Source organism: Kribbella sp. NBC_01245, from assembly GCF_036226525.1.
Lineage (GTDB): Bacteria > Actinomycetota > Actinomycetes > Propionibacteriales > Kribbellaceae > Kribbella.
In genome coordinates, this window is the sequence record NZ_CP108487.1 from 4535892 (window position 1) to 4651234 (window position 115343).

Sequence of the window (115343 nt, forward strand, 5' to 3'; positions counted from 1 at the left end):
TCGCTCCTGCATCCCGATCAACCCGCGACCGCCGCTCTCCGCGCCGTCGCCGCTGACCCCGTCTGCGCGGCCGGCGTCCCGTACTTCGATGTCGAGGCACTCCGGCTCGTAGCGGAGCCGGACCTCGACCGGAGCCGCCTCGGCGTGCTTCAAGACGTTGGTCATCGCCTCCTGCACCACTCGATAGCCGGTCAACTCCACGCCTGCGGGCAGAGCACGGACTACTCCGTCGATTCTCAGGTCGACGGTCAGGCCTGCCTCTCGTACTCGGGCTATTAGGTCAGGTAGCTGCTCAAGCGTCGGTTGCGGAGTCGTGTCTGCGTCCCCAGGCTCCGGGCTGAGCAGTTCGAGCAGCCGCCGCATCTCGGCAAGCCCCGTACGGCCCGCGGTCTCGATCGAAGCCAGCGCGGCGCGAGCCTGTTCGGGTGCGGTGTCGATCGCTCGCTGGGCGCCCTGGGCCTGGATCACGATCACCCCCATGCTGTGGGCAACGAGATCATGCAGCTCGCGGGCGATCCGGGCCCGTTCGTCGGCCACAGCACGCGCGGCCTGCTCCTCCTTGTCGCGCTCGGCAGCCTCCGCCCGTGCGTTGAGCGCGGCGGATTCCACCGCCCGACGGCGCATCCAGCGACCGAATGCCCAGACAGCGAAGAGAATGAACCAGGCCGGCACCACCTGGTCCCAAGGCTCCCCGTCACGCAGACGCGGACCGTCGACGAACACCGCCATCAGGACAACGGCTCCCGGTCCGACCAGCGTCGCTGGCAAGGAGGCATGGGCGCCCACCGAGTAGAGGGCGAGGATCACCGCGAAGAACGGTTGCCCCAGGCCACCGCCCAGCTGGAGCTGAAGCCACGCGGCGGCGATCACGATCGCGAACACGGCGACCGCGAACCGGCGCCTGACCATCAGCGGCAGAGTGAACCCCGCCACCAGGAGGCTGTGCACCCCTCGGCCACCTCCCAGCTCGGCAACCGGGGAAGTCCATACCTGGCCGAGCGCGGACAGCGCCAGTACGAGCACGACCCCGAGGTCGGCGAGTGCTAGCACACGGACGCGTGGCATGTCTCGACGGTAGCGACTTCGCCGCCGCTGTACATCCACAGTGAGGTGGAGTCGCCCAGGCTTGCCATCCGCCATACGGGTGACCCGCGAAACCCCATCGCGGCCGACGACCGCTGGTGCCCGCCTTTCCTAGTGTCGGAGGACCGGCGACCGACGCCGGAAGCGGAAAGGAGATTCATCATGTTGCCGACTGTTGTTTCCACCGGCCGGGCAGCGGCCGCAGCCGGTGTCTTGATGGTGGCGGGCACCCAAGGTGAGTGGCTGCTGAACGCTCAGCGCGACGACGGAACCGTCACCAACACCCCGGCGTTCGTGCTGCTGCTGACCATGAGCACGCTCGGGTTCGGGCTGCTGACCCTTGCCGTGCGCGGCCTGCGCCGAGAATCAGCGCGCCGTACGATGCCGACCCGCAGCGGGGCTTTCCTGTCGATGGTCGGAGCCGGGCTCCTCACGGCGTTCGGCGTGGTCGTCCTGGTCACTGGAGTCATCCTCGGGGGACCGCTGGAGTTGTCGTTCCTGCTCTTCGCTTTGGGCATGCTGTCGCTGTCGATCGGCCAGCTGATCTGGGGACTGACACTGCGTCGACACTCGCCGGCACCAGGAGTGTGGCAGTTGCTGGCACTAGCCGGGATCGCGGCATTCGCAGCAATCGCGATCCCGGTCGACCCGTGGCACGACATCGCCTTGGTGGTCATGTGCGCAACGTGGTTCTGCATCGGCGTACTAGTACTCCGCACCGCTGCCACGGCGACGGTCAGGACAACGTGATCAGGCGTGAGCCGTGGGTCGGAACGTCCTCGGCGGTCCAGGACTTGTTGTGCTTGCCCAGGTTCTGCCACGATTCTCGACGACGCCGGTCACTCCGCCCGTCAGGTCGCGGATCAGCTCGGGGCACTCCAAGACGAGCACTGCCCAAGACGACTACATCGGTCGGAAGGCGCGCAACCCCGCAGCGGCCAAGGCTCTGGACGAGGCCCTTCGGCCACTCCATGAGAACCAGCGGCAAGAGCCGGAAGGTCCTACCCACTGACGGCAAGCCCTAGAGCTCCGAAGGGCCATTCACGTGTGCAACACGTGAGTTTCGCCCTTTTCGTTCATGGCGTTCAGGGCATAAGCCCAGTTCAGAGAGCCGACGAGGGGACTCGAACCCCTAACCACCGCTTTACAAGAGCGGTGCGCTGCCAATTGCGCCACGTCGGCGTTGCCCGAACATGGTAAGCGATGGGCGGTCGTCTCGGCCCAGTGGTTCGGCTAGCTGAGCCACTGGGTGAGTGCGGCGGCGATGGCGGCGGGCTGGTCTTCGGGGAGGAAGTGGGTGCCGGGGCCCAGGTCGATGATGGTCAACGCGGCGCCTTTTTCGCGGCACCATGCGACTTCGGCTGGCCCGATCACGGCACCAGGGTTCGCGTGCAACAGCAGTTTGGGCCTGCCGGCGTCAGCGATGACCGTCTGGTTCGCCACGATCAACGCGGTCACATCAGCCGGCGAACCCTCGATCGGGATCTCTTGCGGCCACCGCCAGACCGGATGGCGACTGGCCGCGTCCCGGAAGGCGCGCGATAGGCGTCCATTTCAGCCGGAGTCAGCTGCCGCTGTACCCCGGCCGGCAAGACGGCCTCGATGAAGAAGTTCTCCTCGATGATGAGCCGCTCCCCAACGCCCGGAGTTCGCAACTGCTGGAACAACTGCCGACTGGCGTCATCCAGGTCCGACCATCGCGCGATCGGGTGGATGTGCCCTTCCATAAAGGCGGCGCGCACCACAACGTCCGGATGGCGCCGCAGCTGGTCCAGCGCAATGACCGCGCACCAGTCGTGACCGACCAGCGTGAGATCGGACAGCTGGAGAGCTTCGATGAACGCCTCGACGTACCGGATGTGATCGACTAGTCGGTATTCCAGCTCCGGCTTACCCGATCCGCCCATCCCAATGAGGTCCAGGGCGATACATCGCCATCCGGCCTCCGCGACCTCGCCAACGACGTTGCGCCAGAGGTACGACGAGGTCGGGTTGCCGTGCAGGAACAACACGGGATCACCCGCACCCACCTCGACGTACTGCAGCCAGCTGTCCTCGACCTCAATCCGGCGAGCCATACCGTCAACGCTCGCCCAGACCGCCGTACGACATCAACCAACTCCAGCTGAACTAGTCATCGCCCTGACGCTCGGGCGGAGGGACAAAGCGCCTGGTACGGCGATGAGGGCGACGGCGGCGAGGGTGGCGAAGGCGGTGAATGGGTGGTGGACGAGCAGGCCGGTCAGGATCGCCACCAGGAGACCGCCGGCGTTCCCGGCCAGCCAGATGAGGCCCGCGGCCGTGCCTTCGGCTTCGCCGGTACGGCGTTCGACCAGTTCGAGCACGATCGGGAGAGACGGCAGCAGGAGGAATCCGATGATCGTCAGCGAGACGAATCCGGACGCCGTACCGGGGATGATCGCGAGGACCAGGCAACCGATCGCCGTGAGTACGAGGGCGACGGTGAGTAGCCGAATCTCCACTCGATGACGTACGACCAGAACGGGCACGATGGCACACCCGATCACACCGGCGACGACGTTCACGAGCAGGATCGTGCTGGCCGTGCCACCGCTGACGCCGGACGGTTCGAGCAGCGCCTGCGTGAAGGTGGTGAGCGCGACGAAGACGCCGAACGGGAAGACCACCAGCACGCAAAGCTTGCGGATGAAACGGTCGTCCCACGTTGTCCGCAACGCGCCGCGGACGATCGACACCCGGTGCTCGCCTTCGTTGCGTAGGGCAACGAGCAAAACCAAGGTGGTGACGACGGCGAAGATTGCGCTGAGCGTCAGCAGCAGGCGGAGCTGGTCCGCACGCGGGAGGATCGCGGCGAGTACGAACGCGATGACCATGCCCGCGAAGGTGCTCGCCGTACCGACCGCGATGCCGGTCGGGCGGTCCTTCTCCAGCAGGTAGCGGCCACTGATGCTGGTGATGGCGTTCAGTACGAGCGGCTGGGCGATCGCGACCAGGAGCTGGCCGACCAGCAGCCAGGCATAGCCGTCACCCGCGAGCCGTGCGACGGCGCCAACGGCGGTGAGGATGGCCCCGGCAGCCAGGCCGGCCCGGAACCAGCGGTCCAGGATGAGGCCCGCGGGGATCGACAGTACGACGTACAGCAGCGGGAAGACCTGCGCGAGCCAGCCGATCGCGCTCTCCGAGACGCCGTAGCGCTCGGCGGTGACGGTCGTGACCCCGGCGAAGTTCAGCCAGAGCACCTGGGTGGCGGCGCAGACCAGGGCGAACGCCGCGATCACCCGCCAGCGACTATGCATTCACGGTCTCCGGGCTCATCTCAAGGACGGTAGAGAGAGGTTGTGCCTTCGGGAAACAGCGAAACGGCAACCGATTCACAACGATCCGTTGTCAGAAGGGCTTTTCGATCGCCGCGAGGAGCTCGGGCTCGGCCGCGCACACCGCCCGGGCTGTCGCGATGAACTGGTCGACCAAAGGCGTCCGGTGCCGCCATCCGATCATCAACGCCGAGCCAGGCACACCGTCGATCGGGAGATACCGCACCCGCGGATGCTGGGTATACCGCGCAGCGCTCGCGCAAGTGACGGAACAGGCGACGCCAGACGCGACGATCTCCAGTTCCTCGGTCTGCGAACTCGTCTCCCGTACGACGTTCGCGGCCACATCGTCCCGATAGTCCTCGAGCGTCCAAAAGGCACGCCAGACCTGGTCGTTCGTACGCCCGATGGCGAGTGGTTCGTCGAGGATCTCCTGTACGTCGACCCGCGTGCGCGCCGCGAGCCGGTGTCCGGCCGGCACCATCAGCACGAGTGGTTCGACGAAAAGCGGCTCGAACTCGACGCCTTTGGCCTGGATGGGCGTGCGGATCAACGCGATATCCGAGGAGTCGTCGGCCAGACCCGCGGACGGATCGGCGAACCCGTACTCCCGGAGATCGAGGCGCACGCCCGGGAAGCGTTCGGCGTACTGCGTGGTGATGGGGGCGGTCAGCTCGAGCGCGGCCCCGATCATGAAGCCGAGCCGGAGCGTGCCGCCCTCGCGCCGTTCGGCCTGTTGCGCGGCACGTACGCCGGCGTCCAGTCGAGCCAACAGGTCCCGCGCGGTCTCGAGGAAGACCTCGCCGGCCGGGGTCAGCTCGACCGTGCGCGTGGTGCGGTGCAGAAGCTCGACGCCGAGGTCCTGTTCGAGCTCGCGAACCTGCTTGCTGAGGGCCTGCTGCGCGACGTACAGCCTCGCGGCGGCCCGGCTGAAGTGGAGCTCCTCGGCGACCGCGACGAAATACCTGAGTTTGCGGGTGGAAACGTCCACAACAAAAGATTGTAGATCCGCGACGAACCCGGTGTTTCCTTCACCGGTGCGCCGTTGCCTAGTGTCATACAACCGATACGCGCAGCGGCGAGGAGTCTCTATGAACGACTTCAGTTGGCGAAACTGGAGCGGTCACGTGCACGCGCACCCCGCGGACGTGCTCAGTCCGGTCCGTACGGCGGACCTGGCGGCAGCCGTCGCGGCCGCGGCGGATCGCGGCCAACGGGTGAAACCGATCGGCTCGGGCCACTCGTTCACGGACATCGCGGTCACCGACGGCCTCCAGCTCCGGATGGACCGGCTCGACCAGGTGCTCGCGATCGACGCGGCCTCGGGCCTGGTCACGGTCCAGGGCGGCATCCAGATCCGCAAGCTGAACGAGGTCCTCGCGAGCCACGGTCTAGCCCTCGAGAACATGGGCGACATCGACCTCCAGACCATCACCGGCGCCATCTCCACCGGCACCCACGGGACCGGCGCACGCTTCGGTGGTATCGCCACCCAGGTCCGCGGGCTCGAGCTGGTGCTCGCGGACGGCTCGGTCGTGACCTGCTCGCCGACCGAACGCCCGGCCCTCTTCAGCGCGGCCCGTGTCGGATTAGGGGCCCTCGGCATCATTACCGCAGTCACCTTGCAATGCGTGCCTTCTTTCGTGCTTGATTGCACCGAGCAACCAGTTCCATTGGAGGAAACACTCGACGGTCTGGACGAACTTGTCGAGGGCAACGATCACTTCGAGTTCTACTGGTTCCCACATACCTCAACCGCACTGCACAAACGTCAGACCCGGCTGCCGGGTGACGCCGCGGTGCGACCGCTCGGCGCGTTCCGCAGCTGGTTCGACGACGACTTCGTGGTGAACGTGGGCTTCGAGGCGCTACTCCGACTCGGTACGGCGTTCCCGCGCGCCATCCCCGGTATCACCAAGGTGGTGAGCGGGTCATTGTCGAGCCGGACGTTCGCCGACCTCTCGCACCAGGTGTTCCCCTCGCGCCGGGATGTGCGCTTCAACGAGGGCGAGTACGCCGTTCCGCGGGCCGCCTTGCCGGACTTGCTGCGGGAGATCCGGCGCTGGGTGGCCGACTCGGGCGAGCGCGTTTCGTTCCCGCTGGAGGTCCGGTTCGTCGCGGCGGACGACATTCCGCTCGCGCCCACCTACCAGCGCGACAGCGCGTACGTGGCGTTCCACCAGTACCACCGGCTGCCGTACCAGCGATACTTCGATGCGGTGGAGGATATCTTCGCCGAGGTCGACGGCAGACCGCACTGGGGCAAGATGCACCGCCTCGGCCACAAGGAACTGCGCGACCGGTATCCACTGTTCGACGAATTCGTTGCCTTGCGCAATGAGCTTGATCCGTCCGGGGTGTTCGGCAACGACTACCTCACCAAGGTATTGGGAGACCCGTCATGACCGCGACCGTGACCGACCAGGACGTGCTGGAATCGCGTAGTCCCGCCACCGGCGAGCTGCTCGCGACGTACCCCGTCGACGATGCGACCGCCGTCCAGGCTGCGGTCGAGCGGGCCCGGGAGGCCGCCGGGTGGTGGCGCGACCTCGGCTTCGACGGGCGGAAGAGCCGGTTGCAGGCGTGGAAACACACACTGGTCCGGCGGATCGACGAGCTCGCTGGATTGATGCATGACGAGACTGGCAAACCGCTGGACGACGCGCGCCTCGAGGCTGTGGTGGCGATCGACCACCTCGGCTGGGCCGCCAAACACGCCGCGAAGGTGCTCGGCCCGCGCCGGGTGCCGTCGGGGCTGATCGGGATCAACCTCGCGGCCTCGGTGGAATACCAACCGGTCGGTGTAGTCGGGGTCATCGGGCCGTGGAACTACCCGATCCTGACGCCGATGGGCTCGATCGCGTATGCCCTTGCCGCGGGCAACAGTGTCGTCTTCAAACCGAGCGAGCACTCCCCTGGCGTGGGTGTTTGGCTGGCGGACACCTTCGCCGAGGCGGTGCCGGAGTTGCCCGTATTCCAGGTGGTCACCGGCTTCGGTGCGACCGGGGCCGCGTTGTGCCAGGCAGGCGTCGGCAAGCTCGGATTCACCGGTTCGACCGCCACCGCGAAGAAGGTGATGGCCGCCTGCGCCGAGACTTTGACGCCCGTGCTGATCGAGGCCGGTGGCAAGGATGCGGCCATCGTCGCGGCGGACGCCGATCTCGATGTCGCGGCGGACGCGATCACTTTTGGTGCCATGGGCAACGCCGGCCAGACTTGTGTCGGGATTGAGCGCGCGTACGTCGAGAGTGCCGTCTTCGACTCGTTCGTCGAGAAGGTCAAGGTCATTGCCGAAGGCATCCAGATCGGCACCGACGAACAACTCGGGCCGATCACGATGCCCTCGCAGGTGCCGATCATCCAGCGCCACATCGAGGACGCGCTCGCAAACGGCGGCCGGGCCGTGGTCGGTGGGCCCGAGTCGGTGCGAGCGCCGTACGTGCATCCCGTCGTCCTGGTCGACGTACCGGAGGACAGCGAGGCGGTGCGGGAGGAGACATTCGGGCCGACCCTGACCATCACCCGCGTGGACTCGCTGGACGAGGCCGTCAGGCTGGCGAACGGGGGCAAGTACGGTCTCGGCTCCGCGATCTTCAGCCGCAGTCGCAAAACCGCGATGGACGTCGCCCGGCGGTTGCGGACGGGGATGACCTCGATCAATGGCGTGCAGTCGTTCGCGATGGTGCCGTCGTTGCCGTTCGGCGGCACCGGCGATTCGGGCTTCGGCCGCATCCACGGGCCGGATGGGCTCAAGGAGTTCACCCGTCCGAAGGCCGTCACGCGGCACCGGTTCAAGGCGCCGACGCGGCCGTTGACGTTCACCCGAACCACCAAGGATGTCGTCAATACGCTGAAGCTGCTCCGCATCCTGCACGGCAAGGGCTGAGCCATGGACCGACCGACTGGCGCGGGTTTCCTCGACCTGGCTCGCGCCACCGCGGACCTCGAGCCGCCGTACGCCGTCATCGACCTCGGCGCCTTGCGCGCGAACGCGGCCGACCTGGTACGTCGCGGTGGCGGCAAGCCGATCCGCGTCGCGAGCAAGTCGGTGCGCTGTCGATCGATCTTGCGCTCGGTGCTGGAAATGCCTGGTTTTAAGGGGATTCTGGCGTATACGTTGCCTGAGGCCCTTTGGTTGGCGGAAGAGTTCGACGATGTCGTGGTGGCGTATCCGACCGCTGATCGCGATGCGCTGAAGCAGCTCGCGGGTGACCCCGTTCGGGCCGCGCGGGTGACGTTGATGATCGATTCGGTGGCGCATCTCGACTACATCGAGGCGGCCGTGGGTCCTGCCCTCGACGCGGGTGCGGTGCGGATCTGCATCGACTTGGACGCCTCGCTCGAACTTCTTGGCGGCAAGGTTCACCTCGGCGCTTATCGTTCGCCAATTCGCGAAGCCGCGGCGGCGGTTGAGCTGGCTACTGCAGTGCAGGCCCGGCGCGGGTTCCGCCTGGTCGGGCTGATGGCGTACGAGGGGCAGATCGCGGGCGTGGGCGATAACGCACCCGGCTCGGTCGTACGGCGGACGATGGTGCGGGCGATGCAACGGACCTCGCGGGCGGAGTTGGCCACAAGGCGCGCGGCGATCGTGTCCGCCGTACGGGAGGTTGCTCCGCTGGAGTTCGTCAACGGCGGCGGAACGGGCAGTCTCGAAACCACGTCGGCCGAGGACGCGATCACCGAGACGGCTGCCGGGTCGGGGCTTTACGGTCCGGCGCTTTTCGATACCTACCGGAGCTTCCAGCCTCGGCCGGCGGCGTTCTTCGTGCTCTCGGTCGTACGTCGTCCTGGGCCGGGCATCGCGACAGTCCTTGGTGGCGGGTGGATCGCGTCGGGGGCCGCGGGCAAGGATCGGCTGCCGACGCCTGCCTGGCCGACCGGGCTCGCGCTGACCGATGCCGAAGGCGCGGGTGAGGTCCAGACGCCGCTGACGGGTTCTGCCGCGGATGGGTTGTCGATCGGGTCGCGCGTCTGGTTCCGCCATACCAAGGCGGGCGAACTCTGCGAACACGTCGATGCCCTCCACCTCGTAGAGGGCTCGACCATCATCGACACCGTGCCGACCTACCGAGGCGAAGGCCGGCCCTTCCTCTGAGGCCCGCCTTCCCCCTTCTTTCCCGCGAGTGGTCGCGTCTGAACCTCCCGCGGGTGAACGCGACCACTCGTCGCCACATCCTCGCGAGTGGTCGCGACATGACCCGACCACTCGCGGGCGGTTCGGACGTGACCACTCGCGGGGGACAGAAGAGGAGGACCGGGGTCAGCGGTGGTTGGCGCGGATGTTGCTTGCGGCAAGTTCTACCGTCTGGGCGATGCGGCGTTGCCGGGTCTCGGGCTTCTTGGCGGCGGCGATCCACTCCAGGATGAGCCGCTTGGACGACGGCGGGAACTTCTCGAAGTTGCCCTGGGCAACCGGATTGCTCTGGAATGGTTCCTGCAGCGCGGCGATGCTCTCGTCGGCCCGGACCTCCCAAGTTCCCTTGGCCTTCGCCAGGTCGATCATCGCCTGACCGGGCGGGGTCATCAGACCTTGCTCGATCATCCTGGCGGCGCGTTCACGGTTGACCGCGCTCCAGGTGCTGCGGGGATTGCGTGGGGTGAACCGGAGCATCGAGCTATCGGCATCGTTGCTGCGGGCATGGCTGTCGATCCAGCCAAAGCACAACGCGTGCTCGATCGCCTCGTGATACCGCACGCTCGGCGTACCGCTGTCCTTGTGGTAGATCACCAGCCACACCTCTTTGACCTCTTCACCTGGCTGGCAATGCGCGGCCAGCCAGTCGCGCCACTCGGTGGTGGTCGCCGCGGTGAAGGTCTCCATGTCACTTGGCCGTTCGGGTCTGCAGCACGTCGAGGTAGTGCTGGTTGTACATCACACCGAGCACGTTGCCGAACGGGTCGACCACCGAAGCGGTGACGAAACCCGGGCCGTGCTCGGTCGGCTTGGCGTGCTCGGTCGCACCGAGTTCCAGCAGTCGCTGGAAGCTCGCCTCGACATCATCGACCGCCCAGTACATCGCGACACCCTTGCCGGCGCTCTCGGCGTCAACCGGGCCGCCCGGGTGGTACCGGCTGTCCAGGATCCCGAGCTCGTGCTGGTAGTCGCCGATCCGGAACTCCATGTATGCCGGCTGCCCGCCCACGTCCGTCCGGAAGTAAGGCTCAACCCCGAGCACCTCTTGGTACCAGTTCGCGGCCGCCAGAACGTCATCGGCGAAGTAGTTGATGGTGGTGAACCCTCGCAACATGGTCTGCTTCCTTCTCTCGATCAGCTGTTGACACCATCCTCTCGCCCAAAGTGCTCACCAACTGAGCACTTTCCAGAAAACCTTCAAAACCGTTCATCGGACCCTTGTGACCACGGGGATGACTAGCCATCGGCACCTTGCATTCATCGGTCCCAAACCGCCCTCTCCTGTCTGCTTACCTGTACTGCCAAGCGGTGGTGGAGGGCGGTTTGGGACCGATGAATGCAAGGTGGGTTGGTGGCTCGCCTTGAAGGCGTCCGCGCGTGGCCACAAGGGACCGATGATGCGCGACACGCCGCGTCACAAGCGCCGATGAGCGGTTAGTGGCGGGTGTGGCGGGTGTGGCGGGTGTGGCGGACTTTGTGGTCGGTGTAGGCGCGGACTAACGGGGCGAAGAGGGGGGCTAGGGCGGCGAGGAGGGCAATGGAGCGGTCGGGGTAGACGGCGAAGCGGCGGTGGTCGATGGCGCGCATTACGGCGGTGGCGACCTGGTCGGCGGGGATGGGTTTGACTGAGCCGCTGATGGCGAAGGTTTCCGCTGGTTTGTATTGGTTCTCGTCTGCCAGTTGAGGGGTGTCGACGTCTGGTGGGTAGACGCAGGCGACGTGGATGCCGGCTGGGGTCAGTTCGCTTCGGAGGGCTTCCATCAGGCCGCGGACCGCGAACTTGGCCGGGGCGTAGGCGGTGTATCCGTAAAAGCCGAGCAGCGCCGTACCCGAGCAGATCGAGACGATCGAACCGTTGCCACGGGCGACCATCGCCGGTGCTACTGCTCGGATCGCCGTGAGGGTACCGAAGTAGTCGACTTCCATCATGGTTCGGAATACGTCGTCGTCGAGCTCTAGGAAGTGCCCTGGGCGGGCTAGGCCGGCGGCTGTGACGAGTACGTCGCATTCCCCCGCGGTCGCGACGAGTCGACCGATGGCCGCGACCAACGCGGGCCCGTCGGCAACATCGACGGCCTCGGTCAACACGTCGGGCCCGAAGTCAGACGCTGCCGCGGTTAGGCGGTCTTGGCCGCGGGCTATGAGGGAGACGCGGGCGCCTCGGGCGACGTACTGGCGGGCGACGGCAAGGCCGATCCCGCTCGAACCGCCGGTGATGATGACGTGAGTCACGGGGTGTCGGAAGCGTGAGGCACTTCGCGGATGGAGGCAGCGTGGCGGTCGGCCAGGTCTCGGTAGACGGTTGGGTTGTGGTCGACGAACAGTTTGGCGTTGCCCTCGAGTGGAACGAACTTCTTGGCCGGGCTGCCCATCGCGATGGTCTCGGGCGGCACGACGGTGCCGGGGGTGACCATGGCGCCGGCGGCGACGAAGGCGCGTTCGCCGATCTGCGCGCCGTCGAGCACGATCGCGCCATTGCCGATCAGCGCCTGCTCGCCGACCGTGCAGTCGTGGACGACGCAGAGGTGGCCGACCGTCGCCAGGCGGCCGATCTCGCAGGTGTGCCCGAAGGCGGTGTGCAGGACGGAGTTGTCCTGGATGTTCGCGCCTTCGCGCACGATGATCCGGCCATGGTCGGCCCGCAGCACCGCGCCGTACCAGATCGACGCGCCCTTCTCGACGGTCACGTCACCGATCAGCGCGGCGGTCGGCGCGACCCAGGCCTCGGGATGAACGGTCGGGCTGACACCTTCGAACTCAAAGAGCGGCATGCCCACACCCTACGAAACGGACTTGATCTTGCCCACGAGTACGGCGCCGAGGAGCGTGACGGCCGCCGCCAGACCGTAGAGCACGGGATAACCGCCGAGCGTCGCCACGACGGGCGCAGCGATGGCCGGGGCGATCACTTGTGGCAGGGAGTTCGCGATGTTGACGACGCCGAGGTCCTTCGCGCGATCGCGGGCGCTCGGCAGCACCTCGGTCAGCAGCGCGAAGTCGACCGACAGGTACACCCCGAAACCCGCGCCGAGAATCACCGCGCCAGTCAGCGCGCCCGGCCAGGTCGGCCAAACCGCAAGAACCAGCGCGGCGAACGCCATCACCACACCGGACCCTGTGACGAAGATCTTCCGCCTGGCCAATCGGTCCGACCAAACGCCCGACACCACCGCGGTCAACACCACACACAAGCTGTAGACGGCAGTAAGGATCAGCACCCCGGTGTCGGGATCCGCGTACCGCACGGCATCCTGCAGGTAGAAGAACAGGTAGAGCGTGCCCAACCCGTTGCCCAAGTTCATCAAGAACCGCGTCAGCCAGGCCCACCCGAAGTCGGAATGCCTGGTGGGGCTGATCCAAAAGGCCTTTAGCGCAAAGGTCGGTCGGTCGCCGACTAGCTGCTGATCCGAACTCGCCAGCAGGTACGGCACGACCGACAGGACCAGGAAGACCGCGCACGCGATGTACCCGGCGGTGATGCCACCCATCGCGGTCGCGAGCCCAACGCCGACGAGAGCGCCGAGGGTTTGTGCCAGTGCTACCCAACCACCGACAACGCCTCGCTGCAGCCGCGGCACCCGATCCGGCACGGCCGCGGTGATTGCCGCGAGCAACGCATTGCAGAACAGTTGCACCAGGCACCAACCGAGCAGCATCCACGCCACTCGCCCGGCTCCAGCCAGCACCAGCAAACCGACCGCGCCGCCAATCGCCCCACCCAAAACCCACGGCACCCGCCTACCAAACCGAGACGCCGTCCGATCCGAAAGCGCGCCAAACAAGGGGTTCGCTGCCAACGACACCGCAGCGCCGATACCCGTGACCAATCCGAAGACGGCCTCTTTGTTGCCAGGCGCAACCGCCTCGGACTGCTTGGCGAGCAACACTTGGATCGGGCCGAGCCAGGCCGCGAAGACGCCAACGTTCGCCAGTACGACGGCTGTGGTCCAACCGCGCCCGACCGGAACCGTCGGCTCCGCGAGCGCCACCTCGGTACGCACTTACCCGGCAATCAATTGGCGATACCAGTGGTACGACGCCTTGGGCGTGCGGGCGAGCGTCTCGAAGTCGACGTGCACCAGCCCGAACCGCTGCGAATACCCCGCCGCCCATTCGAAGTTGTCCATCAACGACCACTGGAAGTAGCCACGTACGTCGATGCCCTCGGCAACAACCTCGGCGAGCGAACGCAGATACCCGTCCAGGAAGTCGATCCGGCGCTGATCCGCCACCACGCCGGCGGAATCCGGCTCGTCGTTGATCGCGCACCCGTTCTCGGTGATGTAGATCGGCGGCAACCGATCGCCGTACCGCTGCTGGATCCCTCGCAGCAACTCCCCGAACGCATCGGGCACGACTGGCCAACCGAAGTCCGTCTGCGGGTATCCCTCGACCTCACGCGGCTCGAACGGCAGTCCCGCGGGCAACTCGATCCCGTCCGTGGCACCGACGTCCGCCTGCCCGGTCGGAGCGCCGATCCGCACCGGTGAGTAGTGGTTGATGCCGTACCAGTCGATCGGCGTCCCGATCACGGCCAGATCCTCGGCCACCGGCCCGGGCATCGCCGCGGCCAGCTCCTCATTCGGATAACGCCCGAGCAGAATCGGATCCGCGAAAAGCCAGTTGTACAACGTGTCGTAGACCGCAGCAGCGCCTTGGTCCTCCGCCGAGTCACTCGCCGGCCAAGTCGGAGCGTGGTTGTTCGCGATGCCGATATTGCTCGCGCCACCCGCCCGCAACGCCTGCACAGCCTTGCCGTGGGCAAGCAACTGGTGATGAGCCACCGGCAACGAGTCGAACAGCAATTGCTTGCCCGGGGCATGCGCTCCCACGCCGTACGCGAACAGCGTCAGCACCACCGGCTCGTTCAGCGTGATCCACTGCGTCACCCGGTCGGAGAACCGCTCGGCCAAGATCGACGCGTACTCGGCAAACCGGTCGGTGATATCCCGGTTGAGCCAGCCGCCTTCGTCCTCGAGCGCCTGCGGCGTGTCCCAGTGGTAGAGCGTCGGCACTGGTTTGATGCCCTGGGCAAGGAGTTCGTCGATCAACCGGTCGTAGAACGCGAGCCCCTCCGCGTTGGCCGGACCCTTGCCGGTCGGCTGGATCCGCGGCCACGCGAACGAGAACCGGTAGGCGCCGACGCCGAGGTCCTTCATCAGCGCGACGTCCTCGGCGTACCGGTGGTAGTGGTCGCACGCGATCGCGCCGGTATCGCCGTTCAGGATCCGGCCCGGTTCGGCGCAGAACGTGTCCCAGGTCGAGGGACCGCGGCCGCCTTCCTTGACCGCGCCCTCGATCTGGTACGCCGAGGTCGACACTCCCCAAAGGAAGTCCGGCCCGAATCCCGTCGGTTGATCAACCGCCATTGGTGTCCTCACTCTAGTCGGGAAGTCTGTCCTCATTCGGTATGTCGATCGGGCGAGCGAGCACCGCGGTGCCATAGGCCACCACTTCGCTCATCGCCTCGCCGACCTCGTTGCAGTCGAAACGCATCGCCAGGACCGCGTTCCCGCCCATCTGCTGGGCCATGATGCACATCCGCATCACCGCCACGTGCCGGGTTTCGGCCAGCATCTGGGTGTACTCCGGCTGCTCGCCTCCGCCCATCGCCCGGAAGCCCGCGCTGAAGTTCAGGCCATTGACGAGACTGCGCACGGTCAGGCCGATCACCTCGCCGAAGACCCGCTCGATATGGAAACCGGGCAGGTCGTCCATCGTCGAGACCAGCACCGGGTACGGCGACCCGGGCAGCCCGATATAGGGCGCCCCACTCGACTGCGGATACGGCTGGTTCGGATACTGAGGCTGAGTCATAGCTGTCATCTTCGTATTCGCAAGAGGTCAATGCCTATACACCTCCAGCTCATACACCGAATACCCGTACGACGTCGCGCGCTGCGTCCCGGTCATGCGCACATACCGCGCGGCCGTCGCGGGGAAGCGCGCGACATCCTCGCCGCCATTCCCGGCAGCCGTCGCGTAGACCTGGCGCCAAGTCGTACCGTCACTCGACACCTCGATCCGATACCCCTTGGCGTACGCCGCCTCCCACCGCAGCACCACCCGGGCAACGCTCTGCTCCGCACCGAGATCGACCTTCAGCCACTGCGGATCGGACCAGTTGCTGGCCCAACGCGTCCCGGGATTCCCGTCCGTCGCGTTGGCCGGCGGCGAGTTGTACCAGCCGGTCTCGTGGCTGCTCGCGGTCGCCGTCTTCCCGAGGGCCCGGTTGCTCACGTCATCCCCACGTCGCGCGGGGAATTCGATCACCTGCTGGTACGTCGGCCGGTTGACCCAATGCGTGCGGTCCTGGGTGATGCCGCCCATCGGCTGGTGCACGATCGAGTCGGCGCAATACTGGTCGCCCGCGGCACAATCGCCCGATGCGGGATAGACCGTTGCCGCAGGCACCTTTGTCGCCGCCAGCAACGACTCGGCCAGCGATGTCCGGCATTGGGTCAGATCGCCGCCACCGCAATACGTCACCGGCTGAGGCGTCTTGACCGGATCACCGAGGACCTTACGAAGATCACGCTGAACGAATCCCCACCAACCACTCTGGTACGCCGAACCCTGGTGGTTCGCCCGCTCGTCGACCTTGATCGTCGACACCAACGCGCCGTACAACTCAGGCCCCAGAGCCTTGAACTGTGTTGCCACCAGCAACGGCCACCACGCGTCGAGAATCCGGATAGCGTCACTGTGCGAGTAGACCGCCCCTGGGCCACTGGTCTTTCGCAAACTCCCCGACGCCTTCCAGGCTTCGAGTTTCGCGATCGCGTCAGCCACGGCCGGATCGGTCGAGCCACTGCGGAGGACCCGCAGGAGGTACGGCAGCACTTGCTCGGCGCGAAGGTCGACCGTCGCCGCGTCCTCCATCGCCTCGACCAGCCGGCCCCGGGTGAACTTCTGCCCGGCACCGAGAACGGCCTTGATCCTGGTATCGAGCGGCTGGCTGCGATGCACGGCGCCATAGCTGAAGTTGCCGTCCGACGCGGAGAAGCCAGGCGCTTGTTTGTTGTTCCAGCTGGTGAGGAAGTCCTGGTTCACCACCTGCGGATGCTGCGCGGGTGGCGTGTACGTCGCGCGGTTGGTCGCGGGGTTCCACCCGAGCCACTCGTAGGCCGGCAAGCCCCACGTCGGCAGGTTCGGATCAGCGCCGGCCGGGCGGACCGGGTTGTCGCCGGAGTTGTAGTACGCGATGTCGGTCTTGTCGGTGTAGAACCAGTTGAACGCATAGCCGACCTTGCCCGCGGCACGCTGGAAGTCCTGCGCCGACTTCACCGCATTCGGGTCGTTGAAGAGCATGAACCCGAGCGCCGATCCGGACTCGTTGCCGTACGTCGACCGGTTCTTCGTGAAGGCGACGGGCTTACCGCCAACGGTCCCGCGATGCGTGATCAGGCCGAGCTTGGTCCGGTTCGCGACCAGCGTGTACGACCCGGCGGGCTCGGGCGAACCGAGGCTGGAGTACCACTCGTTGTGCCGCTCGAGCCGCTCGATCGGCAGGCACGACCCACGGAATACGTAATGCGTTGAGGCCTTGGTCGGCGTACCACCGCCCGGCTCGCACAACGGCACGGCGTACGTGTCGGTGATGTCCTGGCCGGCCGACGTGGCACTCCACGAGTAGTCCTGCCCGCGCCCGATCAACGTGTAGAAGTTGAGCCCGGCGAAGGCCACGCCGCGTGAGCTGATGCCCGGGCCTTGGAGCTCCTGGCGGACCCAGAGTTGCGGGGCGAAGTACCCGGTTTGCGGGCCGTAGACCGCGATCGGGTTGCCGCTTTGCGTGTGCGCGCCCGAGACGAGCAACGCGTTCGACATGCCCTTGGAGCCGAAGCCCTTGGGGAAGACGCCGTCCTTGAGAATGCCCTTCAGCTTCTCGTTGCCCTTGGCAACCTTCGGCGCTTTTCCAGCAAAAGCGGTCTGATCGACCACCAGCGGTTCCTTCGTGACGGACCCGCGATCCGGCAGCGCGCGGCCGGCCGGATTCGCCTCGGTCACGCCGTACGGGAAGGTGGCGCCGTTGTGCACGGTGGTGTTGGCCTCGACGTCGTTCTGCGAACGGAAGGCCTCCCACACCTTGGTGCCCTGCGTGACGCCGTACCGCGCCCGCGCCTCGATCAACGCGAGCGCCGACGCCATCTCACCACCGCCGCCACCGCCGAAGATGCCCGCCACCACGGCGGCCGTCGCCACCACGTCCGTGACCTTCCACGGCCGCGGCGTCGGCAGGCCGAGGGCGACGTACTCGCCGGGATACGCGATGCCGACCGTGTTGATGTAGTGGTTGACCCCGTCGACCCAGGCCTGGATATCCCGCTGCATCTTGACGCCGTCCGCGCCGTACAGCTCGTCGGCCGAGTCGAACTGCGCCTGCAACTCCGCCTCGGTATAGGGCGCCGTACTCCAGAACTGCTGCTCGAACTCACGGTTGGCCTGCGCCCCACCGGCGAACGGCGTCAGCTGGCCGCGACCGAGATGGCGGAAGACATCCATCACGAAGAGGCGATCGTTCGCCCCGGCATAACCCGCACCGAACATCGTGCCTTCGCGCGTCGTACCGGTGATGTGCGGGATGCCGCGCGACTTGTCCCGCACGATCGTGACGTCCGCGCGCGGCTGGTACGTACTCGCCACGTCGGCCGGGGCGACGCCAAAGCCCTGGTCGTCGAAATACGGATTGAGGCCGTCGTCGGTGATGCCCTGGTAGTTCCAGACCAGATCCTCGTACGCCTTCTTGGTATCGCTGAAGTGGGCCGGCCGGGTGCCGAATGCCTTGAAGGCAAGGAGTTCCGCGAAGGTGGCGTTGCCGTTCTGCCCGGGCGGGAGGATATCCGCGCACTGCCCCACGCAATAGTCCGGCGGCGCTGCTGCTAGCTGTGCTGCCTGCGCGGCTGTCGGCGTGGTTGGCGCGGCCTGTGCGGTTGGCGCCGTTTTCGGGGCGGCGAGGCCCGCGATGACGACGGCGGCGGCCGCGGTGATGGCGATCAAACGGGTACGGCGTGAGGTGGTGCGGGCTGCGGAGCGGCGCGGTCGCGTCACGGGTCCTCCCTCAAAGCTCGGCGGGCTCGGGATGACGATGCAGGGACGTCCCGATTGACAATGACCGACCGCCTCGATTCGGTCAATAGTCCAGGTCAGTTGACTTGGACGGTTGACCAATTCAGGATCCCGACTACCGTGGGGCCATGGCCCGAGTCCCCGCCACCGAGCGCCGCGCCGACCTGATCCAGGCGGCGATCCGGGTCGCGACGCGCGAAGGTCTGGCCGCCACCACCACCCGGCGGATCGCCGAGGAGGCCGGCATCTCGGTCGGCATCGTGCACTACTGCTTCCGCTCGAAGGAGGAGTTGCTGCACGAGGCGATCCGGGTCATCTCCGACGCCCAGGTCGTGGCCGCCCAGCGCGCGATCGCGCCCGGCTGCGACGTACCGACGAGTGTGCGCAACGCGTTCCGCGGGTTCTGGGGATTGGTCGAGGAGACGCCCGACGCGCAGTTGCTGACGTACGAGCTGACCAGCTGGGCGCTCCGAAACGCCGAGACCGAGCCGCTCGCCCGCGAACAACGCGACCGCCAGTTGGCCGGCATCACCCAGATCCTGGCCGAAATCGCCTCCGCGGCCGACATCACCTTCGCCGCCCCGGTCGACCTCCTGGCCCGCATGACCCTAGCCGTAACCGACGGCGTAACCCTCGGCTGGCTGGTAGACCGCGACACACCCGCCGCCAAGGCCACTCTCGACGCCTTCACCACCCAACTCATCACCCTCGCCGCCCCCACCCCCGCCGCCGCGCACTAACCTCCCCGTTCATCGGGCCCTTGTGACGAGGCGTGTCGCGCATCATCGGGCCCTAATGACCAAGAGGGCGAGCGGATCGCCAGCACCACACGGTGATCCAAACGGGGCGAGCCTGGGCGAAATCGATCGCCGCGTGGACCTGGCGGTCCGCCTCGCCCAGGCTGGGTACGCTGGTCAGGTGCTCAAAGGGGCCACGGGCAAGGAACCGCCGGCGCTGAGACCGCGCCTATCCCGCGCTCGGCGCCTCTTCCCCTACTTACTACTCGCCGCCGGACTGATCGAACTCCCCTGGCTGACCTTCCTCGCCATCCAGTTGCCCTCAGCAACCGACGGCGTCTCCTGGTCCTACTTCTGGGTCCTGCTCGACGCCCTCGAAGCCGCCGGCCTCATCCTCACCGGCCTCCTCTACCGCCAGCACAACCCCCGCCTGGCCGTCTTCGCGCTACCCACCGCCGCCCTCCTACTGATAGACGCCTACGTCGACACCACCACAACCACCGGCCGCGAACACCTAGCCGCCCTAGCCATGGCCGCCCTAATCGAACTCCCCCTAGCCGCCGCCACCCTGTACGCCACCCACCACACCTGGCACCGAAGGCCCCAATGACTCGTGCTGCCGATTTGTCGCAGACCAACCTCAGTTACCGACGGCCGGACCTCTATGACCGACTGACTGCCGACGACGGCGTCGTACATCGCCGTCCATAGCCACCCGCGGACGCGGCTCGTCATTCTCACCCTCACGGAGCCGAACGCGGACGGCGCTCGCCGATCGACGCGGTTGGCGGATCCGGCGGCAGAGGTCGAAACGCGGTCTGAGTGGGATGCGGACAGACGGATCGTCACCACCTGGCGGACGTGGCGGCACGACGACGGCAGCCAGGACGACGATGTGATGGAACGACGCGTCATCTCGATCCCCGAGATCACCGCACTGCTTGAACAGGCGGGCTTCCGCGACGTGCAGGCTGTCGCCACCTACGTGACCGCGCGTCGTACCGATCGATAGAAAGGGGAAAGCCCCGGTGGATGGGGATCCACCGGAGCTTTCGGTTGGTGCTGGTTAGTACGAGGCGCGGTTGGACTCGCGGCGGGGGCCGCTGGAACGGCCCGGGCCGCGGCCGCCACCTCGGCGGTCGTCGAACCGGTTGCCGCCGCCGAAGCGCTTGCCACCCTTGAAGCCGCCACCGGGACCACGCTTGGCCGACTTGGGCTCGGGCAGTTTGACCGGGTAGCCCGACGGCTTGGCGCCACCGGTCAGCTCGGTCACGAGGCCGTCACCCGGACGGGCGCGGACCGGCTCGGTCTCGACGCCGGCCGACTCGGCCAGACGCATCATGCCGCGACGCTGGTGCGGGAGCACGAGCGTGACGACCGAACCCTTGCCACCGGCACGCGCCGTACGACCGGCACGGTGCAGGTAGTCCTTGTGGTCCGCGGCCGGGTCGGCCTGAACGATCAGACCGACGTCGTCGACGTGGATGCCGCGAGCCGCGACGTCCGTGGCGACGAGGACCGGCACGGAGCCGTCCTTGAACTGGTCCAGGGTGCGGTTACGCGCGCCCTGGGTCAGACCGCCGTGCAGCGCGGCGGCCATCACGCCCCGGTCGCGGAGCTGGGTGGCGACGCGGTCGGCGCCCAGCTTGGTGCGAACGAAGACGATGGTCTTGCCGTCGCGGCTGGCCAGCTCGGCCGTCAGCGACTGCTTGTGACCGGGCTCGATCACCAGCAGGTGGTGCTCCATCGTGGTCACCGCGGCCTGAGCGGAGTCGGTCTGGTGCGTGACCGGGTCCTTCAGGTAGTTGCGCACGATCTTGTCGACGTCGTTGTCCAGCGTCGCCGAGAACAGCAACCGCTGACCGGTGGTCGGCGTCATGTCGAGCAGCGTGGTGACGGCCGGCATGAAGCCCATGTCGCACATGTGGTCGGCCTCGTCCAGCACCATCACCTCGACCGCACCGAGGTCGGCAGCGCCCTGCTCACACAGGTCGATCAGCCGGCCGGGGGTGGCGATCAGCAGGTCGACACCACGACGGAGCGCGTCGATCTGCTTCGGGTAGGGCAGTCCGCCCGCGATCAGCTTCACCGACACGTTCATCACGTGGGCGAGCGGCTCGAGCGCGTCGTGCACCTGCATGGCGAGCTCACGGGTCGGCACCAGGATGACGGCGCGCGGGCGCCGCGTCTCGGTGTGACCGCCGGCCAGACGCATCAGCGTCGGCAGGCCGAATCCGAGGGTCTTACCGGAACCGGTCTGACCCCGGCCGAGCACGTCCTTACCCGCGAGCGCGTCCGGAATGGTCGCGGCCTGGATCGGGAACGGCGCGGTGATGCCTTCCTTGGCGAGGCGCTGCACCAGGCGCGGCGCGAGGCCGAGCTCGGCGAACTTGTTGTCCGGGTCCACCGTGCCGAGGTCCTCGACCACGTCGGTACGCACCGGGCGCTCGTCCCGGTCGGCCCGGGCGTAGCTGCCGCCACGGTCCTCGCGGTCAACCGAGCCACGGTACGACGAACCCTGGTTGCGGTCGAACGAACGCTGCGGGCGGTCATTCCGGTCGTTCCGGTCGAACGAACGCGCGGGGCGGTCGTTGCCACGGTCCGACGAGGCCGGACGGTCGTTGCGATCGTACGAACGCGCGGGGCGGTCGTTGCGGTCGAACGAACGCGCCGGACGGTCGTTGCCACGGTCCGAGGACGCCGGACGGTCGTTGCGGTCGTACGAACGCGCGGGGCGGTCGTTGCCACGGTCCGACGAGGCCGGACGGTCGTTACGGTCGAACGAACGCGCGGGGCGATCGTTGCGGTCGAACGAACGCGCCGGACGGTCATTGCCACGGTCCGAGGACGCCGGACGATCATTGCGATCGTACGAACGCGCCGGACGGTCATTGCGATCGCCACGGTCGTACGCCGGACGGTCATTGCCACGGTCATTGCCACGGTCGTTGCCGCGGTCAGACGAGGCGGGACGGTCGTACGAGCGCGCGGGGCGATCGGTCGAACGCTCCTGACGATCGTTCGTGGCGGGCCGCGCCGCCGGAGCGGAACGCTCAGCGGGCGCAGTGAAGTCTGCGCCGGCGGCCATCCGCTCGCCGTACGACTGGTTCTGGAACTTCTTGTGACGGGGTTTCTTATTACGATCGGCCGCTGAATCGCCATCGGCCGGGATGTAACGCTGGTCCTGCTGGGACACGCAATCTCTCTCTCGAACACACGGCTCAATGCCATGTTCGCAGCCCGCGCACGTCAGCACCTGACCAGAAATCTGGCCAGGGAGGACACAGGGCAGGAGATTGGCATCGACCTGCGGGTGCTTCGCGTTGCACCCATGTCATCGGGGGTCTTCAGCGGATGCTGAACCGATGGGTCGGAGCGCCTGGGAAATGCTTTTGGTGACGCGACTCGCGCAACCGACGGTGATCAGTCTACCCGATCCGCAGCGTCACCCTGACCACTCTCCGAAACCATCCCCGTGACCCCGCCCACACCCGCACGCCGCCCGAACAACCCGCCCGCGCCCGAGACGACGTACATCAAGTTAACTTTAACTATGTGGATCCGCGGCCTAGAGTGAGGGACATGGCCGAGGAAACCACACTGAGCAAGGACCATTGGCTTTCTATCGGCGAGATCGCCCGCCGGGCCGGGGTCGCCTCATCGGCCTTGCGGTTCTACGAGGACCAGGGCCTGATCACCTCGCGGCGCACCGCCGGGAACCAGCGGCAGTACCTGCGCAGCACCTTGCGCCGGGTCGCGTTCGTCCAGGCGGCCCAACGCGTCGGCCTGGCCCTTTCGGAGATCAAGGCCGCGCTCGACTCGCTGCCCGACGACCGGACGCCGACCCGGACCGACTGGTCCCGGCTGTCGAAATCCTGGCGGAGCCGGCTCGACGAGCGCATCTCCGAGCTCGAGCGGCTGCGGGACGACCTCGACGGCTGTATCGGCTGCGGCTGCCTGAGCCTGCAACGCTGCAACCTCTACAACAAGAACGACCGGCTGGCCGAGCGTGGACCGGGCGCCCGCATTCTGAACGTGGGCATACCCAGCGAGCTATGAAGGGCATAGCGACCGCCCAGCCGCACGAGGGTTAACCCCTGCCTTTTTCCCGATCTGATGTGGAATTCCTTCCAGGTTGGCAACATCCCTGCTCAGTTGCGATGAGTGACCCGCTGATCGCAATCCGCCACTGAACAGGGAGTGAGGCTTCCATGTCCCGACGCCGGATTCTGTCCGCGATCGCCGGAATCGCCACGGCCGCCCTGGCCGTTCCCGCCTTCGCCGCCGCCCCGACGGCACAGGCACCCACCACCACGGACGCCGCCACGTTCGTCTCGTCGTACGCCGGATCGCCTGCGGACGAGGCGAACACCAAGGCCTTCTACGACGCCGTGATGAAGTCGGCCCGCGCCAAGCAGGCCAAGAAGGGCGGCAGTTCCGCGGCCGTCACCGTCACCTACAGCGCGGCCGCGGCGCCGACCTTCGCGTCGGAGATCGCCCAGAGCACGCAGATCTGGAACAACGCGGTCGACAACGTGACGCTGGTCGAAGGCAGCGACTACGACTTCAACTACCGCGAGGGCAACGACCCGCGCGGCTCGTACGCGTCCACCAACGGTCACGGCAGCGGCTACATCTTCCTGGACTACGCGCAGAACCAGGAGTACGACTCCCTCCGCGTCACCGCACACGAAACCGGCCACGTTCTCGGCCTGCCCGACCACTACTCGGGCCCGTGCAGCGAACTGATGTCCGGCGGCGGCCCCGGCACCTCCTGCACCAACCCGAACCCGGATGCCGCCGAGCGGTCCAAGGTCGAGCAGCTCTGGGCCAACGGCCTGACCACCACCGGCGGCACCTTCAAGACCGTCCGCTGACTTTCCTCGCCCCTCAACCGGAGCCCGGAACCGCCCCTCGGGGGAGCGGCTCCGGGCTCCGCGCTGTCGGTGGTGTTTTGCATTCATTCGTCGGAATCCGCCCTCTCAGCCATCGCGGACCGGTACAGGTCAGCGGCGGGCGAGGGCGGATTCCGACGAATGAATGCAAAGACCTGCGGCTGCGTCGGACTAGTGGGAGGGGCCGGTGGAGCCGCGGACTACGAGTTCTGGGCGGAAGAGGAATTCGGTGTGGGGGGTGGCGTGGCCGCGGATTTCCTCGATCAGGGCCTGTACGGCGGCCAGGCCGATGGCGTTGACGGGTTGGCGGACCGTGGTGAGCGGCGGGTCGGTGAACTCCATCATCGGAGCGTCGTCGTAGCCGACCACCGAGAGATCGCCCGGTACCGAGAGACCGCGCTGGCGGGCCGCGCGGATGACCCCGAGCGCCATCATGTCGGAGCCGCAGACTACCGCGCTCACGCCCTTGTCCAACAAGGGTTGCGCGGCGGCCGCGCCACCTTCGACGCCGAACATGCTGAGCTCCACCAACTCGTCCACGTCCGCGTCGGACAGACCGAGCTGTGCCTTCATGGTGGTGCGGTAGCCGGCGAGTTTGCGCTGTACGACCAGGAATCGCTCAGCGCCGGAGGCGAACCCGATCCGTCGGTGGCCGAGGGCAACGAGATGGCTGACGGCCAGTTCCATCGCGGCGAACTCGTCAGAGGAGATGAAGGGCGCGTCGACGCCGGGCAGGTAGCCGTTCAGGAAGACGACGGGCAGATTGCGTTCGACCAGGGCCTGGTAGCGGGTGTGGTCGGCGCCGGTGTCGGCGTGCAGACCCGAGACGAAGATGATGCCGGAGACGCCGCGCTCGAGCAGCATCTCGACGTACTCGTCCTCGCTGGCACCCGTGGGCGACTGCGTGCAGAGCACCGGGGTGTAGCCGCGCTGCGAGAGCGTCGACTCGATCACTTGCGCGAACGCCGGGAAGATCGGGTTGATCAGCTCGGGCATCACCAGCCCGACCAGACCGGCCGAACGGCGCCGCAATCGGGACGGCCGCTCGAAACCGAGCACGTCCAGTGCGGTCAGTACTGCCTGACGGGTGTCCTCGGAGACGCCGGGCTTCCCGTTCAGCACCCGGGACACGGTTGCTTCGCTGACCCCCGCCTTGACCGCGATATCGGCCAATCTTGCTCTGCTCACGCGCGAACTCTAACCATCAGACGCTGAATTTGCAGCAAGAACGTGCAAGATCTTGCAGCCGCGCGCGTCCCAGGATTGGCCGTTATCGGTCAGACAGGTGAACAGTCCGGATATCTCACACGCCGTACCGCTTGTCTGATCGGCCCCGGGCGGTCAGGATGGGCGCACCCCCACCCGGGGGCCTTTACTCGGATCGTCCGGCACGTTCCTGCCGGTGAAGGAAGGTTTCGTCATGGCTACTGTCTCGTTCAAGGCAGCCACCCGGGTTTACCCCGGCTCCGAAAAGCCCGCTGTGGACAAGCTCAACCTCGAGATCGAGGACGGCGAGTTCATGGTGCTGGTCGGGCCGTCCGGTTGTGGTAAGTCCACCTCGCTGCGCATGCTGGCCGGCCTCGAAGAGGTCAACGAGGGCTCCATCTACATCGGCGACCGCGACGTCACGCACCGTCCGCCGAAAGACCGCGATATCGCGATGGTCTTCCAGAACTACGCGCTCTACCCGCACATGTCGGTCGCCGACAACATGGGCTTCGCGCTGAAGATGCAGGGCATCGCCAAGGAAGAGCGCGCCAAGCGCGTCCAGGAGGCGGCCAAGCTGCTCGGCCTCGAGGAGTACCTCGACCGCAAGCCGAAGGCCCTGTCCGGTGGTCAGCGTCAGCGCGTCGCGATGGGCCGCGCCATCGTGCGTAACCCGCAGGTCTTCCTGATGGACGAGCCGCTGTCGAACCTTGACGCCAAGCTCCGGGTCCAGACCCGCACCCAGATCGCCGAGCTGCAGCAGCGCCTCGGCGTCACCACCGTCTACGTCACCCACGACCAGGTCGAGGCCATGACGATGGGCGACCGGGTCGCGGTGCTGAAGGACGGTCTGCTCCAGCAGGTCGACACCCCGCTGAACCTGTACGACAACCCGAAGAACCTGTTCGTGGCCGGCTTCATCGGCTCCCCCGCGATGAACCTGCTCAAGGCGGACATCACCGAGGGCGGCGCCAAGGTGGGCGACTACACCGTTCCGGTCGCGCGGGACATCCTGTCCAAGGCCGGTAGCGACAAGGACGTCTGGCTGGGTGTCCGGCCGGAGGCGTTCGTCGTCGCCGACGAGGGTCTCCCGGTGAAGGTCGCCGTGATCGAGGAGCTCGGCGCGGACGCGTTCCTCTACGGCACCGCCGAGCACAACAACGAGCACCAGCAGATCGTGGCCAAGATCGGCGCCCGGATGGCCGTCGAGAAGGGCTCGATCGTGCACCTGGCGGCCCACCCGGAGAAGCTGCACCTCTTCGCCACCTCCTCCGAGGACCGCCTCATCGCCTGATAACCAAGGCGTACGACGTACCTTCGGCCCCGGCTCCCGCAAGCGAACCGGGGCCGAAGTGCATCCGGGCTTAGGTTCCGGGGTTAGGTGACGTCGCGGCGGCGGAACACCACGGCGCCGAGCACCACGACGACCACGGTCAGGACTGCCAGATAGACAGCGCTATGCCCGAAGGAGAGCTGCTTCTCGAGAGACTCGCAGTTGAAATAGCCGTCGACCTGGCGGCAGTTCTCCACGTAATACGTCGTACCGTGCTTGATCCAGCTGTCGAAGTTGAGGCGGAGCAGCCAAGGCTGTTGGTTGCCGACCAGGCCCATGAGCATGCCTTCGACGATCACCAGGTAGGCCATCGCGAGCCCCAGCGCGGCCGCCGTGTGCCGGAACAGACCGCCGATCACCACGCCCAGCATCGCCGCGACCGCCGTCAGCAGGGTGACCCGCAGACCGATCTCAGCGAAATCGCCCCAGCGCTCTCCCGTCATTCCCGCGGTCGAGCCGTTCCGGTCGATGATGATCCAGCCCCCGGCGATCAGCAGCGCGACAAACCCGATCGCCATCGGCACCAGACCGGCAAACGCCGCCGACAGTTTGCTGGCGTAGACCCGCAGCCGCCGCGGCTCGAACGTCAGCCAGCTCCCGAGCGCGCCGCTGCTGTACTCGGCGCCGATGAACCCCGCGCCGAGCAGGAACGCGATGAACAACAGCAGGTACGTCCCCCCGAGCAGGTACGACGGCATGGCCTCGGAGAACACGGTCTCCGGTTTGATCCAGTCCTCCCAGCGCGGCGGCACCATCTGGTCGCAGCCCATCGCGGCCGCGGGGTCGGTCTCCTTCTGCTTGGCCTCCTGGAGCTTGCACTGCTCCAGATCGGCCGGGAACGACTTCGAATAGCGATCGAACTCGATCCGGGACGCGGCCACCTGGTCGGCGGGCAACGGCTTGGATTCCTGGTACGTCGCGAACAGCATCAGCCCCGAACCGAGCAGTGCCGCCACCAACCCGATCAGGGTCAATCGGCGAGCGAACAACCGGCGCAGCTCGACCTTCGTCAGGCGGATCATCGGTCACCACCCAGCCCCTCACCGGCGGTGAGTTCGAGGAAGACCGACTCGAGCCCGGCTCGCACCGGCACCAGCTCGGACACGTACAAACCCTGCTGCGCAAGGCGTTTCGTCACTTCGGCCGACTCGCTGGCACCCTCCACGAGGAGGTGCTGGCCGTCGGGCCGGACCGTCAGCCCGCCCTCGGTCAACACCCGGGTGGCGCCGACGAGATCGGAGACACCGACGCGAACCGTGGTGGCCGTGGTTGAACCGATGACCTCCGCGACCGTGCCGGACGCGAGCAGCCGGCCGTGCCCGATGATCGAGACCGTGTCGGCGACCTGCTCGACCTCGGCCAGGATGTGACTGCTGACCAAGACGGTCTTACCCGCGTCACCGAGACCGCGCATCGTCTCGCGAATCTCCCGGATACCCGCCGGGTCGAGGCCGTTGGTCGGCTCGTCGAAGATCAGCAGATCCGGCTCCTTGAGTAGGGTGGCCGCGATCGCGAGGCGCTGTTTCATCCCCAGCGAGTACGTCTTGAACTTGTCCTTGCCGCGATCCCCGAGCGCCGTCTCCTCGAGCACCTCGCCGACCCGGCGCCGCGGCGTCCCGATCGCGTCGGCCAGTAGCTCCAGGTTGCGGCGGCCGCTGAAGGCCGGGAAGAACTTCGGCGACTCGACGATCGCGCCCACCCGTGCGACGACCTCGGGAAGGTGCTCGGGCACCGGCCGGCCGAAGACCGACATCGTGCCGGCGTCGGCCCGGATCAGGCCGAGCAACATCCGGATCGAGGTGGTCTTACCCGAACCGTTCGGCCCGAGGAAGCCGTGCACACCTCCCACGGGCACCTGCAGATCCAGCCCCTGCACCGCGACGACGCGTTTACCGCGCAGCGTCCGATAGGTCTTCCGCAGCCCGTGTGTGTCGATTGCGAGCTCTGACGTCGCCACTTCCACCGCCTCATCCCAAGAACACCGCACCGGCGCTCCTGAAAGGAGACGCCGGTACGGCCCATTTTGTTGCTCCTGGTCACGAACCAATTGCTACGGGCGCTGACCAACCCTGTTGACGATGGACTCGCGCTGGGTCGACAGCGTCAGTACGTCGCCGGCTTTCTGCCCGTCCTCCGGGAAGTCCCGCAGCAGTACGTCGCGATCGCCCCGGTATTCGCCGGTCGCCGGATCGACGATGAACTCGATCCACTTGACGTCACTCGCCACCCCGAAGGCAATACCCCGGCGGCCGGCGAGATCCTTGGTCTCGACCGCCCGCAAGCCCGGGAACTGGGCGACCGCACGGAAGATCGTCGTGCGTACGTCGTTCGGAATGGCGGGATTGCCGAACAGGTCGGCGATCTCACGGATCGACTGGGCGTCACTCGTCATGCCGGACCACCTTGCCCGCCGGCACCGGCACAACCGGCCAGACCTTGTCCGCAATCGCCAGCAGCCGCGCCCTCGAAAGGAGGCGGGCCTCATCCGCTACGGACGCTGCCCCATCCCGTCGACGATCACCTCCTGAACAGAGGTGCGCTCAACGATTCCGGGCGGGCCCGCGTAGGCGATCTCGATCCTGTTGGCGGTTCGTTGACCGAGATAGGCACCTGTCTTCTCGTCGACGATCATGTCGATCGCCCAGTCAGTCGTCTCATAGCGGAACGCCGTTCCGATCCGGCCGGACTGGTCCGCCACGTTCTCGACGACGCGGAGATTCGGCAGCAACGCCAGCGCACCCAAGAGCGCCCGCCGTACATCCGCCGGCATCCTCGGCATCTCGAGGAACTGGCGTAGCTCGTGCAGGACCATGGAGTCCCGCCGGCCCGCTGGGCCCGCGCCCGGCGCTCGAAGCTGTGCGAGCAGCTTTTCCGGATCCCTCGGCAGCTTGGCCAGGAAGTCCGGCGTCGCCCGACCCAATCCGTGCTCCCTGCGGCAGCTCGGCTTTGAGCCCCAATCTCCGCAAGGCGCCTCTTTGATCTCGACCTTGGGCTTGCGGTAGGGCGGCGGCGAGGCAGTCGATTGAAAGTGCTGGTCGCCGTAGGTGTAGACCCTGCGCCAGGTATCGGTCATCCGGGCCGGCACCCAGTACTCCGTCTTGTAGACATAGTTGATCGTCCTAGAGGTTGCCCAATCACCCGGATCCGGCGAGACATAGGTCCCGGGCGGGGGCGTGGTCATCAACCGGGCCGGCGGGGTGTATCCCTTGGCCTGCTGCACGCTGTGGTTGTACCTCCTGATGATCAGATAGGAGTACTGGCCCGCGCGCGGAGCCGGCAGGGGCTTGATCCTCGCCGCGGCGGCCATCAACCGTTCGCGCGCCTCGGTCCCGCTATCGCTCGGGTCAGGCCTATCCGCGGAAATCACCTGCTGTACGACGACCGCGCTACCGATCAGCGCGAGTACTGCGGCAGCGGCGACCAGCGCGCCACCCCAGCCGCCCCAGCGCCGACTCAAGCCCACGGGCGCGTTCGACACCTTCGCCACCAGGGCCTGCCGGGCGCTCGCCAGGTCCGGCTCTACTCCGCGTTCCGCTCGCAGGGCGCCAAGCGCATTGTCGAGGTCGTCGTCCGACCAGATCGGACGTACGTTCTTGTCGGTCATCACGCTTCGCCTCCGTCCGGAGAGTTCGGGGAGTTCAGGGGTGCCGTGGCACGCAGCCGCCGGCGGACTCGGTGCAACCGGGATCGCACCGTGCCGACCGGGATACCCAGCGCCTCGGCCACCTCGACCGTGCTGAGCTCGGCCCAAGAGGTCAGCAGCAGTACGTCGCGGTCGCCGTCACTCAGATCCGCCAACGCCGGCGCGAGTTGTCGCGCCATCGCCTGGGCGTCGACCCGATCGGCCACCTGACCGTCATGCCCCGCCTGGGTGCCCGCCCGACCGTCGACCTTCGCCAGGGCCCGGAGCGCGCGAACCTCCTGACGCGCGTGCCGGCGAGCCAGGTTGGTGGCGATGCCGTACAGCCAAGCACGCACCACCGCCGCCTGCGGGTCGTACCGTCGCCGCTGCCGGAAGGCCGCCAGGAAGGTCTCGCTGACCAGGTCGTGCGCGGTGTCGGCACCCACTCGGCGGCTCAGATACCGATACAGCTGATCGGCGTACGTATCGAAGAGGCGGCCGAACTCCCCGGCCGAATCGGGCCCGGCGAGATCGGGGCGGTCTTCGCCGTACTGGGTGCCGATATCGACCTCCGAAGCGCCGCGTTGGGTCATCGTCATAACCCTCCTTGCCCGGACACCTCGCCCGCGTTCACGCGGAATCCGGCCAGGTTGCCACCCCGATTGGGTCAGCAGACTTGCGCGGCATACCCTGAGGGGGTACCGTAACGAACGTTGGTCGATACCCCCACGGGGTAATCAACACCGCCAGACCTGGGAGGAACACCATGACCACCGAGCACACCCACGGCTACAGCGCCGAGAAGACCAGCCACCTCAAGCGGCTGCGCCGGATCGAGGGCCAGGTCCGTGGCCTGCAGCGGATGGTCGAGGAGGACAAGTACTGCATCGACATCCTCACCCAGGTCTCGGCCGCGACGAAGGCGCTGCAGTCGTTCTCGCTCGAGCTGCTCGACGAGCACCTGCAGCACTGTGTCGTCGAGGCCGCCCAGCGCGGCGGCTCCGAGGCAGAGGAGAAGGTCCGCGAGGCCTCCGACGCCATCGCCCGCCTCGTCCGTAGCTGATCGATCCCTGAAAACCACGAGCTAGGAGAAGAACTGTCATGGCAACCACGACCTACGCGGTGAACGGTATGACCTGCGGCCACTGCACCTCCGCCGTCACCGAAGAGCTCACCAAACTGGCCGGCGTCCAGGAGGTCACCATCGACCTGGTCAAGGGCGGCACCTCCGCGGTGCACGTGGTGAGCGAGACCAATCTGGACGAGTCCCTCGTGCGCGCCGCCGTCGACGAGGCCGGCTACGAGCTGACCGCGTCATGACCCGCGGCGTCGCGCTCAAGCTCGCGGGTTTCGCCGGTGCGCTACTGCTCGCCTTCGGCGGTGCCTTCGCGCTCGGTGGTGCCTTCGATCCGGTCGCGGACGCCGCTCCCGAGGCCGCGCCGCATACCGAGACCACCGAAGGTCCGGCACACGGCGAAGGGCACAGCGAGACGGGCGGCTCGACCCAGCCGCCCGGTCTCGCGATCTCCGAGGCCGGTTACACGCTGGTCCCGGCGCAGACGTCGTTCGCCGCGACCGGACCGATCCCCTTCAAGTTCAAGATCATCGGCCCGGACGGCAAACCCCTCACGTCGTACCAGGTGACACATGAGAAGGACCTGCACCTGATCGTCGTACGGCGTGACCTGGCCGGGTTCAAGCACGTGCACCCGACGCGGGCCGCCGATGGCACCTGGAGCATCCCGTTCGACTTCACCGCCGGCGGGACGTGGCGGGTCTTCGCGGACTTCGCGCCCGCGGCCCTCGGGCGGACGTTGACGCTGGGTGCGGACGTTACCGTGGCGGGTCTGTTCAAGCCCGTCCCGTTGCCCCGGGCAACCACTACGACCAATGTCGAGGGGTACGACGTAACGCTGGCGGGTAGTCCTGTCGCCGGCAAGGAGTCGGAGCTGACTTTCACCGTACGACGCAATGGCGCGCCGGTGGCCGACCTGGAGCCGTACCTGGGCGCCTACGGGCACCTGGTCTCGTTGCGCTCTGGCGATCTGGCCTACCTGCACACGCACCCGACCGAGGATGCCGTTGCCGGCGGCAAGGGTGGTCCGGAGATCAAGTTCGGCACGACCTTCCCGACGGACGGGCTCTACCGGCTTTATCTGGACTTCAAGCACGGCGGCGCGGTCCGGACGGCCGAGTTCACGGTCTCACTAGGGGCCTCGGGCAACCAGCCGATCCCGACGCCCACCGAAGACACGACCCCGCACGGGCACTGACCCAGGTATCACGAGAGGAGGACACATGACCAACCCCGCGGCCACTCCCGGCCACAGCATCGAGCTCACCATCGGTGGCATGACCTGCGCCTCCTGCGCGGCCCGGGTGGAGAAGAAGCTGAACCGGATGGAGGGCGTCACCGCCACGGTGAACTACGCCACCGAGAAGGCGAAGGTCAGCTACCCCGAGGGCATCAGCACCGACGACTTGGTCGCGACCGTCGAGGCGACCGGCTACACCGCGGCACTGCCCGCAGCGCCAACCGAAACAACTGAGGCTGTTGAGACCGATGAGCTGAAGCCCTTGCGGGACAGGCTGATCACGTCGATCGTGCTGGCGGTTCCGGTGATTGCCCTCGGCATGATTCCGGCCTTGCAGTTCAACTTTTGGCAGTGGACATCGCTGACACTGGCGGCTCCGGTCGTCACGTGGGCCGCCTGGCCGTTCCACAAGGCCGCTTGGACGAATCTGCGTCACGGCGCCGCCACGATGGACACGCTCATCTCGCTCGGCGTGATCAGCGCGTTCGCCTGGTCGATCTACGCCTTGTTCGTGGGCGGCGCGGGTGAGCCCGGGATGACGATGCCGTTCACGCTGATCCCGTCACGTGGTTCCGGCGCCGAGGAGATCTATCTCGAGGTGGCCGCCGGCGTCACGACGTTCATCCTCGCCGGGCGGTATTTCGAGGCCCGGGCGAAGCGTCGTTCCGGTGCGGCCCTGCGGGCATTGCTCGAGCTCGGCGCCAAGGATGTCGCGGTTCTGCGCGATGGCACCGAGGTGCGGATTCCCGTTGACCAGTTGGCCGTTGGCGACGAGTTCGTCGTACGGCCCGGCGAGAAGATCGCCACCGATGGCGTGATCGTGACCGGCAGCAGCGCGGTGGACGCGTCGATGCTGACCGGCGAGTCCGTCCCGGTCGAGGTCGGCGCGGGTGACGCCGTCGTCGGCGCCACTGTGAACGCGGGCGGCCGCCTGGTGGTTCGCGCGACGCGGGTCGGTTCCGACACCCAGCTCGCGCAGATGGCCCGCCTGGTCGAGGACGCGCAGAACGGGAAGGCGGCCGTGCAGCGTCTGGCCGATCGCGTCTCGGCCGTATTCGTACCGATCGTGATCGTGCTGGCCCTTGCCACGTTGGGCTTCTGGCTCGGCAACGGCGGCACTGCCGAGATGGCGTTCACGGCCGCGGTCGCGGTGCTGATCATCGCCTGCCCGTGTGCGCTGGGCTTGGCCACTCCGACCGCGCTGCTGGTCGGGACCGGCCGAGGCGCGCAGCTGGGCATCCTCATCAAGGGTCCCGAGGTGCTCGAATCGACTCGTCGCGTCGACACCGTCGTACTCGACAAGACCGGCACCGTGACCACCGGCCGGATGGCGTTGGTCGACGTACTGCTCGCGGACGGTGAAGACCGCGCCGAGGTGCTGCGTCTCGCCGGCGCCCTCGAGCACTCCAGCGAACACCCGATCGCCCAGGCCATCGCCACTGGCGCCATGGCCGAGGTGGGCGCGCTGCCCGAGGTCGAGGACTTCGGCAACGTGGAAGGCCTTGGGGTTCAGGGCATCGTCGACGGGCACGCCGTTCTCGTCGGCCGGACGCGACTGCTGGAGGAGTGGAGCCAGTACCTGCCGGACGCGCTCGCGCATGCGAAAGCCCACGCCGAGACCGAGGGCAGTACGGCGGTCGCAGTCGGGTGGGACGGTCAGGCCCGGGCAGTGCTGGTCGTGGCCGACACGGTCAAACCCAGCTCCGCCGAGGCCATCCGCCAGTTCCGCGCGCTCGGGCTCCGGCCGGTGCTACTGACCGGCGACAACGAGGCCGTTGCGAACTCGGTGGCGGCCGAGGTCGGCATCGACGAGGTGATCGCGGAGGTGCTGCCGGCCGGCAAGGTCGACGTGATCAAGCAGCTGCAGAGCGAAGGCCGGATCGTCGCGATGGTCGGCGACGGCGTGAACGACGCGGCCGCCCTCGCCCAAGCCGATCTCGGGCTGAGCATGGGTACGGGCACGGACGTGGCGATCGAGGCAAGCGACCTCACCCTGGTGCGAGGCGACCTGCGCTCGGCGGTCGACGCGATCCGGCTGTCCCGCAACACCCTGCGCACGATCAAGGGCAACCTGTTCTGGGCCTTCGCCTACAACGTGGCCGCCCTCCCGTTGGCGGCCGCAGGGCTCCTGAACCCGATGCTCGCCGGCGCCGCGATGGCCTTCAGCTCCATCTTCGTCGTCTCCAACTCCCTCCGCCTCCGCCGCTTCACCCCCCTCACCACCCCAGAGCCCTAACCGTGTGACCGTACGCCGACATTCCGAAATGTCGGCGTGTGGTCACATCTTGTATCCCGTTCATCGGACCCTTGTGACGCGGCGTGTCGCCCATCATCGGACTCTTCTGACCAGGGCGACGGGCCCTTCCGCACTTTGCATTCATTCGTCGGAATCCGCCCTCACCCGTCTGCTGGCCCGCACCGTTTCGCCTCACCCTGTGGACCTGGCGATCCGCCTGGCCGAATCGCCGTGCAGGCACTGCCTGGCATGCAAAGTGCGGCATCCCGATGGTCACAAGGGTCCGATGATGCGCGACACGCCGCGTCACAAGGGTCCGATGACGGTTAGCGGAGCCAGGCCGTTGTGTCGGGGGGGAGGTGGCCGGCTTGGAGGGGGGTGCTGGTTAGGAGGACTTGGGTGTGGGGTGGGAGGGGGACGGGGGTGGGGCTGAGGTTGGTGATGGAGGTTAGGCCGGAGTTGCGGGTGAAGGCGAGTACGTCTGGGGGTGTGGGGAGCCAGGTGAGGGTGCCGTCGCCCAACTCGGCGCGGCGGATCCAGAGGGCGGCGCGGTAGAGGGAGAGCATCGAGCCGGGGTCGGGGGTTTGGACCTCGACGGTGAGGTTCTTCCAGTCGACGGGTTGCGGGAGCCACGGCGTACCACCTGGTCCGAAGCCGAAGGGCGGTTCGGCCCCGGACCAGGGCAGCGGGACGCGGCAGCCGTCGCGGCCGCGGTCGGTACCACCCGAGCGGTGCCAGATCGGGTCTTGCAGCAAGGCGTCCGGGATGTCCTCGACCTCGGGCAGACCGAGTTCCTCGCCCTGGTAGACGTACACGCTGCCCGGCAGGGCCATCGCGAGCAGCGCGGCGGCGCGGGCGCGACGTACCCCGAGCTCAAGGTCCGTCGTCATCCCGTGTTTGCGATCGGCGTGGCTGAACGACGTATCGGGCCGGCCGTACTTCGTCACCGGACGGGTCACGTCATGGTTCGAGAGCACCCAGGTCGGCGGGGCCTTGATCGGGATGTGCGTGTCGAGGGTCAGGTCGATCGACGCCCGCAATTCGTCCGCCCGCCAGGCTCGCGAGAGGAAGTCGAAGTTGAACGCGGTGTGCATCTCGTCCGGCCGCAGGTACAACGCGAAGCGCTCCTGATCCTCCATCCACATCTCGCCGACCAGGAAGCGCCCGTCGTACGAGTCGGTGATGCGGCGCCACTCGCGGTAGATGTCGTGCACGCCGTCGTGATCCGTGTACGACTCGGCCGCACTGTCGAGGTCCTTGATGAGTACGGCGGCCGAGTCGATCCGGATGCCGTCGACGCCACGGTCGAGCCAGAACCGCAGTACGTCGTGGAACTCCTCGACCACCTCCGGGTTGTGCCAGTTGAAGTCGGGTTGTTCCGGCGCGAAGAGGTGCAGGTACCACTCGCCATCCTCGACCCGGGTCCACGCCGGGCCGTTGAAGATCGACTGCCAATCGTTGGGCGGGAGCACCCCGCGGCCGGGGCGGAAGATGAAGCGCTCGCGCTCGGGCGATCCAGGTCCGGCCGCGAGCGCCTGGCGGAACCATTCCTGCTGGTCGGATCCGTGGTTCGGCACGATGTCGATGATGGTGCGGATACCGAGGGCGTGCGCCTCCTCGATGTACTTCTCCGCCTCCGCCAGCGTGCCGAAGGCCGGTTCGATATCGCGGTAGTCCGCCACGTCGTACCCGCCGTCGGCCATCGGCGACGGGTACCACGGGTTCAGCCAGATCGCGTCGATACCGAGCTCGGCCAGGTACGGCAGTTTCGCCCGCAAGCCCGCGAGATCACCGATCCCGTCCCCGTTGCCGTCGGCGAAGCTCCGCAGGTAGACCTGGTAGATCGCCGCACCACGCCACCAAGCTTGGGACATGCCTGCTCCTTAGAGGTTGGGTTCGGGGATCAGCCCTTGAGGCTGCCGGCGGTCAGACCCGCCATGATGCTGCGCTGGAACACGAAGAAAACAAGGATGGTCGGGATACTCGCGATCACCAGCGAGGCGATCAGCACGTTCTGCGGCATCTGCGCGGACAGCGAGGCGATACCGATACTGATCGACATCTTCTCGGTCTCGGGCAACACCAGCAGCGGCCAGACGAAGTCCTTCCACGTCGTCACCACCGACAGGATCGACACCACGCCGAGGATCGGACGCGAGATCGGCAAGATGATCGACCAGAGGATCCGCATCGGCGACGCGCCGTCGATCGCGGCGGCCTCCAACAGCTCGCGCGGGATCGAGTCGAAGAATCGCTTCAGCAAGAAGATGAAGAACCCGTTAGCTGCCGCAGGCAACCAAATCGCCCACGGGGTGTTGAGCAGATCCCAATGGAAGATGGGTACGTCCTTGGCCACCAGGTACGTCGGCAGCAGCAGCACCATCGGCGGAATCATCAACGTGGCCAGCATCAACGCGAGGATCAGCTTGCCGAACATCGGCCGCAGTTTTGACAAGGCGTACGCCGCGGTCACGTCGACCATCAACGTGAAGATCCACGCGCCACCGGCGTACACCACGGTATTGCGCAGGAACGTGCCGAGCTCGAGTTGTTGCCAGGCCTCGACGTAAACCCCGAAATCCAGGGACTTCGGGAAGAAGCTCGGCGGGATCTGCGCCAGCTCGTCCGGCGACTTCAGCGCCCCCGTCACCATCCAGTACAACGGAAAGACGAAGACGATGGTGAAGCCGACGACCACGACGGTCAGCACGGTCCAGTAGATCAACTTGCCGTGCCAGGTCAGCAACGACATCGGCGAGACGATACTCCTGGTCTCCGCCGAAAACGCCCGCCCTGCAGGCCTTTTCGACGTACGGCGCCGACCACGCGGCGGCCCGGGTTCGACCGGCACGGGCAGCGGTGCGGCCACGGGCGGTCCGGGTTGCAAGGTGACAGACATCTGAGCGCTCTCCCCCTAACTCTGGTTGTCCCGCGAGACCCGCAGGTAAACGGCCGAGAACACCATCAGTACGAGCATCAGCATCAGTCCGAGCGCACCGCCCGCACCGAAATCGCCGAAGTTGAAGGCGTACTGGTACATCAGGTAGGCCACCGTCACGGTCGCGTTCTCGGGCCCACCACCCGTCAGCAGGTAGGGCTCGATGAACACCTGCATGGTCGCGACGACCTGCAGCAAGAGCATCACCAGCAGGATCAACTTGGTCTGCGGCACGGTGACGTGCCAGACGCGGCGGAACAACCCGGCGCCGTCCAGCTCAGCCGACTCGTACAACTCGCCAGGGATGCTCTGCAACGCCGCGAGGTAGATCAGCGTGCCCGTGCCCATGTTCATCCAGGTGGACACGATCACCAGCGAGATCAACGCGGTATCGGTCGAATCGAGCCAACCCAGTGCGGGCAACCCCGCGAATCCCAGCACCTGGTTGAACAGACCCGCGCCCGGATCGTAGAACCACTTGAACAGCAGTACGCCGACCGCCGGCGGCAGCATCACCGGCAGGTAGACGACAAACCGCAGATACGCCTTCGCGTGGCGAAGCTCGTTGAGCACGATCGCCGCCACGAACGGCACGACGTACCCGCAGAGCAGTGCCAAACCGGTGAAGGCCGCGGTGTTCAGCCAGGCCGCGCGAAAGGCCGAGTCCGCGAACACCGTACGGAAGTTGTCGAAACCGACCCACGTCGGCGGATCGACGAAGTTGGTCTGCTGGAACGAGAGCAGGAACTCCCGGACCATCGGATACCAGGAAAAGAAGGCGAAACAGATGAGCGCGCCGCAGAGGAACCCGTACGCCGTGAGGTTCCGCCCGACCGCCCGGCGCGCCACGCCAGGGGAGCGGCGCGCCGGCGGTTTCGCGGTCAGAGTGGCCATCAGCTCAACTTGTCGAGGACCTTGTTGGCCTTGGACTCGGCATCGGCCAGCAACTTGTCGATGTCCGCGTCCTGCCGGGTCAATACGGCCGACATGGCCACGTCGAGGATGGCGTACAGCTCCTGGGCCTTCGGCGGCTCGAGCTTGTTGGTGACGTTCGCGTTGCCGTCGACGTACGGCGTGAAGTGCTCAACCGGGATGGTCGCGTACTTCTTCCGCAGGGTGGCGATCTCCTCGCCCGGCGCGGTCTTGCCGTACAGGTCCGGGATCGGCAGGCCGACCGGACGGCCCTGCGCCTTGGACCGCTCGTAGTTGAACTGGCCCTTACCCGGCGTCAGCTCATGGAACTCCAGCCAGAGCAGGCCCGCCCGGATCTTCTCCGGCGTGGCCTTCGCGTTGAACATGTAGCCGTCGCCACCACTGAGCGAGGACTTGCCGTCGGACTCGGGCAACGCGGTCACGCCGTAGTCCTCGAACTTGCCCTGGAAGTCGTTGTTCACGGACTGTACGACGTCCGGCGCGCCGATCATCATGCCCAGCTTGCCGCCACCCATCATCCGCATCAGGTCCTCCCACTGCAGGAGCTGCTTGGCGCCCATGCTGTTGTCGGTCCAGCGCATCTGCTTGAGGTTCTCCAGTACGGCCTTGCCCTCGGGGCTGTTGAACGCCGCCGCCTTGCCGTCCTCGCTGACCATCTCGCCGCCACGGCCGTACAGCGATGCGGCGAAGTGCCAGCCGCCGGTGTTGCCCGCGCTGTACTCACCGAAACCGACGTACCCGCTGCCGAGGCCGGCGATCTTCTTCGCGGCTGCGTGCACCTCGGCCCACGTCTTCGGCGGGCTGTCCGGGTCGAGCCCCGCCTGGGTGAAGAGCTTGCGGTTGTAGACCAGGCCGGTGGAGTAGTTGCTGCGCGGCAGGCCGTACGTCTTGTCGCCGTCCTTGAAGACGCTGATCACGTCCGGCCGGATGTCCTTGAGCGCCTTGACCTGGCCGACGTACTCGCTGATATCGGCGGCCTGCTTGTTCGCCACGATCTTCTGTACGTCGGTGTAGTAGACGTAGAAGACGTCCTCCACCGTGCCGCCGGCCAGCTTCGCCTGGAATGTGTCCGGGTTGATGCAAGGGAAGGCGTCCTTGCTCTCGATCGTGATGTTCGGGTGCAACTTCTTGAACTCCGCGACGTCGGCGTCCCAGGCCTCGCGCTCCTTGGCGTTCGACTTCGGCGGCTGGCAGCCGACGGTGATCGTCACCGGCGCGTTCGGGTCCGCGGGGCCCTGCGCCTCGTCCTTCTTCCCGTCCGACCCACAGGCGGCGGCCGTCAGGCCGAGTCCCGCCACAAGCAACAGGCCCACTGTCCTGCGGTAGCCCGATCTCCTCATCGATCTGCCCTTCTTCATGTCCCGCCATTGGGCGATTGCCCGCCCCTGATGTGCAGCACACCGTAGGCAACTTGACCGGAAGAGCGCAATACTTCGATCTCAAGATGCAAAAACGTGACTAGAGGCAGGAAGTGTTCGGGCAAACGAAAGGGGTGGAGCAGGCTCGCGCCTACTCCACCCCTTAGTGATCGGGTGATTACTCGCTGCGTGGATTCATCCTTGCCGTGGACGCGCGGACGACGAGCTCGGGCTCGAAGAGCAGTTCGTCGGCCGGTACGACGGCCTTCTCGATCCGGGCAACGAGCAGATCCACGGCGGCCCGGCCCATCGCGTCGATCGGCTGGCGGACCGTGGTCAAGGGCGGGTCGGTCGCGTTCATCATCGCGGAGTCGTCGTACCCGATGACGGACACTTCCTCCGGCACCCGCAGGCCGGCCCGGCGGACCGCGCGGATGACCCCGAGGGCCAGGATGTCGCTCGCGCAGACGATGCCGGTGACGCCCTTGCGGATCAGCCGGGTCGCCGCCGCGTGGCCGCCCTCCAACGAGAACATGGTGTGCTCGATCAGGTCCGCATCCGCCTCGGGACTGGCCATGAACGCGTCCAGCTTGCGCCGCGACGGGATGTGGTCGCGCGGGCCCATCACCATGCCGATCTTGGTGTGGCCGAGCGCGCGCAAGTGCCCGATCGCCATCTCGGCGGCCACCACGTCATCGGACGAGACCTGCGGGAAACCGAGGTGCTCGACCGCGGCGTTCACCAGCACACACGGCAGCCTGCGCTCGAGGATCAGCTTGTAGTGCTCGTGCGGCGCATCGGCCTGGGCGTAGAAACCACCGGCGAACACGACGCCCGACACCTGCTGCTGCAACAGCAGATCGACATAGTCCGCCTCGGAGACACCACCGACTGTCCGCGTGCACAGCAGAGACGTGAAGCCTTGCTGGGCGAGCGCGCCCCCGACCACCTCGGCGAACGCGGGGAAGATCGGGTTCTGCAATTCGGGCAGGACGAGACCGACCAGCCGGGCGCGATCGCCACGCAGCTGGGTGGGCCGCTCGTACCCGAGCACGTCGAGCGCGGTCAGCACCGCCTCACGGGTGGCGTCGGACACTCCGGGCTTCCCGTTCAGCACCCGGCTCACCGTCGCCTCGGAGACGCCTACCTTTTTCGCCACCTCTGCAAGCCGTCTTGTCATGCCGCAAACAATACGCCACATAACGCAAGTTCTTGCAACCACTTGCGCTCACCCCCTTCTCTTTGCGTTCATTCGTCGGAATCCGCCCTCTCCCACCGCCGACCTGTGCTGGCCCGCGGACCTCAGAGGGCGGATTCCGACGAATGAACGCAAAGAGAAGTAGCCAGAACCTGAGCGGACAGGTTTTCCGGGGCGGGAGCTGCAAGACTGGGGGCGTGCCTCGATTCGTCGCCACCCGCCCGGACACCGGTCTGCTCTCGTTCCCCTGGGATGTACCGCTGGAGGAATGGCCCGAGGACCGGCTGGTCGCCCTCCCCCGCGGTATCTCCCGGCACGTCGTCCGGTTCGTCCGGGTCGGCAGCCAGGTGTACGCCGTGAAGGAGGTGCTGGAGCATCTCGCGATGCACGAGTACCGGCTGCTGCGCGACCTCGAACGCCTCGACGCACCTTCGGTCGAGCCCGTCGGCGTGATCACCGACCGGGTCGACCGCAACGGCGAACCGCTCGACTCGATTCTGGTGACGAAGCACCTCCAGTTCTCCCTGCCGTACCGCGCCCTCTTCTCCAGCACGTTGCGCCCGGACACGGTCAACCGGCTGATCGACGCACTCGTCGCGCTGATCGTGCGGATGCACCTGACCGGCTTCTTCTGGGGCGACTGCTCCCTGTCGAACACGTTGTTCCGGCGCGACGCGGGCGCCTTCGCGGCGTACCTGGTGGACGCCGAGACCGGCGAGCTGCACCAGGACATCTCCGACGGCCAGCGCGCGCACGACCTCTACACCGCCGAGATCAACCTGTTCGGCGAGCTGTCCGACCTCGAGGCCGGCGGGCTGCTCGACGAGTCGATCGACCCGATGGAGACGATCCAGTCGATCAACGACCGGTACGAGGCGCTCTGGTCGGAGCTGACCGCGCCGGAGGAGTTCCACACCGACGAGCTGCACCGGCTCGACTCGCGAATCCGACGGCTGAACGAGCTCGGCTTCGACGTCGCCGAGATCGACATCATCACCGACTGGGACGGCAGCCAGGTCCGGATCCAGCCCAAGGTCGTCGACGCCGGCCACCACAGCCGCCGCCTGCTCCGCCTGACCGGGCTGGACGTCGAGGAGAACCAGGCCCGCCGCCTGCTCAACGACCTCGACTCGTACGCCGCGTCGACCGACCAGCAGAACGAGGACGAGGAGATCGTCGCGCACGAGTGGCTGACCGACGTCTTCGAACCGGTCGTCCGCTCCGTCCCACGCGACCTGAGCCGCAAACTCGAGCCCGCCGAGGTCTTCCACGAAGTGCTCGAACACCGCTGGTTCCTGTCCGAACAAGCCGGCCGCGAAGTCGACACCATGAAAGCCGCCCGCTCCTACGTAGACGACGTCCTCAGCGCCAAACCCGACGAAAAACTAGCCCTCCCCACCACCCCCACCGACTGACCGGGCGTACGCGCCGATCTAGTAGTGGATCCGGGCCCGGACGGCGCGGTGGTCGGAGTAGTGCCGGTCGGCGCGGTCGCCGCCGGTGTAGTGCGCGTCGGCCCGGCCGGCCTCCTCGAAGCCGACCGTGTGCACGGCGGTGATCGCCGGCATCCCGCCCGGCTTCCTGGCCCACAGGTAGTCGATCCGGTTGCTCCCGCCGATCGTCCAGTTGTCGCGCAGGCACTCCTGGCGCGGAGCGGTCACCTTGCCGCAGTGGTGGTACATCGCGTCCCGGTACCCCGCGCGGCCGCCGAGGTCCCCGTTGGTCTGCCGGTACCAGGCCTTCCAGTCGCCGGGATTGCCGGCGGTGATGTTCGCGTCCCCGCCCCAGATCATCAGTGCGCCGCCCCACCCGGAGACCTTCGCGGCCGCCTCCCGGGCGTTTTCCGCGGCGCACGGATGGCCGCCGCTGTTCTTGGTCGGCCAGTGCGTTGACGCGACCGTGAGGTCCTTGCCGGCCAGGGTGTCGCGGAGTTTGAGCCGCAGTGCCGTCGCCCGCGTCTGGCCGGTGTTCTCGCAGCCGCTCGCGGTTTGCCGGTCGGCTCTCCAGGTGTCGGCCTTCAGCACCCTGAACCGGTCGGCGTTGAAGATGATCGCGGTGGTCTGCTGCTTCTTCTCGCCGTCGCACCGGGCCGGCTGGATCGGCGGGTCGGCGATCGCGATCCGGCCGGTGTACTTGCGCCCTAGCTTGGCCTCCATCGCGCTGAGCAGCCGGGTCAGCTCGGCCCGGTTGCTGATCTGCTGGACCAGGAAGATGTCGGGCGCGGGGTCGGTTCGCTTCATCGCGAAGATGAGGTCCTGCCAGTCCCCCGGGCAGACGGCGTCGACCGTCTTCAGGTTCTCCACGTTGTTCGCGTAGACCTGGACGTATTCCCGCCGTGGCGCCTCGGCGACTGCCGCGGGTGCGGTGGCGTCGTGGCTCCCGGACGGGGCGAACTGGCCGGCGATCGCCGCTCCGGGAGCGGACAGCAGCACACCGGCGGCCAGGACGGCTGCGACCAGGTGCCGGCGGGAGCGGAGCAGTCGGAACGAGACAGACACGGCGTCCTCCTCGGGGCGGTTCCGGCCCAGGCGGACCGGCCGAGCGTGGCCGAAGGCTAGCGCCGTCCGGGGTCAGATGTGACCACTCGCGCAAAAGAAAGAGAGGACTGGCGGGGCATCTTTGGGCTCGGGTGCAACGTCTGGGGGGTGGGGGGCGTGTTGTTGGTATGGAGGTGGAGTTATGGAGGCGGACGAGGTGCCGCGGTTCGAGGCGTGGGTGCGGGAGCGGGGTGCGGCCATGTTGAGGTTCGGGTATCTGGTGACGCGGGACCAGGGCCGGGCCGAGGAGGCGGTGCAGGACGCGTTGGTCGCGGCCTATCCGCGGTGGGCGCGGATCTGCCGGCAGGGTGATCCCGAGGCATACGTACGGCGTTCGATCGTGAATGCCGACATCTCCCGCTGGCGGCGGTTCCTGCGCCACCGCGAAACGCCGATCGAGGACGGCGCGGAAAAGCCGACGCCGGATCACGCGGCCGGGCTCGCCGAGCAGGACGCCGTCTGGGCCTTGTGCGCCACCTTGCCGACGCGGCAGCGCGCTGCCGTCGTACTGCGTTATTACGAAGGCCTTCCGGACGCGGCCATCGCCGAGATCCTCGGCTGTACCGCCGGAACGGTCCGATCCCAGATCCATCGCGCACTGGCCACGCTCCGCACCAGGCTGAGCGTCGCCGAGGAGGTCGAAGCATGACCAGATATGAAGACCCCACCGAGATCGTGCTCGAGCGCAGCCTCAACAACCAGGCCACCAACGCTCCGGGCGACGACTTCCTGCTGGACCGGGTGCAGCACCGGATCAAGTCCCGCCGCAACGCGAAGGCCGTCGCGGCCGGCGTGATCGCGGCCGGCGCGACCGTCGCCGTCATCCTCGGCGTCACGGCCACCCTCAACGACCCAGCGCCACCGGTCGCCACGAACGACCCCACTCCGAACATCGCTACGACCGGCCCCACGCAGCCCCCCGCCACGACGGCCGAAAAGGGCTGGCGCTGGGAGTCGTACGGCCCGATCGAAGTGCAGGTGCCGGCCGATTGGGGGTACGGCGGAGGCGTTGGTTACCCGCCTTGCCTGATCACGACACCCCAGAAGCCGCAGGTGGCAAGGCCTGGCCCGGTGCCGGCGATCGCTTGCGGGCCGGGTCCGATCAAGCTGCCGTTCCGGGCCGATTCGCTCACCTTTGACGCCTTCGACCGCAAGGCCGGTGTGCAGCAGATCGACCATGGCTGGGTGGAGGAGACCAGGGTTGTCGCTGGCATGAAGATCACCGTCTTCACCAAGGATGCGGTCCTCCGCGAGCGCATCCTGTCCTCGGCCAGGCCGATCAGTGGCACCGACCAGCACGGGTGCGCCGCAGACCATGCGTTCGTCGCCAATCCGTCCCTGCGTCCGGCGGCCGGCAGCGGGCTGGCGTCGGTGGGTGCGGTCGAGTCGATCAGCATCTGCCGGTACAAACTGGATCTGGAGGACACGGTGAACACCCACCCGCTGCGCTCCAGTGCGAAGTACACCGGCGAGCGGGCCGCCACGCTGATCGCCACGATCATCGCCTCCCCCACCGGCACCGGGCCGAACGGTTTCGGTACCTGCGTCGACCCGTATGGCAGCGAGATGGTCTCGATGGCCGTGCGAGGCAGCACTGGCACTCAGGAGGTCTTCCTTCGCTTCTCGGGCTGCGACCACAACAGCTTCGACGACGGCAGAACCCTCTGGAAGCTGACCAAGCAGAACCTCCGGCCGGCTCTTGCCGAACCCAACAAGCCCAACCAGGGCAATGCGGCGATGTTGCTGCTCAACTGACGAACCCGAAGGACCTTGCGCACAACAGCGCAAGGTCCTTCGTTATCAGCGTGGGGGCATGCGGAGGGCGCCGTCGAGGCGGATGACCTCGCCGTTGAGCAGCTGGTTGGCGGCGACATGCTCGACCAGGGCGGCGAACTCGTCCGGCCGGCCGAGGCGCGACGGGTACGGGATCTGGGCTGCGAGCGCCTCCCGGACCTCCTCGGGGAAGCCGGCCAACATCGGCGTCTCCATCGTCCCAGGCGCGATCGTCACGACCCGAATCGCCTTGTCCGCAAGGTCTCTCGCCGCTGTCAGCGTCAGACCAACGATGCCACCCTTGCTAGCCGCGTACGCCGCTTGGCCAACCTGGCCGTCGTACGCCGCGATCGAAGCGGTCATCACCACGACGCCACGGTCACCGTCCTCGGTGGGCTCGAGAGCGGCCATCCGCTCGGCGGCCAGCCGCAGCACGTTGAACGTGCCGATCAGGTTGACCTCGATCACCTGGCGAAAGCTTGCCAATGGCAACGGACCCTTGCGGCCGATGACGCGGCCCGGCGTACCGATCCCTGCACAGGTCACCACCAACCGCAGCGGTCCGTCCGCCTGGTCGAGCGCCGCGGCGACCGCCACCTCGTCCGTGACGTCGGTCGGCGCGAACACAACGCGATCGCCCAGCTCCTCGGCCAGGGCCTTGCCCGCCGACGACGGCAGATCGCAGATGACCACGCCAAGCCCAGCGGCGGCGAGACGCCGTACGGTCGCCTCACCGAGGCCGGAGCCCCCGCCGGTGACCAGGGCGACATCGGACGGGCTGAACTTCATCGAGCACTCCTCAACAGGTCGCGGCTGATCACCAGTCGCTGGATCTGGTTCGTTCCTTCGAAGATCTGGGTCACCTTCGCCTCACGCATGTACCGCTCGGCGGGGAAGTCCCGGGTGTAACCGTAACCACCGAGCACCTGGACGGCGTCGGTCGTGACCTTCATCGCGGCGTCGGTGCAGACCAGCTTGGCGATCGCGGCCTGCTGCGTGAACGGGCGGCCGAGATCGCGCCGACGAGCGGCGGTCAGGTACGTCGAACGGGCCGACTCGACCGCGGCCGCCATATCGGCCAGCAGGAACTGCATGCCCTGGAAGTCCGCGATGGCCTGGCCGAACTGCTTGCGCTCCTGGCTGTACGACGCGGCGACGCCGAGCGCGGCCTGCGCCAAACCCGTCGCGCACGCGGCGATACCGAGGCGGCCCGAATCCAGAGCGGACAAGGCGATGTGCATGCCCTCGCCCTCCGCGCCGATCAAGTTCGACGCGGGAATGCGGACGCCGTCGAAGTTCACCAAGGTGGTGGTCGAACCGGTCAGGCCCATCTTCCGCTCGGGCGCGCCGAACGAGAGCCCAGCCGAACCAGCCGGCACGTGGAAGGCCGAGATGCCGTGCTTCGGGTCCGGCGACGTCCGCGCGAACGTGGTGTAGAAGTCGGCGTGCGAGCCGTGCGTGATCCAGGACTTCGTGCCGGTCAGCACGTACGAATCGCCATCGCGAACGGCCTTGGTCGTCATCGAGCTGATGTCGGAACCGGCCTGCGGTTCGGACAACGCATACGCGCCGAGCAGTTCGCCGCCGATCATGTCGGGCAGCAGTCGCGCCTTCTGCTCGTCGGTGCCGAACTTCGACAGCGCGTAGCAGGTCATCGTGTGCACCGAGAGGCCGACGCCGACCGACATCCAGGCGGCGGCGATCTCCTCGAGCATCTGCAGATACACCTCATACGGCTGGGCGGCGCCGCCGTACTGCTCGTCGTACGGCAGGCCGAGCAGACCCGCTTTGCCCAGCGTGCGGAACGCCTCGCGCGGGAACCTCTCCGCCTCTTCGGCCTGCGCGGCATGTGGGGCGAGCTCGTGCTCACACAGCTCCCGCACCAGGCCCAGCAACTCGCTGGACTCCTCCGTGGGCAGCAAACGGTCGACGTTCATCTCGGCACCTTCCTCCCTGCTGAGATGATACTGCACACGATACTGTGGGCCATACTTCAGTATCGTTCTATGCTATCTCGATATGACAACGGTCGTGCCAGGACGGCGTACGCGGCGGCAGTCCGAACTGCTCGACCGGCTGCTGTCGCTTTTCCTCACTCAGGGCTTCAGCCGCTTCACCTTGGATGACCTCGCGGCGGAGCTGCGCTGCAGCAAGACGACGCTGTACGCCCTCGCCCCGAGCAAGGAACAACTCGCCGTCGAGGTGGTCAAGCACTACTTCAAGAACGCCACCGCCGAGGTCGAGTCCACCGTCGCCCGGCAAAGCCGCCACGACCGGCGCATCGCGGCGTACCTGAACGCCGTCGCCGACGCGCTGCGGCCGGCCAGCCGGACCTTCCTGGACGACGTCTCGACGTTCGCGCCGGCTCGTTCCGTGTACGAGCGCAACACCCGCATCGCCGCCGACCGCGTCCGCGCCCTGATCGAAGACGGCATCACCAGCAACGCCTTCCGCCCGGTCGACATCAACTTCGCCGCCGAGATGATCGCCACCACCATGCAGGCCATCCAACGCGGCGACATAGCCCGCCGCACCGGCCTCAACGACGCCGAGGCCTACCGCGAACTAGCCTCCTTCGTCCTCCACTCCCTCCGCCTGGACTAGCCCGGCCAACCAGGCCCAGCCGGAACCACCCCCTGCGGACCGGCACCCCCTCAGCCCTGCGTCGATTGGTCTGGATTCGACCGCTCGCGCGGCGGGTCACCCTGGCCGGCTCGAGGCCGCGGGCGAATCCTGACCAATCGACGCTAATGCCGGTCCACGAATGACCCTCCCCGGATGGTTTCGGCGTACGACGGCCAGAACGATCCGGGTGGGCGGCGTCCAGGGCAGGCGGAAGCGTCGAGTGGTCAGGATTCGCCCGCGGACCGTTCGCCTGCAAGCTGACCCGCCGCGTGAGCGGTCGAATCCAGACCACTCGACGCAGGGCTCACGGGGTGCCGATCCGCGGGGGTGGTGCCGGCGTTGGCCTGGTGACGCCCGTCGGCAGGAGGCGGGTGGAACTGAGACTGAATCGCAATCGTCTCGTGAGGGTTTTCCCTCGCATGTGGACGTAGAGTGCTCGACCCCTTGCGCACGGTGTGCGGTGGTGGGGTAACACTGAGTCGGTAAACGGTGTCACTAGGGCAGGTCGCCCCAGATCTGCCCTCATCGTGAGGAGGCTCACCGTGAAACTCCAGCCCGCCCATCGCATCACGTCGATCCTGGCCATCGCCGGGCTTATTGCCGGCGCAACCCTGACCACAAGTCAGGCGACAGCCGCACCAACCGCACCTGTTCAGCCAGCCGCCATCACCGCCGCACTGGCCGATGAGGCCAGCATTCCGGGCACCGCCTGGATGACCGGCCAGGACGGCCGGGTCATCGTTTCGTACGACAGCACGGTGACCGGCGCCAAGTTCGCCGCGCTCACCGCCGTCACCAAGCGGTTCGCCGACCGCGTCACCCTCGAGAAGCTGCCCGGCGTGCTGAGCAAGCGCATCAGCGGCGGTGCGGCGATCTACGGCGGCCAGTACCGCTGCTCGCTCGGGTTCAACGTCCGCAGCGGCACGACGTACTACTTCCTGACCGCGGGCCACTGCGGCAACATCGCGTCGACCTGGTATGCCAACTCCGCCAAGACCCAGATCCTCGGCAACGTCACCGGCTCGAGTTTCCCGGGCAACGACTACGCCATCGTGCGGTACTCGAGCAGCTTCACCGGCACCCACCCCGGCAACGTCACCCTCTACAACGGCTCGACCCAGGACATCACCAGCGCCGCGAACGCGTACGTCGGTGAGCCGGTCAGGCGCAGTGGCAGCACCACCGGCCTGCGAAGCGGTACGGTCACGGGCCTCAACGCGACGGTCAACTACGCCGAAGGCACCGTCACGGGTCTGATCCGGACCAACGTCTGCGCCGAGGGCGGCGACTCCGGTGGCGCCCTCTTCGACGGCACCAGGGCACTCGGTCTCACCTCCGGCGGCAGCGGCAACTGCTCCAGCGGTGGCACCACGTTCTTCCAGCCGGTCATCGAGGTCCTCAACCGGTACAGCGTCAACGTCTACTGACCAATAACGTCTCCTGACCAATAGCGAAACGGCCCGGCGCTCAAGCCACACCGCGCCGGGCCGTTCCGTGCGCTCGCCGCGGGTTGAGGCACCTCTGTAGCGTTCCGCCCATGGAAGGCCTGCTGCTGGGACCACTGTTGCGGTACGTCGATGAGCGGTGCGCGACGGTTTGGGTGGAGACCTCGCGGGCGGGTGAGGTCGAGGTGCTCGGGTATCGGGCCAAAACGTGGGCCGTCCACGGGCATCACTACGCGCTGGTGCTGATCGAGGGACTGGAGCCGGGCACCGAGACGGCGTACGAGGTGCGGCTGGACGGCGAGCTGGTTTGGCCGCTCGCAGACAATCCGTACGGGCCGAGCGTGATCCGCACGCCCGCGGCCGCGACCGACTTCCGCTTGACGTTCGGGTCGTGCCGGCGGTCGGCGCCGTTCGACGCGCAGGGGTGGAAGGAGTTCGGGCCGGACGCGCTGGTCGCCTTGGCCGAGCGGATGGCGGCGGATACGGATCGCTCGCACTGGCCGCACGCGCTGTTGCTGCTCGGGGATCAGGTGTACGCCGATGAGCCGAGCGAGTCCGTCGTCGAACGCCTGCGCGAGGCCCATGGCGGCCGGCCCGGGTCGCACGTACAGGACGAGATCGGGAACTTCGAGGAGTACACCTGGCTGTACGACGACGCGTGGACGTATCCGTCGGTGCGCTGGCTGTTCTCGACTGTGCCGTTGTGCATGTTGCTCGACGACCACGACCTGCGCGACGACTGGAACACCTCGCTGACCTGGCGCCGGTGGGTGACGAGTCAGCCCTGGTGGCATGACCGGGTCGTCGGCGCCTACGCGTCGTACTGGGTCTATCAGCATCTCGGCAATCTCAGCCCGGGCCAGTTGGTGAAGGACCCGACGTACCAGGCGATGCTGGCGATCGAGGACGACGAGGAACGTACGGCGTACCTGGAGGCCTTCGCGGCCGAGGCGGACGCGGATCCGGCCTCGACCCGGTGGAGCTTCTACCGCGACTTCGGCGCCCGGAGTAAGGGCGTGCGGCTGATGGCGGTCGACTCGCGCTGTTCCCGTCATCTCGAACCGGACGAGCGCGCCATGGTCGACGGGCACGAGTGGGAGTGGGTCCGGCGGCATACGGTCGACGCGACGCAGCCGATCCACCACCTCTTGCTGGCCTCGACTCTGCCGTTCCTGCTCGCGCCCGGGTTGCATCATCTGGAGGGCTGGGACGAGGCGGTGTCGGCCGGTGCCTGGGGCAACCAATTCGCCAAGTTGGGCGAAAAGATCAGGCAGGGCGTGGATCTGGAGCACTGGGCCTCGTTCCGGAAGTCCTTCGACGACGTAACGGACCTGCTCGCGGACCTGGTTCGCGCGGACGAGCCGCCGACGACCATCCTGATGCTCTCGGGTGACGTGCACTGCAGCTATCTGGCCAGTGCCGAGCTCCGCGATGTCCCGCATCCGCGGACGGCGATCCGCCAGTTCACCATGTCGCCGTTCCGCAATCCGATCGGCAAGCACATCCAACTCGCCAACAAGCTGCTCGACTCAAAGGTGCTGACCACCTTGTTGCACAAGCTGGCCCGGAAGGCAGGCGTGCGGGACGTCGCCATGGACTGGCGGATCAGCGACGGACTCTGGTTCGACAACGGAGTGATGACGGTGACGATCGAGGGCGACGACGCGGACGTCCTTGTCGAACATGCCACCGCGACAGGCGGTCGGCAGATTCTCCGGCGGACACTGCAGCGAGAAGTCGGTTAGGCAGGTGAGCTACTTGGGGCTGTGCAGGAAGGCAAGGAAGGCCTGGCGGAAGGTAGAGGGTTGCATTCCCGCCTCGTCATAAAGCACCTCTTGCGCGTGTCCCGAGCCGGCCGGCAACAAGATCAGACGAGACGCACGGGTGGCCTTCCGTAGTGCGGTGATCTCTGCAACTGACGAAGCCGTATCGTCTCGCGCCAAGACATACAGGACTGGCACCCGCAGAGCCGTAGCGATCGAGGTGGCTGCGACATCTGGCGCGTCCGCGGTTCCAAGCGGGGCAGCGAGATTTGCCGCAGACAGCGAGACCACGGCCGAGATCCCGGACTTCGGCCGCGCGGCGGCAATCAGTGGAAGGGTTCCACCTGCCGAAGCGCCGACCACAGCGACTTGAGTCGCGCCGCGGCTACGAAGCTCAGCCACCACCGAGATGAGGTCGTCCACCGGCCGGGACACACCCGGGCACGCACTCTCTCCGACACACGCTTGGTCATATCCGACAACGTGCAGACCAGCTTTGGTGAGCCAACCGATCTCCTTCGCCCAGTTGCACAACCCGCGCGACCCCGAGCCGTGCACCAGCACCACGCCGAGGCGCCCTCGGCCGGCACCAACGGCGTACAACTGCCGATCGCGAGCGGTCGTGATGACTCGCGCTGCGGTCCCTGCCTGCACCCCCGCCAGGCCACATCGCTCATCCAACGGCATCAGGTCGACGTGCGGCGACGCCGACGGTGTCGTCGCCGGCGCAGTTTCAGGACGGGCCGATGTCGGCGCCGGCTCCTGGGTGCTTGGCCCACCCGATCCGCCGCACCCAGCGAGGACCAGGGCCAGACAACCCAGGACCGTCGTGACCAATGCGTCGCGAGTGGTCAAGGCGGCTCCCTCCGGCTGAAGTCCACGCATCGTACACCGAGAAGCAATTCACCAACTTTTGAAACGGACACTTTGTTCGAGGCTGCCGAACTCCGCTGGGTAGTCAAGGGTTGACTTTGCGCATTACCCCCGCATAATCGTTGGTGCGGCCATTCTCCGGTATCGAGATGGCCCAGGGGGAACACTTATTTCGTATTGCCGTGTCGCGCCTGTGCCATGGCATTTTCGTGCTGCCCCCGACACCGCCCATCGAGGGGATCAGCCTCTCGAGTGAAGAATTCCGGGGGGAATTCAAATGCGCACTGCCACCCGTTGGCAGCGGACTTCCGCTGCCCTCATCTCCGCCCTCGCGCTGGCCGCGGCGACTCTTGCCGCGACCGGTTCGGCGGCCTCAGCAAGTCCGGTGCGACCCGCGGCACCTGCGGCCAGCATCGGCACCACGGCACCGGTGACGAACGACGCGTGGGTCGCCGGCCGCCGCGCGTACGGCACCAAAGCGACCGCCGCGGACGCCGTCCGGGCCTACTGGACGCCGGAGCGCATGCGCTCCGCCACTCCGATCGAGGACTCGCCGCAGTACCTTGCCGCGCTCCGCAAGCTCCAGCAGGACGGCCCGCCGGCGTCCACGCCGGACACGTCCGCCGGACGGCAGGCGTTCAACCCTGCCACCGGCCAGATCAAGGCGCCACCGAGCGGTTTCGGCACCCAGGCGCACAACCCGAACTACCCCGTCGGACACCCGACCGCGCGGACCAGCGGCAAGGTGTTCTTCAGCCAGGGCGGCGGCAACTTCGTCTGCTCCGCCACCGTGATCAACTCCGAGGGCCAGGACACCGTCTGGTCCGCCGGGCACTGCATCCACAGCGGAAGGGGCGGTGTCTGGTCCAGCAACTGGCAGTTCGTCCCGAACTACGACGACGACCTGGCCAACCCGCGCCCGTACGGCACCTGGGTGGCTTCGAACCTGTGGACCCGCACCGCATGGGTCAACAACTCGGACTTCAGCCAGGACTTCGGCGTGGCGATCATGAACACCCTCAACGGCAACCACATCGTGTCCTACCTCGGTGGGCAGGGCCTGATCGTGAACGCCGGCACCAACGTGTGGATCAACGCCTTCGGCTACCCCGCGGAAGCCCCGTTCGACGGTGGCAACCTGTGGCAGTGCTGGGGCGGCTCGTCGGTCTTCTCGGGCCAGACGATCAAGATCCCGTGCAACATGACCCGCGGCAGCAGCGGCGGTGGCTGGTTCTACAACTGGGACGGCAACTGGGGCTGGCTGAACGGCGTCAACAGCCGGATCGACCGGATCGTGAACCCGACGATCATGATCAGCCCGTACTTCGACAATGACGCGCTCGACCTCTACAACGCGACCCGGCACCTCTAAATAACACAATCGGTGGTCCGGCGGGCGCCCGCCGGACCACCCTTTTATACTCAATCAATCGACTGACATTCAATTTCTCAACCGTTCCACATTTAACGAGTACCGATGGAATTGATCAAAGATCAATTCTGCAGCTGCTCGGCGAAGTGCGTGCGAAGCTGCGCCATATGCGTTTCGGTCCAGTCCGTGCCATCGGCGCTGAAATGGGCCGAAAGGGCACCTTCAGCGGTCTTTCGGGCACGAATCCCGAGCGCGCCGGCGAGTCCGGTGTCCTTGGGCCCGGCCGCAGCGACGACGGACCCGGTCACCCCGCCGAACTTGTAGGCCTCGGGCCACCCCTGCGCGACGTACTCGAAGAACGGTGTCCGCGGGCCTTGGGCGATCTCGCTCTGTGGGAAGCGCGCGTACCGGCTGCACCCGACCACCGAGTCCCGTACGGCGGCCAAGTGGTCCCCGGTCGACGCCATCGGCACCACCAGGTACGACGGCACGATGCAAGGCCCGAGGACCGATTGCCAGGCGGGCCGATCGCGTTTGCCGAAGAGGGTCGAGAAGACCATCGTGTCGCCCGGTCCGGCGTACGGCGTCATCCCGTCGGCGAGAGCGGTGAGCAAGGAGACGAGCATCGTGCTGCGTTTGGCCTTGATCAGGTCTTCCGCCCGGGCCGTCTCTGCCGACGTCAACAGTTGCGCCCGGAACGCGAAGGGATCGCCGGCCGGGCCCGAAGGTGGTGCGGCTGCCTCGCCAAGGACGGTCTGCCACCAACGTTCGGCGGCGTCCCGGTTGCGTCGTACTTGCTCGGCCTCGTCGAGCGTGTAGTCGGCGTACTGCGCGGCCGGCGGCGGCAGTTCCGACGCCCAGAGGCGAGCGGTGTAGCAGGCGGCCAGGTCCGCGAACGCCGCCCACAGCGTCACCGGGTCCGAGATGAGGTGGTGGAGGTGCAGCGCGATCCGGTCTTCGCCGATCCTGAGACGTACGGGCGCCAGCCGGTCAACCGGCGCATGGATCTCCGGTGCCTCTTGGAACACTTCGAGCGGCGATAGGGGCTCATCCGCGACCACCTGGAGTGGCTCGTCGTCGACTGTGGTCCTTAGTACGTCGTGGCGCCGTTGGAGGTCATCGAAGGCTCGGGCGAGTACGGCGATATCGACCGGGCCATCGAGCTCGACCATCGCGTTCATTGTGAACCACGGGCCTTTCGCGAACCCCGGCCGCGCCTTGTCCAGGTCCAGCGCGAAGGTCTGCCACAAGGAGGCCGGCGTCATAGCAACGCCCGCGAGTAGTCCGCTGGGGAGGCGGCCAGCAAAGCGGTGTGCAGGTCCTCTAGAACGTCTGTGGCGAAGTCCTTCGCGGCCCAGTCGTCGAAGGCGATGCCGAACCCGAGGTGCTGCCACAACTCGGCATTCCGTTGCTCATGCGGGCCGAACGGTTCGAGCAGTACGGCCGGAGTCGCCGACCAGAGGGAGTCGAGCAACGTGCCGCCGCCGGGTTTGCTCACCGTCGCCAGTGCCCGTCGTGCGAGGTCGAACGACCCGTGATGCCCTTCGCGCTGCGCGAAGACCGGCACCTCATCCGGTACGACCGGGCCGAACGGCGGATAGCCGTCGTCCAGCCACGGATGCCACTCGGGGTCGATCATGAAAAAGCGCACGCCATCCAGCTCGGCGAGATCGCGATTCTCGTAGGCGACGACGTCCAGCTCGAAGCCGTGCGTTAGCAGCTCGGGAGCGCGCTCGCGGTACGTGCCCATCCCCCAGCCGCCGCCGTGCACGAGCAACCGGTGGTCCCGGTCGGTCCAGGCGAGTGGCTCCTCGCGACTGACCGGAATGCTGCAGGGGATGCGTTCGTTGGCCGCGTCGGCCAGCCAAACGTGCTCGACCGCCAGGGTGGTCGGACCGGCCTTGTCGAACGACGGCGACTGGACCGAGTCCACGTGGCAGACATCGACCGGCACCCCGTCAGCTCCCGCGGCGTACCGCTCGACGTATCGCTCGATGATCGGGAGCCAGAATCCGGAGAAGACCACGAACCGGCTGACCTCGCGCGCACGCCAATCCCGCAGCAGGTCGTCCACCGCCTGGGCGTCGGTCGCGATCGAGGCATCCCGGGCGAGCTTCTGCCCGGCGAGCGCGACCCGGAAATCCCGGTGGAAGGCCTGTTTCGAACGGGCGGTCGTGGCGAGGGTGTGGGCCGGCATGAGGCGTTCCAGCACGGTCACGCGGGCGGAAGCGCCTTGTTCCCTTAAGCGATCCCGCAACAGTAGACCCGGTACATGGACGCCGAGCGCGACGCCGGACGTGAGGATCTCGATCACAGCTTGGCCAATTCCTTGAGCAAGTGCCGGTTGACGAGACGTCCCAGCTGCTCGTGGTCAGGCCCTTCGTAGCCGCGCGGCACGACCTCGATCGTCATGATCAAGTACAGGTAGACCCGGTAGAGCGGCAGCAGCGTTTGATCCAACTCGCCGTAGCCCGCGAGCAGTTCGGGGGCGACCGTGCTCTCGAAAAGCGTGAGTGAGACGAACTCCGCCACGGGGTCGCCCCAGAAGGCCCGTTCGCCGTCGATCAAGCCGGTGATCCGCCCGTTTTCGACCAGGATGTTGCCGTCCCACAGGTCGAAGTGCACCAGCGTGGGGGTCCGGACGGCGTCCAGCAGGGGCAGTCGGTCCAGCACCAGCTGCCGGATGGCCTCGGCCGGACGCGGCAGCTGTACGTCGTACGTCGCGGCGTCGGCGAGTAGGTCGTCCATCATGGCGAGGAATGCGGCTCCCCACGTGCTGGTCAATCCCCGCTGGGGGTAGCCGAAGCTCGTTCCGGTCACCTCGTGCAGGTCGGCCACGATGCGGCCGAGGTCCTTCCGCAACCGCGCGCGTTCATCGCCCTCGATGTCCTGGGAGTGCCAGGTCCTGCCGGGGATGGCGGTCATCAGCAGGAAGTCGGTGTCTGCGTAGACCACCTCGGGCACCGGCGCTTTGCCACGGGCTGCCGTGTAGAACTCGGTCTCGGTCCGGATCAGGTCGTGCTCATGCGACAGCACGGGCGCGGCCGGATCCGGCGCGTATTTGAGCATCAGGTCACCGTCGGGCAGGCCGATTCGGTAGACGGTGTTGAAGGTTCCCTCCGTCAGCTCCTGATATGACCGCACCTGTGCCGGGTCGAGACCGGCGAGCCGCAGGAGTTGTTCCAGACCCGCACGATCCAACTGCCGTTTGTTACTCATGCCTGCTCCGAGCGTCGCGGTAGATGTCGTCCATCAGTTCGATCCGGCGGATCGCCGCCGATAGTTGCCCTGGCCAACTAATCGGATCGCCCGCGACCAGCGTTCGGATCCGACTGAGCTGGCGTTCGTAGTACGAGACCGCGGGGAAGGCGATCACCCGCCGGCGGGTCTCTTGCACCACCACGTTAAGCGGCAGTGTGCCGGCCATCGGGCGCAGGAAGTTCCGCATCTTGACCGTCGCCCGCTCGAACACGAACAGGTGATCCGACACATGCCGATCGCCAAACCTCGCCGTGAGCACGGCCTCGGCGCCTCCCGGCCAGCGCAAACTCGCACGGAACACGTAGTCGATGCCATGAGGCCCTTCGAAGTCCGAGCGGCCTTCAACCACCACGTCGTCATCGTCGAGTCCGATCGTGCTCTGCAGCGCCTCCAACCAGTAGCTCGCGGCGTCGAAGAAGATGCCCCCACCAAGCTCCGGATAACGCCGGTAGTTGCCGTCCACCGGGTCCGCGAAAGCCATCGCCGTCTCCACCCGTTGAAGCCTTCCGTACGGCTCGTCGACCACCATCGCCCGTACGGCCTCCTGCCACTCCTGGCCTGCGGACGCGACGGCCTCAACGACTTGCACACCACCTTCGGCCGCGGCGTACTCGATCTCGGCGACCTCGTTAGCCGTTAAACACAAGGGCTTTTCGACGATCACGTGCTTCCCGGCGAGCGCGGCACGGACGGCCCAACGATGATGGGCCGAGCTGTGCAGGGAGACGTAGACAGCGTTGATCTCCGGATCGGCCAGCAGTGCGGAGTAGGTCTCGTGCACCACCGGAATGCCGTGCGCCGAGGCGTACTCCTTTGCGCGAACCGGATCACTCGCCGCGACAGCGCGGACTTGGGAGGCGCACAGCACGCGCTGGGCGATGGCGGTCGCGCCGATCAGGCCGAGCTCAAGCGGCGGCATCCGTCATCCCCCGCGGAACCAGGCCCGCCGCGCTGACCTCGGCCACCAACCGCTGCCGCCATTGGGCTACCTCGTCGGCCGGGCAGAACAGGCCGACGTACACGCGACCACCCGGCGCCGCGAGCGTGCTGCCGCTGAGCACGCACACCCCTGGATCGGCACCACCCCGATAGGCGATCGGCTCGATGGCGGCGACCACGTCGGCGATTCCCTTGCCAAGGGCAACGTTCAGCTCGAGCTGGCCGAGATGCCCACGCAAGCCGTGGTGACAGACCCGGCGATCGAGCAGTACGGCGAGCAGGCCGAGCGACTTGCGGGCGTTGATCTCGAGTACGGGTATAAGCGAGCCGTCCTCGAGAACCATCGCGTCGACCCCGACCGGACCCCAATAGCCCGCACTCGTCAACGCCGGTACGACCCGGGCGATCGTCTCGCCGTACGCCTGCTCGTCGACCAAACCAGGCTGGAGCGGACCCGAGGCCAGATGGCGGAAGCCCCGATTCGTCATGCCTTGCACGCCGACGAACTCCCAGCGGCCGTCGGGCTCGAGCAACAGATGACCCGAGAAGTCGTACGCCTTGGGGAACTTCTCCTGGACGATCAGCTCGACCCGACGGCCGGCCTCAACCTGCTTGCGCAGCACGCGTTCGATGGCTCGGAGTACGCCGGGGGTCGGGATCTCGAGTAAGGCCCGGCCCGAGACGCCGTACGGATCCTTGACCAGCGCCCGGAAACCGAGGGCTCCAACCGCGCGGACCAACTCCTCGACGGAGCGGACCACCACGCCGGCACCGGGTAGGCCCAGCTCTCGAACCAACTCGTTCGACCAGGACTTCGAGTTCACTTGAGCGACAACCGTTGCCGAGGGCAACCCTTCGGCACCCATTTGAGGAAGGACCGCGTACGGCTGCGGCTCGTACCCTGCGGGCAACTCCTGCCCAGGATCACCCAGCTCGAAGGTGATGCCCGCAGCGGCCAGGCCGGAGCGGACCGCGTCGGCCATCGGGTGCCGGGTGATCAGCAGGTCACCCGGCGCGCAGAATCCCGCCAGCAACTCGTCCATCGCTTCGACGTCGCGGCCACCACCTCCGAACGCAGGCAGGGCGGCCAGGTCGTCCGGGCGCCAGTACGACTCCGCGTCGAAGGTGCCGAAATGTACCGCTGGTCTGGTCACTGGACAGGTGCGGCCAGACGCGCGACGAACCCGCTGAACTGCCGCACCGAGCGGAGATCGTCCAGCTGGAGCGACGGATAGTCCAGTTCCAGGTCGAACTCGTCCTCGATCGCGAGCAGGAAGGTGATCGTCTGCAACGAGTCCAGTCCGTACTCGGCGACCAGGTCGGCCTCGGACCCGATCTGCTCGGCGGTCAGCCCGTTGTCCAGCACCTTGGCCAGCACGAGCTTGACGCGGTTCTCGATGTCCATCTGGTTCACACCCCGTTCAGGTAAAGGAGAATGCACTTCGAGCAGACCGGCATCATGCCGTTCTCGGACATGATCCGGCGGACCTCGCGGAACGACTGGCTCTGCCACAGGTCGTCGACCGACTGTTCGTAGAGGTTGCCGACCACGAACTCCGGGAAGAACTTGCACGAGCTCACCGCGCCGTCCGCGTGCACCTCCATCCGGTTCGAGACCGCGAGGCACTTGCTGCGGTGCTGCGCCGGCCGCGACGTACCGAGGATGAAGTCGGTGACCTCTTCGTCCTCCAACTGCGGCTGATACCGCAGACGGACGTTCCAAGCGCGGGAGGCCAGCCGGGCCATCGACTCGCGCAGCACCGGCAGCAGCTCCTCTGGCAGCCGGTAGGTGTAGGAGTGCCAGGTCGGCCGCTTGGTGTTCGTCTCCGGTTTGAGCCAGGCGAAGCTCTGCTCGTAGAGACGGTCCATCTGGTCGGCCACCTCGGGACTGATGAACCAGGGGAACTGGAAGTAGACGGTGTTCACCCCGAGCTCTTCGGCCCACTCCATGAACTCGTACATCTTGGTGACCGTCACGTGCGAGACCATGCAGGACAGGGACAACTCGCCGTCCCACTCGCCGGACTTCTTCAAGTCCAGCATGAGCTTGATGTTCTCCATGGTGCGTTTGAAGGTGCCACGCCCACGGAGAGCCTCGTGGTCCTCCCCGAGCCCGTCGAGGCTCACTAGCAGGTTGAGGTTCTCCCCGATCTTCAGGAGGTCGTCCAGCTTGCGCTTGAACAGCAGGCCATTCGTACACATGTTGACCGTCCGCGGGTACTTCTGCAGCAGGTCAGCCACCTGGTCGAACTTGGTGTGCATCAAGGGCTCGCCACCCCACAGGAACAACTTGGACTTCGTAGTGGCGGTAGTACGCAGCACGTCCTCGACAACCGAGACGTCGAGCTCGGTGCGCTGTCGCTCCGAGCTGAAGTCCCGGAAGAAGCCCTGCTCGTTCCACTGGTAGCAGTGGGTACAGCGCAGGTTGCACCGGTACGTCAGTTGCAGGCTCACCTCCTGGGGCAAAGGCGCCGCGTAGCTCGGGTCGATCAGTAGGTTCTTGCGAGCCTTGGACCGGATCGACACGGTGTGTTTGATATCGGCGAACTCCTTGGTGTTCAGGATTCGCGTGGTGGTGGGACGCATTCGCTAACCGACCTCCTCTGTGACCCGGTCGGCAACCTGGACATCGCCTGCCGGGGAAACCTGGTTGACCAGCACGACACTGCAGCCGGCCAGTACGCCGCCGACGGCCAGCACCACCACCAGCCCCGCCGACGTACCTAACTGACGGCTGAGTACGTCGCCCGCGAGGCCGCCGAGGAGAGCGCCGAGTGGGATGGTGGCCGACGTCAGCGTTCGCGCTGTCGCGTGCACGGTGCTCTGCATCGCCGGCGGCGTCACGGCCTGCCGGAGGCTGGTGGTGAGGATGTTCCACATCGGCATCCACACCGAGGCGCAGATCCGGATCACCACCAAGGCGATCACCGGCGCGGCCACGAGGCAGAGCGGAATCGCCAGCCAGCAAAGGCCTTCGAGCCCGGTGAGCAGCAACGCCCGCCGCATTCCGAGGCGGCCGGCGAGCTTGTTGGCGATGAACGCGCCGAGTAGACCGCCGATCGAGCCTGCCGCGATCAGCAAACCGCCTTGCAGGCTGGAGAGGCCGAGAGCGCGATAGGCGAACAGCAGCAGAACGGCGTCCACCATGCCGATACCGAGACTTCGAACGGCCGCGGCCCCTACCAACTGCCGCAATAGGTCATGCCGCCAGACAAAGCCGAGGCCTCTGCGGATGCGGGCCGGCATCGCCTCCACCGGTAGTTCGAGGGGCGGCTCGATCGCGCGGATCCGGGTCCGGCCGAACGCCGACGCGAGGAACGGCACAGCGCTCAGCAGCAGACCGACGTACGGCCCGGCGAGTTTGAGCGCGGCACCGGCGAGCGCAGGACCGGCCAGTTTGGAAAGGCTGTCCGAGCTCTGCAGGCGCGAGTTGGCGCCGACGAGGGTTTGGCGGTCGACCAGGGCTGGCAGGTACGACTGGCCGGCGATGTCGACGAATACCGTCGCGGCGCCGGCGATCCCGACCACCACGAACAGCTGGGCCGTCGTGACCCATCCGCCGAGCGCGGCGAGCGGGATGGTGACGAAGGCGGCGAACCGGATCAGCTCGCCGGCGATCATCACCGGGCGGCGCGGCAGGTGCGCGAGAACGCCGCCGGCGACCAGACCGAGCGCGGGATAGGCCAGCCAGCCCACGGCGGCGAGCGCACCGACCTCGGCAGCGCTCGCGCCGAGCGCCAGGATGGCGATACTCGGGACCGCGAACCCGGTCAGCCGATCGCCGGTGAAACTCAGCGTCTGACTGGTCCAGAACCAGCGGAAATCCCGGGCCATCCCGACGGTCGCGCCGGCTGTCGCCACCTGCATCCGACCCCCAGTGTCGTCCGCCCATGGATTGAGAGCGCTCCCAACCAGCCGCTCGCCCGAAACGGTGCCAGCAACGCCCCAACCCCCACAAGACATTTGTCCGGACATCCCAGGACGTGGAACGGTTCCGGAACCTACTCACCAGTCCCCCCCCCCCCCCTTTTTTTTGCGTTCATTCGTCGCAATCCGCCCTCTCAGCCCCGCCGACCTGTGCAGGCCAGCGATGGGAAGAGGGCGGATTGCGACGAATGAACGCAAAAAAAGACGAAGGACCCGGCGTAGTGAACCGGGTCCTTCGTCTGGTTGGAGCGGGTGGATCAGGTGGTGCGGCGGCGGGCGATTTCGTAGAGGGCGACGCCGCCGGCGATGCCGGCGTTGAGGGATTCGGTCGCGCTGGTCATCGCGATGCTGACGATCTGGTCGCAGTTCTCGCGGATGAGGCGGCCGAGGCCCTTGCCCTCGCTGCCGATGACCAGCACCAGCGGCTCGGTCGCGACGTCCAGATCGGACAGCTCGACGTCACCGTCCATGTCGAGGCCGACGACGGTCAGACCGGCGTCACGGTACGACTTGAGCGCGCGGTTGAGGTTGGTCGCGCGCGCCACCGGGATCCGCGCGGCCGCACCGGCCGACGTCTTCCAGGCGGAGGCGCTCATGGACGCCGTACGACGCTCGGGCACGAGCACCCCGTGCGCGCCGAAGGCGGCCGCCGAACGCGTGATGGCGCCGAGGTTCCGGGGATCGGTCACGCCGTCCAGCGCGACGATCAGCGGCACCTGGCCCGCGTCGAGGGCACGACGCAACAGGTCGTCGGGGTGGGCGTACTCGTATGCCGGGATCTGCACGGCCAGGCCCTGGTGGGCTCCGCCCGAGGTCAGCCGGTCCATCTCGAGCCGGGTGACCTCCAGCAGCGCGATGCCGTGCTCGACCGCGATCAGCATCGCCTCCTTCAGGCGCGGGTCGCGCTCCGTACCCTCGGCGACGTACAGCGCGCTGACCGGGACACCGGCCCGCAGCGCCTCGACCACCGGGTTACGGCCGTAGACCCACTCGGGCGTCGGCTCGGCCGAACCCTTGCGATCGCCGCCGCGACCGCGGGCGGGCGCGCGCTTCTCCGCCCGCTCCTTGGCCTTGGCGCGCTTGTACGCCGGGTGCTTGGTGCGCTCCACGGCCGGTGGCGTCGGGCCTTTGCCCTCGAGTCCTTGGCGGACCCGGCCACCGGATCCGGCGGTCGGGTTGCCCTTGGGCTTCTTGCGGATTGCACCGCGGCGCTGGCTACTGCCTGGCATTTCAGATTCCTTCAGCTGGGGTGGACCCGGCGACCGTCCAACGGGCACCTTGGGGGGTGTCCTCGACGACAACGCCGAGTGCCTTGAGCCGGTCGCGGATCTCGTCCGCGGCGGCGTAGTCCTTGCGGGCCCGGGCGGCCTGGCGCTGATCCAGCAGCGCCTTGACCAGACCGTCGAGCACCTCGGTCAGTTCCTCGCTGCCGCCGGTCCGGGAGACCCACGGCTCGGCCAGCGGGTCGAGCCCGAGCACGTCGAGCATCGCCCGGACCGCGGCCAGATTCTCCCGCAGCGCGGGCGAATCACCGTCGGCGAGCAGTTTGTTGCCATCCCGCACGGTCAGGTGCAGCGCGGCCATCGCGGCCGGCGTACCCAGATCGTCGTTCATCGCGGTGACGAACGGCTCCGGCAGGTCGGCGGCCGGGGCAGCGCCGCCGGTCACCTCGGTGGCCCGGGTGACGAAGCCCTCGATCCGCTGGAAGCTGGTCGCGGCCTCCTCCAGCGCACCGAAGGAGAACTCCACCACCGAGCGGTAGTGCGACTGGACCAGGTAGTAGCGCAGCTCGATCGGCCGGACCCGCTCGACCACGGTTCGCACGATGGCGCCGTTGCCGAGTGACTTCGACATCTTCTCGCCGGCCGCGGTGACGAGCGCGTTGTGCATCCAGAACCGGGCGAACTTCTGCCCGACGGCCGTGGACTGGGCCAGCTCGTTCTCGTGGTGCGGGAACCGCAGGTCCAGCCCGCCGCCGTGGATGTCGAACTCGTCGCCGAGGTACTTCCCGGCCATCGCGGAGCACTCCAGGTGCCAGCCCGGGCGGCCGCGGCCCCACGGCGTCGGCCAGGACGCCGTCCGCGGCACCCCGTCGACGTGGCCCTTCCAGAGCGCGAAGTCGCGCGGATCCCGCTTGCCCCGGGGGTCCGCGTCGGGCGCGGCCTCCATGTCGTCGATGCGCTGGTTCGACAGCTCGCCGTACGACGGCCAGGACTTCACGTCGAAGTAGACGTCACCGGAGCCGTCGGGCGCGACATACGCATGCCCGCGCTCGATCAGCTCACCGATCATCTCGAGCATCTCCGGGATGTGCCCGGTCGCGCGCGGCTCGTACGTCGGCGGGCGGCAGCCGAGCACGTCGTACGCCCAATGCAGTTCGCGCTCGAACTGGTAGGCATGCGCCCACCACGGCACGCCCCGCTCGGCGGACTTGGTGAGGATCTTGTCCTCGATATCGGTCACGTTCGCGATCACGGTGACCTCGAAGCCCGAGCGCTCGAGCCAGCGCCGCAGGACGTCGAACACGACCTCCTTGTAGATGTGCCCGACGTGCGGGGCACCCTGCACCGTCAGCCCACAGTGGTAGATCCCGACCTTGCCCGGCTGGACCGGTTCGAAATCCCTCACTGCTGCTGTCGCGGTGTCATACAAGCGAAGTGTCACCGATCAAGGGTAACGGTGCGGAGTGGATGCCCCGAACCGTTCCCGCTCCTCGTCTGATAAAGAACCCGGATCCAGGGGCCTGGACCGCCCGGGCGATAGCGTTTCCGCCCAGGAGGAACCTTGTCGAACTACCAGCAGTACGGCCCGCCGCAGGGCCCGCCCCACCAGCCGCAGCAGCCGTTGCCCCCTGCCTTCCCGCAGCACCAGTACGGACAGCAGTACGGCGCACCGCAGCAGTCCGGCTACGGGTGGGGGCCGCAGTTCGGGCCGCCCGGTATGCCTCCGGGCCCTCCCGGCTGGCAGCGACCGCCTCGGCCGCCCAAGCGGCGTAATACCGGTCTGCTGGTCTCACTGGGGATGCTGGGCGTTCTAGGTGTCGTGGCGCTCGTCACGGTCATCGGCGTGGCCCTGAACAACAAGGGTGGCGGCGACGACCCGACGACCAGCCAGCCGAACTGGACGCCCACGGCGACCCCCACACCTCCGCCGGAGCCGACGTACTACCCGACCAGTACGGCGAGCACCGAGCCGCCGCCGACCGTCCAGCCGACGACCACCCGGCCGACGCCGACCCGGCCGACCACGCGGCCGACCACGCCGCCGCCGGACAAGCCGAACGACCGGCAGATCGTGACCAAGGACGGCTTCTACTACATCGGCCTGCTGCCCGGGTCGAACTGCCGCGAGTCCAAGGGCCGGCAGACCGCGATCGGGCCGGCGGCCGTGTACATCGGCACGCTCAAGAAGTGCCTGGACCGGAACTGGGCGGCTCCCGTACGTCGTGGCCGGGACAACTTCCGTGCGCCGAGCCTGGTGGTCATGAACGGCACAGTCGGCATGACGCCTTGCGGTGGCGGCAGCGCCTTCCGCTCGTTCTACTGCTCTACGAACCAGACGATCTACATGGACGCTCTGACCGGCATCCGCCAGTACAACAAGTCCTCGCAGTACACGAACGCCGCCCAGGTCCGGATGTTCGTACGGATGGCCACTTCGCAGACGATGGCTCACGAATACGGGCACCACTTGCAGGAGATCAGCGGCATCCTGCCGGCGTACTACAACCTCAGGTACGAACTGACGTCGTACGACGCCAAGCTCGAGTTGAGCCGTCGTAAGGAGCTCCAGGCCAGCTGCTTCGGCGCCGTCTTCATGGGCGCCAACCGGAATACTTACCCGGTCACCGGTGCGGCACGCCGCGAGTGGAACTGGCTGGTCATCCACAGCGGCGACGAGTACGACACCGAACGAACCCACGGCAGCCGCATCGTCCACAGCTACTGGTCCCAACGCGGCTTCAACTCCCGCAACACCAACCTCTGCAACACCTTCACCTCGGGCTCCTCCCTAGTCCGCTAACCCACCACCTAAGCCTTGCGTTCATTGGTCTGAATTCGCTCGCCCCTAACAGCGACGGGTCAGGTGGAAGCGGACGTAGGCGGGCGCATTCGGACCAATGAACGCTAATCGCCGGCCCGGGATCACGCCTGCCCGCGATCGTTGTACGGCGAAAAGCATGCGGGGACAGTGGTGCGTGGTGCTGGATTAGCGTTCATTGGTCCGAATTCGCCCGCCTGGGCCGGTGGCCACACGACTCGCCGCTGTTAGGGGCGAGCGGATTCAGACCAATGAACGCAGGGTTCAAGGGTGTCGGGGAAGCGGACTCGGGGGTCTCGGAACTTTGTCACCAGTTTTTTTGTTTTCGCGTTAGTTTCTGGCGATGCACGGGTAGAACCTTCACGAGCACTCCTCTCCGCCCCTCCTGGAGGTTCTCGTGAAGTCCCTACTCACGGCTGCCATCGCCGCCTTCGGCCTGGCGCTCGTCCCAACCGCAGGCGCCGCCGCTCCGGCCCCTCACCAACCCACCCCCGAGGCCAAGGCCCACGGCATCACCAAGGCCGGCGACGCCTACCTCGGCTGGCGTCAAGCCCAACCCACCACCACGACCACCACCCCCACCTACGCCCCAGCAGCCTCGGTCTACGGCATCGACGTCTCAAGCCACCAGGGCAACGTCAACTGGACGTATTGGTGGGGCCAAGGCAAGCGGTTCGCCTACGTGAAGGCGACCGAAGGCAACTACTACCGCAATCCGTACTTCTCCCAGCAGTACACCGGCTCGTACAACGTCGGCATGATCCGTGGCGCCTACCACTTCGCCACGCCGAACGACTCCAGCGGCGCCAACCAGGCCAACTACTTCGTCGATCGCGGCGGCGCCTGGTCCCGCGACGGCCGGACACTGCCGGGTGCGCTCGACATCGAGTACAACCCGTACGGCGCGACCTGTTACGGCAAGACCCAGGCCGGAATGGTCAGCTGGATCCGCGACTTCCTGAACACCTACAAGTCCCGGACCGGCCGTGACGCCGTCATCTACACCAACCTCGACTGGTGGAGCCGCTGCACCGGTAACAGCACGGCGTTCAACCAGACGAACCCCTTGTGGGTCGCGCGCTACGCCTCGGCCCCGGGCACGCTGCCGGGCGGCTGGGGTTTCTACACGTTCTGGCAGTACAGCTCCAGCCCGATCGACCAGAACGTCTTCAACGGCACCCAGGAACGACTCGTCGCCCTGGCCAACGGCTGAGCCCGGTGCGCCTGACGGCCGAAAACCACTTGCTCGCAAACGAAAGGAGGCGCATAGGGTCGAGAGGTGACCCTTAGCCTGCCGATCGAGACCGACCGCCTGATCCTCCGCCCCTACCGCGAAACCGACTACGACGACCTGCTCAAGTTGCTGTCCAGCGACGAGGTCTGCCGCTATCTCCTGCATGGGCCGAAAAGCCCCGAGGAGGTGCGGGAAAGCCTGGCCAGGCGAATGGACATCCCGCCGCTGGACACGAACGGCCAGGATCACACCTTCGCGGTGGAGCTCAAGGAGACCGGGCAGCATCTCGGCGAGGTGGTGTTCTTCCTGATCAACACCGAACACCGCCTCGGCGAGATCGGTTTCGTCTTCCATCCCTTCGCCCAGGGCAAGGGGTACGCCGCCGAGGCCTCGACCGCCGTACTGCGCTTCGGTTTCGAGTCTCTCGGGCTGTACCGGATGATCGGCCGGCTCGACGCCAGCAACACCGCCTCCGCCGCATTGCTCACCCGGCTGGGTATGCGCAAGGAGGCGCACTTCGTCCGGAACGAGAAGGTCAAGGGCGAATGGACCGACGAGGCTGTTTTCGCCATGCTCGATGACGAGTGGAAAGCCTTGTAAACAAGGGATTTCCGCCACCTCGAAGGGCTGGGCGAACAGCATCGACGGGGTCTATCGTCGGCAGGTATGACCACTCGCCTGCTGACCGCCCTGCTGTCGGGAGCGCTGGCGCTGGGCCTCACCAGCGCCACTGCCGTCACCAGCACAGCCGCTCCCTCCTTGACTACCGCTCTGGCCGCAGTCAAACCCGCCGAGCCCCGGGATATCGCCCATCGATCCTGGACCAGTACGGCCGACTTCGCCGCGGGGCTGCACCTCGGCACCGCGGCGTCCCAGGGCGCGCTGACGTTCGCCCGGGCGAGCGGCACCACGTCGTACGTCGATCCCTTCGGCAACGGGACGGCCAAGACGTACGACCAGGCCGTCTGGACGTCGCCGACGGTGCGACCCGGTTTCGGTCTCACCGAGCTCATCGCCTCCTGGAACGCGGATACGCCGCCCGGCACCTGGATCGAGGTCGCCGTCTCGGGCCGGACCGACCTTGGCGCGACCTCGAAGTGGTACGTCCTCGGCCGCTGGGGTGCCGGCGATGACACCGCCAAGGGCGATATCCACCGCACCTCGGTGCCAAGCCAGGGCGACACCAACGGCTACGTCGCCGTCGACACCTTCGTCGCCGCGTCCGGCCGTTCGCTGACCGACTGGCGCCTGCGGGTGACGCTGAACCGCCTCGCCGGAACGCGCGCCGTCCCGGTCGTCCGCTCGGTCGGCGCCATGGCCTCCCGCTTGCCCGACGCGAAGACCGTACCGGTCAGCGGCCCGGGCGGAGCCTGGGGACAAACCCTGAACGTGCCGACGTACTCCCAGGAGACGCACATCGGCCACTACCCCGAATGGGACAACGGCGGTGAGGCCTGGTGCTCGGCCACCTCGACCGCGATGGTGCTCGACTACTTCGGCGCCGGGCCGACCGCTGCCGAGACCGCCTGGGTGGATCCGGCCGACGCCGACCCGCAGGTGGACCACGCCGCCCGGATGGTGTTCGACTACGCGTACGACGGCGCCGGCAACTGGCCCTTCAACACGGCGTACGCCGGTACGCGCGGGCTCGACTCCTTCGTGACCCGGCTGCGCTCGCTCACCGAGGCCGAGGCGTTCATCCGCGCGGGCATCCCGCTGGTCGCCTCACTGTCGTTCAAGTCGAGCGAACTCGACGGCGCCGGCTACGGCACCAACGGCCACCTGATGGTCATTGTCGGCTTCGCCCCGAACGGCGACGTCATCGTCAACGACCCCGCCAGCCACCTCATCCAGAGCAACGACCAGGTCCGTTTCACCTACAACCGCGCCCAATTCGAAAACGCCTGGATCCCCCACAGCGGCGGCCTCGTCTACGTAATCCACCCCACCACCACCCCCCTCCCCACACCCCCACCCCAAGCCAACTGGTAAAGGGCGCAGCCGGCCGCGCACATCCTTTGCATTCATTCGTCGGAATCCGCCCTCTCAGCCACCGCGGTCCAGTACAGGTCAGCGGACGGAAGAGGGCGGATTCCGACGAATGAATGCAAAGGACCCCAGGTGAGGCGGCGTGTCGGAGGAAAGCGCGGGTTAGCGGGTGAAGAGGGCGCCCGTGAGGTTGGTGGTTAGGTTGCGGAGGGAGTCCGGGAGGTACTGGAGGTGCCAGCCGGCGGGGCCTCGGTACCAGTTGAAGCCTTCGTCTTCGTCGGCGTCGTCGTCGGTGGCTACGAGGGCGTCGATCCAGCGGTCGGAACCGCCGAGAACGACGGCGTACGGCAGGGCGCGGGAGCAGAGGTCGGCGTGCTGGTCTTCCGGCAGTTCGCGGATGTCCATCTCGAGCAGCTCGCCACGGATCGAGGCGACCTGGCCGAGGACGCGACCAGCGGCGGGCGCCTTCGACGGCATGTGCCGGCCGAGCACCAGCAGGCCGACGCCGACGGCCGTGACCGCGAGACCGAGCAGGCCCCAGGCGGAGAACAGCGCGAGCAGGACGGTCAGCACCACGCCGATCACGGTGGCCGCGATTCCGAGGGTGTTCCACAGCGACCTGGTCCGGTCGGGCCGCTCGACGAACCAGCCGCGCTTGACGACATCGTCGTACAGGGCGTCCTGGACCTCGCCGAGCGCGGCGCGGACCTGCTTGCCCATTTCGGAGACCCGGACCGTGTCGGTATCACCGAAGAGGGCCCGGATCATGACGTTCTCGTAGCGGTGCAGCTGCTCCGAGGGCGCGTTCGCGACCCGCTTGAGCTCCCAGTCGGGCCGTGCGAACTCGTTCTCGTGGTCGAGCTCGGTGATGGTCAGGTGACCGCGGACCGCGAGGTCGACGATGGTCGCGGTCACGTCGACCGGGTCGATCCGTTCGTCGATCAGCGTGCCGACCTCGCCGGGACGTAGGTCCGACGGCGGGGAGAAGACGATCTTGGTATCCGTACCGAGGCTGAACAGCGACGCCGGTACGACGCGGCGGACGTCGACCTGGTCGCGGCCGCGGGTGCGGTACAGGAAGTACAGCGCGGCCGCGCCGACGAGCAGCACGGCCAGCACCGTCAGCAGCTGGGCCGGGTCCGCGCTGAACGAACGGCGGAACGACTTGCGGTACTCGATGATCTCGTTGGCTGCGATCTGGCCCTCGGGGAAGCCGATGGTGATGCGCATGGTGTTACCCGGCGGCAGCGCGAACTGCTTGAAGATGGGCGCCGACGTCTCGGAGATCTGCGCCAGCGTGCAAGGCGTGTTCGCGTCGATCGCGCCGGCCGAGCACTGCACGTGCGAGACCTGCGGGACGCTGAACGTGACGGTCGCCGTGCCCACCTCGACGGGCAGCCCGTGCAGTGGTGACCAGCGCAGCTCGGTGCCGTTCAGCGTCTTGGCGACCGCGCCACGAACCGTGTAGGTGAAGGTGAGTTCGGCCACGTTGTCGACGTTGCCGACGGCAATCGACGTGACGTCGCCGGACGTACTGACCTCGGCGTCTTTGGCCTGGTCGCCCGCCTTGACCTCGAGCTCCTCGACCTTCTGCACGTGGTCGACGTCCGCGGGCAGATGCTCGCGCGTGACGATGTGCCGGGTGAACGTGCCGGTGTAACCGGTCAGCTTCCAGGTCTCGGCGACGCGCAGCAGGCCGTCCCGCTCGACCCGGACCTCACTGTCGTACGCCGTGATGACCGGAGCCGTCGCGGTAACCGGAGCCGTCGCGCCTGCGGGCAGCGCCGAACCGGCCGCCAGGCCGATCGCGAAGGTGAGGGAACCGAGTGCGCACAGGGAAGCCCCGAGCATTCGTAGACGCATCGCTCAATCACACCGTATCGAGGGGTCAGTCGGAAATCAGCCAGTGCGGTGCGCCATCCGGACGAACACCGGCACTCCGGAACGGATCGCCCCGGCGATGGGTCTGCGACGCAGAGACTACTGTGCGGCTGGGCCGCCCCCGCAATGCCACCCCGAGGTTTGGGATTTGGCGTCGGATACGGTCTTGCCCGGAGCGTACGCAGACCAGCGGGAGAGCACGTGTCGAACAACCAGTGGGGTAATCCCGCCGGGCAGTATCCGCAGCAGCCCCCGCCGTGGCACCCGAATCCCGCCCAGTACGGCGTTCCGCAGGGCCCGCCCGGCCCGAACCAGCAGCTCCCGCACGGCCTCGGCTGGGGCCCGCAGTACGGCGCCCCCGGCGGGCCGCCGGGATACGGCGCCCAAGGCAACCAAGGCGGCCTAGGCGGTCCAGGCGGTCAGGGCCCGTACGGCGCACCCGGCCCGCGTGGTCCCGGCGGCCCGTTCCGTCCGCCCAATCGGCGGCGGAACAACGGCGCCATCGTCGCGCTCAGCCTGGTCGGCGCGGTGCTGATCAGCCTGGTCGTCGTCGGTGCTGTGATCTCGCTCATGGTCAAAAACGCCGCCTCCGACGTGGCCGAGCCCAACCCGACGTACACCTCGTCGTCCACGCCGACCGAAGAGGAGTCCGGCCCGACCCCGCCCCCGGTGTCCCCGACGGGCGGCGCGACCACCGCGCCGACGACCGTCCCGACGACCCGGCCGGTGACGACCCGGCCGACCGCGTCGAGGCCGACCCAGACGAAGACCACCAAGCCCCCGCAGACGCTCACGCCGTCCCAGGTGGTGAGTCGCAGCCGGATCTACGCCACCGGCCGCCAGGCCTCGGTCGGTTGCCGCGAATCGTCCGCACGACCGTCGAATCAGGCCGGCGCCACGGCGTACTACGCCCGGCTGAAGTTCTGCCTGGACAGGGCCTGGCCGCGGCAGGTGCGGGCGGCGGGCTTCACCTTCCGGCAGCCCCGGCTGCTGACCTGGGCCGGCTCGGTGAACTCGCCGTGCGGCACCGTCTCGAACGCGAACTACCCGCCTTTCTACTGCGGGGCGAACGAGACCATCTACATGAACCTCGGCGAGGACACCGGCTGGTACAACAAGTACGCGGACAACCCGCAGGGCAAGATCTGGGCCCGGATGTGGACCACCCACCAGGTGGCGCACGAGTATGGCCATCACATCCAGGCGATCACCGGCATCCTGCGCGCCGACGTCGAACTGCAGTACGAGGCGCCGACCCGCTCGGCCGAGCTCGAGATCAACCGGCGCAAGGAGCTGCAGGCCTCTTGTTTCGCCGATGTTTTCCTTGGTTCGAACAAGGGCAGCTATCCGATCAAGGGTGCGGCGCTGCGGGAATGGAAGTGGCTGATCGGCACCGTGACGGACTATGGCAACGATCACGGCGACGGCAAGAACCACAAATACTGGGCCGAGCGCGGCTTCTTCAGCCGTAATCCGGGTCTGTGCAACACCTATGTGGCGGGATCGTCGTTAGTGGAGTGAGCCGACTCACCTGGGCTAATCAGCAGACGGGCGGACCGTCGGCTAGATAGCCTGGCGGGCGTGCCGCCGCCGGTGGCGCGCGGGGAACAACGGGGTCCGGGGGGACGAGGAGCAGAAGTGTCGAACAACCAGTGGGGACTGGCGCCGGGTCAATACCCGCCGCCGCCCGGCCCGCCGGTCAGCGGCCCGCCACAGCCGTCGTACGGCAGCCACCCGACGCAGCACGCTCCCGCCTTCGGCTGGGGACCGCAGTTCGGCCCCCAAGGACCGCAGCCCGGGTACGGCGCTCCGGGTGGCCCGGGTCCGCAGGGTTTCTACACGCCGCCGCGGCGCAGCAACCGCAAAGGTCTGGTCATCGGCCTGTCCCTCGTCGGGGTGTTCGGCGTAGTCGTGCTGGTCGGAGCGGTCCTGGTCGGCCTGGCGGCACGTCCCAGCGACAGCCCGACGACTGCACCGAGCCCGCCGGCCACCGCGCCGACACCCGCGCTGCCGACGGAGACCGAGGACACGCCGGCGCCGACCGTGCCCACGGTCAGCCAGCCGACCATCCGGCCGACGACAACCAAGCCGACCGTCAAGCCGCCCCCGAAGCGGGTGTCGCCACAAACCGTGGTCACCCGGGATGGGTTCTACTTCACCGGTCTGCAGGCCAGCGTCGGCTGCAAGGACCCGGGCCTGCCGATCAGCAACCAGCGCAATACCCAGAACTACTACGCCCTGGTCATCCAGTGCCTGAACAAGGCCTGGCCGCGCCAGGTCTCGGCCGGCCGGGACCAATTCCGGGCACCGAAGCTGGTGTTCTGGTCGGGTTACGTCCAGTCGCCCTGCACGGGTGGTGCACAGGTGTCCTTCTACTGCGGCACCAGTGAGACCATCTACATCAAGTACAGCGACGACATGGCCATGTGGCGCACCCGGACGGACACGCTGAACAGGCGCTACACCCAGCTGTGGGTCACCTTCACCGCCGCCCACGAGTACGGGCACCACCTCCAGCAGGTCAGCGGCATCCTGCCGGCGACCTACGAGCTCGGCTACGACAGTCGTGCGCCGAAGGAACAAATGCTCGCCATCAGCCGTCGGATCGAGGTTCAGGCGTCTTGTCTGGCCTCGGTCTTCCTGGGCGCGAACAAGTCGTCGTACGGGCTCACCACCGGTATGAAGGCGCGAGCCTGGACGTTCCTCCGGGACAACACCGGTGACGAGAACAGGCCCGGCGGCGACCGCGACCACGGTAGCCGGGCCAGTAATGCGGCGTTCATGCGTCAAGGGTTCGCCACCCGCAACAACGCCTACTGCAACACGTTCACGGCTTCGGCCAGCAAGGTTTCGTGAGGAGTTTCGATGTCGGAGAACTGGAATCCACCGCCGGGCGGTCCCCCGAACGAGCCGGGACGGGAAGAGCCGAACAAGCAGTGGTGGACCCAGCCCAGCGATGAGCCGGACGACTTCCTGTCGCCCGGCCAGCCGCACCCGTACCAGCAGCAGGGTCCCGGGGGCCAGCAGCCGCCGTACCCGCCGCACGGCCAGCCTCCGCAAGGACCTCCGCCCGGACCGCCCCCTGGCCAGATGCCGGGGCAGTCGCCGTGGCAGCGTCCCCCGCAGCAGCCGCAACAGTTCCCGTACGGCGGACAGCAGCCGCCGGGTCGGGGTGGTGAGGTACCGCCGGGCTGGCAGTACCCGCCGCAGGGCCACCCCGGCCCAGGTGGCCAAGGTGGTCCCGGTGGCCCTGGTGGTCCGCCGATGATGGCGCAGATCCAGATCCCGCGCCCGCCCGGTCCGGGCCGTCGGCGCAAGCCGCGCCGTGCCCCCAAGGCGCTGGTGATCGGTCTGGTCGTGCTGGCGGTCCTCGCCATCGCCGGTGGGGTGACCGCGTTCGTGACGATGGGCAAGGACGACGTACCGACGACCGGTCCCGAGGTGTCGGCGACCCCGACACCCACGCCCACGCCCACCCCCACGCCCACGCCCACCCCGACGCCGACGCCGACCCCCAAGCCGACGCCGAAGCCGAAGCCCACGCCGAAGCCGCCGACACCCGCGCAGGTCGTCACCCAGAACAAGCTTTACGTGACCGGGCTGATCCTGGCCTCGCGCTGCCCGGAGCCGACCTTCCGGCCGACCACGCCGCTGGCCACCAAGGCGTACTACAACCGGATGCTGCCGTGCCTGAACAAGTCGTGGTACCCGACCATCAAGAAGGCCGGTTTCAAGTACCGCGCGCCGAAGGTCGTCGTCTACGCAGGCAGCCTCAAGTCGCCGTGCGGCATCCAGACCGGATCGCGCGCGTACTACTGCGGCAGCGTCGAGACGATCTACATGCCGTACACCTCGGACAACAAGAACTTCAAGGCCAACCCGGTGTACGCGCGGGCGCTGATGGCCAACACGTTCGCCCACGAGTACGGGCATCACGTCCAGTTGGTGACCGGCATCCTGGCGGCTTCGTTCCAGCGTGAGCGGAAGATGCCGAACCGCGAGGCGCGACTGCAGGAGAGCCGTCGCCGCGAGCTGCAGGCCTCGTGCCTCGGTTCGGTCTACCTCGGCGCCGACAAGCAGTGGTTCCCGATGACCGGCGAGCTGCTCACCGCCTGGCAGTTCGCGGTGAAGAACTCCGGTGACGAGTTCAACCCGGCCAAGGTTCGCGACCACGGCAACAAGAACAACCACGGCTGGTGGTCCCTGCGTGGCTACAACTCGAAGAACCCTGGGATGTGCAACACCTTCACCGCTTCGGCGAAGGTCACCAGCTGACCCCTGGTCCGATCTGGACCGGGTTCGTGGCAGGATCACGGCCGGTAGAAGTCCCCGATCACGAAAGTGAACGTATGACGAATCTCCGCAGCCTGATCAGCCCGGCCCGGTCCGCCCGGACGGCGGCCAGGCGAGGACTGGTGTCCCTGCTGGCCGTCACGACGGCGTCCGCGGTGACGCTGGCCGGCGTCCAGGGCGCCGCCGCCACCGGACCGGATCAGCCCGAGCCGGTCAGCGCGGCCACGACCGCGGATCACGTCGCGCCGAAGATGGCCAGTGCCGACGCGGGGACCAGCTCGGCGGCGTCGAGCTACAACACCGTCCGGTACAACAAGCTCTACAAGACCGGCCGACTCGGCGCCTCGAAGTGCAAGATGCCGGCTTACCCGCTGACCACCGCGGGCAACGTGAAGGCGTACCACCTGTCGTTCCTGCACTGCCTGAACAACGTCTGGGTGGGCAAGATCCGCCTGGCCGGCAAGACGTTCACGAAGCCGACGCTGGTAGTGCACGAGAAGGGCGTCAACTCGGCCTGCGGCTTTATGCCCGCGGACAACGCGTACTACTGCTCGGGCTCGCGCGGTATCTACATCCCGTGGAAGCGCTACGCGAACATGTGGAAGACCCAGGGCGCCGGCTACGCCCGGGCGTACGCGATGCAGATCGTCGCGCACGAGTACGGCCACCACGTGCAGGCCATGACCGGCATCCTGCAGGCGTCGTACTACCGCCAGCAGTACGTGCACAAGACCACCGCCAAGCGTCTCGAGGAGAACCGCCGGATGGAGCTGCAGGCCTCGTGCTTCAGCGCCGCCTACCTCGGCGCCGACCGGGCGTACTTCCCGATGACCGGGGCCATCTACAGCAACTGGCGCTGGATGGTCGCGAACATGGGCGACGACGCGAGGCCGGGCGGTCCGCGTGACCACGGCTCGATGTCCAGCCACAACTGGTGGTCCCTGCGCGGCTACAACAACATGACCTCCGCGTCCTGCAACCCGTGGACCGCGGCGTCCTCGATCGTCGACTGATCCTGCCGTTCAACCTTTGTTCAAGGTTTGTTACCGGCCGGTCGCCGACTGCTTGCCTTGGGCAACCACTTTTTCCCGCCGTCGAAGGGAACCATTCGGCCGTGACGACCCTCTGAGATGCAAGAGTCGGAGACGTACGGTCCCCTTCGACAGACAATCCGCCCCCTGCACGAAAGGTTCAACCACCTGATGTCCTCATCCATCGTTCGGCGCGGCCTGGTCTCGCTGGCCGCCGTCGCGCTCACCGCTGTCACCGCTTTCTCCGGTGTCGGCTCCGCCACCGCGAAGCAGGACGTGGCTCCCGCGCCGCAGGTCGCCCAGGCGCCGCAGGTTGCCGCCCAGCCCAGTGACCCTTCCACGACGGGAGGTGAAGGCGACTTCAACATGTTCGCCAAGGCGGACGCCGGCCTCGCCTACGGCACCGCGTGGACCTCCACCAGCGCGTGGAACACCGTCAAGTACAACCGGGCCTACAAGACCGGTCGAATCTACCCGAGCCAGTGCGGTCAGCCGAAGTACGCGCTGAACGGGTCCAACAACATCCTGGCCTGGCACCGGTCGTACGGCTACTGCCTGAACAAGAGCTGGGTCGGCAAGATCCAGGCCGCCGGCTACAAGTTCGTCGCGCCGACGTGGGTCATCTACACCAAGCCCTTCAACACCAAGTGTGGCTGGGCCAACGGCACGCGGGCGTTCTACTGCTCCGCCACGAACGGCATCTACATCCCGGTGAACCCGATCGTGCAGGGCTACAAGTCGAACCCGCGCTTCAACCTGGTTCGCGTCATGCAGACCGCCGGCCACGAGTACGGTCACCACGTCCAGAAGCTGACCAACATCCTGAGCGCCTCCTGGTACCGCCAGGCCTACGTCATCCCCACCACGGCCAAGGACCTCGAGGAGAACCGCCGCGTTGAGCTGCAGGCCACCTGCTGGTCCGCCGCCTACATCGGCAGCAACCGTGGCTACCTGGGCATGACCGGCGCCCGTCTGTCCGACTGGAAGTGGCACATCGCCCACATCGGCGACGAGTACAACAACGGCGGCCCCCGCACCCACGGAAGCCGCAGCAGCAACAACTGGTGGGCCACCAACGGCTTCAACTACATGAACGTCGGCTCCTGCGCCACCTGGAACGGCTCCTCGTCCATCGTCGACTAGCCTTCCTGCTCTACCAGCACCACGCACCACGAACCGCCCGGGCCCCACGGCCCGGGCGGTTCCTTTATGCCCCCACAACGCCACCCCGCCAACACCGGCACCACCCGGCGGATCGGCATCCCGTTAGCCCTGCGTCGATTGGTCTGGATTCGCCCGCTGCAAGGGGGTTGAGTTTTCGGAATGAGGCCGTGCGGGCGAATCCTGACGAATCGTCGCTAATGCCGGTCCACGAATAGCCTTCCCCGGATGCTTTTCGGCGTACGACAGCCAGAACGGTCCGGGCAGGCGGGGTTCGGGGCGGGCCGTTAGCGTCGATTCGTCAGGATTCGCCCGCGCGGCCATGGTCGGAATACTCGACGCCCTTGCAGCGGGCGAATCCAGACCAATCGACGCAGGGCTAACGGGATGCCGATTCACCGGGTGGTGCCGGTGTTGGCGTGGGGACGTGGAACCGCCCGGGCCAGTCGTGCGTGGCCCGGGCGGTGTAGGGAGAAGCGGAGGTTAGTCGGCGAAGAGGCGGCGGGAGGTGGTTAGGGAGCCGCTTACGGCGGTTACGAAGTTGGTGAGGGACTGGCCGATGTCGGAGAGGTGCCAGTTTTCGGGGCCGGAGTACCAGCCGATGCCGGCGTCGGGGTCGTCGTCGTCATCGGTGTTGGCGATCTCCAGGGCCCACTTGTCGGTCAGCCCCAGCACCGCGGCGTACGGCAAACACCGGGAGGCGAACTCGAGTCGGTGGTGCTCCGGCAGGTCCACCGACGACTCGTCGCGGAGGTACGCGCGCAGGCCGGAGATGCGGCCCAGCACGGCCGAACCCCGCGCCGTACGAGCGGGCGCCACCTGGCCGGCCAAGGTGAGCGCGACGCCGGCCAGCATGACCGCGAGGCCGCCGAGGGCGAACTTGGTGGCAATAGCCAGGATCAGCGTGAGCACACCGCCTGCCACGATCAGGGCGAGACCGGCGGTCGTCCAGCGGTTGCGGACGGCGTCCGGGCGCTGGGCGAACCAGCCCTGGGTGACGACATCGGCGTACAGGTGCTCGCGGATGGCGCCGAGGCGCGGCCGCAGGGTCGGGCCGAGTGCGGACACGACGACGCTGTCGCCGTCGGCGAAGACGGCGTCCAGCACGGCCTTCTCGTACGGCAGGAGCTCGGGCCCGCCGGCGTTCATCCGATCCAGGCGCCAGTCCAGCCGGCCGAACTCGGTCTCCCGCGGCAGCTCGACGATGGTGAGGTAGTTGCGCACGGCAAGGTCCAGGACGGTCGCCGTGATGTCGACCACGTCGGCCGTCTCGTCCACCACGGTCCCGACCTGGCCCGGGCGGATCCCGTCCGGCGCGGCGAACTGCGGACCGGCCTCGCTGTCCAGCACCGGGCGTGCGGGCATCCCGGCGGCGGGGTCGACCTTGGCGGCGTCCCGGCCGCGGACGAACCAGAGAGCGGCCGCGGCGAGGATGCCGAGGCCGAGCAGCAGGGCGCTCAGGCCGACCGTCGAGGAGTCGGCGGTGAAGGCCCGGCCGAGGCTCCAGCGGGTCGAGTAGTCGGCGTTCGGCACGACCGTGGCCTGGGAGTTCAGACCGGCCAGGAAGGTCAGGCGGCCGCCGGCGGGAATGCCGAGCTGCTCGATCTCGATCCCGGCCGACTCGCCCAGCTGGGACGACGTACACGGCACGCTGGAACCCTGGCGGCCCGCGAAGCAGACGATCCAGGAGGCGAACGGCACGGTCAGCGAGACGTTCGCGCGCGTGATCGAGGCGTCGAAGCCCTGCACGATCGGCCAGCTGACCTCGCGGCCGTCGACCGAGTCGGCGACAACACCGCCGACCTCGTAGCTGTAGACGACCTCCGACTCGCCCGAGCCGTTGACCGAAATTTTCCGGGCGTTGTCGCTCTCGACGTTCTCGAAGCCCTCAGCCGGTTTACCGTTCACCGTGGCTGTGACGTTCTTGACGTCGTAGTTGCGATCCTCGTCGGCATCGGAGCGCACGCGTGTCTGCAGCGTGCGCACGATCTTGCCGGACACAGGCATGACCTTGACGGTCTCTTTGACCTTCAACACCCCAGAGCCGTCCAGAGTGGCCTCAGCCTTGTACGCCGAGATTCGCCCGTCAGGGACGGCCGCAGCCATCGCGGACGCCACGGGGACTAGTGAGACCAGGGACAAGATGAGGGCTGCCGGGACCAGGCGGCTCTTCAGTGACATGCCCCGAGAGTAGTCTCGTGCGGGTTCGTTCAGTGCGAGGAGGGCAAGGACACGTGAGCAACACCTACGGGTATGGCGCACCCCCGGAGCAGCCGGGCCAGCATCCCGCTGTGCTGCCACCACCGCAGGCCGCCCCCTGGCCCCAGCAGTACGGCACGCCCCAGCAGCCGTACGGCGGGCAACAACAGCAGTATGTGCCGCAGCAGTTCCCGGGCCAGCAGTACGCCGGGCAGCAGTGGCCCCAGCAGTACGGCGGCCACAACCAGTTCAACTCGTTCGGACCGCCGCCGCGCAAGTCCAACGGCATCCGGCTCACGCTGATCGCGCTGGGCGTCTTCCTGGTCGTGGGCGTCGGGCTCGCCGTGGTCGTCGGTACGGCGCTACGGCCGTCGGACGACAGCGTGGCGAGCGGACGGCCCGGGCAGATCGGTCCGTCGGTCGTGCCTTCCCCGACCACGAACCCGCCGGAAGGCTCGGCCGAGGACCACCTGGTCAACGCCCCGATCTTCGGCGCCGGCGCTCTCAGCGAGATGTCCTGCAAGGCCGAGAACCTCGGCGACGGCTCACTCGCGGCACAGAAGCGGTACTACGAGAAGCTCTTCAAGTGCCTGAACGACGGCTGGCGGCCGGTGCTCTCCAAGGTCGGTATCAACAAGCCCGACCCGGGTCTCGTCGTCTTCGACAAGCCCGTCGTCACCGCCTGCGGCAACTTCAAGCCCAAGTCGGGCCGCGTGCTCGCGTTCTACTGCTACGGCAACAACGTGATGTACACGGACGTGCTGCAGATGCAGAGCGCCTTCGGGCCCAAGGAGGACCTGGGCTTCCTGATGGTGATCGCGCACGAGTACGGCCACCACATCCAGGGCGTCAGCGATCTCTTCTACGCCCGGCAGGCGTACTTGCAGGATCACCCGACCGAGAAGCTCGACAGCTCCCGCCGCAACGAGCTGCAGGCGTCGTGCTTCGCCGGTGTCTTCAGCCGGTCGATCGAGAAGAGCTATCCGCTGACCGGCCGGATGGAGGAGTTCGACTTCACCGCCAGCAACAGCTTCGGAGATTCCCCGGACACCCCGGCGGAAGAGCGGACCCACGGTCTGGCGACCAGCCAGGGCTTCTGGATCATGAACGGCTTCAACGTCGGCGAAACGAAAGCGTGCAACACCTTCGCCGCCCAGCCGGATATCGTCCGCTGATTGAGCACAACCTCCACCAGATGAACAACTGATGGCCGGATCGTCTGCAGCTAAGACGATCCGGCTTCTCAGTTGTGAAAGTCGTACGATGCCCCGGTGACTTTGCGACGAGCTGACCTGGCACCTCCCGCCCGGACGCTCGTCGACATCCTGCACAGCACGGCCACGCGATTCCCGGACGAGCCCGCGCTCGACGACGGCACCGTGACCCTCAGCTATCGCGAACTCCTCAACCAGGTGGCGGCCTTCGCGAACCGGTTGCACCAGGCCGGCGTCGGTCCCGGCGACCGGGTCGGGGTGCGCATCCCATCCGGTCACAACGATCTGTACGTCGCGATCCTCGGCACCCTCGAAGCCGGCGCGGCCTACGTACCGGTCGACGCAGACGACCCGGAAGTGCGCGCCACCCTGGTCTTCGGCGAGGCCGCCGTCCGGGCGATCGTCACCGAAGGCCTGACGATCACGGGTCACGAAGGCACCAGCGTTGAGGCCAGCGGACCCGAGCTACACCACCACGCCTGGATCATCTTCACCTCGGGCTCGACCGGCGTACCGAAGGGCGTGGCCGTCTCACATCGATCGGCAGCCGCCTTCGTTGATGCCGAGGCGCGGCTGTTCCTGCAGCAGGAGCCGATTGGCCCCGAGGACCGGGTGCTGGCCGGGCTGTCCGTCGCGTTCGACGCGTCCTGCGAGGAGATGTGGCTGGCCTGGCGGTACGGCGCATGCCTGGTGCCGGCGCCACGCTCACTCGTTCGCAGCGGGATGGACCTCGGCCCCTGGTTGGTTGCCCAGGGCATCACCGTCGTCTCGACCGTACCGACGCTGGCCGCACTCTGGCCTGCCGACGCGCTGGACCAGGTGCGCCTGTTGATCTTCGGTGGCGAGGCCTGTCCGCCGGAGCTGGCCGAGCGCCTCGCGACCGACGGGCGTGAGGTCTGGAACACGTACGGTCCGACCGAAGCGACAGTCGTTGCCTGCGGCGCCCAATTGACCGCAGACGGGCCAGTCCGCATCGGTTTGCCCTTGGACGGTTGGGATCTCGCCGTTGTCGATGCCGAGGGCAACGAAGTCGCCGAAGGTGAAGCCGGTGAGCTGATCATCGGTGGTGTCGGCCTGGCGCGATATCTCGATCCCGCCAAGGACGCCGAGAAGTTCGCGCCGATGCCGAGCCTCGGCTGGGACCGCGCCTACCGCAGCGGCGACGTCGTACGGCGGGACGAGGCCGGCCTGTTGTTCGTCGGCCGGGCGGATGAGCAGATCAAACTCGGCGGCCGCCGGATCGAGCTCGGCGAGGTCGACGCCGCCCTGCAGGCCCTTCCCGGGATCACTGGTGCGGCAGCCGCCGTGAAGACCACTGCCGCTGGTAACCAGGTGCTCGTCGGGTACGTCGTACCGGCCGAGCCCGACGCGTTCGACCAGAAGGCGGCGACGACCCGGCTCCGCGAGGCGCTCCCGGCCGCCCTCGTACCGTTGCTCGCCACGGTCGACACCCTGCCCACTCGCACGTCAGGCAAGGTCGACCGGGCGGCACTCCCCTGGCCCCTGGCCGGCGCCTCGGACATGGACGAACCAGTCGAGCTGGAAGGCACGGCCGCCTGGCTCGCCGAGAAGTGGACGCAGATCCTCGGCTCCCGGGTGGCCGGGCCCGACGACGACTTCTTCATCCACGGCGGCGGCAGCCTCGCAGCCGCCCAACTCGTCTCGATTTTGCGCGAGCGCTACGCCGGCGCGACCGTCGGCGACATCTACGACTATCCGCGACTGGGCGCGATGGCCGATCGGCTCGACTCGTTCATCGCGTCGACCGAGCCGGTGGAGATCCGTACGGTCAAACCCACGCCACGGTTCACCCAGTTGTTCCAGACGGCCCTGACGCTCGTGTTGCAGACCGTCGTCGGCGTGCGCTGGATGGTCTGGCTCTTCACCCTGAACAACCTGCTCGGCCTCAGCGGCGAACACCCGTGGGTCCGGACCGTCTCGTGGTGGTGGATCCTGGCGGGCTGGCTGCTCCTGATCAGCCCCGCGGGCCGGATGGGCATCGCCGTCGTCGGCGCACGGATCCTGCTACGCGGGGTCAAACCGGGCGTCTATCCGCGCGGCGGCATGGTGCACGTCCGGCTCTGGGCCGCGGAGAACCTGGCCGACGCCGCCGGTGCCGCCAACCTCGCCGGCGCACCCTGGATCGCCTACTACGCAAGAGCCCTCGGCGCGAAGGTCGGCCGCGGTGTCGACCTGCACACGCTGCCGCCGGTGACCGGATTCCTGTCGCTCGGGCGCGAGGCCTCGGTGGAACCCGAGGTCGACCTGTCCGGCTACTGGATCGACGGCGATCGCCTGCTGCTCGGCACGGTGACGATCGGCGCCGAGGCCGTCGTCGGCTCCCGCAGCACGCTGCTGCCCGGTGCTGAGATCGGCCGTGGTGCCGAGATCGCCGCCGGTTCGGCCGTCTCCGGCGTGGTCCCGGCGGACGAGCGCTGGTCCGGATCCCCCGCCAGCCGCGCCGGCCGGGCCCGCAAACCCTGGCCGGACGAGCGACCCGCACGAGCGCCTTGGTGGGTCCTCGCGTACGGCGCCGCCTCCGCGCTCATGTCGTTGCTACCGCTCGCGGCCGCCGGCGCCGCCGTACTGGTGCTGGACCGGGCCGTCCGCGACGCGGGCTCACTCGGCGAGGCAGCCCTCGCGGCGCTGGCCGCCGTACCGCTGATGACCGTCATCGGTTTCACCACGCTTGCCGTGCTGACGTTGATCGGCGTGCGGCTGCTCGGCCTCGGCATCAAGGCCGGGCACTACCCGGTGCGAAGCCGGATCGGCTGGCAGGTCTGGGCCACCGAGCGCCTGCTCGACTCGGCGCGGACCCTGCTCTTCCCCTTGTACGCAAGCCTTCTCACGCCCTGGTGGTTGCGCGCGCTCGGCGCCAAGATCGGCAAGGACGTCGAGGCGTCGACCGTGCTGCTGCTGCCGAAGATGACGACTGTGGGCGACGGCGCGTTCCTCGCGGACGACACGATGATCGCGTCGTACGAGCTGGGCGGCGGCTGGTTGCACGTGGCCGGCGCCAAGGTCGGTAAACGCGCGTTCCTCGGCAACTCGGGGATGACCGCGCCCGGGCGTTCGGTACCGAAGAACGGGCTGGTCGCGGTGTTGTCGGCCGCCCCGAAGAAGTCCAAGTCCGGCACCTCCTGGCTCGGCAGCCCGCCGGTCAAACTGCGCCGGCAGGCGGTCAGCGGCGACCAGACGCGGACGTTCAACCCGCCGCTGCGGCTGAAGATCGCCCGCGCGCTGGTCGAGTTGTGCCGGTTCGTGCCGATGATGTGCACGGTCGCGATCGCCCTCGGCGTCCTGGCCGCGTTGCAGGCGATGGTGATCACGATCGGCCCATGGTGGACGTTCGTGCTGGCAGGCGGGGTCATGCTCGCCGCCGGGGCGGTCGCGGGCGCGAGCGCGACGATCGCGAAGTGGACGATCGTCGGCAAGACCCGGGCCGTCGAATACCCGTTGTGGAGCTCGTTCGTCTGGCGCAACGAGGTGGTCGACACGTTCGTCGAGATGGTCGCCGCGCCCTGGTTCGCGAACGCCGCCGCGGGCACACCGGTGCTCGCGCTCTGGCTGCGTACGCTCGGCGCGAAGATCGGCCGGGGCGTCTGGTGCGAGACCTACTGGCTGCCCGAGGCGGACCTGATCGAGCTCGGCGACGGCGTCAGCGTCAACCGTGGGTGCGTGCTCCAGACGCACCTGTTCCATGACAGGGTGATGGCCATGGACACGGTCACCTTCGCCGCGGGATCCACGTTGGGACCGCACGGCATCATCCTGCCCGCGGCATCGGTCGGGGCGGGCGCCACCGTCGGGCCGGTCTCGCTGGTGATGCGGGGCGAGAGCGTGCCCGCCGGGAGCCGCTGGGCCGGCAACCCGATCGCCCCGTGGACCACGCGCTGATGGTGCCCAATCAACAACCGTCGCCCGGTGCCACTTCCGCCGGTGACCCCTACGTACCGGACCACGGCAACGGCGGTTACCGCGTCGAGTCGTACGAGCTGGAGCTGGACTACCGCGTCAACAGCAACCGTCTGACCGGCAAGGCGAAGATCACCGCGATCGCGACGCATGGCCTGATGCGGTTCAGCTTCGACCTGGTCGGTCTGCGCGTTTCGAAGGTCTCGGTCAACGGCCGCCGCCCGGTGCGATTCGCGCAGCGTGGCGGCAAGCTGCACATCTGGCCCGCGGCGGATCTACCCGCGGACCAGCCGTTCGTGGTCGAGATCGCGTACGGCGGCAACCCCAAGCCGTCCGACAGCCCGTGGGGTGAGCTCGGCTGGGAGGAACTGACCGAGGGCGTGATCGTCGCCAGCCAGCCGAGTGGTGCCGCCACCTGGTACCCGTGCAACGACCATCCGGCCGACAAGGCCCGCTATCGGATCACGATCAGCACCGATTCGCCGTACCACGTGGTCGCGAACGGACGACTCGTCTCCTGCCGGACCAAGGCCAGCCGTACGACTTGGACCTTCGAGCAGCAGGCCCCGATGGCGACGTACCTCGCGACCGTGCAGATCGGCCGGTACGACGTACTCGAGCTGGCCGCCAACCCGGTCGCGACGCGGGCGGTGTTGCCGCGGCACCTCGTGCCGGTCTTTCGGTCGGACTTCGGGCGGCAGCAGGAAATGATGGAGCTGTTCGTCCGGCTGTTCGGGCCCTACCCCTTCGGGTCGTACACGCTGGTGGTGACCGACGACCCGCTGGAGATTCCGCTGGAGGCGCAGGGCATCTCGGTGTTCGGCAGCAACCACCTGGACGGTCATCGCGGCTCGGAACGGCTGGTCGCGCACGAGCTGGCGCATCAGTGGTTCGGCAACAGCCTGACGCCGTCGGCCTGGAAGGACATCTGGCTCAACGAGGGCTTCGCCTGTTACGCGGAGTGGTTGTGGTCCGAGTTCTCCGGCGGCCAGACCGCCAACCAGCACGTCGCGAAGTGGCACGGCCGGCTGGCCGGGCTGCCGCAGGATCTGGTGATCTCGGATCCGGGGCCGGAGAAGATGTTCGACGACCGCCTCTACAAACGCGGCGCCATCACCCTGCACGCGCTCCGCCTGGCTCTGAAGGACGACGCCTTCTTCGACCTACTCCGCACCTACACCGCGCGTTATCGGCACGGCAGCGTCACCGCGTCCGACTTCATCACCATGGCCAGCGATGCCGGAGCACCCCCAGACCTCTTCCCCCGCTGGCTCGACCGCCCTGCGCTACCCCCGAAACCTCGGCGCTAACACTTTTCATTCATTCGTCGGAATCCGCCCTCTTCTCGCCGCCGACCTGTACCGGTTCGCTGGCCTGAGAGGGCGGATTCCGACGAATGAATGAAAAGTGTTTCTAGTACACAAGGGCGGTGGCGATGGCGGCGATGCCTTCGCCGCGGCCGGTGAGGCCGAGGCCGTCGGTGGTGGTGGCGCTGACCGAGACGTCGGCGCCGCAGGCCGCGCTCATGGCTTTCTCGGCCTCCTCACGGCGGGCCGCGAAACGGGGGCGGTTGCAGATGACCTGGACGGCGATATTGCCGATCTCGAACCCGGCCGCCCGCACCCGGCGAGCCGCCTCGGCCAAGAGCGTCGCGCCGGAGGCACCGGCCCACTCCGGCTCCGACGTACCGAAGTTGGAACCGAGATCGCCCAATCCGGCCGCCGACAGGATCGCGTCACAGGCCGCATGGGCCGCGACGTCGCCATCGGAATGACCACTCGGCCCGTTCGTCTCCTCGGGCCAATGCAACCCCGCCAGCCACATCTCGCGACCGGCTTCGAGCGGATGTACGTCGATACCGTTGCCGACCCTGGGTTTCATCAGGTAAGCCTCGCAGCCAGCAGCGCCTCGGCTAGCAGCAGGTCCCGCGGGCGGGTGATCTTGAAGGCGTCCTCGGAACCCAGCACGGTCTGCACGGTCACGCCGAGCCGCTCGCACAGCGTCGCGTCATCGGTGGCGCCGTCGGCCGGACCGGAATGGGCCTTGCGCAACAACGCGGGCTCGAATCCCTGCGGGGTCTGGACCGCGACCAGGCTGTTGCGATCGGGCGTGTCGACGACCTTGCCGTCGGCATCGACCCGTTTGATCGTGTCGGTGACCGGCAGCACCGGCACCACCGCAGTCGCGCCGGCCCGCACCGCGAACACGACTCGCTCGATCACCTCGACCGGAACGAACGGCCGGGCCGCGTCGTGCACCAGGACACAGTCAATGCCGTCGGCATCGATCACGTCGAGCGCCTGCCGGACCGAGTCGGTGCGCTCCTTGCCACCGGCAACGCAGTGCAGCTCGGCCGAGCCGACGAGCGGCTCGAGCTGGGCGTGGATGTCCTGCTCGGTGCCGGCCGGAACCGCCACCACCAGACAGCAAAGGTCGATGGCGGTCGCCGCGAAAAGTCCACGAACCGCGTGGACCAGCAGCGAGTCGCCACCGACCTCTCGAAAGGCTTTCGGTGCCTCACCACCCAGCCGCAATCCGAGACCGGCCGCCGGGATGATTGCCGCAGTGCTCATGGAGATGAACCTACGCAGGACGGAACGGTCTCGCGATTCCGGATCAGGAAGCGAGGACCTCGTCGAGGATGGCTTCCGCCTTGTCCTCGTTGGTGTGTTCGGCCAGGGCCAGTTCGGAGACGAGGATCTGGCGCGCCTTAGCCAGCATCCGCTTCTCACCCGCGGAGAGTCCACGGTCACGCTCTCGGCGCCAAAGATCGCGAACGACCTCTGCCACCTTCATCACGTCACCTGAATGCAGCTTCTCCAGGTTCGCCTTGTAGCGACGCGACCAGTTGGTCGGCTCCTCGGTGTGCGGAGCCCGCAGCACGTCGAAGACGCGCTCCAGACCAGCCTGATCCACGACGTCGCGAACGCCGACGAGATCGAGGTTGCACGCGGGGACCCGGACTACCAGGTCGTTCTGAGCGACGATCCTCAAGACCAGATAGGTCTTGTCCTCACCTTTGATCTGACGGGTCTCGATGTCCTCGATGACGGCCGCACCATGGTTGGGGTAAACAACCGTCTCGCCGACTGTGAAAGTCATATGTCACGTGCCCCTTTCCTCCTCTAGAGTACCACGCGGCCGCTGGTCATCTCCGGGCGTTTGCGCTGGTCAGAGGCCATTTCCCGCCTTGACAAACGAACTTGGCCGTGCCATGCGCACGAAAAACGGGGTACCTGATGACGGGTCCGCCGATCCCGATCGGTAGGCTGTGGCGGCCCGGGCCCTTGCTCTGCGGCATTTCATCAGTGTGTAGGAGAGGGAACACCAGTGCCCATCACGTTGACCTCGCGCACCGTACGGCGGACCGGCCTGCTCGGGGCCGCCGCACTCGTGGTGAGCACCCTCACCGCCTGTGGCGCCGGCTTCAACGCCCAGTCGACCCAGCCCTACCAGGCCGCCGAAGGCAGCAACGCGCAGTCCGGCGAGATCCTGGCCCGCAACATGCTGGTGCTGGCCGACGCCGAGGGCAAGGGCGAGCTGCACGCCGCCTTCGTCAACAACGGCCCGGAGAACGACGTACTGAAGAGCGTCGAGCTGGACCCGTCGCACCAGGGCATCGAGATCACCGGCATGCGCCCGTTCACGCTGCGCCCGGGTGCGCTGCTGTCGGTGCCGCCCACCACCGGCAAGCCCGTCGTGATCACCGGGGCCAAGCCCGGCACGATGCTCAAGATGACCTTCAGCTTCAACGAGGCCGGCCCGATCACCACCCAGGTGCCGGTGCTGGCGCACGACCACTACTCGCCGACGCCGCCCACCGAGACGGGCGAGCACCACGGCTGAGCACCTCGCTTGATCATGGAAACGGCCGGCCTCCCCTCAGCGGGAGGCCGGCCGTTCCTGTTTCTGCGGGTGCTGACTGACTACTTGGCTGCCTCGGCGGCCTTGGTCAGACCCGGCAGGATCTTCTCGAGCACCCACGGCACGCTGAGCACGCTGACCGCGCTCATACCGGAGACGACCTGCTTGTCCTCCATCAGGTAGACCGAGCCCTTCTTCGAGGCGCCGAGCGCCGCGTAGACCGGGTCCGCCTTGAACTTCGCCGCGGTCAGGTCGTCGACGTACGCCACCACGACGTCCGCGTCGATCTCCGCGACCTTCTCCTTACTCACCGTCATGTAGAACTGCTTCTGCTTGTTCGCCTTCTCCAGCGCCTCGACGCCGGGCGAGTTCACGAAGCCCATCTCGTTCAGGATCTGCACCCGCGGGTCGTTCGGCATGTAGACGTAGTTCTCCGCGCCGAACGACGCGACCGTGATCGTCTTGCCCTTGAACTCGGGGTGATCGGTGGCGGCCTTCGCCGTCAGCTCCTTGATGCCATCGACCAGCTTCCGCGCCTCGGCCGACTTACCGAGCGCCTGACCGATGATCGTGGTCTGGTCCTGCCAGCTGGTCTGCCACGCGGCACCCGGGTACGCCACGGTGGTCGCGATCTCGCTCAGCTTGTCGTACGTCGCCTTGTCGAAGCCCTCGTACGGCGCGAGGATCACGTCCGGCGTGAGGGCCGCGATCTTCTCGAACGGGATGCTGTCCGTGGTGTCGAACAGCGTGGTCTTCGCCGGGTCGAAGTGGCTCTCGTCCCAGGCGGTCGTGCCCGCGGCGGTCTGGCCGTACGTCACCTTGGGCATGCCAACCGGCGTCTCGCCGAGCGCGTAAACAATGTCCTGCGCGTTCCAGCCGAGCGTGACAATCCGCTCCGGCTTCTTGTCGATCACGGCATTGCCGAAGGTGTTCTTAATGGTGACCGGGAACCCGGCGGCGGCCGGCGCACTCGGTTGGTCACCTGCCGCCTTGTCGTCGCTGCCGCAAGCGACCAAAGCACTCGTAGCCAGCAAACTCACCAGCACAGCAGCCACCGGACGAGCAGCACGCGGACGGGACCAGAACATGGGCGGATCTCCTTAGTAGCCATACACCAACTAAGGCCAGCCTAACCTCATTTCCCCACCCTCTCTGCCCACCCCCATGTCAGATCCCCCACACCCCACACCCCGCCAAGGCCGGTACAACGCTCGCGGGCCGCACCCCCTAAGCCCTGCGTCGATTGGTCTGGATTTGCCCGCTCCCGCGGCGAGTCAGTTCGGCCGCCCACAGTCCGCGGGCAAATCCTGACCAATCGACGCTAAACCAGCACAACGAATAACCCTGCCCGGGAAGTTCTTCCGCCGTACGACGCCAAAACAATCCGGGTCGACGTGATTAGTGGCAGGCGATTAGCGTCGATTGGTCAGGATTCGACCGCAGACCGTTCGTCCGCAAGGTGACCGCCGCTGGAGCGGGTCGAATCCAGACCAATCGACACAGGGCTTGGGGAGGTGCCGATCCCCAAGCCCTGTGCAGGTGTTGGCGTTTGTGAGTCGGGTCAGGCTTCGAATTTGTAGCCTAGGCCTCGGACGGTGAGGAGGTGCTGGGGGTTTGAGGGGTCCTTTTCGAGTTTGCTGCGGAGGCGTTTTACGTGGACGTCGAGGGTTTTGGTGTCGCCCACGTAGTCCGCGCCCCAAATGCGGTCGATCAACTGACCTCTAGTGAGGACCCGACCGGTATTACGCAGCAGCATTTCGAGCAGCTCGAACTCCTTCAGAGGCAACCGGATCTCAGCACCCGAGACCGTCACCACGTGCCGCTCGACGTCCATCCGGACCGGACCCGCCTCGAGCGTGTCCGGCAGGAGCTCCACATCGGCTCCACGCCGGAGGACGGCTCTTATACGCGCCAGCAGCTCTCGCGGGCTGTACGGCTTGGTGACGTAGTCGTCCGCGCCCAACTCGAGCCCGACGACCTTGTCCACCTCCGTGTCCTTGGCGCTGACGATGATCACCGGCACGTTGCCGCGGCTGCGCAGCGCGCGGCAGACCTCGGTTCCGGACAGGCCAGGCAGCATCAGGTCCAGCAGCACGATGTCCGCACCGGCGCGGTCGTACTCCGCCAGAGCGTCCGGGCCGGTCTCGGCCACGGCGACCTCGAAGCCCTCCTTGCGCAGCACGTAGGACAACGCGTCGCTGTAGCTCTCTTCGTCTTCGACGACCAGCACTCGGGTCACGAAGCTGCCTCCTTGGAAACTGACGACGGGGTCGGCGTCTTGATCAGGCCGGGCGACACCTCGAAGATGTCGCCGGCAGGGTGCCCGGTTGCGGGATCGAGCCGCAGCGGGAGTCTGATGGTGAAGGTGGAGCCCTGGCCCTCGACGCTCCACACCCGCACATCGCCGCCGTGGATCGACGAGATGTGCTTCACGATGGACAGGCCGAGGCCGGTGCCGCCGGTTTCGCGACTACGGGCCCGGTCGACCCGATAGAAGCGCTCGAAGATCCGCTCCAGCTCGCTACTCGGGATACCGACGCCCTGGTCGCGGACGGTGATCTCGACCAGGTCCCCGATCGGCTGGGCGGTGACGGCGACCCGGGTCCCGTCGGGGCTGTAGTTGACCGCGTTCTCGACCAGGTTGCCGATCGCGATGGCCAGCTGGTCCTCGCTGCCGAGCACCTCCAGACCGGGATCGGTCTTCACGACCAGGCTGATGTCGCGGTTCTCCGCGTCCACCCGGCAACGGTCGACGGCCTGCTCGACCACGTAGCCGATATCGATCGGGCCCGGGTTCTCCAGCGGGTCGTCGCCCTGCAGGCGGGACAGCTCGATGATCTCCTTGACCAGCCGGCTCAGCCGGGAGGCCTCGATCCGCATCCGGCCGGAGAACCGCTGCACCGCCTCGGGATCGTCGGAGGCCTCGGAGACGGCATCCGCGAGCAAGGTCAACGCCCCGATCGGGGTCTTCAGCTCGTGGCTCACGTTGACGACGAAGTCGCGGCGGATCGCGTCCAGCCGCTTCTCCCGGGTGCGGTCCTCGGCCAGGACGAGCACGAGCTGGCTGCCCAGCGGCGCCACCCGCGCACTGACGTACTGCGTGGCGCCGAGGCGGCCGCGGACGATCTCGAGCTCCCGCTGCTGGATCTGCCCGTCCCGCCGCACCTCTCGGACCATCTCGAGCAGGTCGTCGACGACAAGGCGATTCCCGCGCACGATGCCGAGCACATGGGCCGGGGCACTGGCCTGGAGGACCTGGTCCTCGGGGCCCATCACGACCGCGGAACTGCGCAGGACGGAGAGCACGGTGGCGACGCCAGGCGGTACGACCGGGTCGGGTGAGACCGGGACCTTGGTCTGGGATCGCTCACTGAAAACGACCGCGGCAACGGACAGCGCTCCCAGGGCGACGCCAGCGACGCCCCCCAGCACCGCTGCCAGCGTGGAGTCCACATCTAAGATCGTACGCATACCGTGACCGGGTTAAGTCCGTTTTCGCCAGCACTGAGCCTGACGAGTCCTAACTGTTCACCACCCGTTCACCACTCGTCGCCAGGCGGCAACCTGGGCGGCATACGGTCCACGCTGGCGGCCTGTGCGCGGGCGCCAGGCCGTACCAGACACCACAGATCGGAAGCAGACACGATGCGCGACACCTATCACGAGCAACTCGACGACATCCTCGCCGAGCTCGAACGCATGACGCGAACGGTGTCCACCGCCGTCCGGCGCTCGACCACGGCCCTGCTGACGGCCGACATCCGTCAGGCCGAGGAGGTGATCGCCGCCGATGTCGAGCTGGACGCCAGCGGCGAGGCCGTGGAGGACAAGGTCTTCGACCTGATGGCCCTGCAGGCGCCGGTCGCCAACGAGCTGCGGATGCTGGTCGCCGCGCTGCGGATGGTGGCCGACCTGGAGCGGATGGGCGATCTCGCTGCCCACGTCTCGAAGATCGCCCGGCTCCGCTACCCGCAACCCGCCATCCCCGCCGAGCTGCACAGCGTGCTCGAGGAGATGGGTGGAGTCGCGGGCAAGATGGTCGACGCCGCCGGTGACGTGATCCGTTCCCGCGACGTCGAGGCGGCCCAGAAGCTCGAGGCCACCGACGACGAGATGGACAAGCTCCGCAGCAGCCAGTTCCGGCTGATGATGGACGACTCCTGGCCGCACGGCGTCGAGGTGGCCGTCGACATCGCGCTGCTGGGCCGGTACTACGAGCGGATCGCCGACCACGCCGTCTCGATGGCCCGCCGGGTCGTGTACCTGGTCACGGGCGAGCTGCCCGTAGCCGTCGGCGGCACGGCAGCCGGCTCCGGCGCGGGCGCCTCGGCCCCGACGGTCAACGGCAACGACTGACACCACAAAAGCGAGCCGCCTGCCCCATCAGGGACAGGCGGCTCGTTTTTTGTTGCTCGAAAGGCTTGGCTGGATCGTGCGGTCGGCGTACTCTCGAACACATGTTCGATGACGACGAGGTGTACGCCCTCAGTCACGCCAGGCTACTGGTCGAGCTCGCCGAGGCCGGGGCGGGACTCGCACAAGCCCGGGCGGATCTGCGCGAGATCATCGCGGATCACCCGGACCTGCAAGAGCGGCTGCCCGAGCTGGAAGGGCGGCTCGACTACTACGACGCGGAGGAGGCCGTATTCGCAGCTATCAGCGGCCCTGGTTCTTGACGGCCTCGATGGCGGCCTGTGCCGCGGCCGGGTCGAGGTATTCGCCGCCCTTCTTCAGCGGGCGGAAGTCCTCGTCCAGCTCGTAGTACAGCGGGATGCCGGTGGGGATGTTCAGGCCGACCACGGTGGCCTCGTCCAGGCCGTCGAGGTGCTTGACCAAGGCGCGCAGCGAGTTGCCGTGCGCCGTGACGAGCACGGTCTTGCCGTCGCGCAGGTCCGGCACGATCGAGTCGTACCAGTACGGCAGCATCCGCTCGACGACGTCCTTGAGGCACTCGGTGGCCGGCAGGATCTCGCTCGGCAGGCCGGCGTAGCGCGGGTCACCCGACTGGTCGAACTCGCTGCCGCGCTCGATCACCGGCGGCGGCGTGTCGTAGGACCGGCGGAACAGCATGAACTGCTCCTCGCCGAGCTCCTCGAGGGTCTGCTTCTTGTCCTTGCCCTGCAGACCGCCGTAGTGGCGCTCGTTCAGCCGCCAGGACCGGCGGACGTCGATCCAGGACCGGCCCGCCACCTCCAGCGCGATGTTCGCGGTGCGGATGGCCCGGTGCAGGACCGAGGTGTGCAGCACGTCCGGCAGCAGGTCACGGTCGCGCAGCAGCTGGCCGCCGCGGTGCGCCTCCTCGACCCCCTGGGCGTTCAGGTCGACGTCGACCCAGCCCGTGAAGAGGTTCTTGGCGTTCCACTCGCTGTGGCCGTGACGAAGCAGGATCAGGCGGTAGGTCATACCCGCACTCTATCGAGGCTCGAGCCAGCCTTTGAACGCGTCCAGATTGCGGGTGGACTCGCCCCGGGAGACGCGCCACTCGTACTCCTTGCGGATGGACGAGGCGAACCCGAGTTCCAGGATGGTGTTGAACGACGAGTCGGCGTACTCGAGCACCGAACCGAGCAGCCGGTCCATCTCCACCGGGGTGACCGCGTGCAACGGCATCCGCCCGTCCAGGTGGATGTCGCCGAGATGGTCCACCGCGAACGCCACGCCGTACATCTTGAGGTTGCGCTCCAGCAGCCAGCGGTAGACGGCCTCGTGGTTCTCGTCCGGCCGGCGCGCGACGAACGCGTGCACGGTCAGAGCCTGCGTGCCGACGGTGAGCGAAACCGTGGTCTTGAGCTTCTTCTCGCCGGGCAGGTCCACCGTGAACTCACCCGGTTCGGCCTCGGTGAAGTCCAGCTCGTTCTCGGTCAGCACCTGGCGGATCACGTCCGCCGCCGACACCCTCATACCGCCACCTCTCGTCGTCGCACCCTGGTCTCAGGCCCTGTGTCTTAGGAAGGCGCGAGCTCCGCGGCCACCTCTGCCGCCAGGGAATCCTGGGCCAGACCGTACGCCGCCAGGGTGCGTTCGGCGGTCAGCTCCCAGCCGAATCCGCGCGCGTGTTCGACCGCCGCCCGGCTCATCTTGTCGCGAACGCCCGGGTCCGTCGCGATCCGGCGCAGCGCGTCGGCGAAGTCGCCCACGGCATGCCCCTCCACCAGCAGACCCGTCTGACCGTCCGCCACCGCCGTGGTCAGACCACCGACGGCCGCCGCCACGACCGGCGTACCGCAGGCTTGGGCCTCGAGCGCGACCAGCCCGAACGATTCCGAGTACGACGGAACGCAGACGACCGTGGCGGCCCGATACCAATCGGCCAGGCCTTCGCGGGCCATCGGCTTCACGAATCGCGTCACGTCGTCGACGCCTAACCGGCGGGCCAGCTCGGCATGGGCCTCGGGATGTTCCAGCCCATTGCCGGACGGTCCGCCGATCACCGCGACCACCAGCCTGTCGCGCAGCGTGGGGTCATCGTCGAGCAGCCGCGCGGCCGCCCGGATCAGCACGTCGGGGGCCTTCAGCGGCTGGATCCGCCCGACGAAGGCGAGCACGATCGCGTCCGCCGGTACGCCGACGGCGGCCCGGGCCTTCGCCTGATCACCCGGCTGGAAGATGTCCAGATCGACGCCGGGATTGACCACACCGACCTTCGCCGGCTCCGCGCCGTACAGCTCGATCAACTGGCCGGCCTCGTCATCGGTGTTCGCGATCAGCCGGTCGGCGGACTCGACCACCTGCTCCTCGCCGATCAGCCGGGCGGCCGGTTCGGGGCTGTCGTCCTCGGCCAGGCTGGCGTTCTTGACCTTCGCCATCGTGTGCATGGTGTGCACGAGCGGTACGGCCCAGCGGTCCCGGGCGAGCAGGCCGACCTGGCCGGAAAGCCAGTAGTGCGAGTGGATCACGTCGTAGTGGCCCGGCTCGCGGACCGCCTCGGCGCGCAGGACGGACCGCGCGAACGTACAGAGCTGGGCTGGCAGATCGTTCTTGCTGAGGCCCTCGAAAGGCCCGGCCGCGACGTTCCGCACGGTCACTCCGGGCAGCACCTCGACCTGGCGCGGTTGAGCCGACGATGTCGCGCGGGTGAACACGTCGACCTCGATGCCGAGGCCAGCGAGCTGTTTGGACAACTCGACGACGTACACGTTCATCCCGCCGGCGTCACCCGTGCCGGGCTGGTCCAGCGGTGACGTGTGCAGGCTGATCATCGCGACCCGCCGAAGCGGTGGGCGGTCCAGCCGGGGATCGAAGGTCACCCCTCCAGGGTATGCCCGCCTGCTGATCCGCGTTCGGGCCAGGCGAGCGGAGCAGGCAGACTGGAGGCATGAGCATTGAGGTGAGGCCGATCGCGGTGGTGACGGGTGCGAGCAGTGGGATCGGGGCCGCGTCGGCCCGGCGGCTCGCGGCCGAGGGGTTCGAGGTCATCTGCGCGGCCCGGCGGCTGGACCGGATCGAGGCGCTGGCGAAGGAGATCGACGGCCGCGCGGTCCAGTGCGACGTCACCTCCGCCGAGGATGTCGCCGCCCTGGCCGTTGCCGCGGGCAACGAAGTCGCCGTACTGCTGAACAACGCGGGTGGCGCCTTCGGTTTCGAGCCGGTGGCCGAGGCGGATCTCGAGGCCTGGCGGCGGATGTTCGAGGTGAACGTCATCGGCGTCGCCGCGGTCACCAAGGCGCTATTGCCCGCACTGATCGCGGGCGAGGGCCAGATCATCGTGATGGGTTCGACCGCCGGCCAGGTCGCGTACGAAGGCGGCGGCGGCTACGTCGCGGCCAAGCACGCCGCGAAGGCGATCGTCGACACGTTGCGGCTGGAGCTGTACGACCAGCCCGTGCGGGTGTGCGAGATCGCGCCGGGCATGGTCCGCAGCGAGGGATTCGCGCTGACCCGATTCGAGGGCGACCAGGCGAAGGCCGACGCGGTGTACGCCGGAGTGGCCGAACCGCTCACCGCCGAGGACGTCGCGGACATCGTCGGCTGGGTCGCCACCCGGCCCGCACACGTCAACATCGACCGGCTGACGGTTCGCCCGCGGGCCCAAGCCGCGCAACACAAGGTTCACCGCGTGTAGTCGAGGGCGTGCAATAACACACACGCGGAGGCGGCGATTCGCCGGTTGGCGCTCACTCGCCGTACCATGGGACGGCTGCGCCCGCACCTTTCAGGGGCCCGCCAACGACGTTGCCTGACCCCCGAGTTGCACTGGAGTGCTTTCGCATGCCCACCCGTAATGATCTGCGCAACGTGGCCATCGTGGCCCACGTCGACCATGGGAAGACCACCCTCGTCGACGCGATGCTGTGGCAGTCCGGTGCCTTCGGCGCGCACCAGCACGTCGACGAACGTGCGATGGACTCCGGCGACCTCGAGCGCGAGAAGGGCATCACCATTCTCGCGAAGAACACCGCCGTCCGGCACAAGATGGCCAGTGGCGAGACCGTCACGGTCAACATCATCGACACCCCTGGTCACGCCGACTTCGGTGGTGAGGTCGAGCGCGGCCTGTCCATGGTCGACGCGATCGTGCTGCTGGTGGACGCCTCCGAGGGTCCGCTGCCGCAGACCCGGTTCGTGCTGCGCAAGGCGCTGGCGCGGAAGATGCCGGTGATCCTGGTCGTGAATAAGGTCGACCGGCCCGACTCGCGCATCTCCGAGGTCGTCGACGAGACGTACGAGCTGTTCATGGACCTGCTCGACCACGACGCCGACCAGAGCGCGCTCGACTTCCCGGTCGTGTACGCCTCGGCCCGCGCCGGTCGCGCCTCGCTGAACAAGCCCGCCGACGGTTCGCTGCCGGACTCCGAGGACCTCGAGCCGCTGTTCGAGACGATCATGGCGAACGTGCCCGCCCCGACGTACACCGAGGACGCGCCGCTGCAGGCCCACGTCACCAACCTGGACGCCTCGCCGTTCCTCGGCCGGCTCGCGCTGGTCCGGGTGCACGAGGGCACGCTGAAGAAGGGCGCCCAGGTCGCCTGGTGCCGCCACGACGGCTCGATCTCGCGGGTCAAGATCACCGAACTGCTGATCACCGAGGCCCTCGAGCGGGTGCCGGGCGAATCGGCCGGACCGGGCGACATCTGCGCGATCGCGGGTATTCCCGAGATCATGATCGGTGACACCCTGACCGACCCGGAGAACCCGAAGCCGCTGCCGCTGATCACGGTCGACGAGCCGGCCATCTCGATGACCATCGGTACCAACACCTCGCCGCTGGCCGGCCGGGTCAAGGGCACCAAGGTCACCGCCCGCCTGGTCAAGGACCGGCTGGACAAGGAACTGGTCGGCAACGTGTCGATCAAGGTCCTGCCGACCGAGCGTCCCGACGCGTGGGAGGTGCAGGGCCGTGGTGAGCTGGCGCTGGCCATCCTGGTCGAGCAGATGCGCCGCGAGGGTTACGAGCTGACCGTCGGCAAGCCGCAGGTCGTCACCCGTGAGATCAACGGCAAGAAGCACGAGCCGGTCGAGCGTCTGACCATCGACTGCCCCGAGGAGTACCTCGGCACCGTGACGCAGCTGCTCGCCGTCCGCAAGGGCCGGATGGAGCAGATGACGAACCACGGCACCGGCTGGGTCCGGATGGAGTTCCTGGTGCCGGCCCGTGGCCTGATCGGCTTCCGCACCGAGTTCCTCACCGACACCCGCGGTACCGGTATCGCGCACCACGTCTTCGAGGGTTACGAGCCGTGGTTCGGCGACCTGCGGACGCGTCCGTCCGGTTCGCTGGTCTCCGACCGCACCGGCGTCACCACGTCGTACGCGATGGTGAACCTGCAGGAGCGCGGCACGATGTTCTGCGAGCCGGGCACGGATGTCTACGAGGGCATGATCATCGGCGAGAACTCCCGCGCCGACGACATGGACGTGAACATCACCCGCGAGAAGAAGATGACCAACGTCCGGTCCAACGCCGACGAGTTCGAGAAGCTCGTGCCGGCGCGCAACCTGTCGCTGGAGCAGTCGCTGGAGTTCTGCCGCGAGGACGAGTGCGTCGAGGTCACCCCGACCGCCATCCGGATCCGCAAGGTCGCGCTGTCGCAGGTCGACCGCGCCAAGCTGGGACGCGCCAAGAACAAGAGCTGAGTGCCAAGCGCCGAAGAATCGCCGGCGCCAGGGCACTAGCGCGTCGTTCAAGTGGATGATTGACCAGGGTCACGAAACCGGCGGGGGAAAGTTTCGGTTTCGTGACCTTCTGGGTCGAACCGGATCCACTTGCGCGACGTCTACCTGTTGAACACTCACACAGTTGGGGGAAGGAACGGACCATGAGCATTCTTCGTAAGTTCGGCGCCGCGACAGTCGCAGCGGCAGTGATGGGCAGCGGCCTGATGGCCGCGAGCACGCAGGCCCATGCCGCGCCGACTGGTGGGGCCGTGCCTGCGGCGAAAACTGCTCCGGCCGCGACGACGTCTTCATCGGCCATCGTCAGAGGCAAGCTGCAGATCGACCGGCGGTGCCTGGCCGCGGGCCGCATCCTGTGCGTCAACAAGACCACCCGCAAGGTCGTCTTCATGCTGAACGGCAAGGTGCTGAAGTCGGCCGACGCGCGCTTCGGCGGCCCGGCGACGCCGACCCGGCAGGGCGTCTTCAAGGTGTACCGCAAGTCGCGTCACCACGTCTCCCGGCAGTACGGGTCGGCGATGCCGTACGCGATGTTCTTCAGCGGCGGTCAGGCCATTCACTACTCGGCCGACTTCCGCGCCCGCGGCTACGCCGGCGCCTCCCACGGCTGCGTGAACATGCGCAACCGCGAGGCCATCGCCTGGATGTACGCCCGCACCAAGATCAACGACAAGGTGATCGTCTACCGCTCGTAGTTTCCTGGTCGTTTGCTTTTCATGAAGGGTGGTTCCCCGGTGGGGGGCCACCCTTCATGCTTTTCATGCTTCGGCTGAACGCTTTGACCAGGCGGGGCTCGATCAGGCAGAAGATGGCCTTTTCGACCGCGGTCGGGGTGGTGCTGATGGTCTGTACGGCGATATCGGCGGCCGATTGCGCGGGCCATCCGTAGATCCCGGCGGAGACTGCCGGCAGCGCAAGCGTCTTGAGCCCTAGCTCATCGGCTATCCGCAGGGCGTTGCGATAGCAGGACGCGAGCGTCTCCGGATCCCGCTGGCCGGCGTTGTAATTGGGCCCGACCACATGAATGACGTACGACGCGGGGAGCTCCCCGGCCGTCGTCCATGCCGCTTCACCGGGTTTGATCCCATCGGGATACCGCTCGACGCACTCCGCCAAAATCGCCGGCCCACCGACCCGATGAATCGCCCCATCCACCCCACCACCCCCGCGCAACGAGTGATGGGCCGCATTAACAACCCCATCCACCACCACCGTCGTAATATCCACTTCTCGCACCTCAATCCGCATCCCCCCATCCTGCCCCCGCCACCCCCGGCAACGCCCGCACCCCGCCACCACGCCAACACCGGCAGGCGCTCGCGAGCCGCATCCCCTAAGCACTGCGTCGATTGGTCTGGATTCGCCCGCTGCTAGGGCGTTGAGTATTCCGACCAAGGCCGCGCGGGCGAATCCTGACGAATCGACGCTAACGGCCCGCCCCGAACCCCGCCTGCCCGGACCGTTCTGGCCGTCGTACGCCGAAAAGCATCCGGGGAAGGATATTCGTGGACCGGCATTAGCGACGATTCGTCAGGATTCGCCCGCACGGACTGATTCCGAAAACTGAACCGCCTCGCAGCGGGCGAATCCAGACCAATCGACGCAGGGCTTGGGGGATGCCGATCCACCGGGTGGTGCCGGTGTTGGCGGGGTGGTGCTGGGCGGCAGGGTGGTGGGCGTGTTGTCGGCGTGGCTGCGTGGGGGAAGTTGACGGGTCGGGAATTCTGTTGGGGTTTGGGCAAACCAGATTGGGGTGGGGGGCGTCTTACGTGTGTATAGCGGGATTCGATGGCTTGGGGGCTGGGATGCGGTTTTTTGGGAAGGTGCTGACTACGGCGACGGTGGTTGCCGGGGCGCTGGGGTTGGTTGCGGCGGGGGTTGCCGTTTCTGCGCGGGCGGATGGCGGTCAGACCAAGGCACAAGGACAAACGGAACAGCAGGTGCCGCGGGCTGGTGGGGTGAAGACGGTGCCGTTCGAGGTGAGCGGCGAGTTGCCCATCTATCCGAAGGCGCTCTGGAAGCTCGACTCCAACGGCCTGGCCGTCCGGAAGATCGAGGCCCGGTTGATCCAGCTGAAGCTGCTCGACCCGCAGTACCTGGATGACTCCTTCGGCACGATGACCCGAGGCGCTGTGAAGAAGTTCCAGACCTCGCAGGGCATTCCCGCCCTCGGCTATGTCGACCAGAACACCTGGGACAAGCTCAAGGCCGCCACCCACGAGCCGACGCAGAAGGAGCTGTTCCCGCCGGCGCCGATCGTCAACGGCAAGAAGCTGGACCCGCGCTGCGCCACCGGCCGGGTGCTCTGCATCGACAAGTCCACCCGCAAACTGCGGTATGTCGTGAACGGCAAGGTCATCAGCAGCATGGACGTCCGCTTCGGCGCGAAAGCCACCCGGACCCGCGAGGGCCTGTTCAGCGTGAACTGGAAGAGCCGGAAGCACGTCTCCAAGCTGTACGACTCGAAGATGCCGTTCGCGATGTTCTTCAGCGGTGGGCAGGCCGTGCACTACTCCTCGGACTTCGCCGCGCGCGGTTACAACGGCGCCTCACACGGCTGCGTGAACGTCCGCGATCTGCAGAAGATCGAGTGGCTCTTCGACCAGGTCAACGTCGGCGACAAGGTCGTCGTCTACTGGTCCTGACGCCGGCCACTCAAAAACGAACGTCAGAGCGGGCGGGGTCCACGGCGGCGGCGAATGCCCCAACCGCCTCGGCCCCGCCCAGCGGCCTCGCGCAACGCCGGCCGGGCGTCGACCAGGTAGACCGCGGCGGCGACGATGCCGAACAGGCCGAAGAAGCTGAGCACACCCTGGAAGATGTGCGACAGGCTGAAGGCGGCGAGGATCAGCACCCAGCCGGGTTTGGTGAGTTTGTCCGCCCGCAGGAACACGCTGCGCGGCCGGAAGGCGGCGTCGATCAGCGCAATCAGCTTGAGACCGAGCAGCGCCCACCAGACGATCTCGACCGGACCGCCGAAGCCCGGGAACAGGTTCGGGAAAGTCGCGAGTGAGATCATGACCCGAGCCTAACGCAGTGAAAGGGTTGCCCTCGCCTGCTGGTTGGCAGACAGAACAACCCTTCCACGATCAAAGCTCCAGAACAACCACGATCAGCGATCGGCGCGATGCTCTCAGCGACGAGATCGCGACCACTGAAAAACCGTGATCAGTCGCCGACCTTGGCGGCGGCGTCGGTGGCGGCCTTGCTCGCGCTCTTGGCGGTCTTGCGGGCGCTGGTCACGGTGGACTTGGCGCTGCGGGTCGCCGACTCGGTCGCCTTGCGGGCGGTGGTCCGGGTGGCCTTGGCCTTGCTCACGGTCGACTTGGCCTGGGCCTCGAGGTCCTCGGTGGCCTTCTGGCTGCGGATCCGGGTGACGAGGTCCTTGCCGCGACCGGCCAGCTCGTCGTACGTCTCCTCGGCCTGGCCGAGCACGGTGGTCAGGTTGGCCTGCACGGTGGTCAGGTTCGCCTGCACGATGCCCGGCAGCTCCTTGAGCTGGGCCGGCACGGTCTTGGCCTCGGCGGCGAGGGACTCGAAGCGCTTGGTCAGCTCGGCCTGGGCCTTGGCCAGCTCGGTCTGCACCTTGGACAGCTCGGTCTGCACGGTCTTCGGCTGGTCCTTGAGCGCGGCGATCCGGACGGTCGCGTCGGCGCTCACCTCGCGCAGCTTCTCGACGGCGAGGTCGCCGGCACCGGCCAGGGCGTACAGCGGGGTGACGGTGGACTTGGTCAGCGTGGGCATCAGGCGTTCTCCTAAAGATGGTGTGCGATGGATTCGAACGATCGGCCCGGCGATCAGGCCCGGGGTGAGGTCCGGCCGTTCTTCTTCGTCGTCGCGGCCTTGCGAGGTGCCTTGGCGGCAGCCTTGCGTGGCTTCACGGCGGCAGCAGGGGATGGTTCGGCAGGTGGTTCGCTCGCTTCGTTCTCACGCACGAAGGACGCGTACACATCGAGCAGGACCCGCTTCTGGCGCTCGTTCAGCACCGGGTCGAGCAGCACCGCCTCGACCACGTCGATCCGGCGCTCGGCCGGGTCGGCGTTGTCGTCCGGGTCGAGAATGCCGGCCCGGATGTACAGCGTTTCGGCGGAGATCCGCAGGGCCTTCGCGAGCTGTTGCAGCACATCGGCCGACGGCTTGCGAAGTCCTCGCTCGATCTGACTCAGGTAGGGGTTGGACACCCCGGCCAGGTCGGACAGCTGCCTCAAGGTCAGTTGAGCATGCCGGCGTTGTTCGGCGAGGTACTCCCCCACCGATCCGACGCGATCACCCAACGAGGCCATAGCCCCATCATGCTTGCAGCCTGCTTGCAATTGCAAGCAGGCTGGCCGTGAACTGAGTCACCTCAGGCCGAACAAGCCTGAAACCTCAATGAAACAAGGGGAAAACGTTAACGCTAACCAGTAACGCTGCTAGCAGCGTGGACCGACCCGACCGGCCGACCGCCACCGAGCAAAGGCTCGCGCAGCTGCCCCTCGATCACCGGGCCATCGAGACCGAGGCGTTGCAGCGCCGAGGCCATCACCACCTTGCGAGCCCGGACACCACCGTCGTCGATCTTCAGCGCGATCCCCCGCCCATCCGGTAGCCCAACGGCGTACACCGCCTCGGCACCGGCCTTGCAAAGCAGACCCGGTACGGCGTGCATCAGCTCGGTCTCGTCGCGACGGGTGCCGCTCGCGTACTCGGGGAAGGAGCGGAAGGCGTCGGCGATCCGTCCTTCGAGGCTGTCCGGCGCGGCCGCGGCGAACAGGCCGAACGAGCGGGCCAGCCCGGCCAGGCTGATCGCGAGCAGCGGCGCACCACAACCGTCGATCGCGACAGCCGCGACCTTCTCACCGGCGCTGTCCTCGATGGCGGTCCGGATCGCCTGCTGCACAGGGTGTTCCGGCGCGCGGTACGTCGCGAGGTCCCAGCCGTTCGTCTTGGACGTCGCCAGCATCGCGGCGTGCTTGCCCGAGCAGTTCATCGTGATCGGGTCCTTGCCGTGCCCGGCGCGAATCCACTCATCGCGAGTGTCGTCGTCGATCGGGTACGCCGCGGGGGTCTGCAGCGCCGACTCGTCCAGCCCGACGCCGGCGAGGATCTCCCGAACGCCGTCCAGGTGGATCGACTCGCCCGAGTGGGACGCGCCGGCGAGCGCGAGCAGCCGGCCGTCGAGCACCAGGCCGGAGCGCAGCATGCCGAGCGCCTGCATCGGCTTGTTCGAGGAGCGCGGGAACATCGGCCGGTCCACCACGCCGACGGACCACTCGACGCTTCCGTCCGGGGCGGTCACCACGACGGAGCCGTAGTGATGGCCCTCGACGAAGTCGTTGCGGACGATATCGGCCACGATCACAGGTTCGGTCACGACCAAACGATAGGTGATCGCCTTACATCCCAGACCACTATGGACAGTGGTTCAGCTCACACGAGGCTCACACGGAGCTCACAACCGGGCGCGGACGTGCAGCCCGATCTCGGGATCGACCAGCGCCTCCTGGGTGGCCATCACCGTCGGCTGCTCCTCGGCCACCACCTGCAGTACGGCGTCCGCGGGGGTCGACCGCTTGACCAGCGCGAGCGCGATCGGGCCGAGCTCGTGGTGCCGCGCGGCGGATCCGACGTACCCAACGGTCTTGCCGTCGAGCTGGATCGCGTTGCCATGGGCCGGGAGATGGTCGACCGAGCCGTCGAGGTGCAGCCGGACCAGGCGGCGCGGCGGCCGGCCGAGGTTATGCACGCGAGCCACGGTCTCCTGACCGCGGTAGCAGCCCTTCTCGAGATGGACGGCGACGTTGAGCCAGCCAAGCTCGTTCGGGATGGACTTGTCGTCGGTGTCGAGGCCGAGCCGGGGTGCGCCCGCCTCGATCCGGAGCGCCTCGTACGCCCAGACGCCGGCCGCTGGTCCCTCCAGCGAGGCCAGCTCCGCGCGCGGCAGGAAGACCTCATGCCCGCCAAGCGAATCGGCTGCCGCCCGGGTGACCGGCCCACCGGCGGCAGGCGCTCCCGGTCGCCAGACAATCGCGTAGTCGGCAGTGACATCGGTGATCTCGACCCGCGACATGAACACCATCGAGGTCAGCCAGCCGATCAGGGCAGCACCCGCGCCAGGCTCGGTGTGCAGCCAGAAGGTCTCGCCGTCGTCCACGCCGTACATCGCGTGCTCGACCCGGCCGGTCGGCGACAGCACCAGCGCGGTGGTCGACGTACCGGGCTTGAGACCCTCGAAGAACTGGGTGGTGATCGCGTGCAGCCAGGTCAGCCGGTCGGGCCCGGCGATCGTCACCACGTCACGATGGGAGAGGTCCACGAAGCTCGAACCGGCCGCCAGCGCACGCTGCTCACGCAGGTCGGAGCCGTAGTGCGCCGCCACCCCCGCGTCCAGGCCGTCGGCCTGAACGGCACCGGGCAGATCGAGCAGGGGACTGCGATAGCTGGACATGTCACCAATAGTAGGCCGGTCTCCACCGGGGAGGCCGCCGGTATCGACTGAGGCAAGATCGAGATGCCAAACGCGCGGAAACCTTCGCATCCGGCCCGCACCGCTGCTACGGTCCCCTGCATGTCTGACACTGCCAGGACACAGCTGGAACATGACCTGGAATCGATCAAAGGCTGGTTCAACCCATCCGACCGTCGTCTGTTCAGCTGGCTGCTGAAGCGCCAGCTCGACCGCGGTGAAACCGGCAACCTCGTCGAGGTCGGCTGTTACCTGGGTAAGAGCACTGTCCTGATCGGCGCCTATCTAGCCGAGGGTGAGACCTTCACCGTGCTCGACCTGTTCGGCGCGGATGCTCCCGATGCCTCGAACAACGCCGAGACGAGCGGCTCCTACGCGACGCTGACGCAGGACGCCTTCGAGGCGAACTACCTGCGCTTCCACGACGAACTGCCGGTCGTGATCAAGGCGCCGTCGTTCGAGATCGTCGACCACGTGCCATCCGGCTCGGCCCGCTTCGTCCACATCGACGCCTCCCACCTCTACGAACACGTCGCGGGTGACGTCGACTCGGCCCGCAAACTGCTGCAGCCGGACGGCATCGTGGTGTTCGACGACTTCCGGGCCGAGCACACGCCCGGTGTCGCGGCGGCGGTGTGGGAAGGCGTGCTGACCAAGGGGCTGCGGCCGATCTGCGTCACCGAGTCCAAGCTGTACGGCACCTGGGGTGATCCCGCCGAGGTCCAGGCCGAGATGGTCAAGTGGACCGAGGGTGAACCGGGCGCCTGGGCGGTCAGCCAGGAGATCGCCGGCCACACCGTGCTCCGGGTGAAGGCACCCCTGGTGACTCCCCCGAAGCCCGCGGCCGCCCCGGCAGCACCAGCTCCGGCCGCAAAGGCAACCCCGGCCCCGGCGCCGGCACCGACCGGCCCGGCCGCGCCCAAGTCGGCCAAGCCGACCGCGACGCCGGCCAAGCCGCGGACCGGGTTGCGGCGGGTGGCCAAGGACTGGCTGCCCCCGGTCGTCCACCGCAACATTTCCAAGCAGCTGCGCAAGCGCCGCTGACCACTACTTCCCGCGCAAGGCCTTGCGCAACTTGCGTGCGGGCGCGCCGACGATTCGGCCGATCCGCACGGTTCGCGAGTTGCGCAGGGCCTTGAGGTCTTTCTCGACCTTGGCCTTCTGCGCCTTGGCCGTGGCCACCTCGGCCTTGAGCTTGGTGATCTCCTTGCGCAGCGGCTCGAGCTGCTTCTCCGCGGTCGCCAGCTTGCCCTCGAACCAGCGGGCGCGGGACGCGTTCGACTCCTCGCGCTGCCGGACGCCCACCTCGGCCGTGGCAGTCGTCGCCACCAGCCCGGCCGTCAACCGGTCGAGCACTGCCTGGTCGACCGGCGCACCCCGCATCGCCGCCACCCACGCCACGGCCTCGGGCGCGGTCAGGTACGACGGCCAGGTCCGGCGATATCCGTGCCGCTCGGTCTGATCCACCAGTACGGCGATACTCGCGACGAGTTGTTCCTCAGCCGTGTACGCATTGCCGTGCTCGGGCGCCAATGCGAGGAACGCGTACGCGCCGTCGGTGGTCCGCACGACCTGGTCGGCGCGAGCATGACCCGGAGCCGCGAGCGTGCCGAGCCAGGCGGCGTACGACGCGATCTCGGCGCGAAGGCGCTGCTGATCGGGCGCAACGACGGCCTGCAGGAGCAGATCCGAGACGAGTGCGCCGGACGGCAACGGCTGTCCCCCGCCATACCGCGGCACGCCATCGACGTACCGGATGGGCTCGGCGACGTCGGCCACGTGGGCGATCAGGTCCGGCGACGGCACGATCGGCGTCGATGCACCGGCGACGACAAGCCAACCGCTAGCGAGCTCCTCGAATCGTCCTGCGCGCCAGATACGCCTGAGCAGCAAGTACGGGTCGCGGGCCATCGGGCGGTGCTCGAGGACCTCTGAGGCCCGGGCCGACAGTGCCGCCAGCACGCCCGCATAGGTGTTCCGGTCGACCACAGCGGCCGCAGGACCCCACGCCACAGTGGGAGACGTCAGGGTCGGGTAGAGCGGCCAGGCGGCGGGAGCGCCTACGACCGCCAAGAGCTCGCCTGCGCTTTGCGGACGCGTCTCGTCGGCACTGGACGGCTTGTCCCATGCAGGAGTCGTGTGGTCGGTCTCGGGCTGAGTCTTCGCGGACAACCTGTGCGCGCCCAGCTCGTTCTCGACGGCAAGGACCAGCACGCCGTCTGACGCCAACAGCCGACGCAAGTCCGTCGTACCGGTGGCAAAGGTGGGCTCAGGGCCTTCCGGCGAGTACAGGCGGCGTACGTCGTCCAGTGCGACTACTGCGTCGAAGGTGCCGTCCTTGAACCTCTCGAGGCTTCCGCAGACCACTGTGACCTTCTGGCCGTCGAAACGCTCGGCGAGGGTCTTGGCGTCCGGGATGGACCTAACGAGGCAGGTGACGTCAGTGTCGCTCGACAGGCCGATGGAGAGGACAGCGCCGACCAGCTCGGGCCCGTGCGGTCCGGCCAGCAGGACGCGATTACGGCCGGCCAGGGCCTCGGCGACCACCGGGAACTGGGCACCAGGATGCGGGACCGGCCACGGCGAGTCGAAATCCGACCAGGTCGGCAGCTCGCCACCGATCAGCTGTACGGAAGCCGGAACGTCTTGGTCACTCATCGCGCACTCCACCCCAGTTCGAAAGTCAGCTCGGCCGGGCTCAGGAGGTTGTCCAGCCCGAGCTCCGCCCGCGTCACCGCAGCCATCAGATCACGATCGACGAACGGCTTGTGCAGGTCCGGATACAGCCGCTGCACGTAGTGCTTGGCGTCGAAGCCGCCACGGTCCTCGACGAAGTCCATCGCGGGCCCGTAGACCCCGACATCGCAGCCGACGGAGGCGCCGTAGAACAGCGCGGTCGACAGCCGGTTCGAGGCGACCCGCTCGTGTTTGCGCAGTTCGGCGAGCTGTCCGTGCAGGAATCGCGTGTTCGTTCCCTGCCAGAGAGTGCCGCGCTGGCCATGGCAGATCACCCGGAAGCCCGCGTCCTCGTAGGCGCCGCGGACGTCGGCCATGTCGTACTCGATCCAGTACAGGCAGATCGTCACCGGGCCGGGTTCGGTGGCCCGGATGGACGCGATCAGCTCGTTGTGGTCGCCCTCGACACTGCCCTGCTCCCAGGTGTGGAACGGGTAGAAGATGGTGCCCTCGCGCTTGTCGGGCAGCTCGGTCTCCTGCTCCAGGAGGTAGGCCCAGGGCGATCCGATGACGGCGTAGTCACGCCAGCCGATCGCCTGCCCCCGCCGCCTGGCCACGTCGGACCAGACGTACTTCACGAAGCCGAGCGGTGGCTCGTGCCCCGGCCCGAAGCCGTGCAGCACGTTCCAGCCGTGCTGGAGCACGCCGGCGATCCGTGGCGGCTTAGCGGGATCGAGCCCGCAGTACGCCGACAGGATGTGCGCATGTCCGTACCAGTGGTTGCTCGAGTCCATCAGCAGTGGCCTGCCGGAACGAGCTGAGGGGTTAGAAACACCAAGGCATTCTAGAAGGCGAAAGGGTGGCGACATGCCGCATGTCGCCACCCACGCCGATTTACTTGCTTTAGGAGACGTCACCCGCAAGGGCCGGAGCGGGCATTCCCTTCGGTTCCAGGGGCACATCGCCGGCGTGCGTGTCACCGGCTGCGAAGGCCGCTTCGTCGAACGGATCGTCGCCTGCGAACACCTGCAGCGCCTGCTCCTTGTCGAACAACCCGACCCAGTGGCCGACCAGTACGGTCGCTACGGCGTTACCGGCGAAGTTGGTCAGCGCCCGCGCCTCGGACATGAACCGGTCGATACCGACGATCAGGCCGACACCGTCGACCAGGTCCGGCCGGTGCGACTGCAGACCGCCGGCCAGCGTCGCGAGGCCCGCACCGGTGACACCGGCCGCACCCTTCGAGGCGACGATCATGAACACGAGCAGTGACACCTGCTGACCCACCGAGAACGGCTGGCCCATGGCCTCGGCGATGAACAGCGAGGCCATCGTCAGGTAGATCGCCGTGCCGTCCAGGTTGAACGAGTAGCCGGTCGGCACGGTGATACCGACAACACCCTTCTCGACGCCGAGGTGTTCCATCTTGCCGATCAGGCGCGGCAGGGCGGTCTCGGAGGAGGAGGTCGAGACGATCAGCAGGAACTCCCGGCCCAGGTACCTCAACAGCTGGAAGATGTTCAGACCGGTCACGACGCGGAGGATGGTCCCCAGAACCACCACCACGAAGATTGCACAGGTGATGTAGAAGGCCAGCATGATCTTGGCCAGGCTCACGAGCGCGTCGGTGCCGGTAGCGCCGACCACGGCCGCGATCGCGCCGAACGCGCCGATCGGGGCCACCCACATGATCATCGACAGGATCTTGAAGACGAGCCGCTGGATGTGCGTGATACCGCGCACGATCGGATCACCCGCACGGCCGAGGGACTGCAACGCGAAGCCGACCAGCAAGGCCACGAAGACGGTCTGCAGCACGGCGCCTTCGGTCAGCGCCGACACGATCGTCTTCGGAATGATGTGCAGCAGGAAGTCGGTCGTGCTCTCCGAGCCGGTCGCCTGGCTCTGTCCGGCCTTCGCCGCCTCGGGGGTCAGGTTCAGACCGCTGCCGGGCTTGACCAGGTTGCCGACCACCAGACCGATGCCGAGGGCAACGGTCGACATGGTCATGAAGTACGCCAGGGCAAGGCCACCGACCTTGCCGACACTCGCGGCCTTGCGGACCGAGCCGATGCCGAGCACCAGCGTGCAGAAGATGATCGGGCTGATCATCATCTTGATCAGGTTCACGAAGCCGGTGCCGAGCGGTTTGAGCTCGACCGCGAAATCACGGAACAGCAGTCCGACGCCGATGCCGAGAATGACGGCGACGATGACGGCGATGTACAGGAAGTGCGTTCGGTCGTTACGTACTGGTGTCGGTCGTGGGGCGGTAGTACTGGACATAGGGCTTCTCCTTGGGGCAGCGCCTGGCCTGGGGACCGTTGCTCAGGTAACTGTGACGTGACGCACAGGCGAAGTGCAGATTTCGTTCATATCGTTCGCGTTCTTGTCCTTACTGTCGGCACGCCGACGGTTACAGCGGCACAATGGCGTACGTGATGCGCCGCCCGAGCGAGCTGCGACGCCAGGTGCTCTGGCTCCAGGCGTGGACCGTCGCGCTCCTGATCCTGGTGGTCTGCAGCACCTCGATCGTGCTGGCCAAGGAACAAGCGGACCGCGCGGCCGCCGTCGCCGGCGTTCCCGCGCCGGGCTGGTGGGAGCTGACCCGGCCGGAATTGCGGTCGCTGCTCGGCCTGGCCTGCCTGATGCTCGGCATCTCGATCGCCGGCAACGCGCTGGTCTCGTGGCGGGTTCGCCGCTCCACTCGCGGTAAGGGGACCCAGACGCTCGCCTGGATGCTCGACTTCTACGAGGGCGTGCTGCACGCGGCCCGCGAAGGCCTGCTGCTGCTCGACGCCTCCGGGCAGGTTCAACTCGTGAACGACGAGGCGCGGCGCCTGCTCGGCCTGCACGACGTACCGCCCGGGACAGGGGTTGCCGAGTTGGGTTTGCCGGCCACGCTGGCAAACCTGCTCACCGAGGGCCGCACGGCGTACGACGAACTGCATTTGGGCGCGAACGGCGTGCTCGTGGTGAACCAACTCCCGGCCCAGACGGCCGATGGCGGGCGCATCGTCACGCTGCGAGATCACACCCAGCTGCAGCGGCTTCTCGGTGAGCTCGACGCCGTGCGGAGTCTGGCCGAATCCCTGCAGGCGCAGAACCATGAGGCGTCGAACCGCCTGCATACGGTGGTCAGCCTGATCGAGATCGGCCAGCCGGACAAGGCCCGCGAGTTCGCCGTCTCCGAGTTGCAGTTGGCTCAGGCGATGACCGACCGGGTCGTCGGCACGGTCGGCGATCCCGTCTTGGCTTCGCTGCTGCTGGCCAAACTCGCGCAGGCGCAGGAGCGCGGCGTACTGCTCGGTCTCGATCTCGGCTCGGAACCACTCGATGTCCGGCTGCCGGCGCAGGACGTCGTCACCGTCGTCGGAAACCTGCTGGACAACGCGATCGAGGCTGCCCGAGGTGGTACGGCGCCACGTCGGGTCGAGCTCGTCGCCCGAACCACCCGCGAGTACGTCGATCTGGCCGTCACGAACACCGGTGCGGAGCTGGGGGCCACCGATCTGGCGCGGATGTTCGACCGTGGCTGGAGTACAAAGGCCGAGCCCGGGCATGGTCTGGGGCTCGCGCTAGTGCGCAGTACGGTCGAACGCTGGCAAGGTCAGCTGATGGTCGATCCCGACTCGGAGATCGACGACCTGCCCGCGCTGACCGTGCGGGTCCGGCTGCCGAGGGCGGTGAGCGGTGTCTGAAGACCTGCGCGTGCTGGTGGTCGAGGACGACCCGATCGCCGCCGAGGCCCATCGCACGTACGTCGACCGGCTACCGGGATTCGCCTGCGTCGGCGTAGTCGGGTCGGCAGCCCACGCCATCCAAACGCTCGCCCAGGGCCAGATCGACCTGGTACTACTCGACATGAACCTCCCCGACGGCCACGGCCTGGACGTCGTACGACGTATGCGTGCTGCCGGTCTAGGTACCGACGTGGTCGCGGTGACGTCTGCCCGGGAGGTGGCCTCCGTACAAGCCGCGGCCCGGATTGGCGTTGTGCAGTACGTCTTGAAGCCGTTCGCCTTCGAAACGCTCCGTGACCGGTTGACAGCTTACGCCCGGCAGAGGCGTTCGGCGACGGCTGGGCGGACTGTGGCGGACCAGGACGAGGTCGATCGGTTGTTCCGGCCGGTGGTGCGTCCGGAGAACTCGAGCGTTCCCAAGGGCTTGGCCGGGTCGGTGCTGGAGCGGGTGGTTCGGCTGCTCGGTGATCGCGAAGGCTGGACTGCGGAGGAAATCGCGACAGAGCTCGGCACTTCGCGTATTACGGCCAGGCGGTACTTGGAACACCTGGCCGACCAGGGACAGGCCTTGCGGACGCAGCGCTACGAAGGGCGCAGTGGGCGTCCGAAGGTGGAGTACTCCTGGATTTCCGAGAGTTAGGCGCGGATCAGGGTGGCCCAGAGGTGGGGCTGCAACTGGTGGCCTTCGGCGGCCATGTCGTACGCCCACATCAGCTCGCCCTTGACCAAGCCGTACAGCCGGTGGCCGGCGCTGACCTCTTTGGCCGTGGCCGTGCGCGCGACGACGTCCGTGCGCATCTCGATCTTGGCGCCGTCGATCTCGCCGTACCAAACCTCGGCGAAGCCGGTCGGATGGGCCAGCACGACCTCGAGCTTGCCCTCGGGCTTCGGCCGCCAGAAGCCGGTCTCGACCGCGAGCGGGCGCTGCTTCGTGCCGTCCTCGCCGACGATGTAGGTCTGGCTGACGTAGTGCAGGTAGGGCTTGCCGTTGTGGCTGAAGTCGATCTGCTGCCCGAACTCGAATTTGTCGATGGTCGGGTACTCACCGTGGCCGCGGCCCTCCCAGCGACCGAGCAGCCACGCGAGCGGCATCAGGTCGGGGTGCAGGTCCTGCGGGATCTCGAAGGCCATCAGGGCGCCGATCAGGACCGGCCGCGATAGAGCCGGTAGACGACGAAGGCCGAGAACCACCCCATGAAAAGGGTGACCAGGACCAGCAGCGAGGTGAAGACGACGTGCAGCACGGCCACAGTCTAGGGGATGCGCGCGGCCGGTCCGTGACTACGCTGTGGTGATGTCGCGCACCCTGGTGATCAAACTGACCGCAGGCTCGGACGAGGCGGAGCGGGCCAACCAGGCCTTCACCGTCGCCGCCTCGGCCCTCGCCTCCGGAGCACCCGTCTCGCTCTGGCTCACCGGCGAGGCGGTCTGGTTCGCCGTGCCCGGACGGGCGGAGCAGTTCGACCTGCCGCATGCGGCGCCGCTGAGTGACTTGCTGGCGGCGGTGCTGGCTGGAGGCACGCTGACCGTTTGCACCCAGTGCGCGAAGAGGCGGGAGCTGAGCGAGGCGGATCTGCTCCCCGGCGTGCGCGTCGCCGGGGCGCCTACGTTCACCGAGGAGATCCTCACCCCGGACGCTCAGGCCATCGTTTACTAGCTCCGGCCTAGACCTCCTTGCCGGCTTGTTGCTGCTTGCCGGTCTGCTGGGCGCGTTGGTGGTGCGCGCCGGGGGTCGTACCGGCGTGCGACTGTGCCGATGGAGCCTGTCCTGGCCGTTGGGCAGCGCCTGCGGCCGGGGATACGCCGCCGACGCCCATCTCGTGCAGCCTGTTCATCTCGGGTGATCGGGCCGGCTGAGCGTGCTGCGCTGTGGCCGTCTGACCTTGCTGGTCCTGCAGCCCCTTCCGCCCCGGCTGCTCCGCTCCCGGCTGTCCCTGCTGCCCTTGGCGCAGTTGGGCCTGGGTGAGCTGGGTCTGGCCAGGCTGGTTGTTCGCGGCCTCTTGTGCGGTGACCGGTTCGCCATCGGAGACGTACGGATTCACGCCTTCGTTGTCGAGTTCTGGGCCCTTGGACTCGACCTCTTCGGAAACGTAGGGGGACGGCGCGTTGGGGTCGGTCTCGACCCCGGACGCGGTCTCGGCGTCGTACTCGGAGTCAACGCCGGTCTCGACCTCGGACGCGGTCTCGGCCTCGAGCTTCGTCTCATCGGAGGCATACGGGGACGCCGGATCGGACTCGAGCTCGGTCACCTCCCGCTCGGTCTCCTCCGTCCGGTCGACGGTCTCCTCGGCCTCGGACTGCGCTTCCTTGGTGGTCTCCGGCTCCTTGTCGGCGACCTCGAGATTGGGCCCTGCCGGCGGCTCGTTTGTGTGCGCTTCTTCGACCTTGGCGTCGCGCAGCTCGTCGACCGCCTGGGGGTCGGGCCCGGCTAGGGGCGCGGCCTCCGGCCCGGCCGTGATGTCCCGGTCGACCTGGTCCGGCGCTTCGGCCTCGGGTCCGCTGGTCTCCTGCTCGGGCTCGGTCCGCGCGGGCTCATCCAGCTGGTTATTGTCGAGCTCGCTCTGCGCCTGGAGCGCCGCGGCACCCGCTGCCCCGGCCGCGCCCGCCGCCAGGGCCGGGTCGACGGCGTCGGGGGCCAGGTCGTCCCGCTCGCGGTCGCGTTCGCGCTCCTTGGCCTTCTCGCGCTCGTGCTCGGGATCGCGGCCCGGATCGAGGTCCTGCTGGGCGTCGAGCTCGGGCTGGGCCTGCGGCTGGTTGGTGTCGTCGTTCTCGTTCTCGCTCTCGGCCTCCTCTTCCCGCTCTTCGCGCTGCTCGTCCCGGTCGTCGCCGCGATTCTCGTCCTGGTCCTCGCGCTCTTCGTCCTGGTCGTCGCGTTCTTCCTCCCGGTCGTCGCGCTCTTCCTCGCGGTCTTCCCGCTGCTCGTCGCGCTCCTCCCGCTCGCGGTCCAGCTCGGCCTCGCGCTCGGGGTCAGGGCCGTTCACCCCGTCCCGGGCGTGCTCGCCGAGCCGCCGGTCGTGGTCGGGCCCGGGCGGGTTGTGCCGGTCGATGGTGCGGTCGAGATCCGGGTCACTGCGGCGGCTGTCGCGCAGCCGCTCGCGAACGAAGTGATCGACGAGAACGCGCAGATGGGCCTCCCGCGCCGCTGCCTGCTGCCGCGCCTGGACTCGCTTGTGCATTGCCTTGAGCAACGAGCTCATCCCGCGCCCGAAGGCCTTGAACTCGTTGAAGATCTCCTGCTCGGCACTCATCGCGTCACCTCGGCGGCGTAGACGGAGTAGTTGATCCCGACGGCCCGGGTCGGCGAATCGGCCTCTGGCTGCTCGGCGTACAGGTGGAACTCGGCACCCCGTCGCAACCACACGGCGAGATGCCGCCGCCCGTCGGCGACCTGGCCGGGACCGCCCGGGAATTCCGGCTGCCCGAGCATGCCGACGTACGCCGGCTCGCCCCAATGCCTGCGGGCGAGCTCGACATGACGCGGCCAATATTGGTCCAGCCCCTGCTCGGCGAGCGGGATCTCCGCCGGAGCGATCTGGTACGCCGACCAGCCACTGCGCGGGCTCTCCGGCAACACCACACCGGGATAAACCTGCATCAACGTCTCGCGCCGGGTCATCAACCCCCACGAACTCTGGTCCGGATCGATCTCGGTCGACTCCTCGATCGGCCAGGGCAACCA

General features: G+C 67.5%; 106 protein-coding genes and 1 tRNA gene (2 of these 107 cut by a window edge). 44 read left to right on the top strand and 63 right to left on the bottom strand.

Features of this window, described 5'->3' with window-relative positions:
* Positions 1-1065, bottom strand: partial view of a sensor histidine kinase gene (locus OG394_RS20245; RefSeq protein WP_328988555.1) — the 5' portion only. It extends 96 nt beyond the left edge of the window; only the first 1065 of its 1161 coding nucleotides appear in the window; its start codon is at positions 1063-1065; the stop codon falls past the left edge of the window.
* A 180-nt stretch (positions 1066-1245) separates the two neighbouring features.
* Here OG394_RS20245 and OG394_RS20250 point away from each other — a divergent pair, with 180 nt between their 5' ends.
* Positions 1246-1833, top strand: a complete 588-nt coding sequence (locus tag OG394_RS20250) for a hypothetical protein (RefSeq protein WP_328988556.1) — start codon at positions 1246-1248, stop codon at positions 1831-1833.
* 359 nt (positions 1834-2192) lie between these two features.
* Here the strand turns inward: OG394_RS20250 and OG394_RS20255 are convergent.
* The 5 genes from OG394_RS20255 to OG394_RS20275 all read right to left on the bottom strand — a co-directional run bounded on the left by OG394_RS20255 (position 2193) and on the right by OG394_RS20275 (position 5370).
* Positions 2193-2265: transfer RNA gene (locus OG394_RS20255), tRNA-Thr, on the bottom strand.
* A gap of 51 nt (positions 2266-2316) precedes the next feature.
* Positions 2317-2541 carry a hypothetical protein gene (locus OG394_RS20260; protein ID WP_328988557.1) on the bottom strand — a complete coding sequence of 75 codons (225 nt, stop codon included), beginning with the start codon at positions 2539-2541 and terminating at the stop codon, positions 2317-2319.
* A complete protein-coding gene (locus tag OG394_RS20265) occupies positions 2538-3161 on the bottom strand; it encodes a haloalkane dehalogenase (RefSeq protein ID WP_328988558.1) in 624 nt (207 codons plus the stop codon). The genes OG394_RS20260 and OG394_RS20265 overlap by 4 nt, the downstream gene beginning before the upstream one ends.
* Positions 3162-3194: 33 nt before the next feature.
* Positions 3195-4361, bottom strand: coding sequence for an MFS transporter (locus OG394_RS20270; protein ID WP_328988559.1), 1167 nt, complete (start codon positions 4359-4361; stop codon positions 3195-3197).
* Between the two features lie 91 nt (positions 4362-4452).
* Positions 4453-5370, bottom strand: coding sequence for a LysR substrate-binding domain-containing protein (locus OG394_RS20275; RefSeq protein WP_328988560.1), 918 nt, complete (start codon positions 5368-5370; stop codon positions 4453-4455).
* Between the two features lie 100 nt (positions 5371-5470).
* Between OG394_RS20275 and OG394_RS20280 the strand changes: the two genes are divergently transcribed.
* Genes OG394_RS20280 through OG394_RS20290 form a run of 3 tightly spaced genes read left to right on the top strand, consistent with a single transcriptional unit; the run spans position 5471 to position 9474 of the window.
* Entirely contained in the window at positions 5471-6784 is a 1314-nt protein-coding gene (locus tag OG394_RS20280) for a D-arabinono-1,4-lactone oxidase (protein WP_328988561.1), read from the top strand.
* Positions 6781-8265, top strand: coding sequence for an aldehyde dehydrogenase family protein (locus OG394_RS20285; protein WP_328988562.1), 1485 nt, complete (start codon positions 6781-6783; stop codon positions 8263-8265). Before OG394_RS20280 ends, OG394_RS20285 begins: the two co-directional genes overlap by 4 nt.
* Before the next feature lie 3 nt (positions 8266-8268).
* The gene (locus OG394_RS20290; protein ID WP_328988563.1) at positions 8269-9474 is read left to right on the top strand and encodes an amino acid deaminase/aldolase; all 1206 of its coding nucleotides are present in this window, start codon (positions 8269-8271) and stop codon (positions 9472-9474) included.
* A gap of 165 nt (positions 9475-9639) precedes the next feature.
* Here the strand turns inward: OG394_RS20290 and OG394_RS20295 are convergent, their stop codons facing one another.
* From OG394_RS20295 to OG394_RS20330, 8 genes are all read right to left on the bottom strand, one after another.
* Positions 9640-10200 carry a YdeI/OmpD-associated family protein gene (locus tag OG394_RS20295; RefSeq protein ID WP_328988564.1) on the bottom strand — a complete coding sequence of 187 codons (561 nt, stop codon included), beginning with the start codon at positions 10198-10200 and terminating at the stop codon, positions 9640-9642.
* A 1-nt stretch (position 10201) separates the two neighbouring features.
* Complete coding sequence (locus OG394_RS20300; protein ID WP_328988565.1) at positions 10202-10627, bottom strand: VOC family protein; 426 nt, start codon at positions 10625-10627, stop codon at positions 10202-10204.
* 320 nt (positions 10628-10947) lie between these two features.
* The gene (locus OG394_RS20305) at positions 10948-11745 is read right to left on the bottom strand and encodes an SDR family oxidoreductase (protein WP_328988566.1); all 798 of its coding nucleotides are present in this window, start codon (positions 11743-11745) and stop codon (positions 10948-10950) included.
* The gene (locus OG394_RS20310) at positions 11742-12284 is read right to left on the bottom strand and encodes a gamma carbonic anhydrase family protein (protein WP_328988567.1); all 543 of its coding nucleotides are present in this window, start codon (positions 12282-12284) and stop codon (positions 11742-11744) included. Before OG394_RS20310 ends, OG394_RS20305 begins: the two co-directional genes overlap by 4 nt.
* Before the next feature lie 9 nt (positions 12285-12293).
* Positions 12294-13514, bottom strand: coding sequence for an MFS transporter (locus OG394_RS20315; protein ID WP_328988568.1), 1221 nt, complete (start codon positions 13512-13514; stop codon positions 12294-12296).
* On the bottom strand, positions 13515-14882 hold the full coding sequence (locus OG394_RS20320; protein ID WP_328988569.1) for a GH1 family beta-glucosidase: 1368 nt from the start codon (positions 14880-14882) through the stop codon (positions 13515-13517). It lies immediately after the preceding gene.
* Between the two features lie 13 nt (positions 14883-14895).
* Positions 14896-15330 (bottom strand): YbjQ family protein, encoded by a 435-nt coding sequence (locus OG394_RS20325; RefSeq protein WP_328988570.1) that lies wholly within the window; start codon positions 15328-15330, stop codon positions 14896-14898.
* Positions 15331-15357: 27 nt separating this feature from the next.
* Positions 15358-18561, bottom strand: a complete 3204-nt coding sequence (locus tag OG394_RS20330; protein ID WP_328988571.1) for a penicillin acylase family protein — start codon at positions 18559-18561, stop codon at positions 15358-15360.
* A gap of 146 nt (positions 18562-18707) precedes the next feature.
* Here OG394_RS20330 and OG394_RS20335 point away from each other — a divergent pair, with 146 nt between their 5' ends.
* The 3 genes from OG394_RS20335 (at position 18708) to OG394_RS20345 (ending at position 20328) form a co-directional block, all read left to right on the top strand.
* Complete coding sequence (locus OG394_RS20335; protein ID WP_328988572.1) at positions 18708-19319, top strand: TetR/AcrR family transcriptional regulator; 612 nt, start codon at positions 18708-18710, stop codon at positions 19317-19319.
* Between the two features lie 178 nt (positions 19320-19497).
* Positions 19498-19926: a hypothetical protein gene (locus OG394_RS20340; RefSeq protein WP_328988573.1), complete on the top strand. Its 429-nt coding sequence runs from the start codon at positions 19498-19500 to the stop codon at positions 19924-19926.
* A 174-nt stretch (positions 19927-20100) separates the two neighbouring features.
* Positions 20101-20328: a hypothetical protein gene (locus tag OG394_RS20345; RefSeq protein WP_328988574.1), complete on the top strand. Its 228-nt coding sequence runs from the start codon at positions 20101-20103 to the stop codon at positions 20326-20328.
* A gap of 54 nt (positions 20329-20382) precedes the next feature.
* On the opposite strand, the gene OG394_RS20350 is transcribed toward OG394_RS20345, so the two are convergent.
* The gene (locus OG394_RS20350) at positions 20383-22512 is read right to left on the bottom strand and encodes a DEAD/DEAH box helicase (RefSeq protein ID WP_328988576.1); all 2130 of its coding nucleotides are present in this window, start codon (positions 22510-22512) and stop codon (positions 20383-20385) included.
* A gap of 386 nt (positions 22513-22898) precedes the next feature.
* Here OG394_RS20350 and soxR point away from each other — a divergent pair, with 386 nt between their 5' ends.
* Complete coding sequence (gene soxR / locus OG394_RS20355) at positions 22899-23375, top strand: redox-sensitive transcriptional activator SoxR (RefSeq protein ID WP_328988577.1); 477 nt, start codon at positions 22899-22901, stop codon at positions 23373-23375.
* A gap of 152 nt (positions 23376-23527) precedes the next feature.
* The gene (gene snpA / locus OG394_RS20360) at positions 23528-24193 is read left to right on the top strand and encodes a snapalysin (RefSeq protein WP_328988578.1); all 666 of its coding nucleotides are present in this window, start codon (positions 23528-23530) and stop codon (positions 24191-24193) included.
* Between the two features lie 189 nt (positions 24194-24382).
* Here snpA and OG394_RS20365 read toward each other — a convergent pair whose 3' ends face one another.
* A complete protein-coding gene (locus tag OG394_RS20365) occupies positions 24383-25399 on the bottom strand; it encodes a LacI family DNA-binding transcriptional regulator (RefSeq protein ID WP_328988579.1) in 1017 nt (338 codons plus the stop codon).
* Between the two features lie 232 nt (positions 25400-25631).
* On the opposite strand from OG394_RS20365, the gene OG394_RS20370 reads away from it, so the two are divergent.
* Positions 25632-26711 (top strand): ABC transporter ATP-binding protein, encoded by a 1080-nt coding sequence (locus tag OG394_RS20370; RefSeq protein WP_328988581.1) that lies wholly within the window; start codon positions 25632-25634, stop codon positions 26709-26711.
* An 83-nt stretch (positions 26712-26794) separates the two neighbouring features.
* Here OG394_RS20370 and OG394_RS20375 read toward each other — a convergent pair whose 3' ends face one another.
* The 5 genes from OG394_RS20375 to OG394_RS20395 all read right to left on the bottom strand — a co-directional run bounded on the left by OG394_RS20375 (position 26795) and on the right by OG394_RS20395 (position 30971).
* Positions 26795-27772, bottom strand: a complete 978-nt coding sequence (locus OG394_RS20375; RefSeq protein ID WP_328988582.1) for an ABC transporter permease subunit — start codon at positions 27770-27772, stop codon at positions 26795-26797.
* Positions 27769-28707 carry an ABC transporter ATP-binding protein gene (locus OG394_RS20380; protein ID WP_328988583.1) on the bottom strand — a complete coding sequence of 313 codons (939 nt, stop codon included), beginning with the start codon at positions 28705-28707 and terminating at the stop codon, positions 27769-27771. The genes OG394_RS20375 and OG394_RS20380 overlap by 4 nt, the downstream gene beginning before the upstream one ends.
* A 93-nt stretch (positions 28708-28800) precedes the next feature.
* Positions 28801-29142, bottom strand: coding sequence for a hypothetical protein (locus OG394_RS20385; RefSeq protein WP_328988584.1), 342 nt, complete (start codon positions 29140-29142; stop codon positions 28801-28803).
* A gap of 96 nt (positions 29143-29238) precedes the next feature.
* A complete protein-coding gene (locus OG394_RS20390) occupies positions 29239-30354 on the bottom strand; it encodes a CU044_5270 family protein (protein ID WP_328988586.1) in 1116 nt (371 codons plus the stop codon).
* The gene (locus OG394_RS20395) at positions 30354-30971 is read right to left on the bottom strand and encodes an RNA polymerase sigma factor (protein WP_328988587.1); all 618 of its coding nucleotides are present in this window, start codon (positions 30969-30971) and stop codon (positions 30354-30356) included. Before OG394_RS20395 ends, OG394_RS20390 begins: the two co-directional genes overlap by 1 nt.
* 167 nt (positions 30972-31138) lie before the next feature.
* Here OG394_RS20395 and OG394_RS20400 point away from each other — a divergent pair, with 167 nt between their 5' ends.
* From OG394_RS20400 to OG394_RS20415, 4 genes are read left to right on the top strand one after another with little or no spacing between them, the layout of a single operon-like run.
* A complete protein-coding gene (locus OG394_RS20400; protein ID WP_328988588.1) occupies positions 31139-31435 on the top strand; it encodes a metal-sensitive transcriptional regulator in 297 nt (98 codons plus the stop codon).
* Positions 31436-31473: 38 nt separating this feature from the next.
* On the top strand, positions 31474-31692 hold the full coding sequence (locus OG394_RS20405) for a heavy-metal-associated domain-containing protein (protein WP_328988589.1): 219 nt from the start codon (positions 31474-31476) through the stop codon (positions 31690-31692).
* Positions 31689-32645 carry a hypothetical protein gene (locus OG394_RS20410; RefSeq protein WP_328988590.1) on the top strand — a complete coding sequence of 319 codons (957 nt, stop codon included), beginning with the start codon at positions 31689-31691 and terminating at the stop codon, positions 32643-32645. The genes OG394_RS20405 and OG394_RS20410 overlap by 4 nt, the downstream gene beginning before the upstream one ends.
* 25 nt (positions 32646-32670) lie before the next feature.
* Positions 32671-34923, top strand: coding sequence for a heavy metal translocating P-type ATPase (locus OG394_RS20415; protein WP_328988591.1), 2253 nt, complete (start codon positions 32671-32673; stop codon positions 34921-34923).
* A gap of 326 nt (positions 34924-35249) precedes the next feature.
* Here OG394_RS20415 and OG394_RS20420 read toward each other — a convergent pair whose 3' ends face one another.
* The 5 genes from OG394_RS20420 to OG394_RS20440 form a co-directional block, all read right to left on the bottom strand.
* The gene (locus OG394_RS20420; RefSeq protein ID WP_328988592.1) at positions 35250-36797 is read right to left on the bottom strand and encodes a glycoside hydrolase family 13 protein; all 1548 of its coding nucleotides are present in this window, start codon (positions 36795-36797) and stop codon (positions 35250-35252) included.
* Positions 36798-36826: 29 nt separating this feature from the next.
* Positions 36827-37675 carry a carbohydrate ABC transporter permease gene (locus OG394_RS20425; RefSeq protein ID WP_328988593.1) on the bottom strand — a complete coding sequence of 283 codons (849 nt, stop codon included), beginning with the start codon at positions 37673-37675 and terminating at the stop codon, positions 36827-36829.
* Positions 37676-37837: 162 nt separating this feature from the next.
* A complete protein-coding gene (locus OG394_RS20430) occupies positions 37838-38755 on the bottom strand; it encodes a carbohydrate ABC transporter permease (protein ID WP_328988594.1) in 918 nt (305 codons plus the stop codon).
* Complete coding sequence (locus OG394_RS20435; protein WP_328988595.1) at positions 38755-40134, bottom strand: ABC transporter substrate-binding protein; 1380 nt, start codon at positions 40132-40134, stop codon at positions 38755-38757. Before OG394_RS20435 ends, OG394_RS20430 begins: the two co-directional genes overlap by 1 nt.
* A 196-nt stretch (positions 40135-40330) precedes the next feature.
* Positions 40331-41332 (bottom strand): LacI family DNA-binding transcriptional regulator, encoded by a 1002-nt coding sequence (locus OG394_RS20440; protein ID WP_328988596.1) that lies wholly within the window; start codon positions 41330-41332, stop codon positions 40331-40333.
* Positions 41333-41547: 215 nt separating this feature from the next.
* Here OG394_RS20440 and OG394_RS20445 point away from each other — a divergent pair, with 215 nt between their 5' ends.
* Positions 41548-42765 carry a DUF4032 domain-containing protein gene (locus tag OG394_RS20445; RefSeq protein ID WP_328988597.1) on the top strand — a complete coding sequence of 406 codons (1218 nt, stop codon included), beginning with the start codon at positions 41548-41550 and terminating at the stop codon, positions 42763-42765.
* Positions 42766-42783: 18 nt separating this feature from the next.
* Here the strand turns inward: OG394_RS20445 and OG394_RS20450 are convergent, their stop codons facing one another.
* Positions 42784-43848, bottom strand: a complete 1065-nt coding sequence (locus OG394_RS20450; RefSeq protein WP_328988598.1) for a hypothetical protein — start codon at positions 43846-43848, stop codon at positions 42784-42786.
* A gap of 181 nt (positions 43849-44029) precedes the next feature.
* Here OG394_RS20450 and OG394_RS20455 point away from each other — a divergent pair, with 181 nt between their 5' ends.
* Positions 44030-44536, top strand: coding sequence for a SigE family RNA polymerase sigma factor (locus tag OG394_RS20455; protein WP_328988599.1), 507 nt, complete (start codon positions 44030-44032; stop codon positions 44534-44536).
* Positions 44533-45642 (top strand): hypothetical protein, encoded by a 1110-nt coding sequence (locus OG394_RS20460; protein WP_328988600.1) that lies wholly within the window; start codon positions 44533-44535, stop codon positions 45640-45642. Before OG394_RS20455 ends, OG394_RS20460 begins: the two co-directional genes overlap by 4 nt.
* A gap of 45 nt (positions 45643-45687) precedes the next feature.
* Here the strand turns inward: OG394_RS20460 and OG394_RS20465 are convergent, their stop codons facing one another.
* Complete coding sequence (locus OG394_RS20465; protein ID WP_328988601.1) at positions 45688-46449, bottom strand: SDR family NAD(P)-dependent oxidoreductase; 762 nt, start codon at positions 46447-46449, stop codon at positions 45688-45690.
* The gene (locus OG394_RS20470) at positions 46446-47597 is read right to left on the bottom strand and encodes an acyl-CoA dehydrogenase family protein (RefSeq protein WP_328988602.1); all 1152 of its coding nucleotides are present in this window, start codon (positions 47595-47597) and stop codon (positions 46446-46448) included. Before OG394_RS20470 ends, OG394_RS20465 begins: the two co-directional genes overlap by 4 nt.
* Positions 47598-47679: 82 nt before the next feature.
* On the opposite strand from OG394_RS20470, the gene OG394_RS20475 reads away from it, so the two are divergent.
* The 3 genes from OG394_RS20475 to OG394_RS20485 all read left to right on the top strand — a co-directional run bounded on the left by OG394_RS20475 (position 47680) and on the right by OG394_RS20485 (position 51475).
* Positions 47680-48264: a TetR/AcrR family transcriptional regulator gene (locus tag OG394_RS20475; RefSeq protein ID WP_328988603.1), complete on the top strand. Its 585-nt coding sequence runs from the start codon at positions 47680-47682 to the stop codon at positions 48262-48264.
* A 563-nt stretch (positions 48265-48827) separates the two neighbouring features.
* The gene (locus OG394_RS20480) at positions 48828-49712 is read left to right on the top strand and encodes a S1 family peptidase (RefSeq protein ID WP_328988604.1); all 885 of its coding nucleotides are present in this window, start codon (positions 48828-48830) and stop codon (positions 49710-49712) included.
* A gap of 110 nt (positions 49713-49822) precedes the next feature.
* Complete coding sequence (locus OG394_RS20485; protein WP_328988605.1) at positions 49823-51475, top strand: DUF7800 domain-containing protein; 1653 nt, start codon at positions 49823-49825, stop codon at positions 51473-51475.
* 9 nt (positions 51476-51484) lie between these two features.
* Here OG394_RS20485 and OG394_RS20490 read toward each other — a convergent pair whose 3' ends face one another.
* Positions 51485-52378 carry an alpha/beta hydrolase gene (locus tag OG394_RS20490; RefSeq protein WP_328988606.1) on the bottom strand — a complete coding sequence of 298 codons (894 nt, stop codon included), beginning with the start codon at positions 52376-52378 and terminating at the stop codon, positions 51485-51487.
* A 265-nt stretch (positions 52379-52643) separates the two neighbouring features.
* Here OG394_RS20490 and OG394_RS20495 point away from each other — a divergent pair, with 265 nt between their 5' ends.
* Positions 52644-53738 (top strand): trypsin-like serine peptidase, encoded by a 1095-nt coding sequence (locus tag OG394_RS20495; protein WP_328988607.1) that lies wholly within the window; start codon positions 52644-52646, stop codon positions 53736-53738.
* 122 nt (positions 53739-53860) lie between these two features.
* Here OG394_RS20495 and OG394_RS20500 read toward each other — a convergent pair whose 3' ends face one another.
* The 10 genes from OG394_RS20500 to cysS all read right to left on the bottom strand — a co-directional run bounded on the left by OG394_RS20500 (position 53861) and on the right by cysS (position 64529).
* On the bottom strand, positions 53861-55003 hold the full coding sequence (locus OG394_RS20500) for a condensation domain-containing protein (RefSeq protein WP_328988608.1): 1143 nt from the start codon (positions 55001-55003) through the stop codon (positions 53861-53863).
* Complete coding sequence (locus OG394_RS20505; protein WP_328988609.1) at positions 55000-56052, bottom strand: hypothetical protein; 1053 nt, start codon at positions 56050-56052, stop codon at positions 55000-55002. Before OG394_RS20505 ends, OG394_RS20500 begins: the two co-directional genes overlap by 4 nt.
* Positions 56049-56957 (bottom strand): phosphotransferase family protein, encoded by a 909-nt coding sequence (locus OG394_RS20510; protein ID WP_328988610.1) that lies wholly within the window; start codon positions 56955-56957, stop codon positions 56049-56051. The genes OG394_RS20505 and OG394_RS20510 overlap by 4 nt, the downstream gene beginning before the upstream one ends.
* Positions 56950-57918, bottom strand: coding sequence for a Gfo/Idh/MocA family protein (locus OG394_RS20515; RefSeq protein ID WP_328988611.1), 969 nt, complete (start codon positions 57916-57918; stop codon positions 56950-56952). Before OG394_RS20515 ends, OG394_RS20510 begins: the two co-directional genes overlap by 8 nt.
* Positions 57905-59092 (bottom strand): hypothetical protein, encoded by a 1188-nt coding sequence (locus OG394_RS20520; RefSeq protein WP_328988612.1) that lies wholly within the window; start codon positions 59090-59092, stop codon positions 57905-57907. The genes OG394_RS20515 and OG394_RS20520 overlap by 14 nt, the downstream gene beginning before the upstream one ends.
* Positions 59089-59343 carry an acyl carrier protein gene (locus OG394_RS20525; protein WP_328988613.1) on the bottom strand — a complete coding sequence of 85 codons (255 nt, stop codon included), beginning with the start codon at positions 59341-59343 and terminating at the stop codon, positions 59089-59091. Before OG394_RS20525 ends, OG394_RS20520 begins: the two co-directional genes overlap by 4 nt.
* A 5-nt stretch (positions 59344-59348) precedes the next feature.
* On the bottom strand, positions 59349-60524 hold the full coding sequence (locus OG394_RS20530) for a radical SAM protein (RefSeq protein ID WP_328988614.1): 1176 nt from the start codon (positions 60522-60524) through the stop codon (positions 59349-59351).
* 3 nt (positions 60525-60527) lie between these two features.
* Positions 60528-61805 (bottom strand): MFS transporter, encoded by a 1278-nt coding sequence (locus OG394_RS20535; protein ID WP_328988615.1) that lies wholly within the window; start codon positions 61803-61805, stop codon positions 60528-60530.
* 317 nt (positions 61806-62122) lie between these two features.
* Positions 62123-63094 (bottom strand): 23S rRNA (guanosine(2251)-2'-O)-methyltransferase RlmB, encoded by a 972-nt coding sequence (gene rlmB / locus OG394_RS20540; protein WP_328988616.1) that lies wholly within the window; start codon positions 63092-63094, stop codon positions 62123-62125.
* 1 nt (position 63095) lies between these two features.
* Positions 63096-64529 (bottom strand): cysteine--tRNA ligase, encoded by a 1434-nt coding sequence (cysS, locus tag OG394_RS20545; RefSeq protein ID WP_328988617.1) that lies wholly within the window; start codon positions 64527-64529, stop codon positions 63096-63098.
* Between the two features lie 120 nt (positions 64530-64649).
* Between cysS and OG394_RS20550 the strand changes: the two genes are divergently transcribed.
* The 4 genes from OG394_RS20550 to OG394_RS20565 all read left to right on the top strand — a co-directional run bounded on the left by OG394_RS20550 (position 64650) and on the right by OG394_RS20565 (position 69132).
* Entirely contained in the window at positions 64650-65888 is a 1239-nt protein-coding gene (locus OG394_RS20550; protein WP_328988618.1) for a neutral zinc metallopeptidase, read from the top strand.
* A 415-nt stretch (positions 65889-66303) separates the two neighbouring features.
* Positions 66304-67119 carry a lysozyme gene (locus OG394_RS20555; RefSeq protein ID WP_328988619.1) on the top strand — a complete coding sequence of 272 codons (816 nt, stop codon included), beginning with the start codon at positions 66304-66306 and terminating at the stop codon, positions 67117-67119.
* 66 nt (positions 67120-67185) lie between these two features.
* Positions 67186-67740 (top strand): GNAT family N-acetyltransferase, encoded by a 555-nt coding sequence (locus OG394_RS20560; RefSeq protein ID WP_328988620.1) that lies wholly within the window; start codon positions 67186-67188, stop codon positions 67738-67740.
* A 66-nt stretch (positions 67741-67806) separates the two neighbouring features.
* Complete coding sequence (locus tag OG394_RS20565) at positions 67807-69132, top strand: peptidase C39 family protein (RefSeq protein ID WP_328988621.1); 1326 nt, start codon at positions 67807-67809, stop codon at positions 69130-69132.
* A gap of 159 nt (positions 69133-69291) precedes the next feature.
* Here OG394_RS20565 and OG394_RS20570 read toward each other — a convergent pair whose 3' ends face one another.
* Complete coding sequence (locus OG394_RS20570) at positions 69292-70992, bottom strand: DUF2207 domain-containing protein (RefSeq protein ID WP_328988622.1); 1701 nt, start codon at positions 70990-70992, stop codon at positions 69292-69294.
* 219 nt (positions 70993-71211) lie between these two features.
* On the opposite strand from OG394_RS20570, the gene OG394_RS20575 reads away from it, so the two are divergent.
* The 5 genes from OG394_RS20575 (at position 71212) to OG394_RS20595 (ending at position 77477) form a co-directional block, all read left to right on the top strand.
* On the top strand, positions 71212-72531 hold the full coding sequence (locus OG394_RS20575) for a neutral zinc metallopeptidase (protein WP_328988623.1): 1320 nt from the start codon (positions 71212-71214) through the stop codon (positions 72529-72531).
* A gap of 117 nt (positions 72532-72648) precedes the next feature.
* Positions 72649-73866: a neutral zinc metallopeptidase gene (locus tag OG394_RS20580; RefSeq protein ID WP_328988624.1), complete on the top strand. Its 1218-nt coding sequence runs from the start codon at positions 72649-72651 to the stop codon at positions 73864-73866.
* A gap of 9 nt (positions 73867-73875) precedes the next feature.
* Positions 73876-75285: a neutral zinc metallopeptidase gene (locus OG394_RS20585; RefSeq protein ID WP_328988625.1), complete on the top strand. Its 1410-nt coding sequence runs from the start codon at positions 73876-73878 to the stop codon at positions 75283-75285.
* Between the two features lie 74 nt (positions 75286-75359).
* Positions 75360-76316, top strand: a complete 957-nt coding sequence (locus OG394_RS20590) for a neutral zinc metallopeptidase (RefSeq protein WP_328988626.1) — start codon at positions 75360-75362, stop codon at positions 76314-76316.
* Positions 76317-76505: 189 nt separating this feature from the next.
* Positions 76506-77477: a neutral zinc metallopeptidase gene (locus tag OG394_RS20595; RefSeq protein ID WP_328988627.1), complete on the top strand. Its 972-nt coding sequence runs from the start codon at positions 76506-76508 to the stop codon at positions 77475-77477.
* Positions 77478-77978: 501 nt separating this feature from the next.
* On the opposite strand, the gene OG394_RS20600 is transcribed toward OG394_RS20595, so the two are convergent.
* Positions 77979-79676 carry a DUF2207 domain-containing protein gene (locus OG394_RS20600; RefSeq protein WP_328988629.1) on the bottom strand — a complete coding sequence of 566 codons (1698 nt, stop codon included), beginning with the start codon at positions 79674-79676 and terminating at the stop codon, positions 77979-77981.
* 53 nt (positions 79677-79729) lie between these two features.
* Between OG394_RS20600 and OG394_RS20605 the strand changes: the two genes are divergently transcribed.
* From OG394_RS20605 to OG394_RS20615, 3 genes are all read left to right on the top strand, one after another.
* Entirely contained in the window at positions 79730-80869 is a 1140-nt protein-coding gene (locus OG394_RS20605; RefSeq protein ID WP_328988630.1) for a neutral zinc metallopeptidase, read from the top strand.
* Between the two features lie 96 nt (positions 80870-80965).
* Positions 80966-84805, top strand: coding sequence for a Pls/PosA family non-ribosomal peptide synthetase (locus OG394_RS20610; RefSeq protein ID WP_328988631.1), 3840 nt, complete (start codon positions 80966-80968; stop codon positions 84803-84805).
* Entirely contained in the window at positions 84805-86133 is a 1329-nt protein-coding gene (locus OG394_RS20615) for a M1 family metallopeptidase (RefSeq protein ID WP_328988632.1), read from the top strand. Before OG394_RS20610 ends, OG394_RS20615 begins: the two co-directional genes overlap by 1 nt.
* Before the next feature lie 103 nt (positions 86134-86236).
* Here OG394_RS20615 and ispF read toward each other — a convergent pair whose 3' ends face one another.
* From ispF to OG394_RS20630, 3 genes are read right to left on the bottom strand one after another with little or no spacing between them, the layout of a single operon-like run.
* The gene (gene ispF, locus OG394_RS20620) at positions 86237-86704 is read right to left on the bottom strand and encodes a 2-C-methyl-D-erythritol 2,4-cyclodiphosphate synthase (protein ID WP_328988633.1); all 468 of its coding nucleotides are present in this window, start codon (positions 86702-86704) and stop codon (positions 86237-86239) included.
* Positions 86704-87396, bottom strand: coding sequence for a 2-C-methyl-D-erythritol 4-phosphate cytidylyltransferase (gene ispD, locus OG394_RS20625; RefSeq protein ID WP_328988634.1), 693 nt, complete (start codon positions 87394-87396; stop codon positions 86704-86706). Before ispD ends, ispF begins: the two co-directional genes overlap by 1 nt.
* Positions 87397-87439: 43 nt before the next feature.
* Positions 87440-87925, bottom strand: a complete 486-nt coding sequence (locus OG394_RS20630; RefSeq protein ID WP_012918679.1) for a CarD family transcriptional regulator — start codon at positions 87923-87925, stop codon at positions 87440-87442.
* Positions 87926-88153: 228 nt separating this feature from the next.
* On the opposite strand from OG394_RS20630, the gene OG394_RS20635 reads away from it, so the two are divergent.
* Positions 88154-88669: a hypothetical protein gene (locus tag OG394_RS20635; protein ID WP_328988635.1), complete on the top strand. Its 516-nt coding sequence runs from the start codon at positions 88154-88156 to the stop codon at positions 88667-88669.
* 80 nt (positions 88670-88749) lie between these two features.
* On the opposite strand, the gene OG394_RS20640 is transcribed toward OG394_RS20635, so the two are convergent.
* From OG394_RS20640 to OG394_RS20650, 3 genes are all read right to left on the bottom strand, one after another.
* Complete coding sequence (locus OG394_RS20640; protein WP_328988636.1) at positions 88750-89775, bottom strand: iron-siderophore ABC transporter substrate-binding protein; 1026 nt, start codon at positions 89773-89775, stop codon at positions 88750-88752.
* A 473-nt stretch (positions 89776-90248) separates the two neighbouring features.
* Complete coding sequence (locus OG394_RS20645) at positions 90249-90926, bottom strand: response regulator transcription factor (protein WP_328988637.1); 678 nt, start codon at positions 90924-90926, stop codon at positions 90249-90251.
* On the bottom strand, positions 90923-92140 hold the full coding sequence (locus OG394_RS20650) for a sensor histidine kinase (RefSeq protein ID WP_442914311.1): 1218 nt from the start codon (positions 92138-92140) through the stop codon (positions 90923-90925). The genes OG394_RS20645 and OG394_RS20650 overlap by 4 nt, the downstream gene beginning before the upstream one ends.
* A 192-nt stretch (positions 92141-92332) precedes the next feature.
* Here OG394_RS20650 and phoU point away from each other — a divergent pair, with 192 nt between their 5' ends.
* Positions 92333-93043 carry a phosphate signaling complex protein PhoU gene (gene phoU, locus OG394_RS20655; protein WP_328988639.1) on the top strand — a complete coding sequence of 237 codons (711 nt, stop codon included), beginning with the start codon at positions 92333-92335 and terminating at the stop codon, positions 93041-93043.
* Between the two features lie 101 nt (positions 93044-93144).
* A complete protein-coding gene (locus OG394_RS20660; protein ID WP_328988640.1) occupies positions 93145-93363 on the top strand; it encodes a hypothetical protein in 219 nt (72 codons plus the stop codon).
* Here the strand turns inward: OG394_RS20660 and OG394_RS20665 are convergent.
* Genes OG394_RS20665 through mshA form a run of 3 tightly spaced genes read right to left on the bottom strand, consistent with a single transcriptional unit; the run spans position 93344 to position 95934 of the window.
* Positions 93344-94090 carry a phosphoglyceromutase gene (locus OG394_RS20665; protein ID WP_328988642.1) on the bottom strand — a complete coding sequence of 249 codons (747 nt, stop codon included), beginning with the start codon at positions 94088-94090 and terminating at the stop codon, positions 93344-93346. The two genes, OG394_RS20660 and OG394_RS20665, sit on opposite strands and share 20 nt — an antisense overlap.
* A gap of 9 nt (positions 94091-94099) precedes the next feature.
* Entirely contained in the window at positions 94100-94588 is a 489-nt protein-coding gene (locus OG394_RS20670) for a YbjN domain-containing protein (RefSeq protein ID WP_328988643.1), read from the bottom strand.
* A 44-nt stretch (positions 94589-94632) separates the two neighbouring features.
* Entirely contained in the window at positions 94633-95934 is a 1302-nt protein-coding gene (gene mshA / locus OG394_RS20675) for a D-inositol-3-phosphate glycosyltransferase (RefSeq protein ID WP_328988644.1), read from the bottom strand.
* A gap of 80 nt (positions 95935-96014) precedes the next feature.
* On the opposite strand from mshA, the gene OG394_RS20680 reads away from it, so the two are divergent.
* The 3 genes from OG394_RS20680 (at position 96015) to OG394_RS20690 (ending at position 99495) form a co-directional block, all read left to right on the top strand.
* Positions 96015-96749, top strand: coding sequence for an SDR family NAD(P)-dependent oxidoreductase (locus tag OG394_RS20680; protein WP_328996850.1), 735 nt, complete (start codon positions 96015-96017; stop codon positions 96747-96749).
* A 146-nt stretch (positions 96750-96895) separates the two neighbouring features.
* Positions 96896-98761 carry a translational GTPase TypA gene (gene typA / locus OG394_RS20685; protein WP_328988645.1) on the top strand — a complete coding sequence of 622 codons (1866 nt, stop codon included), beginning with the start codon at positions 96896-96898 and terminating at the stop codon, positions 98759-98761.
* A 182-nt stretch (positions 98762-98943) separates the two neighbouring features.
* Positions 98944-99495, top strand: a complete 552-nt coding sequence (locus OG394_RS20690) for a L,D-transpeptidase (RefSeq protein ID WP_328988646.1) — start codon at positions 98944-98946, stop codon at positions 99493-99495.
* Between the two features lie 19 nt (positions 99496-99514).
* On the opposite strand, the gene OG394_RS20695 is transcribed toward OG394_RS20690, so the two are convergent.
* On the bottom strand, positions 99515-100048 hold the full coding sequence (locus OG394_RS20695; protein ID WP_328988647.1) for an O-acetyl-ADP-ribose deacetylase: 534 nt from the start codon (positions 100046-100048) through the stop codon (positions 99515-99517).
* 557 nt (positions 100049-100605) lie between these two features.
* On the opposite strand from OG394_RS20695, the gene OG394_RS20700 reads away from it, so the two are divergent.
* Complete coding sequence (locus tag OG394_RS20700; protein WP_328988648.1) at positions 100606-101445, top strand: L,D-transpeptidase family protein; 840 nt, start codon at positions 100606-100608, stop codon at positions 101443-101445.
* A gap of 23 nt (positions 101446-101468) precedes the next feature.
* On the opposite strand, the gene OG394_RS20705 is transcribed toward OG394_RS20700, so the two are convergent.
* The 5 genes from OG394_RS20705 to ygfZ form a co-directional block, all read right to left on the bottom strand.
* Positions 101469-101819: a DUF2516 family protein gene (locus OG394_RS20705; protein WP_328988649.1), complete on the bottom strand. Its 351-nt coding sequence runs from the start codon at positions 101817-101819 to the stop codon at positions 101469-101471.
* A gap of 149 nt (positions 101820-101968) precedes the next feature.
* Positions 101969-102544 carry a hypothetical protein gene (locus OG394_RS20710; protein ID WP_328988650.1) on the bottom strand — a complete coding sequence of 192 codons (576 nt, stop codon included), beginning with the start codon at positions 102542-102544 and terminating at the stop codon, positions 101969-101971.
* Positions 102545-102597: 53 nt separating this feature from the next.
* Positions 102598-103083, bottom strand: a complete 486-nt coding sequence (locus OG394_RS20715) for a helix-turn-helix domain-containing protein (RefSeq protein ID WP_328988651.1) — start codon at positions 103081-103083, stop codon at positions 102598-102600.
* Positions 103084-103196: 113 nt separating this feature from the next.
* Positions 103197-104153: an asparaginase gene (locus tag OG394_RS20720; RefSeq protein ID WP_328988652.1), complete on the bottom strand. Its 957-nt coding sequence runs from the start codon at positions 104151-104153 to the stop codon at positions 103197-103199.
* Positions 104154-104231: 78 nt separating this feature from the next.
* Positions 104232-105227 (bottom strand): CAF17-like 4Fe-4S cluster assembly/insertion protein YgfZ, encoded by a 996-nt coding sequence (gene ygfZ, locus OG394_RS20725; protein ID WP_328988653.1) that lies wholly within the window; start codon positions 105225-105227, stop codon positions 104232-104234.
* 120 nt (positions 105228-105347) lie between these two features.
* Between ygfZ and OG394_RS20730 the strand changes: the two genes are divergently transcribed.
* Positions 105348-106289 carry a class I SAM-dependent methyltransferase gene (locus OG394_RS20730; RefSeq protein WP_328988654.1) on the top strand — a complete coding sequence of 314 codons (942 nt, stop codon included), beginning with the start codon at positions 105348-105350 and terminating at the stop codon, positions 106287-106289.
* A 3-nt stretch (positions 106290-106292) separates the two neighbouring features.
* Here OG394_RS20730 and OG394_RS20735 read toward each other — a convergent pair whose 3' ends face one another.
* The 3 genes from OG394_RS20735 to OG394_RS20745 form a co-directional block, all read right to left on the bottom strand.
* A complete protein-coding gene (locus OG394_RS20735) occupies positions 106293-107903 on the bottom strand; it encodes a hypothetical protein (RefSeq protein WP_328988655.1) in 1611 nt (536 codons plus the stop codon).
* Positions 107900-108715 carry a hypothetical protein gene (locus OG394_RS20740; RefSeq protein WP_328988657.1) on the bottom strand — a complete coding sequence of 272 codons (816 nt, stop codon included), beginning with the start codon at positions 108713-108715 and terminating at the stop codon, positions 107900-107902. Before OG394_RS20740 ends, OG394_RS20735 begins: the two co-directional genes overlap by 4 nt.
* A gap of 109 nt (positions 108716-108824) precedes the next feature.
* The gene (locus OG394_RS20745; protein ID WP_328988658.1) at positions 108825-110207 is read right to left on the bottom strand and encodes a cation:dicarboxylate symporter family transporter; all 1383 of its coding nucleotides are present in this window, start codon (positions 110205-110207) and stop codon (positions 108825-108827) included.
* 143 nt (positions 110208-110350) lie between these two features.
* Between OG394_RS20745 and OG394_RS20750 the strand changes: the two genes are divergently transcribed.
* Both OG394_RS20750 and OG394_RS20755 read left to right on the top strand, forming a co-directional pair.
* Positions 110351-111622 carry a sensor histidine kinase gene (locus OG394_RS20750; protein ID WP_328988659.1) on the top strand — a complete coding sequence of 424 codons (1272 nt, stop codon included), beginning with the start codon at positions 110351-110353 and terminating at the stop codon, positions 111620-111622.
* Entirely contained in the window at positions 111615-112304 is a 690-nt protein-coding gene (locus OG394_RS20755) for a response regulator (RefSeq protein WP_328988660.1), read from the top strand. Before OG394_RS20750 ends, OG394_RS20755 begins: the two co-directional genes overlap by 8 nt.
* On the opposite strand, the gene OG394_RS20760 is transcribed toward OG394_RS20755, so the two are convergent.
* Positions 112301-112795 carry an FABP family protein gene (locus tag OG394_RS20760; RefSeq protein WP_328988661.1) on the bottom strand — a complete coding sequence of 165 codons (495 nt, stop codon included), beginning with the start codon at positions 112793-112795 and terminating at the stop codon, positions 112301-112303. The two genes, OG394_RS20755 and OG394_RS20760, sit on opposite strands and share 4 nt — an antisense overlap.
* 163 nt (positions 112796-112958) lie before the next feature.
* Between OG394_RS20760 and OG394_RS20765 the strand changes: the two genes are divergently transcribed.
* The gene (locus OG394_RS20765) at positions 112959-113321 is read left to right on the top strand and encodes a DsrE family protein (protein WP_328988662.1); all 363 of its coding nucleotides are present in this window, start codon (positions 112959-112961) and stop codon (positions 113319-113321) included.
* Between the two features lie 7 nt (positions 113322-113328).
* On the opposite strand, the gene OG394_RS20770 is transcribed toward OG394_RS20765, so the two are convergent.
* Together OG394_RS20770 and OG394_RS20775 are read right to left on the bottom strand one after the other, a co-directional pair.
* Entirely contained in the window at positions 113329-114912 is a 1584-nt protein-coding gene (locus OG394_RS20770) for a hypothetical protein (protein WP_328988663.1), read from the bottom strand.
* Positions 114909-115343 carry the 3' portion of a hypothetical protein gene (locus OG394_RS20775; protein WP_328988664.1) on the bottom strand. 150 nt of this gene lie beyond the right edge of the window, so the window shows 435 of its 585 coding nt (coding positions 151-585); its start codon lies beyond the right edge, outside the window — the gene reads right to left on this strand; its stop codon occupies positions 114909-114911. Before OG394_RS20775 ends, OG394_RS20770 begins: the two co-directional genes overlap by 4 nt.

Excerpts from the sequence above, each read along its gene's own strand:
- OG394_RS20270 (WP_328988559.1), bottom strand. The coding sequence starts at position 4,361 with ATGCATAGTCGCTGGCGGGTGATCGCGGCGTTCGCCCTGGTCTGCGCC.
- OG394_RS20435 (WP_328988595.1), bottom strand. The coding sequence starts at position 40,134 with ATGAGGAGATCGGGCTACCGCAGGACAGTGGGCCTGTTGCTTGTGGCG.
- OG394_RS20475 (WP_328988603.1), top strand. The coding sequence starts at position 47,680 with ATGACAACGGTCGTGCCAGGACGGCGTACGCGGCGGCAGTCCGAACTG.
- OG394_RS20495 (WP_328988607.1), top strand. The coding sequence starts at position 52,644 with ATGCGCACTGCCACCCGTTGGCAGCGGACTTCCGCTGCCCTCATCTCC.
- OG394_RS20250 (WP_328988556.1), top strand. The coding sequence starts at position 1,246 with ATGTTGCCGACTGTTGTTTCCACCGGCCGGGCAGCGGCCGCAGCCGGT.
- OG394_RS20470 (WP_328988602.1), bottom strand. The coding sequence starts at position 47,597 with ATGAACGTCGACCGTTTGCTGCCCACGGAGGAGTCCAGCGAGTTGCTG.
- OG394_RS20710 (WP_328988650.1), bottom strand. The coding sequence starts at position 102,544 with ATGCCCACGCTGACCAAGTCCACCGTCACCCCGCTGTACGCCCTGGCC.
- OG394_RS20425 (WP_328988593.1), bottom strand. The coding sequence starts at position 37,675 with ATGTCGTTGCTGACCTGGCACGGCAAGTTGATCTACTGGACCGTGCTG.
- phoU (WP_328988639.1), top strand. The coding sequence starts at position 92,333 with ATGCGCGACACCTATCACGAGCAACTCGACGACATCCTCGCCGAGCTC.
- OG394_RS20715 (WP_328988651.1), bottom strand. The coding sequence starts at position 103,083 with ATGGCCTCGTTGGGTGATCGCGTCGGATCGGTGGGGGAGTACCTCGCC.
- OG394_RS20490 (WP_328988606.1), bottom strand. The coding sequence starts at position 52,378 with ATGCGTGGACTTCAGCCGGAGGGAGCCGCCTTGACCACTCGCGACGCA.
- OG394_RS20595 (WP_328988627.1), top strand. The coding sequence starts at position 76,506 with ATGTCCTCATCCATCGTTCGGCGCGGCCTGGTCTCGCTGGCCGCCGTC.
- OG394_RS20630 (WP_012918679.1), bottom strand. The coding sequence starts at position 87,925 with ATGACTTTCACAGTCGGCGAGACGGTTGTTTACCCCAACCATGGTGCG.
- OG394_RS20390 (WP_328988586.1), bottom strand. The coding sequence starts at position 30,354 with ATGACCGACAAGAACGTACGTCCGATCTGGTCGGACGACGACCTCGAC.
- OG394_RS20290 (WP_328988563.1), top strand. The coding sequence starts at position 8,269 with ATGGACCGACCGACTGGCGCGGGTTTCCTCGACCTGGCTCGCGCCACC.
- OG394_RS20385 (WP_328988584.1), bottom strand. The coding sequence starts at position 29,142 with ATGACGAGTGACGCCCAGTCGATCCGTGAGATCGCCGACCTGTTCGGC.
- OG394_RS20535 (WP_328988615.1), bottom strand. The coding sequence starts at position 61,805 with ATGCAGGTGGCGACAGCCGGCGCGACCGTCGGGATGGCCCGGGATTTC.
- OG394_RS20570 (WP_328988622.1), bottom strand. The coding sequence starts at position 70,992 with ATGCGTCTACGAATGCTCGGGGCTTCCCTGTGCGCACTCGGTTCCCTC.
- OG394_RS20660 (WP_328988640.1), top strand. The coding sequence starts at position 93,145 with ATGTTCGATGACGACGAGGTGTACGCCCTCAGTCACGCCAGGCTACTG.
- OG394_RS20320 (WP_328988569.1), bottom strand. The coding sequence starts at position 14,882 with ATGGCGGTTGATCAACCGACGGGATTCGGGCCGGACTTCCTTTGGGGA.
- OG394_RS20770 (WP_328988663.1), bottom strand. The coding sequence starts at position 114,912 with ATGAGTGCCGAGCAGGAGATCTTCAACGAGTTCAAGGCCTTCGGGCGC.
- ispF (WP_328988633.1), bottom strand. The coding sequence starts at position 86,704 with ATGAAACCCAGGGTCGGCAACGGTATCGACGTACATCCGCTCGAAGCC.
- OG394_RS20440 (WP_328988596.1), bottom strand. The coding sequence starts at position 41,332 with ATGACAAGACGGCTTGCAGAGGTGGCGAAAAAGGTAGGCGTCTCCGAG.
- OG394_RS20310 (WP_328988567.1), bottom strand. The coding sequence starts at position 12,284 with ATGCCGCTCTTTGAGTTCGAAGGTGTCAGCCCGACCGTTCATCCCGAG.
- OG394_RS20565 (WP_328988621.1), top strand. The coding sequence starts at position 67,807 with ATGACCACTCGCCTGCTGACCGCCCTGCTGTCGGGAGCGCTGGCGCTG.
- OG394_RS20750 (WP_328988659.1), top strand. The coding sequence starts at position 110,351 with ATGGCGTACGTGATGCGCCGCCCGAGCGAGCTGCGACGCCAGGTGCTC.
- OG394_RS20600 (WP_328988629.1), bottom strand. The coding sequence starts at position 79,676 with ATGTCACTGAAGAGCCGCCTGGTCCCGGCAGCCCTCATCTTGTCCCTG.
- OG394_RS20530 (WP_328988614.1), bottom strand. The coding sequence starts at position 60,524 with ATGCGTCCCACCACCACGCGAATCCTGAACACCAAGGAGTTCGCCGAT.
- OG394_RS20665 (WP_328988642.1), bottom strand. The coding sequence starts at position 94,090 with ATGACCTACCGCCTGATCCTGCTTCGTCACGGCCACAGCGAGTGGAAC.
- OG394_RS20740 (WP_328988657.1), bottom strand. The coding sequence starts at position 108,715 with ATGGACTCGAGCAACCACTGGTACGGACATGCGCACATCCTGTCGGCG.
- OG394_RS20455 (WP_328988599.1), top strand. The coding sequence starts at position 44,030 with ATGGAGGCGGACGAGGTGCCGCGGTTCGAGGCGTGGGTGCGGGAGCGG.
- OG394_RS20730 (WP_328988654.1), top strand. The coding sequence starts at position 105,348 with ATGTCTGACACTGCCAGGACACAGCTGGAACATGACCTGGAATCGATC.
- ygfZ (WP_328988653.1), bottom strand. The coding sequence starts at position 105,227 with ATGTCCAGCTATCGCAGTCCCCTGCTCGATCTGCCCGGTGCCGTTCAG.
- OG394_RS20460 (WP_328988600.1), top strand. The coding sequence starts at position 44,533 with ATGACCAGATATGAAGACCCCACCGAGATCGTGCTCGAGCGCAGCCTC.
- OG394_RS20285 (WP_328988562.1), top strand. The coding sequence starts at position 6,781 with ATGACCGCGACCGTGACCGACCAGGACGTGCTGGAATCGCGTAGTCCC.
- OG394_RS20590 (WP_328988626.1), top strand. The coding sequence starts at position 75,360 with ATGACGAATCTCCGCAGCCTGATCAGCCCGGCCCGGTCCGCCCGGACG.
- OG394_RS20410 (WP_328988590.1), top strand. The coding sequence starts at position 31,689 with ATGACCCGCGGCGTCGCGCTCAAGCTCGCGGGTTTCGCCGGTGCGCTA.
- OG394_RS20615 (WP_328988632.1), top strand. The coding sequence starts at position 84,805 with ATGGTGCCCAATCAACAACCGTCGCCCGGTGCCACTTCCGCCGGTGAC.
- typA (WP_328988645.1), top strand. The coding sequence starts at position 96,896 with ATGCCCACCCGTAATGATCTGCGCAACGTGGCCATCGTGGCCCACGTC.
- OG394_RS20300 (WP_328988565.1), bottom strand. The coding sequence starts at position 10,627 with ATGTTGCGAGGGTTCACCACCATCAACTACTTCGCCGATGACGTTCTG.
- OG394_RS20700 (WP_328988648.1), top strand. The coding sequence starts at position 100,606 with ATGCGGTTTTTTGGGAAGGTGCTGACTACGGCGACGGTGGTTGCCGGG.
- OG394_RS20430 (WP_328988594.1), bottom strand. The coding sequence starts at position 38,755 with ATGGCCACTCTGACCGCGAAACCGCCGGCGCGCCGCTCCCCTGGCGTG.
- OG394_RS20420 (WP_328988592.1), bottom strand. The coding sequence starts at position 36,797 with ATGTCCCAAGCTTGGTGGCGTGGTGCGGCGATCTACCAGGTCTACCTG.
- OG394_RS20670 (WP_328988643.1), bottom strand. The coding sequence starts at position 94,588 with ATGAGGGTGTCGGCGGCGGACGTGATCCGCCAGGTGCTGACCGAGAAC.
- ispD (WP_328988634.1), bottom strand. The coding sequence starts at position 87,396 with ATGAGCACTGCGGCAATCATCCCGGCGGCCGGTCTCGGATTGCGGCTG.
- OG394_RS20735 (WP_328988655.1), bottom strand. The coding sequence starts at position 107,903 with ATGAGTGACCAAGACGTTCCGGCTTCCGTACAGCTGATCGGTGGCGAG.
- OG394_RS20375 (WP_328988582.1), bottom strand. The coding sequence starts at position 27,772 with ATGATCCGCCTGACGAAGGTCGAGCTGCGCCGGTTGTTCGCTCGCCGA.
- OG394_RS20760 (WP_328988661.1), bottom strand. The coding sequence starts at position 112,795 with ATGGCCTTCGAGATCCCGCAGGACCTGCACCCCGACCTGATGCCGCTC.
- OG394_RS20280 (WP_328988561.1), top strand. The coding sequence starts at position 5,471 with ATGAACGACTTCAGTTGGCGAAACTGGAGCGGTCACGTGCACGCGCAC.
- OG394_RS20525 (WP_328988613.1), bottom strand. The coding sequence starts at position 59,343 with ATGGACATCGAGAACCGCGTCAAGCTCGTGCTGGCCAAGGTGCTGGAC.
- OG394_RS20405 (WP_328988589.1), top strand. The coding sequence starts at position 31,474 with ATGGCAACCACGACCTACGCGGTGAACGGTATGACCTGCGGCCACTGC.
- OG394_RS20515 (WP_328988611.1), bottom strand. The coding sequence starts at position 57,918 with ATGCCGCCGCTTGAGCTCGGCCTGATCGGCGCGACCGCCATCGCCCAG.
- OG394_RS20705 (WP_328988649.1), bottom strand. The coding sequence starts at position 101,819 with ATGATCTCACTCGCGACTTTCCCGAACCTGTTCCCGGGCTTCGGCGGT.
- OG394_RS20690 (WP_328988646.1), top strand. The coding sequence starts at position 98,944 with ATGAGCATTCTTCGTAAGTTCGGCGCCGCGACAGTCGCAGCGGCAGTG.
- OG394_RS20335 (WP_328988572.1), top strand. The coding sequence starts at position 18,708 with ATGGCCCGAGTCCCCGCCACCGAGCGCCGCGCCGACCTGATCCAGGCG.
- OG394_RS20500 (WP_328988608.1), bottom strand. The coding sequence starts at position 55,003 with ATGACGCCGGCCTCCTTGTGGCAGACCTTCGCGCTGGACCTGGACAAG.
- OG394_RS20265 (WP_328988558.1), bottom strand. The coding sequence starts at position 3,161 with ATGGCTCGCCGGATTGAGGTCGAGGACAGCTGGCTGCAGTACGTCGAG.
- OG394_RS20745 (WP_328988658.1), bottom strand. The coding sequence starts at position 110,207 with ATGTCCAGTACTACCGCCCCACGACCGACACCAGTACGTAACGACCGA.
- OG394_RS20485 (WP_328988605.1), top strand. The coding sequence starts at position 49,823 with ATGGAAGGCCTGCTGCTGGGACCACTGTTGCGGTACGTCGATGAGCGG.
- snpA (WP_328988578.1), top strand. The coding sequence starts at position 23,528 with ATGTCCCGACGCCGGATTCTGTCCGCGATCGCCGGAATCGCCACGGCC.
- OG394_RS20585 (WP_328988625.1), top strand. The coding sequence starts at position 73,876 with ATGTCGGAGAACTGGAATCCACCGCCGGGCGGTCCCCCGAACGAGCCG.
- rlmB (WP_328988616.1), bottom strand. The coding sequence starts at position 63,094 with ATGCCAGGCAGTAGCCAGCGCCGCGGTGCAATCCGCAAGAAGCCCAAG.
- OG394_RS20400 (WP_328988588.1), top strand. The coding sequence starts at position 31,139 with ATGACCACCGAGCACACCCACGGCTACAGCGCCGAGAAGACCAGCCAC.
- OG394_RS20765 (WP_328988662.1), top strand. The coding sequence starts at position 112,959 with ATGTCGCGCACCCTGGTGATCAAACTGACCGCAGGCTCGGACGAGGCG.
- OG394_RS20415 (WP_328988591.1), top strand. The coding sequence starts at position 32,671 with ATGACCAACCCCGCGGCCACTCCCGGCCACAGCATCGAGCTCACCATC.
- OG394_RS20295 (WP_328988564.1), bottom strand. The coding sequence starts at position 10,200 with ATGGAGACCTTCACCGCGGCGACCACCACCGAGTGGCGCGACTGGCTG.
- OG394_RS20395 (WP_328988587.1), bottom strand. The coding sequence starts at position 30,971 with ATGACGATGACCCAACGCGGCGCTTCGGAGGTCGATATCGGCACCCAG.
- OG394_RS20465 (WP_328988601.1), bottom strand. The coding sequence starts at position 46,449 with ATGAAGTTCAGCCCGTCCGATGTCGCCCTGGTCACCGGCGGGGGCTCC.
- OG394_RS20370 (WP_328988581.1), top strand. The coding sequence starts at position 25,632 with ATGGCTACTGTCTCGTTCAAGGCAGCCACCCGGGTTTACCCCGGCTCC.
- OG394_RS20640 (WP_328988636.1), bottom strand. The coding sequence starts at position 89,775 with ATGTTCTGGTCCCGTCCGCGTGCTGCTCGTCCGGTGGCTGCTGTGCTG.
- OG394_RS20695 (WP_328988647.1), bottom strand. The coding sequence starts at position 100,048 with ATGCGGATTGAGGTGCGAGAAGTGGATATTACGACGGTGGTGGTGGAT.
- soxR (WP_328988577.1), top strand. The coding sequence starts at position 22,899 with ATGGCCGAGGAAACCACACTGAGCAAGGACCATTGGCTTTCTATCGGC.
- OG394_RS20510 (WP_328988610.1), bottom strand. The coding sequence starts at position 56,957 with ATGAGTAACAAACGGCAGTTGGATCGTGCGGGTCTGGAACAACTCCTG.
- OG394_RS20325 (WP_328988570.1), bottom strand. The coding sequence starts at position 15,330 with ATGACTCAGCCTCAGTATCCGAACCAGCCGTATCCGCAGTCGAGTGGG.